The following is a 112,440-nucleotide window of genomic DNA, read 5'->3' on the forward strand; positions in this document are numbered from 1 at the left end:
CACCACGACTGGATCGGCTTCGACGCCGAACATGCCGCACTTGTCCGGCGTTTCTCAGACTTTCTGCCTGACGTCACGCCGATCCTGCGCGCCAATTCCGTTGCGGCCGCGCTCGCTGCCGCCAAGGCAGGTATCGGCCTTGCGTCGCTACCTTGCGGCATTGCCGACCTTGAGCCCGATCTGGTGCGCGTCGCAACTCTGCCGGGCGATTTCACCCTCGATCTGTGGCTTTTGACCCATGAGGACCTACGCAGGACGGCGCGCATCCGGGCATTTCTCGATTTTCTGACGGACGCGCTGCTGAACGAAGCACCGCTGCTGGAGGGAAGGCTTCGGGATGTTGGCGCCGAAGTCATGCCCGCAACGTGACCCATTTGCGAGAATGACCCGAAGGCGGCAAGGAGACGGTATTGAAGACCCTGTTCGACATCGATCATTCGACCATCCTGACGATGCTGAGCTGCATCGGGATGGTGCTGGCAGCTCTCGCGCTGTGGCCTCTCGAGGGCGATGCCGTCGGTCTTGCCTCCTTCGTGGGCCTTTTCCTCGTCTATCTGGCCGGCGGCCTGCCGGCGGGCTGGCGGGCCGCCGTCACCTTGTGGCAGGAACGCATCCTCGACATCGATCTTCTGATGGTCGTTGCGGCAATCGCGGCAGCGGTGGTCGGCGCGCCGTTCGAAGGTGCGGTGCTGCTGACGCTGTTCAGCATCTCGACCACGCTGGAAGAACGAGCGCTGGGCCGCGCCCGCCGGGCTATCGAGGCGTTGATGGGGCTGCGCCCGGAGACGGCGTTGCGGAAGGAGCCGGACGGAACGGTCGCGGAAATTCCGGCTGCGGACCTCAAGGTGGACGATGTCGTCATACTGCGCCCCGGCGCGCGCGTACCGGCGGATGCAATGATCGTCAGTGGTCATAGCTCTCTCGATGAGGCCAACATCACCGGCGAATCCATGCCGGTCAATAAAGAGCCGGGCGCGCCGGTTTTCGAAGCGACGGTCAATATCGACGGCGTGCTTGAGGCGAAGGTGACCAAGACGATCGCCGAAAGCACTGTGGCGCGGATGATTGCGCTGGTCACCGAGGCGCAGGCAGCCAAGGCACCATCCGAGCGGTTCAGCGCCTGGTTCGGACAACGCTACACGGTCGCGGTGATGGCGGGGGCGGTGCTGGCCTTTGCTGCCTTTTGCTGGCTGGGACGCGGCTGGGAAGAAGCGCTCTACCGCTCGGCGACGCTGCTGGTGGCGGCAAGCCCCTGCGCAATCGTCATTTCCGTGCCCGCCGCGATGCTGTCGGCTCTATCGGCGGCCGCGCGCGGCGGCGTGCTGTTCAAGGGCGGAGCCGCGCTAGAAACGCTTGCCGATATCAACGCATTCGCTTTCGACAAGACCGGCACGCTAACGACCGGCAAGGCGTCGGTGACGCAAATCGTGGTGCTCGATGGCGACGAGCGGGGCTTTCTGTCGCTGCTTGCCGGGCTCGAGGCCCAATCCGAGCATCACAGCGCGGCGGCGATCCGCCATGAGGCCGCCCGGCATGGCGTCGTGCCCGTCGAGGCAAGCAATGTCACGACGCGGCCAAGCGCGGGGATCGTCGGCAGCGATGGCGACGGCGAGCTTTGGGCCGGCAACCCGCGCCTGGCCGCCCAGATGGGTGCGTCCATTGACCATCCGGCGCTACTGGCGTTGGCAGCGGATGCGCAGACCGTCATCTATGTCGGCCGCAATTCGCGCGCGCTGGGCGCGGTCACCGTTGCGGATACGACGCGCCCGACCTCCAGGCCTGCCCTTGCCGCGCTGCGAAAGGGCGGGGTCGAAAAAATCGTCATGATGACAGGCGACCGCCTGCCGGTGGCATTGCGGATCGGCGAGGAACTCGGGCTTAAACGTGAGGATATCCACGCCGACATGCTGCCCGAAGACAAGGTCGCGATGGTGAGCGAGCTTGCCGGGATGGGGCGCGTGGCGTTCGTCGGTGATGGCGTCAACGATGCGGCCGCCCTTGCGCGCGCTGATGTCGGCATTGCCATGGGGGCCGCGGGATCGGACGTCGCGCTTCAGGCCGCCGATGTGGCGCTGCTTTCGGAAGACATGAGCAGGCTCGCCGACGCCCATCGGCTGGCGCGCCGGACAGCGACGATCATCCGCCAGAACCTGACCTTCGCCATGAGTGCCATGGCGGCGCTCGTCATTGGCGGCCTGTTCTTCGAACTGCCGCTGCCGCTGGCGGTCATCGGCCATGAAGGCGGCACGGTACTGGTGGTGCTGAACGGCCTGCGGCTCCTCAGGGATCCTGTTCGTGGCAAGGAAAGGGCGGCCGCGCCACCGACCAGCGGTCTGGTCGTCGGCCAACCGGTCCCGCGCCACCCCTATCGCAGGAAGGTGGCGCGGCGTGCAGCATGAATGGTGGCGGCGGTGGCCGTATGAATGCGCCTACGCCGCCCAGCCCAGCGCCGCCCCGCCGGCCGCCGCGATCAGGACGACGATCCATGGCGGGGCTTTCCACGCGATCAGCGCAACGAAACAGGCCAGCGCCAGCGCGAAGTCCGGCATTCCGCCGATGGCGCTGGTGAAGACCGGCGAATAGAGCGCCGCGCCCAGAATGCCCACCACCGCCGCGTTGGCCCCCTGCATGGCCGACTGCGCCCGTGCCTGCCGCCGGAACCGGTCCCAGAACGGCAATGCGCCGGTCAGGATCAGGAACCCCGGCAGAAACAGCGCCGGAAGCGCGATGGCGGCTCCCGCGACGCCGTTCGGTTCGGGGCCCATCACTGCGCCCAGCCAGGCGGCGAAGGTGAATAGCGGGCCCGGCACGGCCTGCGCCAAGCCGTAGCCCGCCAGAAACGCATCTTCCGAAACCAGGCCGGCCGTCTCCGCCTGCAACAGCGGCAGCACGACATGGCCACCGCCGAAGACCAGAGAGCCGGCGCGGTAGAAGCTGTCGGCAAGCGCGAAGCCCTGCCCCAGCCCGGCCAGAACCGGCAGGCCGGCCAGCAGCAGGGCGAACAGCGCCAGCGCCGCGACGCCGACCCGCCGCGACACCGGCACCGGCAGGTGCGCGCCGGTCGTGGCGATGCCCTTGCCGAGCGCGAGCCCGGCGACGGCTCCCAGAAGGATCGCGCCCATCATGCCGACGGCGCCCGGCGCGAACGTCAGCAGGATAACGGCCGCCACCGCGATCGCCGCGCGTTCCCTGTCGGGGCAGAGGCTGCGCGCCATCCCCCACACGGCCTGCGCCACGATGGCGACGGCGACGATCTTCAGCCCGTGCAGGACGCCGAGGCCCACGGCGCTTTCGATCCGGGCCGCCGTCAGGGCCAGCGCGAGCAGGATCAGCGCGGAGGGCAGGGTGAAGGCGAGGAAGGCCGCGAGCGCGCCGCCCCAGCCCGCCCGCATCAGGCCGAGCGCGAAGCCGGCCTGGCTGGAGGCCGGTCCGGGCAGGAACTGGCACAGTGCTACCAGATCGGCATAGGCGCTCTCGCTCAGCCATTTGCGACGCGTCACCAGCTCGTCGCGAAAATAGCCGAGATGCGCGATGGGGCCGCCGAACGAGGTGAGGCCGAGCTTGAGGAAGACGCCGAAGACTTCCGAAGCACTGCTCTGTGTCTGCTGCGGGCTATAATCCATTCGAGAAAGCTCTTCGTCTCTGATCATCGTGCGCTGGTTGGCAGACAATGGAAACGAACGCATGACGGTTCATGCCGCAGCCGACAGGTTCGCTGCATCAGCGGTTCGCTTCGGCGACAGGCGAGACCCGTGCCCCGCGCTCGTACCAGTCTTTCGAGCGGTTCACGATCCAGACGACAGAGAGCATGACGGGAACTTCGATCAGTACGCCGACCACGGTGGCCAGCGCCGCGCCCGAATGGAAGCCGAACAGGCTGATGGCGGCGGCGACGGCCAGTTCGAAGAAATTGGACGCGCCGATCAGTGCCGAGGGACCGGCGACGCAATGCTGTTCGCCGCTGATGCGGTTGAGCAGATAGGCAAGGCCGGAGTTGAAATAGACCTGGATCAGGATCGGCACCGCCAGCAGGGCGATGATCGTCGGCTGGGCGATGATCTGTTCGCCCTGAAATCCGAACAGCAGGACAAGCGTTGTCAGCAGTGCGACCAGCGAGACGGGACCCAGTTTCGCAAGCAGCCGGTCGAGCGCGGGCTGCCCGCCTTTTGCCAGCAGGCGGTGCCGCAGGACCTGCGCGACGATGACCGGGATGACGATATAGAGCACGACCGAAAGGAGAAGCGTGTCCCACGGCACGGTGATGGCCGACAGACCAAGCAGCAGGCCGACGATGGGCGCGAAGGCGATGACCATGATGGCGTCGTTGAGCGCGACCTGCGACAGGGTGAAATGCGGCTCGCCCTTCGTCAGGTTCGACCAGACGAACACCATCGCCGTGCAGGGCGCGGCGGCAAGGATGATCAGGCCGGCGATATAGCTGTCCACCTGCCCCAACGGCAGGTAGGGACGGAACAGCCAGCCGATGAACAGCCACGCCAGCAGCGCCATCGAGAAGGGCTTGATCGCCCAGTTGATGAACAAGGTCACGCCGATGCCGCGCCAGTGACGGCCGACTTCGCCGAGCGCGGCGAAGTCGATCCTGAGCAACATCGGGATGACCATCAGCCAGATCAGCACCGCCACCGGCAGATTGACCTTGGCGATTTCTACCGCGCCGATAGCCTGAAACATGCCGGGCATCGCATGGCCGAGCGCGATGCCGGCGACAATGCAAAGCCCGACCCAAAGTGACAGATACCGTTCGAATGTGGACATGAGTTTTTCCCTACGCAGTCGCCGCGCGGCGGCCGTGCCCGTCGATGACGCGCTCCCCGTCTTCCTTGATGAATTCGCCCTGCTGCGCCGGCAGCAGATCGAGCACCTCTTCGGAAGGACGGCAAAGCCGGATGCCTTTGGGGCTGACGACGATCGGCCGGTTGATGAGGATCGGATGCGCCATCATCGCGTCGAGCAGTTGCGCATCGCCCAGGGCTGGATCCCCGAGACCGAGTTCGGCGTAAGGCGCGCCCTTCTCGCGCAGCAGGGCACGGACCGAAATGCCCATGCGGGCGATCAAATTCTCCAGCATCGCCCTTGAAGGCGGCGTCTTCAGATACTCGACGACATGCGGCTCGACACCCGCATTGCGGATCATCGCCAGCGTGTTGCGCGAGGTGCCGCAATCGGGATTGTGGTAGATGACGACGTCCATGATCGGCTTCATGCCGCGCTGTCGCGAGGCGAGGTCGCGCCGTCTGACCGCCCGATCTCCACGAGCTTCGCGCACAGGGATGACCTGTCGAGACTGTCGACCGGCAGGGCTGCGAAAGCAAAAATGCGGTTCCTCAGGTGACGGAACGCGGTGACGAAAGCGGTCTCCCTGTGGATGTCGAGCACCCCTTTGGTGGCCGGATCCTCGATGCCCCAATGCGCTGTCATCGGCTGGCCGGGCCAGACCGGGCAGGTTTCGCCGGCCGCGTTGTCGCAAACCGTGAAGACGAAATCCATGACCGGCGCGCCGGGCGCGGCGAACTCGTCCCAGCTCTTCGAACGCAGGCCGGCGGCGGGGTAGTCATAACTCTCCAGCACCTTCAGTGCCATGGGATCGACGTCACCCTTCGGCTGGCTGCCCGCGGAGAAGGCCCGGAACCGCCCGGCGCCATCCTTGTTCAGGATACTCTCGGCCAGGATCGAGCGCGCCGAATTGCCGGTGCACAGGAACAGGACGTTGAAAATGCGACCGGATGAAGCCGTATCACACATGGACGGCGCCTTTCGCGGGTTCGCAGCAGGAGGAAAGGGCGGCGACGGCCGGGCTGCACACTTCCGGGTGCCCCTGGCAGCAGTCGCGCATGAGGAATTCAACGAGGCCGGCAAGCGCCGGCAAGGCCGCGCTATAGATGATGGAGCGCCCCTCGCGCCGGGATTCCACCAGACCGGCCTGCTCCAGATGGCTGAGGTGAAACGACATTCGCGAGGAGGCCGCGCCATCCATCGCCTCGCCGATCGCGCCGGCCGCCAATCCTTGCGGGCCGGTTGTCACCAGCAGCCGGACAATGCGTAACCGGGTTTCCTGCGATAGCGCCGCGAAAGCGCCAAGTGCCTGCTTCTCGTTCATAATTACCCCAATTATTCAAGAGTTATTGAATTATAGGTCGCCAGCGCCACAAGCGCCAGTACCTGCAGCGCGGTTTTTGCTCGCTTGCACTCGATCGCTCTATGCGGAGCAACCGCTGGGCTGAGCGGATAGTCCGCTCAATGCGGGCGCTGTCGTGCTCGGCTGTTTTCTGGCAAGCCGATTGACGTCGATACGTCGACGCTCGACAAGCACGTAAAACAACGCGATGTATCAGTGCTGGGTGACATTTGAGTGCCCTGGTGCGGCTCATGCCATATAATGGGACCCAGTCTTCGAAGCCGCACCTTGCGAACTGGAACTCGAAATGCGGTTGATCAAACTCAATTCCAATTCCGTTCCCGGAATAATGGCCTGACGGTGGATGTCGAGACCCCGACGCCTTCGCGGCGTATCAGCCAGGCGAGTTCTTCTTGCCCCACATCGGATTGTCTGCGCGCACTTCCTCGACGGCTCGTGCCAGCGCCGGCATCCATTGCGCTTGCGCACCCAGCGCGGCCGACGCGACATGGGCTCGGGCCGCCTCACCCAGCGGTAGAGGGTCGCCGGCGAGACGCCGACCGCTTGTGCCGCCTCGTCGGCCGACAGACCGGCAGAACGCGCCCGTCGCCGAGAATCGAGGCCTCATTCGAAGGAGATTTCGCCGTGATCAATGCCGCCAGCGACACCGCTCAGTGGGACACTATCCCAAAAGGCCTGCATCGGAGGTTCTCCGTGGCTTGAAATGTCGCAGCTCCAGCTTCGCTCCCCCGAAGCTTTCGCAAGGCCCGCGTCTCACATCTGTCTGAATCCGGTCCGTGCGCTTATCGTTAAGTCAACCGGAACTCGCGATGTTGGCCATCAATCCCTCGGCCGGTGCGAACGAACAGCCGATCATAGCTGCCTCATCTATAAACGCGCTTCGCGTGATCGAAAGGAATGCGTTCTACAGTTCCTGCAAGCGCGTGTTTGAATCGGCACTTGCCCGCAGACCGGTGATCGTGTCGTTGAATAGGTGCAGTGTGTGGGCAGATGTCGCGACGGCTTCGGGTAGCTCTGGGCCGGTCCAAAACGGTCGATCTCAGGACCAGACCGGCTCCCCGCGTCCGCTTCTATCCCGATCGCGACGACAGGTTCTATGCGATGGCGGACGGCATATTCACGGTCGAGAGCGTGCTACGAAGTGACACCAACAACTTAACCATAACCGTCAGTGCCAACAGGCGACAAAGGGTCAAACAAGAGGGGTCAAACAAGAGAAACAATCACCTGCAATCTGAATTATGTGCTTGAGTTTATTTCAGATTCTGTCCTATACATAATCGTCGACAGGGGTATAGAGGTGTCTCCTTAAGATAAAACGTGTCGGGCGGCCGTGTTATTGCTGGCTCAACAGGCAATATGTTGCTCGACCGCCACATTGCACCACAGCCCTAACTATGCCCGCAAGGAGGAGCCAGCCGAAGCCGTATCGCCACTCTTGATAAGGAGGCATATTGGCGATGGACGGAACGAACCCGCCGCTTTGGGAGCGTCCTGTACGCTGGCAGGCGGAAGGACTCCCATTTGACATGAGGGCGCTGCGTTATGTGCTGGCAGCGGCCGAGCAGATGAGCTTTTCCGGTGCGGCCTCCGCTCTCGGCATGAAGGCGTCCAGCGTCAGCCGCGGTGTGCGCGACTTTGAGGACGAGCTTGGCATTTCACTGTTTGAGCGCACAACGTCAGGTGTCCGGCTCACCGATGCCGGCAGTCGGTTCCTCCACGACATCATCCCGGTGCTCCAGATGGCCGAGGCAGTCCTCCAGCGCGCCAGCGCGGCGGGCCGGGTCGAGGAAGGCACGGTGCGGATCGGTATCATCACGACGCTCGCCGGTGGCTTCCTGCGCGAGCTGATCACCTCCTACCGCCACCGCCATCCTGGCGTTAAGCTCGACATCCAGGATGGTGGACGGCGCGAGCATCTGCGCGCAATCCGGGCGCGACAGATCGACATCGCGTTCTTGACCGGCAATGTCCCGGTCGCAGGCTGCGACGTCGAGGAGTTCTGGCGCGAACGGGTGCACGTGGCGATGGCGGTCAATCATCCGCTGGCGAGCAGCAATGCGTTGGACTGGCCGCAATTGCACGATGAGCGATTCATCGTCTCGACCATGGAGCCGGGGCCGGAGGTGCAAGACTATATCGTGCGGCGCGTCGCGGACTACAGCACCTATCCGAATGTGACCGCCCGCCATGTGACGGTGGAAACATTGATGCACATGGTCGCTATCGGTGAAGGCATAACACCGGTCTCGGAGGGCTGGGCCAGCATGGTCTATCCAGACCTCGTGCTGCGCCCGCTGACGGCGGCCGAGGACATCGTTCCGTTCAGCGCGGTGTGGTCGCCCTCAAGCGACAATCCGGCGCTACGCCGCTTCCTGAGCTTCGCGCGTGATCTGGCAGCACGTCAGCCTGCGCGCCGGCGTCAATGATCGGTCGCGGCCGGGTTCGGCCTTGCGTCGCCGCCGGTCCGCCCGGAAGCGCTCGCTCGGGATTTCGCGGCGAGCTTCGATTTGCGACTGCGCCACCCGCGATCGGATCGCAGGAAAGCTTCGAGCATATGCGGGATCAGCGTGGCGGCGTCGACCTCCCCATAGAGGCGACCGTATTCGGCCGCGTAGAGGTCGAGTTCCTCCTTCAACGGCTCCGGCATCGGTACCGTCATGCGGACGATGCCGAGCCTGGGCAGCGGGCCAAGCTTGAGATTGCTCATCAGTGGGCTCCGTATAGCTCGAGGATCAGATCGCGGGCGACAATCACGCGGACCGGGAAGCCCGGCCTTATGGTGAGCGTCGGGGCGACCTGAAGCTGCCGCTGGACGATCTGCTGGCCGGCCTGGTTCACGGTGTCTTGCGCCCCGTCGCGTATGGCGCGGACCAAGCGGTCCTCATCGCTTGTCGCCAGCTCCGCGCCGACGGCGAGCAGCGTCGAGAGTCCCGCCGCCTTCATCAAATCCCACCAGTGGTAGTCGACTCCGTCTTCGAGCCCCGCATAGCCCGATGCATCGGCGCCGCGCTGGCGCTCCAGCACGATCGACCGGCCATTGGGCAGGATGAGGCGATTCCAGATGAGGAGGACACGGCGTTGGCCGAAGGTGACGCCGGCGTCGTATTCGCCGATAAGGCGGCTTCCCTGTGGGATGAGCAGGAGCGCGCCGGTTGGGCTGTCATAGACGTTCTGCGTCACCTGGGCGGTGATCTGCCCCGGCAAATCCGAACGAATGCCGGTAATTAGCGCGGCCGGGATCACCGCGCCGGCCTGAAGGATATAGGGCGAGGCCGGCGCCATGACGCGATCGGGTGCGACGGTGCGCCGATCCACCTCGGCGTTGAGGAAGGAAAGGTGCCAGTCCTGCGTTCCAGCGCCGGTTAGCCCGGTCAAGCCGGGGACCGACGGGATCGAGGGAGAACCTGTATTCTGGCCTGCCCGGATCTGGAAGAAGATCTCGCTGGTGCGGGCCGCTTCCGTCTCGGCGAGGCGGCGCTGCTCCTCTGGATCGGCTGCGGGGACCGGCATCGGCGTCGCAGGAATCGGCTGGCCTTCCTCGCGGGCGCGCAGCACCGGGCCGCCGAGATCGCCCGGCAACGGCGGGCCGAGGACCGGCACGTCGCCATAGCTGCCGGGAAGTCCCTGCAAGCCATCGGCCGCCTGCCGGCGATCCGTGGAAATCAGCTCCTCGGGCTGGCCGCCACGATCGACGCCCTGAAGCGCATAGATCAACGCGCCACCGATGCCGATGCCGGCGACCAGGCCAGCACCCATGAGAACCTTGCGTGATATGCGCGTGACGCGCGGCGCATCGGCGCGCAGGCGCATCGAGCCCGCCCTGTCGCCGGCCGCCCCGGCCAGCTCCACGCCTTCCTCTTTCCGGCCCTCGGTTTCGCTCATGACGGCGATCCTCCCGTCTCGGTCGTTTTGTTTGAAGTCGCCGCCGCGGTCTGACCGGGTTGCACCCGGACGATGCGAACGGTCTGCTGCCGGTTGCCGGAACCAAGGCGCAGCTCGGCCGCGCCGAAGAGGCGATCGACGATGAGCACGTTCTGGTGAATGCGGCTGTTGACGATTTCGGGTTCGCCGCCCGAGCCGATGACGAACAGCGGCGGCATCTCGCCCTGCACGATGCCGCGCGGGAACACCACGTAAACGCGCCGGCCGTCGTCGAAGACGGTGATCGGCCGCCAGGGCGGATTGTCGCCGGTGAGCCCGTAGCGGTAGTTGCGCGCGGATTCGGCCGGGATGATCGGAGCGGCCGGTGCGGTCACGCGCTGGCTTGCAGGCGGCGCGGGATAGGCCCAGGCTATCGCCGGCATCCACGTCTCCTCGCTCGCACGCAGCTCGATGAGATAGGTGCGGCGATCCGTGGTGATGACGAGGTTGGTCGAGATGCCGGCGCGGGTCGGCTTGACCAGCACATGAACGCGGCGTGTCGTGCCGGAGCCGCTTTCCGTGTCGCCGATGATCCATCTTGTCGTGTCGCCGGCCGCGATCGGACCGGCGCCGGTCAGGCCCTCGCCGGGTTCGAGCGCGATGGTGGTGATCTGCCCGACGGCGGCATAGGCCTGAAACAGCGCGCCCTCGGACCACGGATAGATCTGGATTGCGTTGTAGTAACCCTCCCGGCGCGGCTCGACGCGCGCGGCCGCATTGGCATTGCCGACGCGGCCCTCCGGGGTGATGGCCGCCGCGCCGCCGCGCGCGACTGTCCAGCCGGGCGGCGTGTGCAGCGGCCGGGGCGTGCCGTCGGTCACGGCGGTCCTGACGACGGGAAGCTCCGGCACATCGGCATCATAGCTGAATTGCGGCGTTCGGTTGGTAGCGCAGCCGGCGAGCATGGTGGTCGACAGCAAAGCCGCCACTACGGATTTACGGAGGGACGTAGTCCTGCAGCCAGATTGCCGCCAAATCTGTGGCTCGATCATTGACTCATCTCCCGCGACCAGGAGATCGCGTTCACATAGATTCCAAGGGGATTGGCGCGCAGGCGCTCGGCGGTGCGCGGCTGCTGAATGACGATGGTGAGGATCGCGCTCCAACGCTCGGTGCGGGAGAGCTGGCCGTTCTGGTAGTGCTGTTCGGTCCAGGCGACGCGGAAGGAGTCCGGCGATGCCCGGATCACGCTGGAGACCTCGACCGAGACCTGTTCGCGGCCGACGCGGGTGAAGGGATCGTTAGACCTCGCATATTCGTTCAACGCCACAGCACCCCTGTCCGTGGTGAACTCGTAGGCGCGCAGCCATGCCTGCCGCAGAACGATGGGGTCCGACGGCAGGCCCCGGACCTGCTCGATGAAGCGGGCGAGGTGCCAGGCCACTTGCGGGTCGGTCGGCCGATAGTCAGCGACGGTGGGCTCGATGGTGCGGGTCTCGCCATGTCGGTCGATCTCGACGACCCAGGGGACAACGGTGCCGCGGGCGGATTGCCAGACCAGCGCCGAGGCGAAGCCGGCCGACAGTATCAGGCAGCTGAAGGCCATATAGCGCCAGTTGCGGGCCTGAACGCGGGCCGAGCCGATGCGCTCGTCCCAGATTTGGGCTGCCTTCTGATAGGGTGTGACGGGTTCGGGCGTCTTGCCATAGTGGGTGGTGGGGCGTTTGAAGATGTTCATGTGCGGTCGCTTTCGGAAAGGCTGATGGAGGAGCCGCCGCCATGGCTGTCGCCGGATCGGATGGCATGGCCGGCGGCAGAGACCCCCTGGCTCATGGCCTGGCTGCGGCGCATGCGCTGCGCCCAGGCGGGCGGACCGTCGGCAGAGGGCGCGCTTGCAGGCGTTGGCGAGACGTCGCCGCCGATCGTGCCCATTGTCGAGCCGCCACCGGTCGTCTCGAAACCGCCCTTGATGCCGGCCGTGTGGCTGGATTTGAGGCTTTCGGCGGCACGGGAGGCGGCGCGTTTCAGAGGGGAGATCGCGGCGGCACCACCGGCACGGGCAACGCCGCCGAGACCGGCCGCGACGCCGGATGCGCCGGACTCGCCCATGGCTCCGAGGGTGTAGGCGGAGGAGGCCGCGCCGGCGGCCGATGCGCCGCCGCACGCCAGGGCAGCACCGCTGGAAAGCGCGGCGGCACCGCCTCGCGCTGCCAGCATGGTGGCACCACCGGCCGCGATCGCCGCACCACCGACGGCAAGGCCGGTGCCGACGGCAGCGCCGGCGCTGAGCTGCGGGCCGCCGGAGACGAGGCCGGTGGCGATGCCGGGTCCGAAGATGCCGAGGCCGAGAAGGGAAAGAGCGGCCAGCACGATGGCCATGGCGTCATCAATGGTCGGGGTCGCGCCACCGAAGCCGGCGGTGAACTGGCCGAACAGGGTCGAGCCGATACCGATGATGACCGCGAGAACCAGCACCTTGATGCCGGAGGAGACGACATTGCCCAGGACGCGCTCGGCCATGAAGGCGGATTTGCCCCAGAGGCCGAAGGGGATGAGGACGAAGCCTGCCAAGGTGGTCAATTTGAACTCAATGAGGGTCACAAAGAGCTGCACGGCGAGGATGAAGAAGGCGAGGATCACCAGCGCCCAGGCGAAGAACAGGCAAAGGATCTGGACGAGGTTCTCGAACACCGCGATCCAGCCCATGAGATCGGAGATAGATTCGAGCAGCGGCCGGCCGGCATCGAGGCCGGTCTGGGCGACGCGGCCGGGACGCAGGAGGTCGGCGGTCGAGAAGCCGGTGCCGGAGGCCAGGAGGCCGAGGCCGGCGAAGCTCTCGAAGACGATGCGGGCGAGATTGTTCCAGTTGGAAATGATGTAGGCGAAAACGCCGACGAACAGCGTCTTCTTCACGAGACGGGCGATGATGTCGTCGTCGGCACCCCAGGTCCAGAACAGGGCGGCCAAGGTGACGTCGATCACGATCAAGGTGGTGGCGATGAACGCCACTTCACCGCCGAGCAAGCCGAATCCGCTGTCGATGTAGCTGGTGAAGATGCCGAGGAAATTGTCGATAACGCCGGTGCCGCCCATGGCTCATCGTCCTTCGTTCGAGGCGGGGGTTTCAGGTGCGGGCGAGCGGCCGAGGAAGCGGTGGCGGGTTTCGGCCCAGACGCGCAGGCAGGTGGCGTCGTTGGCGGCGGCTTCGCCCAGCTCCTGGCATCGCCGCTGCTCCAGACGCAGCGGATCGGAGGCCGGCTGGAGCACCGGAACGGTCGGTACAGGCCCGGCTGTTTCCTCGCGGGTCATTTCGATGATCGTCGCCGTGATGGCGACGGCTATGAATATGATGGCCGCGATCCGGGCCAGCACCCTGCCGTCCATGATGTCCCCCTTCCGGCCCGTCAGTTATTGAACATGCTTGCGTTGCCGGGCTGGTATCCTGACCCGGGGCTGAGGAACCGCTCGCGCTGGATGCGGCCCTGCTCGGCGGCCGTGGCGCGCTCGGCTTCCGAGAGGGCGTCCGCCCGGCCATTGGCCGAGATCACGGCGATGAGGTCGGAGAGCTGTTGGCTTTGCAGGGCGAGGAGCTGGTTGCCGGCCTGGGTGGCTTGAAGCGCGCCGGTAGCGCCCTGGCTTTCGCCGACCAGCGCGGACATCTCGGCGCGGTTCGTGTCGATATTGCCGACGACGCCGGCCTGGACACGCATCGCGTCCTGCAAGCCGCCCACGGTATTTTCCCAGCGGCCGCGCGCGTCCGCGATCATTTGCGCGTCAGTCGAGGACGGGGACAGATTCCCGTAGTCCTGCTGGAACATGCTGTCGATCGACTGCACGTCGAAGGCGATGTTCTGGGCCTGACCGAGAAGCTGCTGGGTGCGCTGCACGTTCTGCTGAAGCGTCTGAAGCGAGCTGAAGGGCAGGCTCGCCAGGTTCTTCGCCTGATTGATGAGCATCTGCGCCTCGTTCTGGAGCGAGGTGATCTGATTGTTGATCTGCTCGAGGGTTCGCGCCGCCGTCAGAAGGTTCTCGGCGTGGTTGGTCGGGTCGTAAACGATGCGGCCAAAGCCGAAGAGGGCGTGGGCCGGCGTGATGAACACCGACGAAAGCGCCGTCGGCGCGGCGAGCGTGAGCGCAAGCAGCGAAGTGCCCACGAGACGAGGGAAACGGTGGCGGGTCATGGCATGATCTCCTGTGGGTCGAGTTCGAGGGCTTCGGCGAGGTCGAGGACCGGCGCTGGCTCCTGCGGCGCGGTCGCCTGCCGATCGGGCGCGACGGCGATGTTGGTGAGGTTGGGAATTAGATTGGCCGCCCATTCGACGCCGCGCGCCTTGAGCCACGCGGCGAGGAAGCCGTCGCGGCCATGCTCGGCGAGGATGTCGGCGATCAATGCCTGGTCGGACTTGGAGGACGCCGCGCAGAGCGCGAGGCCCACTTCGGACAGGCCCAGCTCGAACAGCCGGTTTCCCCGCCGGCTCTGGCAGTAGTAGTCCCGCTTCGGGATGGCGCGGGCGAGAATCTCGATCTGCCGGTCGTTCAGGCCGAAGCGCCTGTAGATGGCGGTGATCTGCGGCTCGACGGCGCGGTCGTTGGGCAGGAGCAGCCGGGTCGGGCAGCTTTCGATGATCGCCGGCGCGATCGTGCTCTTTTCGAGCTGGGCGAGCGACTGCGTGGCGAAGACGACGGATGCGTTCTTCTTCCGAAGCGTCACCAGCCATTCGGCGAGTTGCTTGGAAAAAGCCGGATCGCCGAGCGCCAGCCAGCCCTCGTCGATGATAATCATCGTCGGGCGACCGTCGAGGCGGTCGGCGATCCGGTGGAACAGATAGGCGAGGACCGCGGGTGCTGCCCCGGTGTCGAGCAGCCCCTCGGTCTCGAGGGCCACGACCGAAGCGTTGCCGAGGTTTTCTGCCTCCGCGTCGAGCAACCGCCCATAGGGGCCGCCGACGCAATAGGGCTGGATGGCGAGCTTGAGATCGTTGGACTGGAGCAGCACCGACAGGCCGGTGATGGTCCGCTCCTCGATCGGGGCCGACGCGAGCGAGGACAGCGCCGTCCAGATATGCTCTTTGGCTTCGGGCGTGATCGTGACGCCCTCGCGTTGGAGGATCGCCACGATCCAGTCGGCGGCCCAAGCGCGGTCCTGCGTCTGCTCGATGCGGGCGAGCGGCTGGAGGGAGACCGAGCCGTCGGCGCTCTCGGTCAGCCGGCCGCCGAGGTCGTGCCAGTCGCCGCCCATCGCCAAAGTGGCGGCCCTGATGGAACCCCCGAAATCGAACGCGAAGATTTGAGATCCCGCATAGCGGCGGAATTGCAGCGCCATGAGCGCAAGCAGCACGCTCTTGCCGGCGCCGGTCGGGCCGACCATGAGCGTGTGGCCGACATCTCCGACGTGAAGTGAAAGCCGGAAAGGGGTCGATCCTTCGGTCCTGCCATAGAGCAGCGGGGGTGCGCCGAAGTGATCGTCCCTTTCCGGCCCCGCCCACACGGCGGACGAAGGGACCGTGTGGGCAAGGTTGAGCGTCGAAATCGGAGGCTGACGCACATTGGCGTATGCATGGCCGGGCAGCGAGCCGAGCCAGGCGTCGACGGCGTTGACCGTCTCGACCATGACGCTGAAATCGCGGGACTGAACGACCTTCTCGACCAGCCGCAGCTTCTCGTCGGCGCGGCGGGCATCCTCGTCCCAGACCGTGACGGTCGCGGTGACATAGGCGATGCCGGCCACGTCCGCGCCGAGTTCCTGTAGGGCCATGTCGGCGTCGAGCGCCTTGTTTGCGGCATCGGTGTCGACGAGCGCCGATTGCTCGTTCGTCATCACCTCTTTCAGAATGGCGGCGATGCTCTTGCGCTTCGCAAACCACTGGCGGCGGATTTTCGTGAGCAGCCTGGTCGCGTCGGTCTTGTCCATCAGGATCGCGCGGGTGGACCAGCGATATTGGAAGGCGAGCCGGTTGAGATCGTCCAGCAGGCCGGGCGTCGTGACGCTCGGGAATCCGGTGATGGTGAGGATGCGCAAGTGCGCGGAGCCAAGGCGCGGTTCGAGCCCGCCGGTGAGCGCCTCGTCGGCGAGCAGCGCGTCGAGATAGATCGGGGTTTCCGGCACGCGGACGCGGTGCCGTTTGGTCGAGACGGTCGAATGGAGATAGGTCAGCGTCTCAGTGTCGGTGAGCCACCAGCACTCGGGCATGAAGCCGTCAAGTAGCGCCAGCACGCGGTCGGTGCGGTCCACGAAGCCGCGCACCAGCTCCCAGGGATTGACGCCGGAGGTCTCGCGGCCTTCGTAGAGCCAGCTTTCGGCGCGGGCAGCGTCCTCTGCCGGCGGCAGCCATAGGAAAGTCAGGTAGTATTCCGAGACGAAGTGGCTGCCTTCCTCCTCGAAGTCTGCCTTGCGCTCGGCATCGACCAGCGCCGAGGCCGGGTCGGGAAACACGTCGTTCGGATAGGTGCCGGCCTCGGACCGCTGCGCCTCGACGAAGAGACACCAGCCGGAGCCGAGACGGCGGAAGGAATTGTTGAGGCGGGCGGCAACGCCGACCAATTCAGCCGCAACGGCGGAGTCGAGATCCGGCCCTCGAAACTTCGCGCTGCGCTGGAAGCTGCCATCCTTGTTCAGCACGACGCCCTGCCCCACCAGGGCCACCCAGGGCAGGTAGTCGGCGAGGCGCGATGCGGTACGGCGATATTCTGCGAGGTTCATCATCGCGTGCGCCTCACACCGAGAGGTGGCCAGGCACACGCAGGTGCCGGCGTGCGACCTCGACGAAGAGGGGATCGCGCTTCGCCGCCCAGACGGCCGCAAGATGGCCGATCGCCCAGATCAGGATGCCGGCGAGCCAGAGCTGGAGGCCGAGGCCCACGGCCCCGGCGAGCGTGCCGTTGAGGATCGCCACCGAGCGCGGCGCGCCGCCGAGCAGGATAGGTTCGCTGAGGGCGCGATGAACCGGGGCGGTGAACCCCGGCACGGCATCGAGTTGTTCGAGGACGGCCGCCATCAGATCACCGCCCCGCCGCCGAACGAGAAGAAGGACAGGAAGAAGGAGCTGGCCGCGAAGGCGATCGAGATGCCGAAGACGATCTGAATCAGGCGCCGGAAGCCGCCGCCGGTATCGCCAAAGGCGAGCGTCAGGCCGGTGACGATAATGATGATGACGGCCACGATTTTCGCCACCGGCCCCTCGATGGATTCGAGGATCGACTGAAGTGGGGCCTCCCAGGGCATGGAGGAGCCGGAGGCCAAGGCAGGCGAGGTCAGCAGCGCGACCCAGGTGAAGGCGGCGGCGGTTGCGATGTGGCGGCGAACGCGGAAGGCGCGACGGATCATGCGGGGACTCCTGTTTGATCGGTAGGGATGGGGTCGGGAAGGGCGGGGGCGAGCCGGTAGTCGCCGTCGGCGCCGAGGCCCTCGACGCGGGCGAGGTCGGCAAGCCGGCGCGCGGAGCCGCGGCCGGAGAGGACGGCAACGAGGTCGATGGTCTCGGCGATCATCGCGCGCGGGACCGTGACCACGGCCTCCTGGATGAGCTGCTCGAGACGGCGCAGCGCGCCGATGGCCGAGCCGGCATGGATCGTGCCGACGCCGCCGGGATGGCCGGTTCCCCAGGCTTTCAGGAGGTCGAGCGCCTCGGCGCCGCGGACCTCGCCGATCGGGATGCGGTCGGGGCGCAGGCGCAGCGAGGAGTGCACGAGATCCGAGAGCGTCGCCACGCCGTCCTTCGTCCTCATGGCGACGAGGTTCGGCGCTGCGCATTGCAGCTCGCGCGTGTCCTCGATGATGATCACGCGGTCCTGCGTCTTGGCGACTTCCGCCAGCAGCGCATTGGTGAGCGTGGTCTTGCCAGTGGAGGTGCCGCCCGCCACCAAAATATTGGCGCGGGATGCGACGGCCTTGCGCAGCGCGGCGGCATGGGCCTCGGCCATGATCCCGGCGGCGACATAATCGTCGAGGGTGAAGACGGCGACCGCCGGCTTGCGGATGGCGAAGGTCGGCGACGTGACAACGGGAGGAAGGAGACCCTCGAACCGCTCGCCGCTCTCAGGCAGCTCGGCCGAGACGCGGGGCGCGCGGGCATGCACCTCGGCCCCGACGTGATGGGCCACCAGGCGGACGATGCGCTCACCGTCTTCCGGGGTCAGCTTTTCGCCGGTGTCTTCCAGCCCGCCGACGAGGCGATCCACCCAGATGCGCCCATCGGGGTTCAGCATCACCTCGACGATGGAGGGGTCGCGCAACAGGTCCGAGATGGCAGGCCCGAGCGCGGTGCGGAGCATACGCGCGCCGCGTTCCATCGTTGCCTGTTTGCGATTTTGGCCAGCCATCTCGTCCCCGTTTCCGGGGAGGAGGCGAAGGCGGTCCCCGGATGGGGATGACTAAAAGAACGGCAAAGCGGGGTAATTCAACAAGTTTCGTTCGTAGTAGTAGCGTAGCGCAGTAATACAAGAAAACGGCGGAGTTGTTCCACATGGGTGAGCCTCTGAGTGCGAATCAGCCACATTGAGGATCTGGCCACGTACCCGTTGATTCCACGGACGTTGAATACCTGCCTGCGAGCGTCCTGATAACGGCGACCATGGGGTGGGGAACCGGGCCAGTCACGCGTCGACGAACGTCCCCATGCCCTCCATATAGCGACCCCGCTTCGCCTGCTTCATGGACAGTAGTTCTCCTCCGTCGAGCAACCGAGCAATTTCCGCTGAGACCTGATCCGCAGCAATCACCAACGCGGCATCGAGATGCACATAGCGCTGTGTCACACCTCGAGGTCCATGTCCGAGCAGCCCCGAGATCGTGAGTTCGCTGAATCCGAGCGACGCCGCGATGCTCGCAAAGGTGTGACGCAGGACGTGCGGCGTCACTTTCTCCAGGCCGGCGCGAGCGCATACTCGGTCGAGTACGCGAACGACGCCAATGAAATGACCATCGCCCCAATCGGCGGGGAAGACATAGGGCGACGTGTTACGCTGCCCTTGGCTCATTAGTTCGATGATCGCGGCGTCGCCGGCCGCTCGCATCTGCGCACCGGACTTGGTGTCGGGGAAGGCCACGCAATTCTCGTCCGGCTCGACCCACTCCTTTCGCATAGCCAGCACTTCCATGCGCCGGAAGCCTGTCAGCAGCATAACACGGATGGCCGCAAGCGCTGTCGGATGCTCGCCTTCGCGCTCCATCTGCTTCATGATCTTTCCGAGGTGCCGGACCTCGCCGGCGCTCAGACGCCGCTTCAGCTTGTTCGAGGCTATGACCCGGACGCCGTTCGCAGGGCTGTGTTCGATGATGCCTAGCCTGCGTGCATGATTGAGGAGGCTGCGTAGCGTGCTGATCGCGCGTCCGGCCACGCCCGCGCCGCCCGAAGTCTGTCCACCACGCCCGGACCGACGCTTCCGCGCCGACCTGCCAGCGGCGATGTCCGCTTGGAGGCGCTCAATGTCGGCCAGTTTCAGATGGGCGACAACGCGCGTTCCGATTAACGGCTTGATATGTTGCTCGATACGGCTACGATCGCCCGACACCGACGACGGCTTAATGGGGCGCCGGTTCCTGCCAAGCAGACGGCCGGCTTCCGCTTCTTCGAGATACCAGTCGCAGACCTCGGCCACAGTCATCCCCTCGCGAGCGGCCCGGCGCTCCTGCGACGGATCGGCGCCATCGATCACCGATGCCAGCTTCTTCTTGGCAAGATCGCGGGCGGTTTCGACCGTGAGGACGCCATATTGCCCGATTACGAACCGGCGTGTGCGGCGTTCCTCGTTCCGATATTGGATGATGAAGGTCTTCGTCCCGGACGGCTTCGTCCGCACGCCGAATCCACGCACCTCTGTATCCCACACGAACCCGTCGCGGTCGGGATCGCGCTCCAGCGCGTCGACGAGTCTTTTTGTAAGTTTCGGCATTTGTCACTCCTGTGAATTCTACCTTCCTTCTGTTCATTCGATCGCTACGGAGGAGGCGCGCGAGACCAGCCAAATCTGCTTCCCCACGCAGGTGCAGCATGGCCGGGGAAGCAGGGGGGAAGCAGCAGAACGGAAATCCACGGCGTTTCCAGCGTATGGGCGCGGAAAGCAGTGTCAACGTAAGTTATTGAGGTATAGGGATTTTTCGTAGTTTTGCGGTTTAATACTTGCTGGAGCGGAAACTGCTCGGACGAGTTGCCAAGGTTGGGGTCGAGCGTTCGAATCGCTTCACCCGCTCCAATTCTCCCACATCGAAAAGCCGCGGTTTTCCGCGGCTTTCGTGTTTTCCGGCTGTTGAAATCGCAAGGCGCGGAAGCGACCTGTAAGGGCTTGGTTACACGCGGGGCATCACTTTGCGGAATCGACGCGGCGTGAAATCGTGGTGTCGCTGGGGCGCGTGAGGTCCATGCAGGGCTGGGAGTTTAACCAAGACGGGCCCCGGTTTGCTTGGGCTTCAGGGATCGCTACCCTTCCAATCGATGCGCAGCAACGTTGTGACGTGTTCGACCGTTTGCCTTCCGTCGGCCATGCAACGGCTGGAAACCTCACCTGTACGTCGATACCCCAATTTCTGCTGCATCATCCAGGAATTTTCGTTGCCGTCGAAGTAACCGTTGACCAACTTCGTCAGACCAAGTTTGCAAAAAGCGAATCGGATCTTGGCCTCAAACGCTTCGCCGCCGTAGCCGTGGCTCTGATAATGGCCGGCTATCCAGATGCCTCCCCCGGCCGTCCCGGCCTTCCAGTCGATCTTGTTGAGGCTGACCCCTCCGATCAGCGTTCGGGCAGGTTTAAGATCAACTGCAAATTCGTATGCAACCGGCCGCTCGCCGGCGTTTGAACTCGCCTGACATCTCGCGATCCAGTTTTTCGCGTCTGACGTCGAATAGGGATGAGGAACGAAAGCCAGCCACTTTGAGAGTTCGAGATCGTTCAAGCCTAGCGTGAGCTGTTCGACGTCTTCTTCTCCCCAAGGCCGAAGAGTAAGGCGCGAAGTTTCGATTTTGATGTTCACGACGTTGCAGCCTCCTTTGCCGCAGGTGCGTTCGCGGAAGATTGCCTAGCTTGAGCCGCTTCCGATACTTTCGGCCTTCGCGGCTTCTGCGTCTTCCTCAACCCCAATCACCCGCGCAGCACATCCAGAAAATCCGCGCACCAGCGCGAGATGTCGTGCTCTTCCAACCGCTTCATCATCGGGGCGAGGCGGTCGCGGCGGGCCTCGACGGGCATCGACAGGGCCTGGGCAATGGCGTTGCCGACGGCCTCGATGTCGTATGGGTTGACGAGGATGGCGCCGTCGAGCTCGCGCGCGGCGCCGGCGAAGCGCGACAGCACCAGCACGCCGGGGTCTTCCGGGTCCTGCGCGGCGACGAATTCCTTGGCCACCAGGTTCATGCCGTCCCTGAGCGGGGTGACGAGGCCGACGCGCGCCAGCCTGTAAAGGCCGGCCAGCACGTTCTGGCCGATGGCGCGGTTGACATAGCGGATCGGCACCCAGTCGAGCCGGCCGAGCGCGCCGTTGACCCGCCCGGCATGCTCGGCCACCTGGCGCTGCATGGCGGCATAGCCCGGCACGTCGGAGCGCGACTTCGGCGTCACCTGCAGCATGGTGGTGCGGCCGTGCCAGGCCGGATTCGCGGTCAGGAACCGCTCATAGGCGTCGATGCGGTGGGTCAGTCCCTTGGAATAGTCGAGGCGGTCGACCCCGATGATTAGGTCGCGGCCTTCGAGGCTGTCGGCGAAGCGCTTCACCGGCGCGGTGCGGACGGCCTGCCGGGCCAGACCGGCGAACTCCCGGGTGGCGATGCCGATCGGGAAGGCGCCGGCCCGGAAGCGGCGCCCATAGGCTTCCAGCCAGCCGTCGCCGGCATCGCCGCCGATGCCCTCGCGCTGCAGGCAGGAAGCGAAATTCTCCGCATCGTGCGCGGTCTGGAAGCCGACCACGTCGTAGGCGGTGAGGCTGCCGATGATCGCCTCATGGACGGGCAGGGTGAGGAAGACGTCCGGCGGCGGCCAGGGGATGTGCATGAAGAAGCCGATGCGGTTCCCGATGCCCAGCCGGCGCAGCTCCGAAGCGATCGGGATCAGGTGATAATCGTGGATCCAGATCAGGTCGTCGGGCTGGATCAGCGGCCTGAGCCGCTCGGCGAAGAAGCGGTTGACCCGGAAATAGCCGGCCATGTCCTTGCGGGCATAGTCGGTGAGGTCGAGCCGGTAATGGCACAGCGGCCATAGCACGCTGTTGGCGAAGCCGGCGTAATATTCGGACAGGTCGCGGCGCGACAGGTCGGAAAGGGCGAAGGTGATGGGCCCCTGCTCGTGGAAGTGCAGGGGGCCTGGCTCCTTGGCGCCGCTCGACTTGCCGGACCAGCCCATCCACACGCCGCCGTGCTTGTCGAGCGCAGCCTTCAGCGCCACGGCAAGGCCCCCGGCGGGCGGGCCCTTGGCGATGTCCGGCACGCGGTTCGATACGACAATGAGGCGGCTCATAACACGTCCTCCCAGCGGCGCGACAGGTGCATCGCCGCGTTGATCAGCCCCACCATCGAATAGGTCTGCGGGAAATTGCCCCATAATTCGCCGCTCTCGACATGCAATCCTTCGGAAAGCAGGCCGAGATGGTTCCTGTGCCGGAGCACATCGGCGAAGATGGCGCGGGCGTCGTCCTTGCGTCCGACGCGTGTCAGCGCGTCGATCAGCCAGAAGGTGCAGGCGGTGAACGCCGTTTCCGGCTCGCCGAAGTCGTCCGGGGCGCGGTAGCGATAGAGATGATTGCCGAAGCGCAGGCGCTTCTCGCAGGCGGCGAGCGTCGACAGGAAGCGCGGGTCCTTGGCGGGCAGGAAGCCGATCTCCGGCATCAGGAGCAGGCTGGCGTCGAGGTCCGCGCCGCCGAAGGCGGAGGTGAAGCTGTTCATGTCCTCGTTCCAGGCCCGCGCCAATATGGCGGCGCGAATGTGCTCGGCCCGCTCGCGCCAGTGCGCCGCCCGCTCGTCGAGGCCGAGTTTCAGGGCGATGCGGGCGAGCCGGTCGCAGGCCGCCCAGCACATCATCGCCGAATGGGTGTGGACGCCGTTGCGGGTGCGGAACTCCCAGATGCCGGCATCGGACTGGTCCCAGCGCCGGAAGGCCTGGTCGCCCAGCGGCTCCAGCCGGCGAAACAGCGCCTCGCCGCCCATCACCGGCAGGCGCTCGTCGAAAAAGCACTGGATGATCGACAGGATCACCGAACCGTAGCCGTCGTTCTGCACCTGCGTATAGGCGGCGTTGCCGGCGCGCACCGGGCCGTAGCCGCGATAGCCGGGCAGGGCGACGACGATCGCCTCGTCGAGCCGGCGCTCCAGCCCAAGCCCGAACAGGGGCTGGAGATAGCCGTCGGGCGAATCCACGGCGATGTTGGAGACGTAGCCGAGATAGTCCTCCATCGTCTTGGTGGCACCGAGAAGGTTGAGCGCCTTGACGGTGAAATAGGAGTCGCGCAGCCAGCAGAACCGGTAGTCCCAGGTGCGGCCGCTCTCGCCATATTCGGGGATCGAGGTGGTCAGCGCCGCGACGATGCCGCCGGTTTCCTCGTGCGAGCACAGCTTGAGGGTGATGGCGGAGCGGATCACCACGTCCTGGAAGTCGATCGGCAGCGACAGGTAGCGCACCCATTCGCACCAGTAGTTCTCCGTCTCCTCCAGGAACATGCGGGCCACGTGCACGGGCGCCTGCGTCAGCCGCTCGTCCGGGCCGAGGATGAAGGCATAGGCGCGGTCGACGAGGAAAGGGGTGCCGCGCTCGACGAACTCGACCGGCGCGTCGGTGGTCAGCCGCATCACCTGCCCGTCGAGCAGGAAGCGGATGTGATTGGTGCCGCGCGTCGTCTCGGGCGCATGGGCGCCGTAGCCGTAGCGCGGTTGCAGGCGCATCTCGACGCGCGGCGCGCCATCCAGCGGCTCGATCAGCCGCACGATGGTCTGCGGCCGGAAGATGCGGCCGGAGGCCTTGAAGCGGGGCGCGAAATCGGTGACGCGCAGCCGGTTGCCGTCGCGGTCGCTGAGCACGGTCTCGAGGATGGCGGTGTTGCGCAGATAGCGCTGCTCGCTCGCCACCTTGTTCCTGATGGTGACAGACCATTCCCCGCCTGCGTCCACGCCCTGGCCAAGCAGGCTGCAGAAGATCGGGTCGCCGTCCATGCGCGGCGCACACATCCACACGATGGATGCGTCGCGGTCGATCAGCGCGGCGGCGGAGGCGTTGCCGATGACGCCGAGATCGAGCGAGGGCGATGTCGTGCCGTTGCTCATGCCGCCACCCTCGCGATCCAGGCGCGCACCGCGGCCGGCGAGGCGGCGCGGCCCCGGGCCAGGCTCGGCCTGCCGTCGTCGCCCACCCGGACGGACAGGCCGTCCAGACCGTTGGCGGCGGCGAACATCGCCTCGTCGGTCACGTCGTCGCCGATGGCCAGGGGACGGCGCGTCCGAAACGGCTCCACGGCCATGAAAGCCGTCAGGGCGGCGCCCTTGTCGCGGCCACGGGGGCGCAGCTCGACCACCTGCTTGCCCTGTTGCAGGACCCAGCTTTCACCGACTTCGCGGGCTAGTTCCGCCATCAGCGCGCGCACCTCGCCTTCCCGGTCCGGGGCGAGGCGGTAATGGGCGGCGATGGCGGCGCCCTTGTCCTCGAAGAGGGTGCCGGGCAACAGGGCCAGCCGGTTGCGCAGCAACGCCCTGGCGCGTTCGAACGCCTCTGTCGTTTCCGGGCGCGTGATGCGTCCGGCCGCGTCACGCTGTTCGGCGCCGTGCAGGCCGCAGACGGCGATCCCGGCGGTTTCCAGAAGGCGGTCGACGGTCTCGACCGAGCGGCCCGTCACCAGCGCCAGCGCGCCGTCCAGCCGGGCGGACAGGCGCTCCAGCGCCTGCGGCAGGCCGGGCGGCACGATGACCGCCTCGGGCGTGGGGGCGATGTCGAGGAGCGTGCCGTCGATGTCGAGAAAAACCGCAAGACCGGAAATGTCTTCGGGAAGCGCGCGGATGGCCCGGGGCGCCTGTGACGATGAAATCGTGTCATGCATGATGCAAAGAATAGGCGTTCGGAGGCGTTCGACAACCCGTCGCGGCCAGATTGTGCGGGGTGAAGCAGGTTATGTACGGAATTCCGGCCGGGCTTGGGCGATGGAGCGGCAGGGTTGTTTTCCGGCCCGGCACATACCATGTGCCGGTAAGGCCATGCTCCAGCGTGGTGCTGTCGGCTGCATTCTTGCAAATGCCGGACGATCCGCCCGGCCGCAAGGTGCCCCGGCCGGCAATCAAACCGGGGAGACAGAACATGTCGATGACACGCGATGATATCCTGTCGGTTCTGGGTCCCGTCGATGAGGAACTCGTCGCCGAATTGATGACGACGGGCGCGTCGGCGGACGAGTTGCGGGAAGCCTGGGCCTGGCTCAACAGCGACGAGGCGCTGATGGGGATCGGGCGGCCCCTGCCGGGCTCCCGCGTCGGCGAGCTCATCGACCTGCTCGAACCGGCCGACGACGAGGCCTGACGCCTCGCTGCCGAGTCGGGTTTGACTTGTCGCGCCGTCGGCTGGCCGGTTTCCCGTCCTACTCCGCCGCTTCCGCCACGGGGGCGGGCATGTAGTTGAGGATCGGTCCCAGCCAGCGCTCGACTTCGGCGACGCTCATGTCCTTGCGCCTTGCATAGTCCTCGACCTGATCGCGCTCGACCTTGGCGACGCCGAAATAATAGCTTTCGGGATGCGACAGGTAGAGGCCGGAGACGGAGGAGCCCGGCCACATGGCCATGCCCTCGGTCAGGCGCACGCCGGCGCCGTTTTCCGCGTCCAGCAGCTTGAACAGCGTCACCTTCTCGGTGTGGTCGGGCTGCGCCGGATAGCCGGGGGCGGGGCGGATGCCCGCATAGGCCTCGGCGATGAGATCGTCGCCCGACAGGGCCTCATCCGCCGCATAGCCCCAGAACTCCTTGCGCACCCTCTCGTGCAGGCACTCGGCGAAGGCCTCGGCGAAGCGATCGGCCAGTGCCTTGACGAGGATCGAGGAATAGTCGTCATTGGCGCGCTCGAAGCGCTCGGCGATCGCCACTTCCTCGATGCCGGCGGTGACCACGAAGCCGCCCAGCCAGTCCGGCTTGCCGCTCTCCACCGGGGCGACGAAATCGGACAGGGCCAGATTGGGCTTGCCGTCGCGCTTGGTGAGCTGCTGACGCAGGGTGAAGAAGGTGGCGAGGTCTTGCCGGCGGTCTTCATCGGTGAACAGGCGGATGTCGTCGCCCACCGCATTGGCCGGCCAGAAGCCGATGACGGCCCGCGGCGCGAACCACTTCTCGTCGATGATCTTCTTCAGCATCGCCTGGGCGTCGTCGAAGAGCTGGCGCGCGACCGCGCCCTGCTTCTCGTCCTCGAAGATCTTCGGGTAGCGGCCCTTCAGCTCCCATGTCTGGAAGAACGGCGTCCAGTCGATATAGGAGGCCAGCTCGGCCAGATCCCAGGTCTGGAACACTTTGGTGCCGGTGAAGGCGGGCTTGGGCGGATCGTAGGATGCCCAGTCGATGCGGTGGGGATTGGCGCGCGCCCTGGCCAGCGGCAGGCGCTGCTTCTCGCGCTCGGAACGCTCATGCGCCTCGGCCACCTTGCGGTATTCGGCGCGCAACGTCTCGACATAGCCCGGCTTCATCTCCGCCGAGAGCAGGCTTCCCACCACGCCGACCGCGCGGCTGGCGTCGTTGACATGGACGGCCTGCCCGCGTTCGTAGCGCGGATGGATTTTCACCGCCGTGTGGACGCGGCTGGTGGTGGCGCCGCCGATCAGGAGAGGAATGTCGAAGCCCTCGCGCTCCATCTCGGCCGCGACATGGGCCATCTCGTCGAGCGAGGGGGTGATGAGGCCGGACAGGCCGATGATGTCCACCTTCTCGGCGCGTGCCGTCTCCAGGATCTTCGTCGCCGGCACCATGACGCCGAGGTCGATGATCTCGTAATTGTTGCAGGCCAGCACGACGCCGACGATGTTCTTGCCGATGTCGTGGACATCGCCCTTGACCGTCGCCATCAGGATCTTGCCGGCGCTCTGCCGTTCGCCGCCGCCGCCCCCGTTTTCGGCATTGGCAAGCTTTTCGGCCTCCATATAGGGCAGCAGCACCGCGACGGCCTGCTTCATCACGCGGGCCGACTTCACCACCTGCGGCAGGAACATCTTGCCCGCGCCGAAAAGGTCGCCGACGACGTTCATGCCGGCCATCAGCGGTCCCTCGATGACATGCAGCGGGCGCTCGGCGTTCTGCCGGGCCTCTTCCGTGTCCTCCTCGACGAATTCGGTGATGCCGTTGACCAGCGCGTGCTCCAGCCGCTTCTCCACCGGCCAGTCGCGCCAGGCGAGGTCCTTTTCCCTGGCTTCCTTGCCGGCCGCGCCCTTGAAGCGCTCGGCGATCTCCAGCATGCGCTCGGTGGCGGTGCCGCCGGCCTTCGGCTGGCGGTTGAGCACGACGTCCTCGCAGGCCTCGCGCAGTTCCGCGTCGATGGTGTCGTAGACGGCGAGTTGGCCGGCATTGACGATGCCCATGTCCATTCCCGCCTGGATGGCGTGGTAGAGGAACACGGCGTGCATCGCCTCGCGCACCGGCTCGTTGCCGCGGAAGGAGAAGGAGAGGTTCGAGACGCCGCCGGAAATATGGACGCGCGGCAGCGTCGCGGTGATTTCCCGCGTCGCCTCGATGAAGTCGACGCCGTAATTGTCGTGCTCCTCGATGCCGGTGGCGATGGCGAACACGTTCGGGTCGAAGATGATGTCTTCCGGCGCGAAGCCGGCAACTTCGGTGAGCAGCTTGTGGGCGCGGGTACAGATCTCGACCTTGCGCTCCTTCGTGTCGGCCTGCCCGGCCTCGTCGAAGGCCATGACCACCACCGCCGCGCCATACATGCGGCACAGCCTCGCCTGATGCAGGAAGGCGTCCTCGCCCTCCTTCATCGAGATCGAGTTGACGATGGGCTTGCCCTGCACGCATTTCAGCCCGGCCTCGATCACCTCCCATTTGGAGGAATCGATCATCACCGGCACGCGGGCGATGTCGGGCTCTGCGGCGATCAGGTTGAGATATTCCACCATCGCCTTCTTCGAATCGATCAGGCCCTCGTCCATGTTGACGTCGATGACCTGCGCGCCGTTGGCGACCTGGTCGCGGGCGACGTCGAGGGCGGCGGCATAGTCGCCGGCGGTGATCAGCTTGCGGAATTTCGCCGAGCCGGTGACGTTGGTGCGCTCGCCGACATTGACGAAGGGAATGTCCCTGGTGAGCGTGAAGGGCTCCAGCCCCGACAGCTTCATCAGCGGCTTCACCTTGGGCACTGCGCGCGGCTTGTGGCGCGCCACGGCCTCGGCGATGGCCGCGATGTGCTCCGGCGTCGAGCCGCAGCAGCCGCCCACCACGTTCACCAGCCCCTCGCGGGCGAACTCCTCGACCTGTTCGGCCATGAACTCGGGCGATTCGTCATACTGGCCGAAGGCATTGGGCAGGCCGGCGTTCGGGTAGGCGCAGGTGAAAGTGTCGGCAACGCCCGACAGCTCGGCCAGATGCGGGCGCATGGCGGCGGCGCCCAGCGCGCAGTTCAAGCCGACCGTGAACGGCCGCGCATGGCGGATGGAGTGCCAGAAGGCGGTCGGCGTCTGGCCGGACAGGGTGCGGCCGGAAAGGTCGGTGATGGTGCCGGAGATCATCACCGGCAGGTGGATGCCCTTCTCGGCGAAGATTTCCTCGCAGGCGAAGATGGCCGCCTTGGCGTTCAGCGTGTCGAAGATGGTTTCGATCAGGATGATGTCGGCGCCGCCGTCGATGAGGCCGCGCAACTGCTCGCCATAGGCGATGCGCAGGTCGTCGAAGGTGACGGCGCGGTAGCCGGGATTGTTGACGTCGGGCGACAGGGAGGCGGTGCGGTTGGTCGGTCCCAGCGCCCCGGCGACGAAGCGGCGGCGGCCGTCCTCCTGCTCGGCGCGCAAAAGGGCGCGGCGGGCAAGGCGGGCGCCGTCGCGGTTCAGCTCATAGACCATGTCCTCCATGCCGTAGTCGGCCTGGGCGATGGAAGTGGAGGAGAAGGTGTTGGTCTCGACGATGTCGGCGCCGGCCCTGGCGTAGGCGTAGTGGATGTCCTCGATGGCCTTGGGCTGGGTGAGGATCAGCAGGTCGTTGTTGCCCTGCTGGTGGCAGGCGCAGCCGGTGAAGCGGTTGCCGCGGAAATGATCCTCCCCGAAGCCGAGGCCCTGGATCTGCGTGCCCATGGCGCCGTCGAGGACAAGAATGCGTTCGCGCGCCGCGGCCTGCAACGCGGCGAGGATTTCCGCTCCGTCCCCCTTGCGGTCGAGCGGCCCGAACAGGCCATCCAGCGTTTGCGAAGTCTGCGACATTTTTTATTCCCGATGCGAAGTTTTGGAAATCGCATAAAGATATCTTTATGTCAACATATTGGTTTTCTTTTCGCGACATGGTTTCGGAAATGAAAAACCCATCCCGCCCCGAGGGGACATGGGGCGGGATGGGTGGCACGGCGCCGGATGGGCAGGAGATGGCAGGGGAGCGACACCTGCCCCGGCCGAAGTGCCGGCCGCCAGGGGGAATGGCGCGGACTTCGGCGGGCGGCACCGTGCTCCAGGGTCAGGAGCGACCCTGGATGTGGCTCGCCACGAGCACGCCGATCGCCGGCGCGAGCGCGAACAGGGCGCAGACCCAGAAGGCGGCGGATGCGGCCCCCTCGACGCCGCCCGGCGTACCGATGCCGGCGGTGTTGGAGATCATGCCGGCAAGGGCCGTGCCCATGGCGATGGCGAAGAGCTGCACCGTGGTCATCCCGCCGGTCGCCAGATCCTGCTCGTCGGCGGGCGCGCTGCGGTAGACTTCGGTGACGAGGTTCGGCCAGGCAATGCCGATGCCAAGTCCCACGAGGATCAGCGCGAGGCAGATCGGACCCAGCCACATCCATGAGCCGTCGCCCTGAACCGGCAGGCAGATGGCGAGGATGACCAGACCGATGAAGGTGAGCGCGGGGCCAATACCCAGCATGACCTTGCTATCGGACTGGCGGCGCGACGACAGCAGCGAGCCCAGCGTCCAGCCCATCGACATCATGGCAGCCAGATAGCCGGCCCACAGGGGTGTCTGGGCATGCAGTTGTTGGAGCATGTAGGGCACGTAGATTTCCGGCTGCATCGACAGCATCAGCAGCGCGACGCTGAGATAGAGCGGCGCGAGCGCGGAGGAGAAGCGGAAGGAGCGGCGCGGCAGCAGGCGGGCACTGGCGATCGCGTCGGTGCGTGCGATCAGCACGATCAGCACCAGCGCGCCGATCAGGCCGGCCGCGGCCCATTGCGTCTCGCTCGACAGGCCGCCTGCCGAAACCGCCAGCACGGCCAGCGTCAGCAGGATGAGCTGTAGCACCGGCACCGGCGCGCGCTCGTTCCTGTCGCTGCTCTTGCGCGGGAAGGCGAAGAGGGCAAGCAGCGCGAAGGCGAGGGCGAAGGGAAGCAGCGACCAGAAGGCGGTCCGCCACGAGCCCTGATCGGCAAAGATGCCGCCGATGGCCGGACCCACCAGCGTGGCGATGCCGAACACGGCCGAGATCAGGCCGATGGCCCGGCCCCAGACGCGCTCCGGCAGCACGATGCGGGTGAGCGCATAGGCCAACGCATAGAGGAAGCCGCCGCCGAGGCCCTGAAGCGTGCGGCCGATGAGCATGACCGACATGGTTGGCGCCATGGCGCAGGTCAGCGTGCCGGCGGCGAACAGCACCGACGCGATGAAATAGGCGCCGCGCGGTCCCCACTGGCGCAGCAGGTTGGCCGCAAGTGCCGCGCCCAGGATGGAGCCGACGACGAACAGCGTCATGGTCCAGGCGTAGAAGTCGAGCCCGCCGATCTCCTGCACCACCGAGGGCATGACGGTGATGGCGATGTACATGTTGACGGAATAGAGCGTCACCCCGCCGGCCAGAACCAGCACCGGCATGGCGTTGCCGCCCGAAAAGAGGTCGCCCCAGCCCGCCGGGGCGGGTGGCGCACAAGTCGTATCGATCGAATCCATTGTCGGCTCCTGTTGATTGCCGACAGGGCTTGTAGGACCTCAAGCATGGTTGAGGTCAAGGGGCCCGGCTCCGCTGTCAGGGCAATTTCAGGCGCCGCGGGCCGGGGCCCTCTTCGCCCAGCGCATCGTCCGGGTTGCGCAGCGGGCATTCCTCCAGCGACAGGCATCCGCAGCCGATGCAGCTCGCAATCTGGTCGCGAAGCTGGATGAGGCGGGTGATGCGGTCCTCCAGCATGCCGCGCCAGGCATCGGTGAAGTGCTGCCAGTCGCGCGCATTCGGCACATGATCGTGCGGCAGGTCGGTCAGCGCCTCGCGGATGCGGGCCAGCGGGATGCCGGCGCGCTGGGCGATGCGGATGATGGCGATGCGGCGCAGCACCGCGCGATGGTAGCGGCGTTGGTTGCCTTCCGTGCGCCAGCCTTCGATCAGCCCCTTGGCCTCGTAGAAATGCACGGTGGAGACGGCGATGCCGCTGCGCCGCGCCACCTCGCCCACGGCGAGCACCGGGGCCGGTTTCCTGGACATCCAACAACCTCAACTATTGATGAGGTTATCATCACCGGCGGCGCTGCCCTTTGCAAGCCATGCGACGACATGACCTGCGCGAGGCCCTCCCATCCGCAGGACCAATCGTTTAGACCAGTGTGGCGCGAGCGCCGGCCCCGCCGGGAGCGCTATAGGCGGCGCATTCGATTTCGCAACTCCACGACACCGGTCGCATGTAACGGGATGGCATCATGTATCCGCAGGTAGGACTTTTCATCGACGGCGCCTGGGGCGCGGCTTCGGACGGCAGGACGCTGGACGTCCAGAACCCGGCGACGGGCGAGGTTATCGGCACGGTGGCCTGCGCCACCCGGGCCGATCTCGACCGGGCGCTGGCGGCGGCCGAGCGCGGCTTCAGGATCTGGCGCAAGGTCTCGCCCTTCGAGCGCGGCAAGGTTCTGCGCGAGGCGGCCCGGCTGCTGCGCGCGCGCGCGCCGCGCATCGCCGAGCTGTTGACCACCGAGCAGGGCAAGCCGCTGGCTGAGGCGATGGCCGAGATCAACGGCTCGGCCGACATCATCGACTGGTTCGCCGAGGAAGGCCGCCGCACCTATGGCCGCATCGTGCCGGCGCGGGCCGAGGGCATCTACCAGCTCGTCGTCAAGGAGCCGGTCGGCCCGGTCGCCGCCTTCACGCCGTGGAACTTCCCGGTCTCGCAGGCGGTGCGCAAGATCGGCGCCGCCCTTGCCACCGGCTGCTCGATCATCGTCAAGCCGCCGGAAGAGACGCCGGCCTCGCCGGCCGCGCTGGCCGACATCTTCAAGGATGCCGGCCTGCCCGACGGCGTGCTCAACCTCGTCTACGGCAACCCGCCGGACATTTCGGGCTACCTGGTGCCGCATCCGGTGATCCGCAAGGTGTCGTTCACCGGCTCGGTGCCGGTCGGCAAGCATCTGGCGGCGCTGGCCGGGCAGCACATGAAGCGGGCGACGATGGAGCTTGGCGGCCATGCGCCGGCCATCGTGTTCGACGATGCCGATCTCGACAAGGCGGCCGACCTGCTGGCGGCCTCGAAGCTGCGCAATGCGGGCCAGGTGTGCGTGTCGCCCACCCGCTTCATGATCCAGGAAAAGGTGTACCAGCCGTTCCTTGAAAAATTCGTCGGCAAGCTGCGCGACGTGAAGGTGGGCGACGGCCTGGCCGAGGGCACGAAGATGGGACCGCTGGTCAACGAGCGCCGGGTGCAGGCGGTCGATGCGCTGATTGCCGAGGCGGTCAGCCAGGGCGCGAAGCTGGAAACCGGCGGCAAGCGCATCGGCAACAAGGGCAGCTTCTACGAGCCGACGGTGCTGTCGGGCGTGACCCGCGACATGCGCATCATGAACGAGGAGCCGTTCGGGCCGGTGGCGCTGGTGGCCCCGTTCAAGGGCTTCGACGAGGTGGTGGCCGAGTCGAACCGGCTGCCCTACGGGCTTGCCGCCTACGCCTTCACCTCGTCGGCGAAGACGGCGACGGCGCTGGGACAGGAACTGGAGACGGGCATGCTGACCCTCAACCATCTGGGGTTGGCCCTGCCGGAAGTGCCGTTCGGCGGCGTCAAGGACAGCGGCTACGGCTCCGAGGGCGGAACCGAGGCCCTCGAGGCCTACCTCGTCACCAAGTTCGTCAGCCAGTCCGGCGTGTGAGCCTTTCGGCTTCTGCCGGCAACGGCCCCTCACCCTCACCCTCTCCCCGCAAGCAGGGAGAGGGGGCGTCGACGTTGCGGACAGCCGGTAGGGGATGAGAGGCAAGCCCGCCCGAATCGGCGTCGCTCCAAGGCCGGGATCGTCCCGGCCTTATTTTTTGGTTTCGAGGCTCTCGGCCACGCGCCCGGCGATGGCGAGGCAGGAGGTGAGGCCGGGGCTTTCGATGCCGAACAGGTTGACGAGGCCGGCAATGCCGTGCGCCTCCGGTCCCTGGATGACGAAGTCGGCATTGGCCTCGCCGGGGCCGGAAAGTTTTGGGCGGATGCCGCTATAGGCCGGCTGCAGGGCGTCGTCCGGCAGGCCCGGCCAATAGGTGCGGATGGCGCCGTAGAAGCGTTCCGCGCGGGCCGGATCGACGGCATAGTCGAGGCCGTCGACCCATTCGACATCGGGCCCGAAGCGGGCGATGCCGTTCAGGTCCAGCGTCAGATGGATGCCGAGCCCGCCGGGTTCCGGCACCGGATAGATGAGGTGCCGGAACGGCGCGCGGCCCGCCACCGAGAAATAGTTGCCCTTGGCGCAGCGCAGCGCCGGCACGAAGCGCGGATCGAGACCGTCGAGCGCGCCCGCCAGCGCCACCGCGCCGAGCCCCGCCGCGTTGACGAGACGGCGCGTGGCGATCTCGAATATGTCGCCGCCCTGGGCGTTCCGCGTCGTCAGCACGATGCGGTCCGCCTCGATCCGGCCCGAGACGATTTCGGTGTTGAGGCCGAGCATCGCCCCTGCGGCCTCCGCGTCGCCCAGCAGCGACAGCATCAGCGCGTGGCTGTCGACGATGCCGGTCTGGGGCGACAGCAGGGCGGCGGTGCAGGACAGCGCCGGCTCCAGCGCCCGGGCCTCGGCAGCGGTGAGCTGCCGCAATTCGCCGGCGCCGCTGGCGCGGGCATTGTCGGCGATGGCGGCCAGCGCCTGTTCCTGCCCCGCGCCGGTCGCCACGATCAGCTTGCCGCAGCGGCGATGGGCGATGCCGCGCTCGGCGCAGTAGCCGTAGAGCATGGCGCGGCCGGCGACGCAAAGCTCGGCCTTCAGCGATCCGGGCGGATAGTAGAGCCCGGCATGGATGACCTCGGAATTGCGCGAGCTGGTGCCGGTGCCGATGGCATCCGCCGCTTCCAGCACGAGGACTTCGTGGCCACGGCCGGCAAGCGCGCGCGCCACGGCCAGTCCGACGACGCCAGCGCCGGCGACGATGCAGTCGACCTCCTCCATCAGTGTCGGGCCCCGGCTGTGTCGAGACGGGTCGCAAGGCGTTCGAGGATGATGTCGGCGGCATCGCCGATGTCGCTGGCGATGGCCCGCTCGGCGGCGTCGGCGTCATGCGCCTCGACCGCCCTGAGCAGCGCGTGGTGGTGGTCGATCATCACCCGCCCGCCCGGCTCGTAGGCCTCGGCGATCAGCGGCCCCATCTGCAGCCACAGCCGGTGCAGGATACCGCGCAGCAGGGGCAGGCCGGCAATGTCGGCCAGCGCGAAATGGAAGGTCTGGTTCAGCTCCAGCGCTTCGGCCCAGTCCTTGCGGGCGATGGCCTTTTCGTTGCGGGCGACGAGGTCCCCCAGCCGCCTGATGTCGTCTACTCCGGCCCGCAGCGCCGTCTCGCGCGCGGCCAGCCCTTCGAGCTTCAGGCGGATCAGGCGGATCTCGCGGTAGCGCTCCGGCGTCATCACCGGCACGCGCACCTCGCGCGCCGATTTCTGCACCAGCGCCTCGTCCTGGATCAGCCGCAAGATGGCGTCGCGCACCGGGGTGACGCTGGTGCCGAGCGATTGGGCCAGTTCGCGGATGGTCAGCCGCGCGTCGGGGGCGAAGCGGCCTTTCATCAGCGCCTCGGCCAGCCGGCCATAGACCGTCTCGCCGAGATTCTCCTTCTCAAGCGCCTCCAGGCTGAAAGATGGCTGCATGCGGCTTCCATTCCGTCGCGTCGTGGACCAATCGACCCGACATTGACAATCGACCTGATGAAAAACATGATGCATCACACACCAAATGGCAAGGCATTGCTTTTCTCAGGCGGCCGCGCCTCGCAATCAGGGATCTGACATGACCACCCAGCCGAATTCCGCCGAAGCCCGCGACATCCGCTACCACCTTCATTCCTACACCAATGCGCGCAAGCACGAGGAAATCGGGCCGCTGATCATCGAGAAGGGCGACGGCATCTATGTCGAGGACGCGTCGGGCAAGCGCTATATCGAGGCGATGGCGGGCCTGTGGAGCGTGGCGGTCGGCTTCTCCGAGCAGCGTCTGGTCGACGCCGCGACGCGGCAGATGAAGAAGCTGCCCTTCTACCACAATTTCACCCACAAGGGGCATTCGCCGGTCATCGACCTGGCCGAGAAGCTGGTGTCGATGGCGCCGGTGCCGATGAGCAAGGCCTTCTTCACCAATTCCGGTTCGGAAGCCAACGACACCGCGATGAAGATGATCTGGTACCGTTCCAACGCGCTCGGCCAGCCGCAGAAGAAGAAGATCATCTCGCGCAAGCGCGGCTATCACGGCGTCACCATCGCCTCGGCGAGCCTCACCGGCCTGCCCAACAACCAGATATCCTTCGACCTGCCGATTGCCAATGTGCTGCACACCGGCACCCCGCACCATTATCGCGACGCCCTGGCCGGCGAGAGCGAGGAGGCCTTCGCCACGCGCCTGGCCGAGGAGCTGGAGCAGCTCATCCTGGCCGAGGGGCCGGAAATGGTCGCCGCCTTCATCGGCGAGCCGGTGATGGGCGCGGGTGGCGTCGTGGTGCCGCCGGCCACCTATTGGGAGAAGATCCAGGCGGTGCTGGCCAAGTACGACATCCTGCTGGTCGCCGACGAGGTGATCTGCGGCTTCGGCCGCACCGGCAACATGTTCGGCTGCCAGACCTTCGACATCAAGCCCGACATCCTGGTGATGTCGAAGCAGATTTCCTCGTCCTACCTGCCGATCTCGGCGCTGCTCATCAACGAGAGGGTCTATGCGCCGCTGGCCGACGAGAGCAACCGCATCGGCACCTTCGGCCACGGCTTCACCGCCGGCGGCCATCCGGTCGCCGCGGCGGTGGCGCTGGAAAACCTGAAGCTGATCGAGGAGCGCGATCTGGTCGGCAATGCCCGCACCGTGGGCGTCCACATGCAGAAGCGCCTGCGCGAACTGGCCGGCCACGAGCTGGTCGGCGAGGTGCGCGGTGTCGGCCTCATCGGCGCGGTCGAGCTGGTCGGCGACAAGCAGGCCAAGACGCCGTGGAAGAATGCCGGTGCGCTCGGCGGCCTCGTCAACGGCCTGCTCCAGGAAAACGGCGTCATCTCGCGCAACATGGCCGACACGCTCGCTTTCTGCCCGCCGCTCATCATCACCGAGAAGCAGGTCGACGACATGGTCGATGCCTTCAAGAAGGCCCTCGACGCCGCCGTCCCGCAGGTCAGGGGCTGACCGCAGGCGGTCTTTCCCAGCAGTTTGTCCAAGGCCGGCCGCGCCCAGCGCGGCCGGCCTTTTTGTTCGTCATGACCTGGCCTGGGCGGACAGTTTTTCCGGCTTTTCCATGCGCACGCCGACGCCGGCGCCGTCCGCATCGAACAAAAGCCTCACCCCGCAGCGCGTGAACGCGCCGATGACCAGCTCCTCCGATCCGCGCTGAAGCGCGTGGCGGTGGCATTCGAAATCCTTGATCGTGCTGCGCGAGACGCCGGCGGCCTGGGCAAGCCGGTCCTGCGTCCAGTTCAGCAGGCCGCGTGCGGCCCGACACTGCTCAGGTAATATTTGCATCGATCGGCCCTTGCGGTACGCCGGTAGATTCAACCATAATGGATGAAATCAGGCAATATCGTCTCGCTTTCTTTCCAAGGATCTCCGCATGTTGGGCGGCGCGTCTCTTATCTGGATGATTGTGCTGCCCTTCGTGGCCAGCGCTGTCGCCGTGCTGCTGCCCGCCAATGCGCGCAACGCCGAGGCGTGGCTGTCGGGCGGCGTCATGCTCGTCCTGCTGATCCTGGTTCTGCTGGCCTATCCCGACATCGCCACCGGCAATGCGGTGCGGCAAACCATAGGCTGGGTGCCGGAACTGGGGCTCGACCTGGTCTTCCGCCTCGACGGCTTCGCCTGGATGTTCGCGCTGCTGATCTCCGGCATCGGCTTCCTGGTCGTGGTCTACACGCGCTACTACATGTCGCCGGAAGACCCGATCCCGCGCTTCTACATGTTCTTCCTCGCCTTCACAGGCTCGATGCTGGGCATCGTGCTGTCGGGCAACATCATCCAGCTCGTCATCTTCTGGGAACTGACCAGCGTCTTCTCCTTCCTGCTGATCGGCTACTGGTATCACACACCGGCCGCCCGCGATGGCGCGCGCATGGCGCTCACCGTCACCGGCATCGGCGGGCTGGCGCTGCTGGCCGGCATGCTGCTCATCGGCCATGTGGTGGGCAGCTACGATCTCGACGAGGTGCTGGCTTCCGGCGACCTGTTGCGCGAGCATGACCTCTACACGCCGATCCTGATCCTGGTCCTGCTCGGCGCCTTCACCAAGAGCGCCCAGTTCCCGTTCCAGTTCTGGCTGCCCAACGCCATGGCCGCGCCGACGCCGGTGTCGGCCTTCCTGCACTCGGCGACCATGGTCAAGGCCGGCGTGTTCCTGATGGCGCGGATGTGGCCGGTCCTGGCGGGCACCTATGAATGGTTCTTCATCGTCGGCCTCGCCGGCATGATCACGCTGGTGCTGGGCGCCTTCTTCTCCATCTTCCAGCAGGACATCAAGGGCCTGCTGGCCTATTCGACGATCAGCCATCTCGGCCTCATCACCATGCTGCTCAGCCTCGGCAGCCCGCTGGGCGCGGTGGCGGCCATCTTCCACATGATGAACCATGCCACCTTCAAGGCGTCGCTGTTCATGGCTGCCGGCATCATCGATCACGAAACCGGAACGCGCGACATGCGGCGCCTCGGCGGCCTGCTCAGCGCCATGCCGATCACGGCGACGCTGGCCATGGTGGCGAGCGCGGCCATGGCGGGCGTGCCGCTGCTCAACGGCTTCCTGTCCAAGGAGATGTTCTTCGCCGAGGCGATCGAGCACCACGCCGATTCCTGGCTCGACACCATCGCGCCCTACGCGGCCGTCATCGCCAGCGCCTTCGCGGTCACCTATTCGGTGCGCTTCATCTACGGCGTCTTCTTCGGCACCGCGCCCGAGCCGCTGCCGCACGAGCCGCACGAACCGCCCTTCTTCATGCGCCTGCCGGTGTTCCTGCTGGTGCTGATCTGCCTTGTCGTCGGCGTCGTTCCCGGCCGCACCGTCGGTCCCTATCTGCACAGCGCCGTGGTCTCGGTGCTGGGCGATGCCACCCCCTATTACAGCCTCGCCGTCTGGCACGGCTTCACCCTGCCGCTGATGATGAGCATCATGGCGCTTGTGGCCGGGACGCTGATGTTTCTGGTAATCCGCACCTATCTGGCGACCAGCGAGGAGGGACCTCCGTTCTTCCGGCGCATCAACGGCCAGCGCATTTTCGAGCAGGTCATGGTCACCGTCTCGTGGCGCTGGGCGCGCTTCCTCGAAGCCTGGCTCGCCACCAGAAGGTTGCAGCCGCAGCTTCGCGTGCTCGTCGCCATCGCCCTTGCCGCCGCCGTGCTGTCGCTGTGGCGCGGCCCGATGCTGCCGCAGGTGAAGCTGCCCGGCAGCAGCGACTTCGTGTTCACCATGCTGTGGGTGCTGGGCATGGCCTGTGCGGTGGGCGCCGCCTACCAGGCCAAGTTCCACCGCCTTGTCGCCCTGGCGCTGCTGAGCGGCGCGGGACTGGTCACCTGCATCACCTTCGTGTGGCTGTCGGCGCCCGACCTGGCGCTGACCCAGCTTCTGGTCGAGGTGGTCACCACGGTGCTGATCCTGCTCGGGCTGCGCTGGCTGCCGCAGCGCATCGAGGAGGTCGAGACGCCGGCGCAGGCCCTGTGGTCGAAGCTGCGCCGCTATCGCGACTTCCTCATGGCGATCGCCTGCGGGCTCGGCATGGCGCTGATCTCCTATGCGGTCATGGTCCGGCAGCCGCCGCAGACCATCGCCGACTATTTCATCGAGAACGCCTATTCGCTGGGCGGCGGCACCAACATCGTCAACGTCATCCTCGTCGATTTCCGCGGCTTCGACACCTTCGGCGAGATCACCGTTCTCGGCATCGTGGCGATCACCGTCTTCGTGCTGCTGCGCCGTTTCCGCCCGGCGCCCGACAGTGTCGGCTCGACCGAGCAGCAGCGCCACCAGTCCGCCGACGATCCGGCGGCCAAGCCGGGCGGCGGCACCATCGCCGGCGACTATCTCTACGTGCCGTCGGTGATCATGCAATGGCTGTTCCCGGTCATCATCGTGCTGTCGGCCTACCTGTTCCTGCGCGGCCATGACCTGCCGGGCGGCGGCTTCGTGGCCGGCATCGCGCTGGCCTCGGCCTTCATCCTGCAATATCTGGCTGCCGGCACGCGCTGGGTCGAGGAACGGCTGCGGGTGCTGCCGGTGAAGTGGATCGGCTGGGGCCTGCTGATCGCCGGCGCCACCGGCATGGGCTCGTGGGCGCTGGGCTATCCCTTCCTCACCTCCCACGCGCAATATGTCGAGCTGCCGGTGATCGGGAAGGTGCCGGCGGCAACCGCGCTGTTCTTCGACCTCGGCGTCTTTGCTCTGGTGGTCGGCGCCACCGTGCTGATGTTGATCGCCCTGGCGCACCAGTCGATCCGCAAGCTGCGCGTGGCCAAGACGGCCGTGCCTGCGGAGCAGGAGGCCCAATGACCGAACTGACCCTTTCGCTCGGCATCGGCGTGCTGGTGGGCTCCGGCGTGTGGCTGCTGCTGCGTCCGCGCACCTATCAGGTGATCGTCGGCCTGTCGCTGATCGCCTATGGCGTCAACCTGTTCATCTTCTCCATGGGGCGGCTGCGCAGCGGCGCGCCGCCGGTGCTGGACGGGTCCGGCATCGCCGATCCGGCCGCCTATACGGACCCGGTCCCGCAGGCGCTGGTGCTGACCGCCATCGTCATCGGCTTCGCCACCACGGCGCTGTTCCTGGTGGTGCTCCTGGTGGCGCGCGGCCTGACCGGCTCCGACCATGTCGACGGCAGGGAGCCGTGATGCAGCTCGCCAATCATCTCGACATCGCGCCGATCATCCTGCCGCTGCTCACCGGCGCCTTCCTGCTTTTGTTCGACGAGCGGCGCCACATCTTCAAGTCGCTGGTTAATGTCGCCGCGACGCTCGGCCTGCTCGGCATCGCCTGCCTGCTCGTGGCGCAGGCCGATGTCGAGGGCTCGGTGGCCAGCGTCTACCTGCTTGGCAACTGGGCGGCGCCGTTCGGCATCGTTCTCGTGGTCGACCGGCTGTCGGCGCTGATGCTGCTGCTCACGGCGCTGCTGGCGAATGCCGCGCTGGTGTTCTCGCTGGCGCGCTGGCACAAGGGCGGCCAGCATTTCCATTCGCTGTTCCAGTTCCTGCTGATGGGCCTGAGCGGCGCCTTCCTCACCGGCGACCTGTTCAACCTGTTCGTCTTCTTCGAGGTCCTGCTGGCCGCCTCCTACGGCCTGATGCTGCACGGCTCGGGCGTGACGCGGGTGCGCTTCGGCATGCACTATATCGCCGTCAACCTCGCCGCCTCGATGCTGTTCCTGATCGGCGTCAGCCTGATCTACGGAGTCGCCGGAACGCTCAACATGGCCGACCTCGCCGTGCGCATCCCGGCCGTGGCGCCGCAGGACCGCGCCCTGCTGGAGGCCGGCACCGCCATTCTCGGCATCGCCTTCCTGACCAAGGCGGGCATGTGGCCGCTGTGCTTCTGGCTGCCCGGTGCCTATTCGGCCGCCGCCGCGCCGGTGGCGGCGCTGTTCTCGATCATGACCAAGGTCGGCGTCTATGCGGTGCTGCGCCTGTCGCCGCTGCTGCTCGGCGCGCGGGCCGGCGAATCGGCCAGCTTCGGCGATGTCGGCCTGCTCACCGCCGGGCTGGTGACGATGGGCTTCGGCACCATCGGCGTGCTCGCCTCGCAGGCCATGGCGCGGCTGGCCTCCTACAGCGTGCTGGTTTCGTCGGGCACGCTGCTGGCGGCGGTCGGCATGGCCGATGCCGGGGTCACGGCGGGCGCCCTGTTCTACCTCGTCTCCTCGACGCTGACGATCGGCGCGCTGTTCCTGCTGGTCGAGCTGGTCGACCGCTCGCAGGACCCGGCCGCCAACGTTCTGGCCGTGACCATGGAAGCCTATGGCGACGATCCGGAGGAGGAAGAGGTCGTCGAGGAAGTGGGCGTGACGCTGCCGGCGACGCTGGCCATCCTCGGCATCTGCTTCGTGCTGTGCGGGCTGCTGCTGGCCGGCATGCCGCCGCTTTCCGGCTTCCTCGGCAAGTTCGCGCTCCTGTCGGCGGCGCTGTCGACCGGCGACGACGGCTCGATTTCCGGCATGGCCTGGGCCTTCCTCGCCGTCCTCATCATTTCCGGCCTGTTCGCCATGGTCGCCATGCTGCGCGTCGGCATCCGCACCTTCTGGGCGCCGCCGATCGAGGGCGTGGTGCCGCGCGTGCTGGTGGTGGAGTTCGCGCCCATCGCCCTGCTTCTGGCGCTGTGCGTGGTGATGACGGTGAAGGCGGGGCCGGTGATGGCCTATGTCGACGCGACCTCGCAGGCCCTGCATGCGCCGGACGCCTATATCGAGGGCGTGCTGTCGGCGCGCCAGGTGCCGTCGCCCAAGATGGAGGCCGGCCAATGACGCGCGTGCTTCCCTATCCGCTGCTGGCCGCCGCGCTGCTTCTGATGTGGCTGCTGCTCAACGGCTTCACCCCCGGCCATCTGCTGCTCGGCGCCGTCATCGCGCTGGTCGCGGCGTGGACCATGTCGGCCCTGCAGCCGTCGAAGCCGCGCGTCCGCCGCTGGAGCCGGATCGCCCGCCTGATGGGCATCGTCTTCGTCGACATTTTGCGCTCCAACATCGCCGTCGCCCGCATCGTGCTGGGCGGGCGCAACCTCAAGGTCACCTCCGGCTTCGTGGCCATTCCGCTGCAATTGCGCGACCCGACCGGCCTTGCCTTCCTCGCCTGCATCATCACCAGCACGCCGGGCACGGCCTGGGTGGAATACCGCTCGGCCGAGGACCTGCTGCTGATCCACGTGCTCGACGTGCTGAGCGAGGACTCGTGGAGCGAGCTGATCAAGGACCGCTATGAAGCCCTCTTGATGGAGATCTTCGAATGAGCGCCACCATTCTGGTCTGGGCCGTCACAATTTCGCAGCTCTTCCTGGCGCTGGCGGCGCTGTGCTGCGTGGTGCGGCTGTTCCGGGGGCCGCGGGCGCAGGACAGGGTGCTGGCCCTCGACGCGCTTTATGTGTGCGCCATGCTGATCCTGCTCACCTTCGGCATCCGCACCGGCTCGACGCTCTATTTCGAGGCGGCGCTGGTGATCGCGCTGCTCGGCTTCGTGTCGACCTCGGCGCTGGCCAAGTTCCTGATGCGCGGCGAGGTGATCGAATGAGCGCCGCCGCCGACCTGCCGCTGTGGGCGGCGCTGCCGGTCGCCCTGCTTTTGCTGCTGGGCTCGGGGCTGACGCTGCTCGGCGCCATCGGGCTGGTGCGCCTCGACAGTTTCTACAAGCGCGTCCATTCGCCGACGATGGGCACCACATGGGGCACGGGCGGCATCCTGCTCGCCTCGATGCTGTTCTTCACCATGACCGAGGGGCGGCCGGTGCTGCACGAACTGCTGATCGCGGTGTTCGTCACCGTGACCACGCCGGTGACGCTGATGCTGCTGGCGCGGGCCGCGCTCTACCGCGACCGCACCGAGCAGAGCCCGCATGTGCCGACCTTCACCGCCGTCAGCGAGCGTTCTTCCGAAGTGGTGGAGAACGGCAAGCCGGGCGAACCGGGAGAGCCGGGTTAAGACCCGTCTCCAGGCCGTTCCCTGAACCGGCGCGTCACGCGGCCAGCGCGTGTTCGAAGAACTGGAGGAACAGCTCCCGCTCCGTGGTGATGTCGAGCTTGTCGTAGATGCGGCGGCGATGGTTCTTGGCCGTGCCCACGGTGATGCCGAGGCGCTGGGCGATGGTCGCGGTCGGATGGCCGGCCAGCACCAGCGACACCAGCTCGCGTTCGCGCGCGCTCAGTTCCGGCCACAGGCCGGCAGGCAGGCGCGGCTCGCGCCGCGGCGAGGCGCCGGGCAGCACGGGCGCCTGGGTGCGGGAGAATTCCGCGTCGCGGGTGCGCAGGTCCTGCGCGTGGAGCGCGGCGAACACCGGCAGGCGCTCGTTGAGCACGGCGATCTCGCCGGAGCGGAACGGCCGGCTGGTGCGGTCGAGGAAGATGCCGAGGCACCAGTCGCCGCCGTCGGCCAGCAGGATGCCGACCTCGTCGCATATCTGCGACTTGGCCAGGAACTCGGCGATGTACTGGCCGCGCTTGGCCTCGTCCCCGGCCAGTGCCCGCAGCGGCACGATGCCGAGCCGCCGCTCGCGCCGCCATGAGGCGTAGAACGGATCGTAGACGTAGTAGCTCTCCAGATAGCGCCGCACCATCTCGTCGGAAAAGCGCCGGTGCTTGACGAATTCCGGCATCTTCGTCGCCGAATAGCGGGTGACGGTGATCAGGTCGTGATCGATGTCGGCGCCGATCAGGTCGATCAGGCGGTCGACATGCTCGTCACAGCCGTTGGCCGCGATGGCGCGCGCGAGTGTCTGCCACAATCTACCGTTCCCCATGTCGCATCCTCGGCGTTCCGTCCCGAGGCGTCATTGTGCCTTTAGGCATATGGCGCGCCGCCCGCCACTGCCGTTAGCCTCGGTCATCATCAAGCCAGCGACCTGGAAGGCGACCGTGACCGAACTCAGCACGACCCGGCCCATCGTCATCGGCATCGATGCCGGCGGCACCATGACCGACACCATTCTTGTGGATCAGGACGGCCACTTCAAGATCGGCAAGTCCGCCACCACGCCGGCCAACGAGGCCGAAGGCTTCCTGGCCTCGGCCGAGGACGCCGCCGACGCCTGGGGCATCTCGCTCGAAGCGCTGTTTTCCGGCGTCAACGTGGTGCTCTATTCGGGCACCGGCATGCTCAACACGCTGCTGTCGCGCACCGGCCGCCGGCTGGGCCTCATCACCACCAAGGGGCTGGAGGACATGGTGCTGATGGGCCGCGGACTGCAGGCCTGGGCCGACTATTCCTATGCCGACCGCCTGCATGCGGTGACCCATCACCACCCCGACCCGCTGGTGCCGCGCCGCCGCACCCACGGCGTGACCGAGCGTGTCGACCAGTTCGGCGACGTCGTCCTGCCGCTCTACGAGCACGAGGTGCATGCGGCGGCGCGGAAGCTGATCGCGGACAAGGTCGACGCGATCTGCATCATGACCATCTTCGCCCACGTCAATCCGGTGCACGAGAAGCGCATCGCCGAGATCTGCCGCGAGGAGATCGACAAGGCCGGCGCCGACATCACCGTCTACACCTCGCATGAGGTGCGCCCGGTGATCCGCGAGCAGTCGCGGCTGAACTCGGTGCTGATCGAGGCCTATGCCACCTCGCGCGGCCGCAAGCAGCTCAAGGGCATCGAGGACATCTCCAAGAAATACGGCTTCCGCTACGGCGTGCAGACGCTTTTGTCCTTCGGCGGCCTGACCTCCATCAACCATCCGCGCCTGCACGAGACGATGATCTCGGGGCCGATCGGCGGCATCCTGGGCGCGGCCTATGTCGGCAAGCTGATCGGCAACGATTCGCTGATCTGCTCGGACATGGGCGGCACCTCCTTCGACATGGGCGTCATCACCCGCGGACAGACGCGCATCGAGAACGAGCCGCTGATGGACCGCTTCAAGCTCAACGTGCCGACGCTGCATCTCGACACGATCGGGGCGGGCGCGGGCATGATCCTGAAGGTCGATCCGCTGACGAAGAAGGTGTCGCTCGGGCCGGAAAGCGCCGGTTCCGATCCCGGCCCGATCTGCTTCGACAGGGGCGGCACCGAGCCGACCATCGCCGATTGTGATGCCATCCTCGGCCGGCTCAATCCGGACTATTTCCTCGGCGGCAAGGTCAAGCTGCAGGTCGAGAAGGCGCGCCAGGCGTTCAAGGCGAAATGCGCCGACATTCTGGGCGTCGGCGTCGAGGAGGCGGCCGAAGGCATGATCGAGATGCTGGAGACCGATGCCAACAACGCGCTGCGCCGGGTGATCTCCGGCCAGGGCATCCATCCCTCCGAATTCACGCTGCTCTCCTATGGCGGCTCCGGCCCGCTGCACCTAGCCGGCTGCGCGCGCGGCATCGCCTTCCGCGACATCATCACCTTCCAGTTCGCGGCGGCGTTCTCGGCCTTCGGCTGCACCACGGCCGATTTCATGCGCCGCCATTCGGTGTCGATCCAGCTCGACATCGGGGCGCGGGCCGGCGACGGGGAACTGAAGGATTTCGGCGCCCGCATCACCGCGGTGTGGGAAGACCTCACCCGCGCGGCGGTGGCCGAGATGGAGGCCGACGGCCACCCGCGCGACCGGATCAGGACGGTGCCGTTCCTGATGATGCGCTACACCGGCCAGCTCGAGGATGTCGAGGTTTCGGCGCCGCTTTCCGAGGTCCGCTCCGCCGACGACATGCGCGCCGTCATCGCCGCCTTCGAGAACGTCTACGCCAAGGTCAACCACCGGGTGTCGCGCTATGGCGAGGCGGGCTTCTCCATCACCGAGCTGGGGCTGGTGGCCACGGCCGAGAAGGTCAAGCCAGTGCTGGTCAAACGCCCGCTCGGCGCCTCCGATCCCTCCTCCGCCCACAAGGGCGTGCGCGAGGCCTATATCGGCGGGCGCTGGCACAAGGCCAACCTCTACGAGATGGACCTGCTCCAGCCCGGCCATGAGGTGAACGGCCCGGCCATCATCGAGCACCCGGCGACCACGCTGGTGGTGCATCCGCAAGACCGCGTCTTCGTCGATGAATGGACGCTGCTGCACTACGCGCATGGGTGAGGGTGAAATGATCTCCGCCTGGCTTCCTTTGTCGCCGCCGGTGCTGCCCCTCACTGCCCTGCCGGGCATCTCTCCCCGTAAACGGGGAGAGAGTGGCTGGCCGCAACGCAGGCACCAACTCTGCAACGTCGGCGACTGGCGAAGCCGAAGCGGCAGTCCTGCCTCTCCCCGTTTGCGGGGAGAGAATGCCGGCAGGCAGGTGAGGGGCGCAGCCGGCGCTCCCGATAACCAAACCGCCGTTGCCATCAATCTTTCCCATGCTTGAGAAGGCGAAACCCATGCTGAACCGACCGACCGCGCCGCTTCGTGAACGGCTGATCGATTCCGAACGGCTCATGGACGAGACCGGATGCTATGACGGCATCACCGAACTGACGCTGCGCAACCAGGATCCGCTCAAGTTCGAGACGCTGCACACGAAGCTGCGCGCCTATTGCGTCTCCGCCCGCGAGATGGCGCGGCGCATCTCCGCCTCGCCCGGCGTGCGCGAGGTGGGCGAGATGGTGGTGGCGATCTACACGCCCGAGGGCGACGCCATCGCGCTTTCCAACGGCATCATGGTGCATGTCCACACCATGAGCCGGTTCATCAAGTGGATGATCCGCAACGGCTACGAGGACAATCCCGGCATTCGCGACGGCGACATCTTCGCCAACAACGACGCCTTCATCGGCACCGTGCAGGTGCCGGACGTGATGGATGCAATGCCGATCTACCATTCCGGCAGGCTGGTCGGCTGGGCCGGCGCCGTCTGCCACGAGCTGGAAGCGGGCGGCATCACGCCGGGCGGCGACGTGGCGCTGGCGCAGGAGCGCTTCACCGAAGGCCTGTTCGTCTGCGCCGAGAAGGTCGGCGAGAACGACGAGCTGCGCCGCGACTACGTCATCCGCTGCGAGCGCAACCTGCGCATGCCGATCTACTGGGTGCTGGACGAGAAGGCCAAGGTGGCCTCGTGCATCGACATGCGCGAGAGCGTCAAGGCGCTGATCGACGAGATCGGCCTCGACTACTGGATGCAGGTGTCGAAGGAGTTCATCGAGGAGGGCCGCCGCGCCCAGCTCGCCCGCACCCGCCAGCTCACCGTGCCGGGCAAATATCGCGGCCACACCTTCTACGGCCATGTCACCAAGGGCAAGCCGGGCTACCAGCCGCTCGGCGATCCCGACTGGCTCTACAACATTCCCATCGAGATGGAGATTTCCACCGACGGCAAGATCACCATGGACTTCGAGGGCACCCAGCCCTGGGGCTACCATTCCATGAACTGCACCCCGGCCGGCATGGATGGCGGCATGTTCGTGACGCTGACCCAGCACATGAATTTCGAGGGGCTGGTCAATGACGGCGCCTGGATGGCGACCGAGCTGAAATTGCCCGAGGGCACCTGGACCAATCCCGACAACGAGATGGTGGCGACGGCGACGTCGTGGGCGCTGCTCTTGCCCGCCTACGGCGTGTTCCAGCGGCTCTTGTCGCGCTCCTTCGTCGCCCGCGGCTTCGTCGAGGAGGCTTTCGTCGGCCAGGTCAATTCGCCGATGATCGAGATGGGCGGCACCAGCCAGTACGGCACGCCCTTCGGCATGGCGCATTTCGAATGCGCGGCGGCGGGCTCCGGCGCGCTCGCCATCAAGGACGGGCTCGACACGGCCTATGTCGGCTGGAACCCCGAATCCGACATGGGCAACATCGAGATCTGGGAGCAGAACATGCCGATGGTCTATATCGGCCGCTCCATCGTGCCCAATTCCGGCGGTGCCGGCAAATATCGCGGCGGCTGCTCCTTCCTCTCGACCTGGCTGGTCAACAAGACCGATCATCTCAGGCTCGTCACCTCCGAGCACTCCAGCCGCGTGTTCGACAATGGCGGCATGTGCGGCGGCTATCCGGCGCCGACCTGCCAGAAGCATCGGGCGGTGCGCGACACCAACATCTTCGAGCTGGCCGGGAAGGGCGCGCCGCTGGCCCATCACACCGGCACCAATCCGCATCGCTCGGAATTGGAACTGCGGCTGGAAGGCGAGCATGTGACGGTGGAGGGACCTTACATCACCGCCCCTCACAAGGCCGGCGACGTCTTCACCCATTCCTACAATGGCGGCGGCGGCTATGGCGACGTGCTGGAGCGCGATCCGCTCAAGACGGCCTGGGACGTCGAGAACGGCTTCCTCACCAGAGAGGCGGCGGAAGGCGTGTTCGGCATTGTGCTCGACGAGAACGAAGACGGCTTCCCGGTCGCCGATCTGGAGGCCACCAAACGCCACCGGGCCGAGATGCGGGCGCGGCGACTGGCGCGGGCGAAGCCGGTGCCGGAGTGGATCGCGGCCGAGCGCGAGCGCGTCAAGGCGGCCGATTTCGCGCCCGAGGTGAAGAAAATGTATGCCAGCGCGATCCGGCTGTCGCCGCGCTTTGCCCGGGATTTTTCCGATTTCTGGAACGTCGACGCCAGGTCGACCTTCGGCGTGGAGTGAGAGACCATGACCTCATACAGCAAGGAAGTCATTGCCGACCTCGTTTCCGGCCAGCTCCCCTGGCCGCAGACGCGGCGCATCATGAGCGCCTACAAGGATGACGACCGCTTCTTCAAATATATCGCGGTGCTGCAGGACCGCGTCGCCTGGAAGGACCCGATCCTGTTGCCGGTGTCCGACCATCTGTTCATCTGCCAGAGCGGCGACGAGCGGGTGACGAAATGCGAATGCGGCCATTCCTTCGGCGACTATCGCCGGAACTGGAAGCTCAATGCCCACATCCTCGTGCGCGACAGCGAGGAATCCCTGCGCGAAATCTATCCGAACAGCGACATCCCCGACCCCGAGTGGATGGAGATCCGCGAGTTCATCTGCCCCGAATGCGGCACGCTGCACGAGGTCGAGGCCGCCGCGCCCGGCTATCCGGTCGTGCATGATTTCGAGCCGGACCTTGAAGGCTTCTATCGCGACTGGCTGGGCAAGCCGCTGGCGGAGGAGAAGGGCAGGTGACTTTCCTTTCAGGGCGCGCCGCCGTCGTCACCGGCGGATTGACCGGGCAGGGGCTGGCGATTGCGCATGAGCTGGCCAGGGCCGGCGCCAATGTCGCCGTCGGCTCCTATGTCAGCGAGGCGGCGGGCCGGCAGGGCGACGCCGCCGCCTATCCCGACCCGGAGGAGATCGCGGCCGTGCGCGGCGCGCTGGAGGCGCATGGCGCGAAGGTCTTCGCCGGCCATCTCGACGTGCGCGACACCGGCGCGATCCGGGGCTTCCTGGGCGCGGCCGAGGCCGCGTGCGGGCCCGCCGACATCCTCGTCAACGCCGCCGGCACCACGGCCGAGCAGCCGGTCTGTGGCCATTCTGACGAGCTGTGGCTGAAGATCCTCGACACCAACCTCAACGGCGCGTTCCGCACCACGCGCGAGGTGCTGCCGGGCATGATCGAGCGCAAATGGGGGCGCATCGTCAATATCGGCTCGACGGCGGCGAGCGTCGGCTGGAAGGACAACCCGGCCTATTGCGCCTCCAAGGCCGGCCTGCTCGGGCTGACGCGCTGCGTGGCGCTGGAAGGTGCGCCGCACGGGGTCACCTGCGTCATGGTCAGCCCGACCTGGGTCGAGACCGAGCTGATGCGGCGCAATGTCGAGCAGGTGGTGGCGCGCGAAGGCAGGGGCCGCAGCCCTGCCGAGGCCATGGCCGACATCGCCGCGCAAAACCCGCAGCAACGCATCATACAACCGGGGGAGGTCGCCGGGACGGTGGCCTTCCTGTGCAGCGAGGCGGCCAGGGGGATCACGGCGGAGAACATCCAGATAACCGGCGGGGCGCACTGGTAGCGCCCCGTTTGCGTTCAAAAAGAGGGAACAGGGAGTGCGCAAGATGAAGAGGAGCATTTGCATCGCGATCGCCGTCATGGCGCTCGGCCTCGGCACCGCGCAGGCGGGCGAGCCCGAAAGCTGCCGCACGGTGAGGTTCTCCGATGTCGGCTGGACCGACATCACGTCAACGACCGCGGCCGCATCCGTCATCCTGGAGGCGCTGGGCTACAGTCCGCAGGTGCAGATACTGTCCATACCCGTCACCTATGCGTCGATGAAGAACAGGGACGTCGACGTCTATCTGGGCGACTGGCAGCCGAGCATGGAGGCCGACCGGAAGCCCTATCTCGACGACGGGTCGATCGAGGTCGTGGGAACCAATCTCACCGGGGCCAAATACACCTTCGCCGTGCCCGACTACGTGGCTGCGGCGGGCGTCCGGGACTTTGCCGACCTGCAGAAATTCGCCGACCGCTTCGACCGGCAGATCTACGGCATCGAGCCCGGCAACAACGGCAACCGCATGATCCAGGACATGATCGACAAGGGCGACTTCGGCCTCAAGGGATGGAACCTCGTCGAATCGTCGGAGCAGGGCATGCTGGCCGAGGTGGACAAGGCCATCCGTGCAGAAAGGTGGGTCGTCTTCCTCGGCTGGGCGCCGCATCCCATGAACACGCGTTTCCGGATCGAGTATCTGGCCGGCGGCGACGACTATTTCGGCCCGAACTATGGCGGCGCGGAGGTGCTTACCAACATCCGCGCCGGCTATGGCGAGGAATGCCCGAACGTGGCGCGGTTCGCCGGCAATCTCCGCTTCACGCTGGATATGGAGAACGAGATGATGGGCGCCATACTGGACGAGGGACAGGAGCCGAAGGCGGCGGCGCGCGCCTGGCTCAAGGCCCATCCGGATGTCGTCGATCCGTGGCTGGAAGGCGTCGCAACCTTCGACGGCGGCGACGCCCGGGCGGCGGTGGCGGAAAAGGTGCTGAAGTAGCCGGGGCGGTGCCGGCCGATGCCCCTCGGCCGGGCTACCGGCAGCCTCAGCGGTCGATGCGGGTCGACAGGATGATGGAGGACAGCGTCCGTTCGACCCCCTCCATCGCCCCGATCTCGTCCAGCAGCGCGTCGAGATCGCTGATCGACGGCGATTCGACCACCACGATCATGTCGAAGCTGCCGCTGACCGAGTGGAGGGCGCGCACGGCCGGCTGCGCCCTGAGGTCGCGCACCACCTTGTCGGACTGCTTCGGCGTCACCGTCAAAAGCACATGGGCGCGCACCAGCCCCTTCTCGTGGTCCGGCGCCAGACGCACGCCGTAGCCGGTGATGATGCCGCGCGCCTCCAGCCGCTCGATGCGGCTTTGCACCGTGGAACGCGACACGCCCAGCCGCCGCGCCAGCTCGGCAGTGGAGGCGCGGGCGTTCTCCCGCAGCAGGGCGATCAGTTCCTGATCGGGGCGTTTCGTCATATCGTCGAATCCATGCGTTGAACTGTTCATCATATAGCATCGATTCGCCTGAACGCATCCTTTCTTTCGACGTGGATGGTGCGATGATTTCACCAGTTTCACGCAACAGAGGGTGCCGTCATGAAGGAAATCGTCATTATCGGTGCGGGCAAGATCGGCTCCACCATTGCGGGCATGCTGGCGAGAACCGGCGATTACCGCGTCACCGTCGTCGACCGCTCGGCCGGGCAGCTCGAGGCGCTGGATGGCATGGCGGGCGTGTCGGGCCTGGAACTGGACATCGCCGCCGCGGGCGAGCTGGAAAAGGCGCTGGCCGGCAAGTTCGCGGTGCTGAGCGCAGCCCCCTTCAACCTCACCACCCGCATCGCCGAGGCGGCCGCTGCGGCCGGCGTCCATTATCTCGACCTCACCGAGGACGTGGCTTCGACCCGCCGCGTCAAGGAGCTGGCGAAGACGGCAAGGACCGCCTTCATCCCCCAGTGCGGGCTGGCGCCGGGCTTCATCTCCATCGTCGCTGCCGACCTTGCCGGCCGCTTCGACACGCTGGAGAGCGTGCGCATGCGCGTCGGCGCGCTGCCGCAATATCCCTCCAACGCACTCAACTACAACCTGACCTGGAGCACCGACGGCGTCATCAACGAATATTGCGAGCCCTGCGATGCGATCGTCGAGGGCGCGCTGGTCGAGGTGCCACCGCTGGAGGAGCGCGAGGAGTTCTCGCTCGACGGCGTGACCTACGAGGCCTTCAACACCTCGGGCGGGCTCGGCACGCTTGCCGAGACGCTGAAGGGCAGGGTGCGCACGCTGAACTACCGAACCATCCGCTATCCCGGCCATGCGGCGATCATGAAGGCGCTGCTCAACGATCTCGGCCTGCGCCATCGCCGCGACGTGCTCAAGGACATCTTCGAAAGCGCGCTGCCGGCCACCATGCAGGACGTGGTCATCATCTTCGTCACCGTGTCGGGCCGCAAGGGCGGCCGCCTGTTGCAGGAGACCTATGCCAACAAGGTCTACAGCCGCCGCGTCGGCGACACGGTGCTGAGCGCCATCCAGCTCACCACGGCATCCGGCATCTGCGCCGTGCTCGACATGCTGGCCAGGGGCGACCTGCCGCAGCAGGGCTTCATCCGCCAGGAGGACATCGCCCTCGACACCTTCCTCGCCAACCGCTTCGGCCATGCCTATGCGCAGGCGGAAAGCCTCGGAAGCCATGGCGTGCAGCCCTGGAGCGAAAAGGCCGCGTGAAACCTTGCATCCCGTGCCGAATCGGACGGCGCGGGATGAACATTTGTCTGCGGCCATGTTGCATTGCACAAATCGCAACGCAGCCATGCAAAATTGGACCTTTTATCAAATCGGTTCAGGGAGTAGGTTCCGATCATCGAATTCCGCCGGGTTTTCCTCCTCCCAGACCCTGCGGATACGGGCCAGCCATTACCTCCTCCCGATAGCTGGCCTACCCATACGACACCCGCCGGACCTCCTCCCCCGGCGGGTGTTGTTTTTCCGGCTCCCTACTTTTCCCTCCTGACGGCTGTTTTCGCTGTGCAAGCACAGGCGGCGTCGCCGTGCCGTTCAAACGGCGGCCGGGCGGCTTGTTCGAAGCCGGTTCGTCCATGGCCGCCTGTCACAGGTCCGGTCCGCCTTCTCATCGCTTTCCAATCTTCCAACTCCCATTGAAATCGATTTCATTTGCCTCTAAGCTCCATTTCGAAATTGAGCTCCAGGGAGGAATTCAAATGAAGAAGTCGCATATTCTCTCCGCCGTCGCGGGTATCGCGCTGGCCTTTTCCGCCGCATCCGCCTTCGCGCAGGACTTCAAGATAGGCCTTTCCAACGGCTGGGTCGGCTCCGAGTGGCGCACGCAGATGATCGACGAGGCCAAGGCCGCCGCCGAGGCGTGGAAGGAAAAGGGCGTCAACGTCACCGTCGAGGTGCAGAGCGCCAATGTCGACGTGCCCGGCCAGATCGCCCATGTGCGCAATTTCATCAGCGCCGGCGTCGATGCCATCATCATCAACCCGAACAGCCCGACCGCCTTCGATCCTGTGTTCGCGCAGGCCAAGGAGGCCGGCATCCTCGTCATCGCCACCGATGCGGAGGTGTCATCGCCTGATGCGCTCTATGTCGGCATCGACCAGAAGGCATGGGGCGCCGCGGGTGCCGAGTGGCTGGCCAAGACGCTGGGCGGTAAGGGCAACGTGGTCGCCATCAACGGCGTTGCCGGCCATCCGGCCAACGAAATGCGCGTCGCCGGCTACAAGGAAGTGTTCGCCAAGCATCCCGACATCAAGGTCGTCAACGAGGTGAACGCCAACTGGGATCAGGCGCAGGGCCAGCAGGCCATGCAGAACCTGCTCGCCACCTATCCCGACATCAACGGTGTGTGGGTGCAGGACGGCATGGCCGCCGGCGCCTGGAAGTCGATCATGGATGCCGGCAAGACCGATTCCATCGCCGCGACCGGTGAGATCCGCAAGGACTTCATCGACCTGTGGACCAAGGACAAGCTGAATTCCGGCGCGTCCGTGAACCCGCCCGGCGTCATGGCCTCGGCCCTCAACGTGGCGGTGCTGATGCTGCAGGGCAAGGAGCTGAAGGAGCCGGCGGAAGCGGGCCAGTACAAGAACGCCATGTATCTGCCGATCCCGTTCATCGACAGCTCCAACCTTGAGGAAGCGGCCAAGCAGCTCGAAGGCAAGCCGGGCTATTATTCCTACACCAGCGCGCTGTCGATCGAGGACGCCGAGGCGCTGTTCAAATAGGCGATTCAGCAAAAGCGGCATGCGGGTTTCCCTCGCATGCCGCATGATGGCGGCAGGACCATGAGCAGGCTGCAACTCAAGGGCGTCGGCAAGAGCTACGGCGCGACCAGGGCGCTTCGCCACGCCGATCTCGACATCGAGGCCGGCGAGGTGCATGTGCTGATGGGTTCCAACGGCTCGGGCAAGAGCACGCTGTCCAAGATCGTCGCCGGTTCCGTGCGGCCCGATACGGGCGAGATCCTGCTCGACGGCAAGCCGGTTTCCATCACCGGGCCGCAGGCGGCGCGGGCGCTGGGCATCGCCATCTTCTACCAGGAACTGTCGCTGGCCGCGCACCGCACGGTGGCGGAAAACATCTGCCTCGCCGACCTGCCGTCGCGCGGCGTGTTCGTGGACGGCGCGGCGCTGGAAGAGCGGGCAGCACGCTATGCCGCCCTGTTCGACGGCGTGACCGGCGACGGTTTCTCGCTCGACGCCGTGGTGCAGGACCTGCGCGCCGACCAGCGCCAGCTCGTCGAGATCATGAAGACGCTGGCCGGCGAGGCGTCGGTGCTCATCTTCGACGAGGCGACCTCGGCGCTCGACCGGGCGCAGGTGGAGCGCTTCTTCGACATCCTGCGCGATCTGAAAGCGCAAGGACGCTCGATCATCTTCATCTCGCACCGCATGGACGAGATTTTTTCGATCGGCGACCGCGCCACCGTCATCCGCGACGGCGAGATCGTCGGTTCGCGGCAGATTGCCGAAACCACGCCGGCCGAAATCATTTCCATGATGGTGGGTGGCCAGGAAGAAGCAGCGACCGCAGCCGATGCGGCACCGGCCCGGCCGGCGGGTCCGCCGGTGCTGTCGGTGCGCGGCCTGACCGGGCGGGGCTTCTCCGACATCGGCTTCGAGGTGCGCGCCGGTGAAATCCTCGGCTTCGGCGGGCTGCACGGGCAGGGCCAGTCGGCGGTGCTGCGGGCGCTGTTCGGCGCCAATCCGCCGACGGCCGGCAGCGTCGAGCTTGGCGGAAAGCCGCTCCATCCGAAAAACCCGCGCGGGACGATCCGGCAGGGCGTTGCCTATGTGTCGGGCGACCGCTCCCGCGACGGCGTGGTGACGGGTCGCCCGATCCTCGAAAACGTCATGCCGATCCACTATCTGCGCGAGCGCATGGTGCTGGCCAACCCCTCCGCGCTGGCGGCCAAGGCGCTGCCCGCCTTGCGGGCGCTCAAGACCAAATTCGCCGGCCTCGGCCATCCGATCTCGTCGCTCTCCGGCGGCAACCAGCAGAAGGTGGTGATCGCGCGATGGCTGATCGACCGCCCCGCCGTGCTCCTGCTCGACGATCCCACCAAGGGCATCGACCTGTCGGCCAAGGCGGACCTGTTTTCGCTGATCCGCAAGCTGGCCGAGGAGGGCATGGGCATCGTGCTCTATGCCTCGGAGGATGCCGAGCTGCTCGACAATGCCGACCGCATCCTCGTCTTCAACGGCGGCGCGATCCGGCGCGAGCTGACCGGGGCGGCGCGCACCCGCTTCAACCTCTACCAGGCCGCATACGAGGCTGCATGATGGCAAGCATCGAGGCCCCCGCCCGCCCCCGCAGCAGCAGCGCCGTGAAGCGCGCCTTCGAGCGCTATCCCTTCCTGCCGGCGCTGATCATCCTCGTGGTGCTGATCGCGCTCAACGGCTGGTTCCAGCCGCGCAGCCTGTCGCTGGTCGGGGTGACGGGGCTGGTCAAGACCTATCTGGCGCTGATGCTGCTCGCCGTCGCCCAGACCTACGTCATCTATGCCGGCGACATCGACCTTTCTGCCGGCGCCATCGTGTCGCTGGTCAATGTCGTCATCGTCGGGGTGATGGCGCAATGGGGCGGGGATGGCGTGACCATCGTCGCCGCGCTTGCCATCGGGCTGGCGACCGGGCTCGCCTGCGGCATCGTCAACGGCATCGTGGTGGCGGCTTTGCGCCTGCAAGCCATCGTCGCCACCTTCGCCACGTCGATCTTCTTCACCGGGCTGGCGCTCTATATCCAGCCGGTGGCCGGAACGCCCGCGCCGACCGCCTTCTGGCGCACCTATGGCGGGCGCATCCTCGAAATCCCCTTCGTCTTCTATGCGATTATCGTGTTCGCGGTGCTGCTCGCCATTCTGGTGCGCACGCGCCTGTCGCTGCGGCTGCTCGCGGTCGGCGACGGGCAGCAGGAAGCCTATCAGAGCGGCCTGCCGGTGACCGCGATCCGCATGGGCGGCTATGCGCTGTGCGGCGTGTTCGCGGCGCTCGCCGCCTTCTGCATCACCGGCGATACGGCGAGCGGCGACCCGCTGGTCGGCGGCAAGATGACGCTGTTCTCCATCGCCGCCGTGGTGCTGGGCGGCAGCGCCCTTTCCGGCGGCTACGGCACCGTCGTCGGCTCGGTGATCGGCGCGCTGATCATCGGTTTCATCAACTCGCTGGTGTTCTTCGTCGGCACGCCTTCGGAATGGCAGAACCTCGTGCAGGGCGTCGCCATCCTGCTGGCGCTGATGGCCGGCGTGCTGGTCGGGCGGAGGGCGCGGGCATGAGCGCGGTGACCGCCTTCCTCAGGCAGCCGCTGGTGGTGGCCCTGATCCTGATCGCCGTCCTGTTGTGGCTCGGCGAGGCGCTGTCGCCGGGCTTCGCTTCCGGCCAGCAGATCCTGCGCCTGCTCATCGTCGCAGCGCTGCTCGGCATTGTCGCGGCCGGGCAGAACCTCGTCATCCTCGGCGGGCGCGAGGGCATCGACCTGTCGGTCGGCGGCGTGGTGTCGCTCAGCGCCATCATCGCCGGCAATCTGATGGCGGGCGACAATGGCGGCATTCCGCTGGCCATCCTCGCCTGCGTCGTCACCGGCGCGTTCTTCGGCCTGCTCAACGGCATCGGCGTGACGCTGCTGCGCATCCCGCCGCTGGTCATGACGCTCGGCATGCTGGGCGTGCTGCAAGGGCTGCTGGTGGTGGTGCGCCAAGGCATCCCCTCGGGCCGCGCAGCACCTGCGCTGGCTGATTTCGTGTCGCGCACCTTCCTGTTCGGCCTGCCCGGCATTCTGTGGCTGTGGATCGCCATCGGGCTGGTGATGGCCTTCCTGCTCAACCGCACGGTGTTCGGCCACCGCATCTACGCCATCGGCTCCAACGAGCAGGCGGCGTTCATGGCCGGCGTGCCGGTCAAGGCGATCCGCATCGCGCTGTTCGTGCTGTCGGGGGTGTTCGCGGCGATCGCCGGCATCTGCCTGCTCGGCTATTCGGGCTCGTCCTTCGCCAATGTCGGCGAGCAATACATGCTGGCCTCGATCATCGCCGTGGTGTTCGGCGGCACGCCGCTGTCGGGCGGCAAGGGCGGCTATACCGGCACCATGGCCGGCGCCTTCCTGCTGGTCATCCTGCAAAGCATCCTGACCACCGTCAACATCGACGAATCCGGCCGCCAGATGGTGTTCGGGGCCACGCTTCTGGTGCTGATGCTGTTCTACGGCCGCGGCCGCTCGATGAGGGCGTGATGGGGCGGGCGTGACGAAACCCATGACAAGGCGGCCGAAGATCAAGGACATTGCCGAGCGCCTCGGCGTCTCGCCGGCCACCGTGTCGCGGGCGCTGGCCGACACCGGGCTGGTGGCGGAGCCGACGCTGTCGCGCATCCGCGAGGCGGCGAGCGCACTCAACTACCGGCCCAATGTCAGCGCCCGCAATCTGCGCACCCGCCGCTCCATGGCGGTGCTCCTGGTGGTGCGCGACATCGGCAATCCCTTCTATCTCGACGTGGTCAAGGGCGTGGAGGCGGCGGCGCGGGCCGCCGGCTATGCCGTGCTGATGGGCAATGCCGAGAACGACCCCGAGCGTGAGACCGAATATTTCGACATGCTGCGCGACGGCCATGCCGACGGCATGATCCTGATGACCGGCTCGCTGCCCTCGACACCGGACTTTCGCCGCCACCTCTCGCCGGACCTGCCGGTGGTGGTGGCGCTGGAAATGATCGAGGGCGTCGGCTTCCCGCATGTCCAGATCGACAACGAGGCGGCAGCCAGGCAGGCGGTGGAGCATCTGGTCGGGCTCGGCCATCGCCGCATCGCCCATGTCTGCGGGCCGGTGCCGGAGGAGATGAGCGTGCGCCGCCGGGAAGGCTATCGCGCCGCCATGCAGGCGGCCGGCCTGCCCATCCCCGAGGGCTATGAGCAGCGCGGCGACTATCTGCTGCAATCGGGCCGCGACGCCTGCCGCCGGCTGCTGGCGCTGCCCGAGCCGCCCACCGCCATCTTCCTCGCCAATGACGAGATGGCCTTCGGCGCCATCCACGAATTGCGCCGCATGGGCCGCGACGTGCCGGGCGACGTGTCCGTCGTCGGCTTCGACGATCTTTATTTGAGCGAGGCCTTCTTCCCGCCGCTCACCACGGTCGCGCAGCCGCGCGCCGAGATCGGCAGGCGGGCCATGGGCATGCTGCTCGACATGCTCTCCGGCGGGCCTGCGCCGCATGACCCGGTGATCCTGCCCACCACGCTGAAAGTGCGCGGCACCACCGCCGCGCCGAAGATTTCCTGAACAACGCCATTCCTGAAAGGAGCGACCATGACGGAGTTTCCGAAAGCCACGCTGCGGGTCGGTTTCGTCGGCAGCGGCTTCATCGCCCATTTCCATCTGAAGTCGATGCTCGGCGTGCGCAATGTCGAGGTGACGGGCGTCTACAGCCGCAGCGCCGAAAACCGCCAGCGCTTCGTCGATCAGGTGACGGAACTGGGGCTGGGCGCCTGCACCGGCCATGACAGCCTGGAATCGATGTTGCACGCCGACAATGTCGACGCCATCTGGATCCTGTCGCCCAACCACACCCGCCTCGACATCATGCGCACCATCCATGCCGAGGTGAAGGCGGGGCGCAGCAAGGTGTTCGCGGTTGCCTGCGAAAAGCCGCTGGCGCGCACCGTGCGCGAGGCGCGCGAGATGCTGTCGCTGGCCACCGATGCCGGGCTCAACCATGGATATCTGGAGAACCAGGTGTTCTCGACCCCGGTGCTGCGCGGCAAGGAGATCATCTGGCGGCGCGCCGCCTCCACCACCGGCCGGCCCTATCTGGCGCGCGCGGCGGAGGAGCATTCCGGCCCGCATGAGCCGTGGTTCTGGCAAGGCGACAAGCAGGGCGGCGGGGTGCTCTCCGACATGATGTGCCATTCGGTAGAGGTCGCCCGCCATCTGCTGACCGCGCCCGGCGCGCCGCGCAGCTCGCTCAAGATCAAGGCGGTGAACGGCACGGTCGCCAATCTGAAATGGACGCGGCCGCATTATGCCGACCAGTTGCGCGCCCGCTTCGGCGCCGAGGTCGATTACCGAAACCGACCGTCCGAGGACTTCGCGCGCGGCACCATCACGCTGGAGGACGAGGACGGCAACGAGCTGGTGATCGAGGCCACCACCTCATGGGCCTATGTGGGGGCGGGCCTGCGTATCCAGCTCGAACTTCTGGGGCCGGAATATGCGATGGAGTTCAACTCGCTTTCGACCGGGCTCAAGGTGTTCATGTCGCGCGAGGTGAAGGGCTCGGAAGGCGAGGACCTCGTCGAGAAGCAGAATGCCGAGCAGGGGCTGATGCCGGTGCTGGAGGACGAGGCGGGCGTCTATGGCTACACCGACGAGAACCGCCACATGGTCGAGTGCTTCCGCAAGGGCGAGACGCCGCTGGAAACCTTCGAGGACGGGCTGGGCGTGGTCGAGATGCTGATGGGCCTCTACCGCTCGGCCGAGACCGGCGAGACGGTGCGTTTCCCTGCGCCGGAACTGGAAGACTACGTGCCGGTGGTGGCGCGGCGGGGCGCGTAAAGCCCGGGAAAAAGGCTTCAGGCCGAGCCGGCGATACGCATGGTGCGCAGGTCCGCCACCGGCCTGTAGCGAATCGCCGCCATCAGCGCGGTGCACAGCATGTCTGTGTCGGCGCGCTCGTTCGGGCGCCAGTTGCAGGGGCAGGCGTTGGGGCCGGAATGGCTGTCGGCAACCTCGCGGTAGACCTCGCCGACGGCGCGCGCGGCAAGCCGCATCACCGCCATGGGCGGCAGGCCGCTGCGCCCCATGATGCGGCAGAACTCGTTCATGATCGTGATGCGCAACTGGTCCTGCGCCTCGTCCTGGCGTCGTTCGATTTCCACCATGTTGGTCAAGGCCTGCTGCTCCGCTTCTATCCATGCCGCCGCTTGCCGGGCTTTCATATTAAAGTGGATAAAAATAATCAAGATTAAATTTGAAGCGCCGCCTGCGACCCTGAACCTGTCCGCTCCGGTCAGCCGGTCTGGCAGGCGTCGAGCATGGCCTGCACGGCCTCGCCCGCGTCGTAGAGCGGATAGTCCTGCCTGTCGCCCTCGATGGTCAGCGTCAGCGGTCCGGGTGAGGTGAGCAGGCCTTGAAGGCGCGCGTCGAGCGGCGTTTCGCCCTGCAGGATGAACAGTTCGTCCATCAGCAGCCTGGTGCCGGTGGTCGCAAGCGGCACTTCGATGTCGCCGGCCGAAAGCAGCACCGCCACCGCGACGCCGTCTTCGGCATTGGTCGGCTCGTGCTCGATGACCACGGTCAGCGGTGTGCCCGGCCTGTCGCAGCGGAACGAGACCGGCGCATAGCCGCTGTCGGGCGTGCCGTAGATCAGCTCGATGCCGCCTTCGCCGGCCGGCTGCGTGAACCATGACAGGTCTTCCGCCGATGCCGTGCCGGCAAGCGCCAGCCCCAATGTCAAAACTGCGATTTTCGGTCCCACGCCCTTGCCCCTGTTCAGCCCGGGCGGAAAATCTCCGAAAAGCAAGCGGTTGGCAAGGCCGCCGGCCTGTTCGCCTGTCAGGAAAACAGGGCCCGCTCGCGTTCGACGGCCCGGGTGATAAAGCTCGCCACGGCCTGCACGCGGCGCAGCGGCCGCACCGTCTCGTGATAGACCAGCCAGTAGGAGCGGCGGATCGGGGCCACCGCCTCGACCGGCACCAGTTCGGGCATGGAGCGGGCGATGAAGGTGTGCAGGATGCCGATGCCGGCGCCCGAGCGCACCGCTTCGGCCTGCCCCAGCGCGGAGGAGATGGCGAAGGCGGAGCGCCAGTCCGCGCTGAATTCGGCCTCGTAGTCGAGCGAGGGGCTGACGATCAGGTCCGGCACATAGCCGATCAGCGCGTGCTGCGGCAGCTCCGTGGCGTTCTTCGGCAGGCCGTAGCGTCCGGCATAGTCGCGCGAGGCGAACAGGCCGAGCGTATAGTCGACCAGCTTGCCCGCCACCAGCCGGCCTTCCTGCGGCCGCTCGACGGTGATGGCGATGTCGGCCTCGCGCCGCGACAGCGAAAAGGAGCGCGGCACCGGCACGAGCTGGATGGTGAGGTCGCGGTGCTGGCGGGTCAGCTCGCCGAGGCGCTTGGCGAGGAAGGCGACGCCGAAGCCGTCCGGCGCGCCGATGCGCACCGAGCCGGAAATGTCCTCGTCCTCCTCGGCCACCGCCGAGCGGGCGGCGATCACGTCGGCCTCCATGCGCTCGGCGATTTCGAGGAACCGCTCGCCGGCCGGCGTCAGCTCGCTGCCCGTGGTGAGGCGGCGGAACAGTTTTGCCCGCAGCGCCTCCTCCAGCGCGCCGATGCGCCGCGACACGGTGGCGTGGTTCAGCTCCAGCCGCCGCGCCGCGCCGAGGATCTGCCCCGAACGGGCCACGGCGAGGAAGATGCGCACATCGTCCCAGTTCACGGGCTTTTCCTTCCTTCTGGACCAGCAACAGATCCTACTATGCACCAAATAAAGCACGCAACGAGTTCGTTATGCTAAATTTGCACAACGGATGCGTTTCCGCTCGCATTGCCAAGCTTGTCAGGACGGTGAACAATCCGGCCCAATGAAAATCTTGGCATCCATCCAGGGAGTGAGAGCATGATTGAGTACGGCCATTTCATCGACGGCAAGCATGTGAAGGGCGCTTCGGGTCGCACGGCGGACGTGTTCCAGCCGCTCGACGGTTCGGTCCGCGCCAAGGTGGCGCTGGCCTCCAAGGCGGAGCTTGACGCGGCCGTCGCGGCGGCCAAGGCGGCGCAGCCGGCCTGGGCGGCGACCAATCCGCAGCGCCGCGCCCGCGTGCTGATGAAGTTCCTGGAACTGGTGGCGCGCGACAATGACGAACTGGCCGAGTTGCTGGCCCGCGAGCACGGCAAGACCCTTCCCGACGCCAAGGGCGACATCCAGCGCGGCGTCGAGGTGGTCGAGTTCATGCTCGGCGTGCCCCACCTGATGAAGGGCGAGTTCACCGAGGGCGCCGGCCCCGGCATCGACCTCTATTCGATCCGCCAGCCGCTCGGCGTGGTCGCCGGCATCACCCCGTTCAACTTCCCGGCCATGATCCCGATGTGGAAGTTCGCCCCGGCCATCGCCTGCGGCAACGCCTTCATCCTCAAGCCCTCGGAGCGCGATCCGGGCGTGCCGATGCGCCTGGCCGAACTGATGCTGGAAGCCGGCCTGCCCGCCGGTATCCTCAACGTGGTCAACGGTGACAAGGAATCGGTCGACGCCATCCTCGACCATGAGGACATTTCGGCCGTCGGCTTCGTCGGCTCATCGTCGATCGCCCAGTACATCTATGCCCGCGGCTGCGCCAACGGCAAGCGCGTGCAGTGCTTCGGCGGCGCCAAGAACCACATGATCATCATGCCCGACGCCGACATGGACCAGACGGTCGATGCGCTGGTCGGCGCCGGCTACGGCGCGGCCGGCGAGCGCTGCATGGCCGTTTCGGTGGCTGTGCCGGTCGGCAAGGCCACCGCCGACAGGCTGATGGACAAGCTGATCCCGCGCGTGGAAAGCCTCAAGATCGGCCCCTCGACCGATCCGAGCGCCGATTTCGGGCCGCTGGTGACGAAGCAGGCGTTGGACCGGGTGCGCGGCTATGTCGATCTCGGCGTTCAGGAAGGCGCCAAGTTGGCGGTCGACGGGCGCGGCTTCAAGATGCAGGGCTACGAGGACGGCTTCTATCTCGGCGGCTGCCTGTTCGACGAGGTGACGCCCGACATGCGCATCTACAAGGAGGAGATCTTCGGGCCGGTGCTGTCGGTGGTGCGCGCCCATGATTTCGAGGAAGCGGTGCGCCTGCCTTCCGAGCACGAATATGGCAACGGCGTCGCCATCTTCACCCGCGACGGCGATGCGGCGCGCGAATTCGCGGCCCGCGTCAATGTCGGCATGGTCGGCATCAACGTGCCGATCCCGGTGCCGGTCGCCTACTATACCTTCGGCGGCTGGAAGAAGTCCGGCTTCGGCGACCTCAACCAGTACGGCCCCGACGCGGTGCGCTTCTACACCAAGACCAAGACGGTCACCACGCGCTGGCCGTCCGGCGTCAAGGAAGGCGCCGAGTTCTCGATGCCGCTGATGAAATAGCACCGGACGTCGATCTGTCTGCGCGTCCTCGCCTTCGGCTGCGGGCGCGCGGCACGGCGTCAAGGAAGGCACCGAGTTCTCGATGCCGCCGATGAAGTGACGTTGTTCGGCAGATTCCGGCACGCGGCCCCTGCTTCCGTCAAAGCGGGAGCAGGGGCCTTTTTTACAGGCCGAACGTCACCTGTCCGCGATCGTCGATGGTCCAGGCCGGGTTCCAGGCGATTTCCCAGGCGTGGTCGTCGGGATCGGCCACATAGCCGCGGAAGCCGCCATGGGCCGGGGCGTCGGCTTTCCGCAGCAACCTGCCGCCCGCCGCCAGCAGGCGCTGCATGACGGGCTCGACCTCTTCCGGATCGGGCACGTTGTGGGCGAGCGAGAAGGCGCCCGGAGCCAGAAGCCCGGTCCGGTTCATGTCCTGCTCGAGGGCCGGCTTGTTGAATGTGCCGAGGACGAAACCGTTCATCTGGTAGAAGATGATCTCGTCGTTCTCGAAGACTGGGCGCCAGCCGAACCCCTCGACATAGAAGCTGCGGGAGCGGGCGAGATCGGCGATGCCGAGCGTGATGATGGAAATTTGCTGTTGCATGTCCAAGTCCTCTTGTTCGCCCCGCATAATTGCGAAGGCGTTGAAGGTCTTGGGCCGCCGCATGTGCGACGGAAGGACCCGCCTGGAGATTTCGCATTGTGCGGAAACCGCCTCCGGCGGGGGCCGGGCCAACCGCACCGACCTAACCTGTTTCAGACAGGCCGAGGTTCTCACAGCCGGGCGGTGGTGGCAAGGCTGGGGTGATGCTCAGCGGGTGGCGGCGTCCTCGGCCAGGCCGCGCAGCAGGTCCATCAGCCGGTCGGCGTCGGCGGCGGCGGCATCCTCGTCGCCGTCGAGGATCGACTGGATCAGCGCCACATGGTGGGCCGCCGAATCGGCCAGCCCCGTCTGGGCGCGATAGCGGAACCAGAAGCGGCGGCTGTGGGTTTGCAGCGGCGCGGCGACGCGGGCCGCGAAGATGTTGTCCGCCGCCAGCGCCAGCGCCTCGTCCATGGCCTTGTCGGCGGCGAGGAAGGCGAACACGTCGCCGGCGAGGACGGCCTTCTGCATGGACAGCGCCGCGTCATGGAAGCGGTCGGCGGCCTCGCGGGTGACGAAGCGGGCGGCGGAGCGGGCGAGCACCATCTCCACCCCGCGCCGCGCGTCGATGACGCGCAGCCAGTCGCCGGCGTGCAGCGGCGCCACCGCGATGCCGGCTCGCGGCCGCACCTCGAGCAGGCCTTCCCATGCCAGCCGCTGGATCGCCTCACGCACCGGCGTGCGCCCGAGGCCGAGACGGTCGATGAGGGCGCCTTCGGTGACGAAGCTGCCGGGCGGCAGTTCGAGGGTGACGATCATCCGCTCCAGGGCGTGATAGGCCCTGGCGGTGGCGGGTTCGGAGCTGTCGTTCGACGCGGATATCACACGCATCTCCTTGGGCGAGAAATTGATATATCACCAGACCGCACGGCTTGACAGCTCTCAAGTCCACAGATATATCTCAAATATATCAGATGGAGAACAAGGCGATGTGGGCAGGCGTTATTCCGGCGGTTACGACGAAATTTACCGAGGACGACCGCCTCGACCATGCCGAGATGGAACGCTGCTTCAGCGTCCAGATCGACGCCGGCTGTGATGGCATCATCGTCGCTGGCTCGCTGGGCGAAGGGCCGATGCTGTCGCATGACGAGAAGATCGAGGTGTTCCGCACCGCCCGCAAGGTGGCCGGTTCGCGCCCGGTGCTGATGACCGTCAACGAGGCGGCGACCCGCGAGGCGGCGAGTCTCGCCAGGCGCGCGGCGAAGGAGGGCGCCGACGGGCTGATGATCGTGCCGAGCCCGATCTACCACACCAACCCGAAGGAAACGGTCGACGCGCTGAAGGCGGTGGCGAGCGCCGGCGGCCTGCCGGTGATGATCTATTCCAACCGTATCGCCTACCGGGTCGACGTCACCGTCGACGACATGGAAGAGCTGGCCCGCGACGACCTGTTCGTCGCCATCAAGGAATCCTCCGACGACATCCGCCGCTCGACCGAGATCATCAACCGCTTCGGCGACCGCTTCGATCTGTTCACCGGCGTCGACAATCTGGCCTTCGAGGCGCTGTCGGTGGGCGCGGTCGGCTGGGTGGCCGGTCTGGTCGTCGCCTTCCCGCGCGAGACGGTGGCGATCTACCAGCTCATGAAGCAGGGCCGCCGCGAGGAGGCGCTGGCCATCTATCGCTGGTTCCGGCCGCTGCTTGACCTCGACGTCTCCACCTATCTGGTGCAGAACATCAAGCTGGCCGAGGTCCACGCCATCGGCTCCAGCGACCGGGTGCGCATGCCGCGCCAGCCGCTGTCCGGCGAGCGCCGGGCCGCGGTCGAAGAGATCATCAAGGCGGCGATCGCGGTGCGCCCCGAATTGCCGAAGTTCTGAGGAAAGGGGCAATGCCGGGGCGGAGGATTTCATGAACCAGCCTTCCGCTCCCCGGCCATCGTCGCCTCATGTCGGCATCGTCGGGGGCGGCATCGTCGGCATCGCCGCGGCGGCCTGCCTGGCCGAGGCGGGGTTTTCCGTCACCGTCTTCGACCGCACCGGCATCTGCGAGGAAACCAGCTCCGGCAATGCCGGCGCCTTCGCGTTCTCGGACGTGCTGCCGCTGGCCCAGAAGGGCATGATGCGCCACCTGCCGCGCTGGCTGGCCGATCCGCTCGGGCCGCTTTCCATTCCGCCCGCATATCTGCCGACCCTCCTGCCTTGGCTGTGGCGCTTCTGGCGGGCGGGCGCGCCGTCCCGCTACGAGGCGGCGCTGTCGGCGCAGGCGGCGCTGATGCAACTGGCCGAGCGCGAATGGGCGGGCCTGATGCAGCGTTCCGGCACCCTGCCGATGCTGCGGGAGGAGGGCTCGCTGGAGCTTTACGAGAGCGAGGCCGAATTCCGCGCCGCACTTCCCGGCTGGGCGGCGCGCGACCGCTTCGGCATCACCTACCGCCATGTCGAGGGCGCGGAACTTGCCGGGTTGCAGCCGGGCCTGTCGCCCCGCTTCGTCAAGGCGACCTTCGTGCCCGGCTGGAAGACGGTCGCCGACCCGAAGCTGCTCGGCAAGGCGCTGTGGGCCCATGCCGAGCGCCTCGGCGCCCGGTTCGAGAACGGGCTCGTGGAGGGCGTCGAGACGGTTGGCGAAGGCCCCGCCATCCTGCTGCGAGGCGGGGAGCGCCGGGCATTCTCCAAGGTGCTCATCGCGGCGGGCGCCTGGTCGCATCGGCTGGCCGCCGGCCTCGGCGATCGCATCCCGCTGGAAACCGAGCGCGGCTACAACACGACGCTGCCGCCCGGCGCCTTCGATGTGCGCCGGCAGATCGTCTTCCCGGCCCATGGCTTCGTCATCACGCCGCTCGACACCGGCCTGCGCATCGGCGGCGCGGTGGAACTGGCGGGGCTGGAGCGGCCGCCCAACCATGCCCGTTCGAAGGCGCTGCTGGCCAAGGCGCAGCGTTTCCTGCCCGGCCTCGATCCGCGCGGCGGGCGCGAATGGATGGGCTTTCGCCCGTCCCTGCCCGATTCGGTGCCGGTGATCGGCCGGTCCGCCCGCTCGCCCGACGTGTTCTATGCCTTCGGCCACGGCCATCTCGGCCTCACCCAGGCGGCGGCCACGGCCAGGCTTGTGCGCGGCCTTGCCGAGGAGCAGTCTCTTCCCATCGACCTCGCACCCTTTTCGCCCCAGCGCTTCTGACGGAGGAACATATGGCGCGTCACTCCTTCTTCTGCATCGACGGCCACACCTGCGGGAACCCCGTGCGGCTGGTCGCCGGCGGCGGACCCCGGCTGGAAGGCAACACGATGATGGAGCGGCGGGCCCATTTCCTGGCCGAATATGACTGGATCCGCACCGGGCTGATGTTCGAGCCGCGCGGCCACGACATGATGTCGGGCTCCATCCTCTATCCGCCGACGCGCGACGATTGCGACGTCGCCATATTGTTCATCGAGACCTCGGGCTGCCTGCCCATGTGCGGCCACGGCACCATCGGCACCGTCACCTTCGCGGTCGAGCATGGGCTGGTGCGGCCGAGGGTGCCGGGCGTGCTGCGCCTCGACACGCCGGCCGGGCTGGTGGTGGCCGAGTATCGGCAGGTCGGCGACCATGTCGAGGAGGTGCGCATCACCAACGTGCCCTCCTTCCTCTATGCCGAAGGGCTCGCGGTGGAGTGCCCGCAACTGGGCAGGCTCACGGTCGACGTCGCCTATGGCGGCAATTTCTACGCCATCGTCGAGCCGCAGGACAATTACCGCGACATGGCGGACCACACGGCCACGGACCTCGTCGCCTGGAGCCCGGTGCTGCGCCAGCGCCTCAACGAGAGCTACAGCTTCGTCCATCCGCAGAACCCCGGCATCGACCGGCTCAGCCATATCCTGTGGACCGGTGCGCCGCAGCACCCGGAGGCGCATGCGCGCAACGCCGTGTTCTACGGCGACAAGGCCATCGACCGCAGCCCCTGCGGCACCGGCACCTCGGCGCGCATGGCGCAGCTCGCGGCCAGGGGCCGCCTCAAGGCGGGTGACGACTTCATCCACGAATCGATCATCGGCTCGCTGTTCAAGGGCAGGGTCGAAAGCGAAACCGAAGTGGCCGGCCGGCCGGCGATCGTGCCCTCCATCGGCGGCTGGGCACGCATGACCGGCCTCAGCACCATCTTCATCGACGAGCGCGATCCCTTCGCTCACGGATTTGTGGTCAGATAGGTGCGGGATGCGGCAGCCGGGCTGTGAGGAGAGGCGATCGGCGCGCTCTTGACCAAAGTCAAGACGCAAGGATCACCCAATATTGATGTTGATGTTAAGTTTTTCTTGCATGAATGGCGTATAAAAGCTCGGAAACGTCAATGACATTGCATTGGGCCGATGCTAGGTTCCGCCCTGACCTACCGACAGGATGCATCTCCCGCGATCAAAGGCAATCTCATCCCAAAGTCGCGCAACAGAACAAAAATTGGAGTTGCAATCCGGACTTGAAACCGTACCACTAGGGGAAATACGAGAAGGAATGCGCCCGATCCGGCGACATTCCAGGGGAGCGGCTTAAATATGCAATATTTCATCCAGCAGCTTATAAACGGGCTGACGCTGGGATCGATCTATGGCCTGATCGCGATCGGCTATACGATGGTCTACGGCATCATCGGCATGATCAACTTCGCGCATGGCGACATCTTCATGGTGGGTGCCTTCACTGCGCTGATCGTGTTCCTGATCCTCGGCGCGATGTTCTATTCGGTGCCGGTGGCCGCCGCCCTTCTGATCATGATGATCATCTCCATGCTGCTGGTCAGCCTCTACAACTGGGTGATCGAGAAGATCGCCTACCGCCCCTTGCGCGGCTCCTTCCGGCTGGCGCCGCTGATCACCGCCATCGGCATGTCGATCGTGCTGTCGAACTTCGTCCAGGTCACCCAGGGCCCGCGCAACAAGCCGATCCCGCCCATGGTGAGCCAAGTCTACAACATCTACGGCATCTCGGTCTCGCTGAAGCAGATCATCATCGTCGTGGTCACCGCGCTGCTGCTGGTCATCTTCTGGTACGTGGTCAACAAGACGGCGCTGGGGCGGGCCCAGCGCGCCTGCGAGCAGGACCGCAAGATGGCCGCGCTGCTCGGCATCAATGTCGACCGCACCATCTCCATCACCTTCATCATCGGCGCCTCGCTGGCCGCCGTCGCCGGCACCCTGTTCCTGATGTATTACGGCGTGGTGGTGTTTTCCGACGGCTTCGTGCCGGGCGTGAAGGCCTTCACCGCGGCGGTGCTGGGCGGCATCGGCTCCATTCCCGGCGCCGTGGTCGGCGGCCTCGCCATCGGCTTCATCGAGAGCATCTGGTCGGCCTATTTCTCCATCGACTACAAGGACGTGGCGGCTTTCTCGATCCTCGCCATCGTGCTCATCTTCATGCCCTCCGGCATTCTCGGCCGGCCGGAAGTCGAAAAGGTCTGACCCATGGCCATCGCTGAAACAACCAAGACCGCCGGCACTGCCAATGTCGCTGCGGGGCTGCGCGAGGCTTTCTACGCCGCCGTCATCGCCTTCTTCATGTTCGTGCTTCTGGTCGGGGTGAAGACCGACCAGAACATCCATAACGAGCTGGTGCTGGTGCCGCGTCCCTACCTGCTGGCCGGGCTGGTGGTGCTGGCGGCGGTCGTGCGCTTCGTGCAGGTCGTCTACCTGACGCCGTTCCTGGCGGCGCAGAAGGTGGCCGACGTCAAGACCGGCCTGCTTCCGACCAGCGTGGCGCTGCGCGTCTTCAACACGCGCAACCTCGTCATCGGCGTGATCCTGGCCTGCGGCCTGCTTTTGTTCGGGACGAGCCTGCAGGCGGCCGTGGGCCCCTATTGGGGCGCCTGGCTCGGCCTGCTGCGCGCCGCGGCCATCATCTATGTGATCGCCTGGGGCATCTTCTACTTCCGCAGCTTCATCAGCGCCTATTCCTATTCGCTCGGCTTCACTGTGCTGGTGCTCTATCCGATCGTCATGGTGTCGCTGTTCGGCTTCCAGGGCTCGCTGAAGTGGGTCGACAATTTCGGCATCCAGATCCTCATCTATGTGATGCTGGCCTGGGGCCTGAACATCGTCGTCGGCCTCGCCGGCCTGCTCGACCTCGGCTATGTCGCCTTCTACGCCGTCGGCGCCTATTCCTATGCGCTGCTCGGCACCCAGTTCGGCTGGTCGTTCTGGATCCTGCTGCCGGCCGCCGGCGCCATGGCGGCGATGTGGGGCATCATCCTCGGCTTTCCGGTGCTGCGCCTGCGCGGCGACTACCTGGCCATCGTCACGCTCGCCTTCGGCGAGATCATCCGGCTGGTGCTGATCAACTGGCGCGAGGTCACCAACGGCGCCGCCGGCATTTCCGGCATTCCGAAGGTCAGCTTCTTCGGCGTGATCTCGTTCAACGTCTCCGACCCGAACTACATCGCCAAGGTGTTCGATATCGCCACCTCCGGCGCCTACTACAAGATCTTCCTCTACTACCTCATCCTGGCGCTGTGCATGCTCACCGGCTATGTCACCATCCGCCTGCGCCGGCTGCCGGTCGGGCGCGCCTGGGAAGCCTTGCGCGAGGACGAGATCGCCTGCCGCTCGCTCGGCATCAACACCACCACGACCAAGCTCACCGCCTTCGCCATCGGCGCCATGTTCGGCGGCTTCGCCGGCTCCTTCTTCGCCGCGCGGCAGGGCTTCGTCAGCCCCGAATCCTTCATCTTCCTGGAATCGGCGATCATCCTCGCCATCGTGGTGCTGGGCGGCATGGGCTCGCTCGGCGGCATCGCGGTGGCCGCCGCGGTGATGGTGGGCGGCACCGAGATCCTGCGCGAGATGCAATTCCTCAAGATGATCTTCGGGCCGGACTTCACGCCCGAGCTCTACCGCATGCTGCTGTTCGGCGCCGCCATGGTGATCGTCATGGTGTGGAAGCCGCGCGGATTCGTCGGCAGTCGCGAGCCGACCGCCTTCCTGAAGGAACGCAAGGCTGTCTCGGGTTCGTTCACCAAGGAAGGGCACGGCTGATGAATGCGACGACCCCTGCAGCGATGCCGATCCTCCAGGTCGAGCATCTGTCGATGAAGTTCGGCGGCCTGGTCGCCATCGGCGACCTGTCCTTCGACGTCCGGCGCGGCGAGATCACCGCGCTGATCGGCCCCAACGGCGCCGGCAAGACCACGGTGTTCAACTGCATCACCGGCTTCTACAAGCCGACCGAGGGCATGATCCGCTTCACCGGCCGGGCGGGCAACGAGTTCCTGCTGGAGCGCATGCCGGACTTCCAGATCACCGCCAAGGCCAAGGTGGCGCGCACCTTCCAGAACATCCGGCTGTTCTCCGGCATGACGGTGCTGGAGAACCTGCTGGTCGCCCAGCACAACAAGCTGATGAAAGCCTCGGGCTACACCATTCTCGGCCTGTTCGGCGTCGGCGGCTATCCGCAGGCGGCTGCCGAATCGATCGAGAAGGCCAAATACTGGCTGGACAAGGCCGACCTGACCCAGCGGGCCGACGATCCCGCCGGCGACCTGCCCTACGGCGCCCAGCGCCGGCTGGAGATCGCGCGGGCCATGTGCACCGAGCCGGAGCTGCTGTGCCTCGACGAGCCGGCGGCCGGCCTCAACCCCAAGGAGTCGCTGGCGCTCAACGCCCTGCTCAACGACATCAAGGCCAACACCGGCACCTCGATCCTGCTGATCGAGCACGACATGTCGGTGGTCATGGGAATCTCCGACCACATCGTGGTGCTGGAATATGGCCGCAAGATCTCCGACGGCACGCCGGAGGAGGTGCGCACCGATCCGCGCGTCATCGCCGCCTATCTCGGCGTTGACGACGAGGAGGTCGAGGAAGTGCTGATCGAGGTCGGCGACGAGGAGGTCATCGAGCAGCTCGATACCGGCCCCGACACCGAGCATGGGCCGGAGGCGTCGGCCTCGATGCTGGCCGGGCCGGTGAGCGACACGGTGGTGCACGGCAATGGCGAGCGGGTGACGGTCGAGAAGGGCGCCGGCAAGGCCGAAAGGGCCGGGACGGCAAAGCCGGCCGCCGCCACGCCTGTCGTGAGCAAGCCTGCCGCCAAGGCGGCAAAGCCGGCCAAGGCACAGCCTGCTCCTGGGCCGAAGGCCGAAACGCCGGTGAAAGCCTCCAAGCCGGCCGGTGCGGCGAAAACCGGCAAGGCAGGCCCTGCGGCCAAGGCCGCGTCCGCCGCTGCACCCGCGACGAGCACGCCTGCGAAGGCGAAGGCCGCTCCGGCATCGGGCAAGGCGGCCGGAATCTCCAACCGGCTGCCGGCGCCGCGCGGCGGCAAGGCCGACGACCTCCAGCTCGTCAAGGGGATCGGCCCGGTCAACGAGAAGAAGCTCAATGCCCACGGCATCTATCACTTCGACCAGATCGCCGCCTGGAAGAAGGCCGACATAGCGGCCGCGGAAGCCTATCTGGCCTTTGACGGCCGCATCGCCCGCGAAGACTGGATCGGCCAGGCCAAGGCGCTGGCCAGAAAGGCCGCATCCGCACCGGCAACCAAGCGCGGGGGGCGCAAGTAATGTCCAAGGCACCGCTGCTCGACGTCAAGCGCGTCGAGACCTTCTACGGCAACATCCAGGCCCTCAACAGCGTCGATGTGAGCGTCAACGAAGGCGAGATCGTCGCGCTGATCGGCGCCAACGGCGCCGGCAAGTCGACGCTGATGATGACCATCTTCGGCACGCCGCGGGCGTCTTCCGGCATGATCACCTTCGCCGGCACCGACATCACCCGCCTGCCGACCCACGAGATCGCCCGGCTGCGCATCGCCCAGTCGCCGGAGGGGCGGCGCATCTTCCCGCGCATGACCGTGCTGGAAAATCTGCAGATGGGCGCCAGCCTCGACAACCTCAAATATTTCAACGAGGACGTGGAGAAGGTGTTCGCCCTGTTCCCGCGTCTCAAGGAGCGGCTCAGCCAGCGCGGCGGCACGCTCTCGGGCGGCGAGCAGCAGATGCTGTCGATCGGCCGCGCCCTGATGGCCCGGCCGAAGCTGCTTCTGCTCGACGAGCCGTCGCTGGGGCTCGCCCCGCTGATCGTCAAGCAGATTTTCGACGCCATCCGGGAACTGAACCGCACCGAGGGCCTTACCGTGTTCCTGGTCGAGCAGAACGCCTTCGCCGCGCTCAAGCTCGCCCATCGGGGCTATGTGCTGGTCAACGGCCGGGTGACGATGAGCGGCAGCGGCAAGGAGCTGCTGGCCGATCCGGAAGTGCGCGCGGCCTATCTGGAAGGCGGCCGCCACTAGGACAAGGCCGGCCGGCGGGCTTCGGCCCGGCGCCGCGCCGGAAACACTGGAAGAACGCGTTATGCGGGCGCCCGGGGCGGCGTCCCGCAAAGTCGGGAGGCAGCATCATGCAGGGCATTCTCTACGAGGAACCCTCAATCTGGCAGTTCTTCTTCGTCACCTGCCTGCTCGGCGGCTGGGCGGCGTGGATGACGGGGCGGGCCTGCGCGCAGACCTGGCGGCCGCCGCTGGCGCTGTTCTTCTATCTGATGGGCCTCGGCCTTGCCGTGCGCTTCATCCATCATGCGCTGTTCAACGGCACCATGTTCAGCCCGCAATACTATCTCGTCGACACCGTCGTGCTGATGGTGCTGGGTTTCCTGGGCTACCGCTACACGCGCACCAACCAGATGGTGACCCAGTACAGCTGGCTCTACGAGAAGGTGTCGCCGCTGAGCTGGCGCTCGAAAGGCTAGGATCGGTCGGGAACAGGGCGGGCGGATGCCGGTAAATTCCATGCCAGCGCAGGCGGTTGGGACGGGTTCGATCCGGGCCGGAACGGCAGCGGCGGCCCGGCTGCCGCGCCTGGAAGCTACTGCCGCAACGGCATTTCCGCCAAAGATGAATCGACGTGACAACTGCCTGGAAATAGGCAAGGTTGGCTTTCTGCGAGATGGGTGGGCATCGCATGAAAGTATAACTGTCGCCCACTCTGGAAATGGGAGCGTATAAATGAAGAAGTCACTCTTGTCCGCCGTGTCGCTCGGCGCGCTGCTGATCTTCAGCGGTTCCGCCTGGGCGGATGTCCTCATCGGCATCGGCGCACCGATCACCGGTCCGAACGCCGCCTTCGGCGCCCAGATTCAGCGGGGCACCGAGCAGGCCGTGGCCGACATCAACGCCGCCGGCGGCATCAATGGCGAGCAAATCAAGGTGTCGATCGGCGATGACGTGTCCGACCCGAAGCAGGGCATTTCGGTCGCCAACAAATTCGTCGCCGATGGCGTGAAATTCGTGGTCGGCCACTTCAACTCGGGCGTCTCGATCCCGGCCTCGGAAGTCTATGCCGAGAACGGCATTCTCGAAGTTACCCCGGCCGCCACCAACCCGGTCTTCACCGAGCGCGGCCTGTGGAACACGATCCGCGTCTGCGGCCGTGACGACCAGCAGGGCGAAGTGGCCGGCGCCTACATCGCCGAGAACTACAAGGACGCCAAGATCGCGGTGATCCACGACAAGACCCCCTACGGCCAGGGCCTTGCCGACGAAACCAAGAAGGCGCTCAATGCCGCGGGCTTCCAGGAAGTCATGTATGAAGGCGTCAACACCGGCGACAAGGACTTCTCGGCGCTGATCGCCAAGATGAAGGAAGCCGGCGTGACCCTGATCTACTGGGGCGGCCTGCACACCGAGGCCGGCCTGATCATCCGCCAGGCGTCGGACCAGGGCCTGAAGGCGCCGCTGTTCTCGGGCGACGGCATCGTCTCCAACGAGCTGGCCTCGATCGCCGGCGACGCGGTGCAGGGCACGCTGAACACCTTCGGCCCCGACCCGCGCAAGAACCCGGCTGCGCAGGAAGTGGTCGAGAAGTTCCGCGCCGGCGGCTTCGAGCCGGAAGCCTATACCCTCTACGCCTATGCCTCGACCCAGATCATCGCGCAGGCCGCCGCGGCGGCCGGCTCGAACGATCCGCAGGAAGTGGCCAAGGCGATCCGGGAAAAGGGCCCCTTCAAGACCGTGCTGGGGGAACTGTCCTTCAACGAGAAGGGTGACCGCACCGACGCCGACTATGTCGTCTACGAATGGCGCAAGGGCGACGACGGCAAGTACAACTACTTCCAGCTCGACTAGAGCCTTGCAGCCGGACGGAACGCCCGGCGCTGCACAGATGCGACCAGCAGGCTCTTCGGCCTGACGACCAAGGGCCCGGCGTGCAACGCCGGGCCTTTTTGCATGTTTCATGCATTTGCCGCCTCACGCAGCGTCATTCCTGTTTGCGATGCAGCATTTTCGCGGTAATCATGCGCCGCCTTCTTCCAGACAGCGGAGTGTGTCATTGGCCATCACGAAGATCCTCGTCGCCAACCGGTCTGAAATCGCCATCCGCGTGTTCCGCGCGGCCAATGAGCTCGGCCTCAAAACCGTGGCCATCTGGGCGGAAGAGGACAAATACGCGCTGCATCGCTTCAAGGCCGACGAGAGCTACCAGGTGGGGCGCGGCCCGCATCTGGCGCGCGATCTCGGGCCCATCGAAAGCTATCTGTCGATCGAGGAGGTGCTGCGCGTCGCGAAGCTTTCGGGCGCCGACGCCATCCATCCGGGCTACGGCCTCCTGTCGGAGAGCCCCGAATTCGCCGACGCCTGCGCGGCCGCCGGCGTCACCTTCATCGGCCCCAAGCCGGAGACCATGCGCCGGCTCGGCAACAAGGTGGCGGCGCGCAACCTCGCCATCGAGGTGGGCGTGCCGGTCATCCCGGCCACCGATCCGCTGCCCGACGACATCGAGGCGGTGAAGGTGCTCGCCGCCGAGATCGGCTATCCGCTGATGCTCAAGGCGTCATGGGGCGGCGGCGGGCGCGGCATGCGCGTCATCCGCTCGGAAGCCGAGCTTGCCCGCGAGGTGATGGAGGGCAAGCGCGAGGCCAAGGCCGCCTTCGGCAAGGACGAGGTCTATCTCGAAAAGCTGATCGAGCGGGCCCGCCATGTAGAAGTTCAGATACTGGGCGACACGCATGGCAATGCCGTGCATCTGTTCGAGCGCGACTGCTCGATCCAGCGCCGCAACCAGAAGGTCGTGGAGCGCGCGCCGGCCCCCTATCTCAGCGACGAGCTGCGGCAGGAACTGTGCGGCCACGCGCTGAAGATCGCCCGTGAGACGGATTATGTCGGCGCCGGAACGGTCGAGTTCCTGCAGGACGCGGACACCGGCAGGTTCTATTTCATCGAGGTCAATCCGCGCATCCAGGTTGAGCACACGGTCACCGAGGAGGTGACGGGCATCGACATCGTCAAGGCGCAGATCCACATCCTCGACGGCCATGCCATCGGCACGCCGGAATCGGGCGTGCCGGCCCAGCAGGACATCCACCTGCAGGGCCATGCCCTCCAGTGCCGCATCACCACGGAAGACCCCGAGCAGCATTTCATTCCCGATTACGGCCGCATCACCGGCTATCGCTCGGCCGCCGGCTTCGGCATCCGCCTGGACGGCGGCACCGCCTATTCGGGCGCCATCATCACCCGCTACTACGATCCGCTGCTGGTCAAGGTGACGGCTTCGGGGCGCACCCCGGACGAGGCGATCCAGCGCATGCACCGGGCGCTGCGCGAATTCCGCATTCGCGGCGTCGCCACCAACCTCACCTTCCTGGAAGCGATCATCACGCATCCGAAATTCCAGGACAATTCCTACACCACCAAGTTCATCGACACGACGCCGGAACTGTTTACCCAGGTGAGGCGGCAGGACCGCGCCTCCAAGCTGCTCACCTATCTGGCCGATGTCAGCGTCAACGGCCATCCCGAGACGCGCGGCCGGCCGCAGCCGAAGACGGGCATGGCCGAGCCGATGGTGCCATGGTTCACCGGCCCGATCCCCGAAGGCACCCGCAACCGGCTGGACGCGCTGGGACCGGAGGGCTTCGCCAAATGGATGCGCGCCCAGAAGCAGGTCCTGATCACCGACACCACCATGCGCGACGCCCACCAGTCGCTGCTGGCGACGCGCATGCGCACCCATGACATCGCCCGCATCGCCGGCACCTATGCGCGCGCCCTGCCGCAACTTCTGTCGCTGGAATGCTGGGGCGGCGCCACCTTCGACGTCGCCATGCGCTTCCTGACGGAAGACCCGTGGGAGCGTCTGGCGCTGATCCGCGAGGCGGCGCCCAACATCCTGCTGCAGATGCTGCTGCGCGGCGCCAACGGCGTCGGCTACACCAACTATCCCGACAATGTCGTCCAGCATTTCGTGAAGCAGGCGGCCGACGGCGGCGTCGACCTGTTCCGCGTCTTCGACTGCCTGAACTGGGTCGAGAACATGCGCGTCGCCATGGACGCGGTGATCGCCGAGGGCAAGCTGTGCGAGGCGGCGATGTGCTACACGGGCGATATCCTCGATCCGTCCCGCGCCAAATACGACCTCAAATATTATGTGGCACTGGCCAAGGAACTGGAGGCGGCCGGCGCGCATATCATCGCGGTCAAGGACATGGCCGGCCTGCTGAAGCCGGCTGCAGCGCGGGTGCTGTTCAAGGCGCTGCGTGACGAAACCGACCTGCCGATCCATTTCCACACGCACGACACTTCCGGCCTTTCGGCGGCGACCGTGCTGGCGGCGGTGGAAGCGGGCGTCGATGCCGTCGAAGGCGCCATGGACGCGTTTTCCGGCACCACCTCGCAGCCCTGCCTCGGCTCCATCGTCGAGGCGCTGAAGGGCGGCGAGCGCGACCCGGGCCTCGACACCGAATGGATTCGCAAGATCTCCTTCTACTGGGAGGCGGTGCGCAACCAGTATGCGGCCTTCGAGAGCGACCTCAAGGGACCGGCCTCGGAGGTCTACCTGCACGAGATGCCCGGCGGCCAGTTCACCAACCTCAAGGAGCAGGCGCGCAGCCTGGGGCTGGAAACGCGCTGGCACGAGGTGGCGCAGGCCTATCACGACGTCAACCTGATGTTCGGCGACATCGTCAAGGTGACGCCGTCCTCCAAGGTGGTGGGCGACATGGCGCTGATGATGGTCAGCCAGGAACTGACCGTCGCCGATGTCGAGAACCCGGACCGCGACATCGCCTTCCCGGATTCGGTGGTGTCGATGCTGCGCGGCGACCTCGGCCAGCCGCCCGGCGGGTGGCCCGCGGCCTTGCAGAAGAAGGCGCTGAAGGGGGCCAAGCCGATCGCCGTGCGGCCGGGCTCGCTGCTGGCGGCGGCCGATCTGGCGGCGGGCAGGAAAGAGGCGGAGGAGAAGGTCGGACGCACGCTTTCCGAGCAGGAATTCGCGTCCTGGCTGATGTATCCGAAGGTGTTTTCCGATTTCGCCGCCGCGCAGGAAACCTACGGTCCGGTCTCCGTGCTGCCGACGCCGACCTACTTCTACGGCATGAAGCCGGAGGATGAGATCTTCGTCGACATCGAGAAGGGCAAGACGCTGGTCATCCGCTGCCTTGCCGTGGGCGACGTCGACGACAAAGGCATGGTCACCGTGTTCTTCGAGCTGAACGGCCAGCCGCGCCGCGTCAAGGTGCCGGACCGGGCGCATGGCGCTTCTGCCGCCAAGGCGCGCCGCAAGGCCGAACCCGGCAACGACGCCCATGTGGCGGCGCCGATGCCCGGCGTGGTCTCCACGGTCGCCGTGGCGGCCGGCCAGGGCGTCAAGGCGGGCGACGTGCTGCTCTCCATCGAGGCGATGAAGATGGAGACGGCGCTGCATGCCGAGCGCGACGGCACGGTGGCCGAGCTGCTGGTGCGTTCCGGCGACCAGATCGACGCCAAGGACCTGCTGATCGTCCTCGAATGAGTGTCAGCAGATCGTTTGCGGGGCCTGAACGGGCCCCACAAACCGCTTGACCCGCCCAAGCCTGTCGGGCATCGAACCGGGCTGAATTTGCGGCCCGGCTTGCCGAGTCGCCGCTAACCAGAAACGATACGGAGAAAATCATGGCCGACGAGATCACCGAAACCAGCAACACCGTGGCCGCCGGCCAGCTGCGGGCCTTCATCGAGCGCATCGAGCGTCTCGAGGAAGAGAAGAAGACCATCGCCGACGACATCAAGGAAGTGTTCGCCGAGGCCAAGGGCACCGGCTTCGACACCAAGGCGATGCGCACCATCATCCGCCTGCGCAAGAAGGACCAGGCCGAACGCGAGGAGGAGGAATCCATCCTCGACCTCTACAAGGCTGCCCTCGGCATGGTGTGACCGGTCTTTCGGACACCCAAAAGAAAATCGCCCTGAAGCAGCGCTTCAGGGCGATTTGTTTTTGAGCAACAGCTTGCGGCTCAGGCGGCCTGCTTCTTGGGCTGGATGAGGCCGCGCGCCACCAGCAGCTCGGCGATCTGCACGGTGTTCAGGGCCGCGCCCTTGCGCAGATTGTCCGACACGATCCACAGGTTCAGGCCGTTGTCGATGGTCGAATCCTCGCGGATGCGGGAGATGTAGGTGGCGTCCTCGCCGGCGCTCTCCACCGGGGTGATGTAGCCGCCGTCCTCGTGCTTGTCGACGACCAGGCAGCCCGGCGCCTCGCGCAGGATCTCGCGGGCCTCGTCGGCGGTGATGGGCTTCTCGAATTCGAGGTTCACGGCTTCCGAATGGCCGATGAACACCGGCACGCGCACGCAGGTGGCGGTCACCTTGATCTTGGGGTCGAGCATCTTCTTGGTCTCGGCCACCATCTTCCACTCTTCCTTGGTGGTGCCGTCTTCCATGAACACGTCGATGTGGGGGATGACGTTGAAGGCGATGCGCTTGGTGAACTTCTTGGCCTCGACCGGATCGGCGACGAACACGGCGCGGGTCTGCGAGAACAGCTCGTCCATGCCTTCCTTGCCGGCGCCCGACACCGACTGGTAGGTGGACACCACGACGCGCCTGATGGTGGCGGCGTCATGCAGCGGCTTCAGCGCCACCAGCATCTGCGCGGTCGAGCAGTTGGGGTTGGCGATGATGTTCTTCCTGGTGAAGCCGTCGATGGCGTCCGGGTTCACTTCCGGCACGATCAGCGGCACGTCGGGGTCGTAGCGCCAGGCCGAGGAGTTGTCGATGACGACGCAGCCCTGCTTGCCGATCTTCGGCGACCACTCCTTGGAGACGTTGCCGCCGGCCGACATCAGGGCGATGTCGGTGTCGGAGAAGTCGTATGTCTCCAGCGCCTTGACCTTGAGGGTCTTGTCACCGAAGGACACCTCGGTGCCCTGGCTGCGGCGCGAGGCGAGCGCCACGACTTCGCTGACCGGGAAACCGCGCTCTTCCAGAATGGTGAGCATTTCGCGACCCACATTGCCTGTGGCGCCGACAACCGCAACCTTGAAGCCCATCGAACTCTATCTCCTGTCGCTCTCCGCTTGTTTTGCTTGGAGAAACCCGCCGGCCGTTTGCGGGTCCCGCCTCCCTCGGGCCGGACCCGGGGAGAGGGCGAGCAGGCCAAGGGAGATCAGACCGTGGTGGCGGTCGTTTTTTTGGCCGTGGTTTTGGTCGAAAGCAGGGACGCGAACATGCGCCCGGCCGGGGCCGGGGTCTCGCGGCTGTCAAGGCCGCGTGCGAGAAAAGCCATCAAAAGGCCGCGCATGGTGGATACGTCCTGTTCGGTGCCGGCTTTTACGCGTTTTGCGTCAAGAGTCAATCACGCTCGCTCTGTACAATGGGCGCCGGGCGCAGTAGGAGCGGCGCAGCTTCGTTTCCGGCCGCGCGGTCTTATGCCGCCAAGTGGCCGGCTCTTATTTTTGAAGGCCTGGACGGGCCCCGCATTCCGAAAGACAAAAATGATGGTTGAAGGTATCGCGCCCGCGCTCGCCGAGGCGCTGGAAAAGCGCGGTTATTCCGAGTTGACGCCGGTGCAGAAGGCGGTGATCGACCCCGCGCTGGGGCAGTCCGACGCGCTGGTTTCGGCGCAGACCGGCTCCGGCAAGACGGTGGCGTTCGGGCTGGCGCTGGCGCCGACGCTGCTGGGCGAAGCAACCCGCTTCGGCGAGGCCGGGGCACCGCTCGGGCTGGTGGTGGCGCCGACGCGCGAGCTTGCCTTGCAGGTCGCGCGCGAGCTGTCATGGCTCTACGAGCAGGCCGGGGCGGCGATCGCCACCTGCGTCGGCGGCATGGACATGCGCACCGAGCGGCGGGCGCTGGAACGCGGCGCCCATATCGTGGTCGGCACGCCCGGCCGCCTGCGCGACCACATCACGCGCGGGGCGCTCGACATTTCCGGGCTCGCCGCCGTGGTGCTGGACGAGGCCGACGAGATGCTCGACCTCGGCTTCCGCGAGGACCTCGAATTCATCCTGGGCTCCTCGCCCGTCGAGCGCCGCACGCTGATGTTCTCGGCCACCGTGCCGCGTGCCATCGCCGCGCTGGCCAGGGAATACCAGCGGGACGCCGTTCGCATCGCCGCGGCGGGCGAAGAAAAGCAGCATCACGACATCGAGTATCGCGCGCTGGTGGTGACGCCGGCCGATCGCGACAATGCCGTCGTCAACGTGCTGCGCTATTACGAGGCGCGCAACGCCATCGTGTTCTGCAACACGCGCGCGGCGGTGAACCATCTCACCGCCCGGCTGAGCAACCGCAATTTCTCGGTGGTGGCGCTGTCCGGCGAGCTCAGCCAGAACGAGCGCACCCATGCGCTGCAGGCCATGCGCGACGGCCGGGCGCGGGTGTGCATCGCCACCGACGTGGCGGCGCGCGGCATCGACCTGCCGGGGCTGGAACTGGTGATCCATGCCGACCTGCCGACCAATCCCGATACGCTGCTGCACCGCAGCGGCCGCACCGGCCGGGCCGGGCGCAAGGGCATCAGCGCGCTGATCGTGCCGCATCCGGCGCGCCGGCGCAGCGAACGCGTCCTGCAGGCCGCCCGTATCGAGGCCGAATGGGCGCGCCCGCCCTCGGCCGAGGAGGTGATCGCCCGCGACAATGAGCGGATGTTGTCCGATCCGGCGCTGTCGGAACCGGTCAGCGAGGGCGAGCGCGACTTCGTCGCCACGCTGCTCGACCGTTTCGGCCCCGAGCAGATGGCGGCCGCCTATCTGCGGATGAGCCGCGCCGGACGCTCCGCCCCGGAATATCTGTCGGAAAGCGGGCCGCTGCCGGTCGGCGGAAAGGCTGGCGGCCATGCCGGCACCCCGTCTAAAAGCCGTGACGATTTCGGCGACAGCGTCTGGTTCTCGCTGTCGGTCGGGCGCAAGCAGAACGCCGAGCCGCGCTGGCTGATCCCTATGCTGTGCCGCACGGCCAATCTCACCAAGCGCGAGATCGGCGCCATCCGCATGCAGCCGGAGGAAACCTTCGTGCAGATCGCCGCCGACAGCGCCGATGCGTTCGTGGAGGCGCTGGGGCCGCATATGACCATTCAGGGCAATATCCGCGTCGAGGCGGTGGATGGCGAGCCCGATTTTTCCCGCAGCGCCTATCGTGCGCCGCGGCCGGAAAAGAAGCCGCATCGCGGCAAGGGCGGGTTCGGCAAGGAAAGTGGCGAACGCGCGCCGAAGAAAAAATTCGCGAAGGGCGACAAGCCGGCATTCGCCGATGCCGGTGCAAAGCCATGGGGCGGCAAGAAGGCGGCCAAGCCGAAGTTCGACACGGGCGCAACAGGAAAGCCGGCAAAGAAACCGAAGCGGCCGAAGCCCGAATAGGTTCGCATAGAAAAAGGCCGCCCCAAGGCGGCCTTTTTTGCTTTCCACCGTCGTCCCGGAAGCCGGAGCGCAGCCGAGGCTGTCCGGAATCCATCCCGTGACGTTCGAAGGTTCCCGGAATGGATCCCGGCTCGCGGTCGCTATCGCTTCCTTGGCCGGGATGACGAGCAATCAGAAGGCGATTGCCCGTTGACCGGAACCGCTTTAGGCGGCGCGATACTTCGCCATGATGGCGTCGCCCATCTCGGCGGTGCCGACCTGCTTCATGCCTTCCGACATGATGTCGCCGGTGCGGTAGCCCTCGTCGAGGACCGCCGAGATCGCCTTTTCCAGGCGGTCGGCTTCCACAACCATGTTGAAGGAATAGCGCAGGCACATGGCGAAGGAGGCGATCATGGCGATGGGATTGGCGATGCCCTTGCCGGCGATATCCGGCGCCGAGCCGTGCACCGGCTCGTAGAGCGCCTTGCGCTTGCCGGTCTTGGCATCGGGAGCGCCGAGCGAGGCCGAGGGCAGCATGCCGAGCGAGCCGGTCAGCATGGCCGCCACGTCGGAGAGCATGTCGCCGAACAGGTTGTCGCAGACGATGACGTCGAACTGCTTGGGCCAGCGCACGAGCTGCATGCCGCCGGCATCGGCCAGCATGTGGTCGAGCTTGACGTCGCTGTATTTCGCCTTGTGGGTGGCGGTGACGACCTCGTTCCACAACACGCCCGACTTCATGACGTTGCGCTTTTCCATCGAGGTGACGTGGTTGTTGCGGGTGCGGGCCAGCTCGAAGGCCACACCGGCGATGCGCTCGATCTCGAAGGTGTCGTAGACCTGCGTGTCGATGCCGCGCTTCTGGCCGTTGCCGAGGTCGATGATCTGCTTGGGCTCGCCGAAATAGACGCCGCCGGTCAGCTCGCGCACGATGAGGATGTCGAGCCCTTCGATCACCTCCTGCTTGAGCGAGGAGGAGGCGGCCAGCGCCGGATAGCAGATGGCCGGGCGCAGGTTGGCGAACAGTTCGAGGTCCTTGCGCAGGCGCAGCAGTCCGGCTTCCGGGCGCACCTCGTAAGGCACGGCATCCCACTTCGGCCCACCGACTGCGCCGAACAGCACGGCGTCGGCGGCCAGCGCCTTTTCCATGTCGGCTTCGGAAATCGCCTGCCCGTGGGCATCATAGGCCGAACCGCCGACCAGGCCCTCGTCGGTCTCGAAGCCGGCGCCGGCCTTGTTCATGACGGCGATCAGTTTCTTCACCTCCGCCATCGCTTCAGGGCCGATGCCGTCGCCGGGGAGGAGGAAGAGTTTTTTCGCAGCCATGAGATCATTTCCCGAGGAGTGTTGAACCGCCGCTTTGCTAACCGCGCGCGGGCGCTTGCGCAAGACGCAAGCTTTCCGCAAGGGCAAATCCTTGCGAGCCGGATTGCCCGGCCCGCCCGCTATCGATGCGAGAGGATGTTCACCAGCCGGCCGAAGGGATCGCGCACATAGAAGCGGCGCACGCCCCACGGTTCGTCGGCGGGGCCGTATTCGATGCCGAAGCCGGCGGCTTTCATGTCCGTAAAGGCCTCATCGACATCGTCGACCTCGATGGAAAGATCGGGCACCGGCGTGCCGGAGCCGCCCTCGACGGCGAAGGAAACCTGCACCGTCATCTTTTCCTGCGAGCCCCACGTGGCGATCCAGCCATGGTCCATGAGGATGTCGAGGCCGAGCACGTCGCCATAGAAGCGCTTTGCCGCGGCGATATCATCGGTGGCGATATTGGCGAGGACGCGCCGGACCTTCATGGTTATTGACGCGGCTCCAGCGCCTTTTCCATGGCGGTGCGGGCTTCCGCCGGCCAGCCGCCGAGCGCCGGCCAGGTCTGGGGTTTGCCGGCGTCGGTCTGGCGGGCGAAATAGAGCTTCTGGTTCGCCGGATCGATGGCCATGAAGCCGTCATAGGTGCCGCAGGCATGCGGGATGCAGCCGTCGCCGTAGATGATGCCGGAGGCCGTCTTTTCCGGTCCCGCGCCGACCATCAGGCTGGTGACCACCTCTTCCAGCGAATCGTCGAGCAGATCGACGGCCTGCCCGTAGACGGCCTCGTTCTGGAAGGCGTCGATCATGTTGCCGAACTTCGCGGGGTCGATGTCCTTCCAGCCCGTTCCCGGCTGCGGCGCATAGGTCAGGGTGCCTGCCGTGGCAAATCCCGCATCGGGCGTCCAGCGGGTGACGACCCCGTCGCCGCCCGGGGCCAGCCACGGCACGAAATAGAGCGAGTCGTCGGAAACGGTCGTCACCGGCGCGCCGCAATCGTCCTCGCCCATGCTGGCGCGCTGGACGGCGCCGTTCTCGCCCTTCCACACCATGATCTTGGCGGGGCCGCAGGCATTGCCGCCGTCGCCGACATCGAACAGCGCGACCTCGGTGCCGGCCAGATCGACGATCTTGTCGAAATACACCACATAGGCGCTCGCCAGTTCCTTGTCGCCGAAGGAAAGGGTCTTTTCGCCATATTCCTCTTTCTGGGTGATGGTCAGGGCGCCACCGGCAAAGGGGATGCTCTGCGGCTGCTCGTCCTGCGTCAGGGCGGGCGAGCAAAGGCCGATGCCCACAAGGGTTGCCGCGGACAGGCGGAAAATCGGTTTCATCGTGTGGACCTCCGGTTGCACCGTGATCGCTTCCCGACCGGAAGGGGCCGAATCGGAATGGCTTGGGAGAAGGGCACGTTAGGGAGGCTGCCGGGTGCTGTCCACCTTTGCGCGGGATGCCCGAGGGGAAGGCCCGAAATGCGAAACGGGATGCGGGCCGTCAGGCGCGCATCCCGTCGATTTCGTTGCTTCAGTCGGTCAGGCCCAGGGGCGGGACTCGGCGTTCTTCTGCTCGAAGGTGCTGATCGAGCCGGCCTTCTCCATGGTCAGGCCGATGTCGTCGAGGCCGTTCAGCATGCAGTGACGCTTGAAGTCGTCGAGGTCGAAGGTGATGACGCCGCCGTCGGGGCCGCGGATTTCCTTGGCCTCCAGGTCGATCGACAGCGTGGCGTTGGCGCCGCGCGAGGCGTCGTCCATCAGCTTGTCGAGGTCTTCCTGGCTGACGGTGATCGGCAGGACGCCGTTCTTGAAGCAGTTGTTGTAGAAGATGTCGGCGAACGAGGTCGAGATCACGCAGCGGATGCCGAAGTCGAGCAGGGCCCAGGGCGCATGCTCGCGGCTCGAACCGCAGCCGAAATTGTCGCCGGCGACGAGGATCTGGGCGTTGCGATAGGCGGGCTTGTTGAGCACGAAATCGGGGTTTTCCGAACCGTCCTCATTGTAGCGCATCTCGGCGAACAGGCCCTTGCCGAGCCCGGTGCGCTTGATCGTCTTCAGATAATCCTTGGGGATGATCATGTCAGTGTCGACATTGACGATCGGCAGGGGCGCCGCGACGCCGGTGAGCTTGGTGAACTTGTCCATGGCTTGTGCCCGTAGTGTCGTTGCGGGAGTTGCTGCCTTCGCTTTACACAAAGCCGGCGCATAAGGAAAGGCGCGGATGTCCATGGCGCAGGAAAGGCCGGCTTGCTGCACCATGGCGCAGGCGGCCGTGCCCCTCTAGGCTGGGGCGGCGAACAGGGAGAAGAGCATGAGCAACATCATCATCCGGCCGCTGGAAGCGGGCGACCATGGCGCCTGGCAGCGTCTGTGGAGCGCCTATCTCGCCTTCTACGAGACCGAGCTGCCGCAAGAGGTCCATGCAAGCACATGGCAGCGGCTGTTTTCGCCCGGCGAGTTCGAGCCGAAGGGCTTCATCGCGCTGATCGACGGCAAGGCGGTGGGCCTCACCCACTATCTCTATCACCGCTCCTGCTGGTCGCTGGTGGACAATTGCTACCTTCAGGACCTGTTCGCGGACCCGGCGGCGCGCGGCCGGGGCGTCGGCGCGGCGCTGATCGAGGCGGTGCGGCAGGCGGCGGCGAAGCGCGGCGTGACGAACGTGTACTGGATGACGCACGAGACCAATGCCACGGCGCGCCGCCTCTATGATAGGGTGGCGCGACGCACCGGCTTCATCGAATACGACCTGTTGTAGAAACGTCTATGTTCATCCCCTTCTTCCTCGAACTGAAAGCGGCCAAGGTTCCCGTCTCGCTGCGGGAATACCTGTCGCTGCTCGAGGGCATGGAGGCGGGGCTGGTCGAGTACGACGTCGAGGGCTTCTACTATCTGGCGCGCGCGGCGCTGGTGAAGGACGAGCGCCATATCGACCGCTTCGACCGGGTGTTCGCGCATGTCTTCCGTGGCGTCGAGGCGGTTTCGGGAGAGGGCGGCGTCGACCTGGCCAACCTGCCCGAGGACTGGCTGCGGCGGCTGGCCGAAAAGCACCTCAGCGAGGAGGAAAAGCGGCTGGTCGAGGCGCTCGGCGGCTTCGAGAAGCTGATGGAAACGCTGCGCCAGCGGCTGGAGGAGCAGAAGGGCCGCCATCAGGGCGGCTCGAAATGGATCGGCACTGCGGGCACCTCGCCCTTCGGCGCCTATGGCTACAACCCCGAGGGCGTGCGCATCGGCCAGCATGAAAGCCGCCACCGGCGCGCGGTGAAGGTGTGGGACCGGCGCGAGTTCCGCAATCTCGACGATTCGGTGGAGCTCGGCACACGCAACATCAAGGTCGCCCTGAAAAGGCTTCGCCGCTGGGTGCGCGACGGGGCGGCCGAGGAACTGGACCTGCCCGGCACCATCCACGCCACGGCCGAGCATGGCTATCTCGACGTCAAGACCCGGCCGGAACGGCGCAACGCGGTGAAGCTGTTGATGTTCTTCGATGTCGGCGGTTCGATGGACGACCACATCAAGGTGGCTGAGGAGCTGTTTTCCGCCGCGCGGGCCGAATTCCGGCAGCTCGAATATTTCTACTTCCACAACTGCCTCTACGAGGGTGTGTGGAAGGACAACCGCCGCCGCCATGCCGAGGTGGTCCCGACCTTCGACGTGCTGCACAAATACGGTTCCGACTACAAGGCGATCTTCGTCGGCGACGCCGCGATGAGCCCCTACGAGATCAGCCATCCCGGCGGTTCGGTCGAGCACTGGAACCCGGAGGCGGGCGCGGTATGGCTGCAGCGGGCGCTTGCCCAATGGCCGGGCGCGGTGTGGCTGAACCCCACCGCCGAGAAGCATTGGGGCTACACCCACTCCATCGGCATGGTCCAGAAGCTGTTTTCCGGGCGCATGTTCCCGCTCACGCTCGCGGGGCTGGAAGCGGCGACGAAGCAGCTTGGCCGCGCCGTGCATTGAAAATCGCCGGGTGCTGGTCAGGCCGGTTGCCTGATCCTATCTTTGCCGTAAGGCAAATCGCTCCCGCAGGAGAGTTTCATGGAAAGCACCACCTATCCCGTCACCCGCAGCGATGCCGAATGGCGCGCGCTGCTGTCGCCCGAGCAATATGCGGTGATGCGCCAGCACGCCACGGAGCGGCCCGGAAGCTGCGCGCTGCTCCATGAGCACCGCGCCGGCGCGTTCCATTGCGCGGGCTGCGATGCGAAGCTGTTCGAGGCCAACCTCAAATTCGAGAGCGGCACAGGCTGGCCGAGCTTCAACGACCCGGTGCCGGGATCGGTCGGCGCCACCACCGACCGCAGCCACGGCATGCTGCGCACCGAGGTGCATTGCGCGACCTGCGGCAGCCATCTCGGCCATGTCTTCCCCGACGGCCCGCCGCCCACCGGCCTGCGCTACTGCATCAACGGCGTGGCGCTGAATTTCAAGCCGGCCGAGTAGAGGCTTTCCCTTCTCGAAATGAAAACGCCCGGCCTGAACCGGGCGTTTTCTTTCGGGATCAGGCCGCGTAGCGCTGCGGTCCCAATGCGCGGGCGTCGATGTCCGGCTTGCGGCCGGAAACGATGTCGGCCAGCACCCGCGCCGAGCCGCAGGCCATGGTCCAACCCAGCGTGCCGTGGCCGGTGTTGAGATAGAGGTTGGAATATTTCGAGGCGCCGATGATCGGCGGTCCGTCCGGCGTCATCGGCCGCTGGCCGGTCCAGAAGGTGGCCGCGCCGATGTCGCCGGCGCCGGGGAACAGGTCGGTCACCGAATGGACCAGCGTTTCGCGGCGGGCGTCGTGGAGCTTTAGGTTGTAGCCCGAAATCTCCGCCGTGCCGCCGACGCGGATGCGGTCTCCGAGGCGGGTGATGGCGATCTTGTAGGTCTCGTCCATGATGGTTGATTCAGGCGCGGCGGCTGCGTTCACGATCGGCACGGTGATCGAATAGCCCTTGACCGGGTAGACCGGGATCGGCTGGCCGAGCTTGCGCATCCAGATCGGCGAATAGGAGCCCAGCGCCATGACATAAGCGTCGGCGCTGCGCTTGCCGGCGTTGGTGTCGACGCCGGTGATCCGGCCCTGCGCGGTGTCGATGCCGGTGATGGTGACGCCATATTCGAACCTGACGCCGGCGGCGGCGGCGATCTCGGCCAGCCGCTCGGTGAACATCTGGCAGTCGCCGGTCTCGTCGCCGGGCAGGCGCAGGCCGCCGACAAACTTGCCGCGCACATTGCCGAGGCCGGGCTCGACGGCGATGCAGCCCTCGGGATCGAGCACCTCGAAGGGAACGCCGGTCTGCTTCAGCACCTCGACGTCGCCGCCGATGGAATCGAGCTGCTTCTGGGTGCGGAAGAGCTGCAGGGTGCCCTTCATGCGTTCGTCATAGGCGATGTTGGTGCGCGAGCGCAGGTCCTTCAGCACGTCGCGGCTGTATTCGGCGATCGGCACCATGCGCGACTTGTTGAGAGCGTAGCGCTCGCTGGTGCAGTTGCGCAGCATCTTCAGCATCCACGCATACATGTGCCAGTCGAGCGTGGGCTTCACCACCAGCGGGCCGTGCTTCATCAAGAGCCATTTGAGCGCCTTGACCGGCACGCTGGGGCCGGCCCAGGGCGAGGAATAGCCGGGCGAAACCTCGCCGGCATTGGCGAAGCTGGTTTCCAGCGCCGGGCCGCCCTGGCGGTCGATGACCGTCACTTCATGGCCGGCCTCGCGGAGGAAATAGGCAGTGGTGACGCCGATGACGCCGCTGCCGAGGACCAGTACTTTCATGTTCTACTCCCGAAAATCCGTGGTTGGTCCGGCGGGGTCACGCGCCGACATGGATGCGGTGGAAACGGTGGCCGAGGCTGGTCAGCACCTCATAGGCGATGGTGCCGTAGGAGCCGGCCAGGTCGTCGATGGTCTGCTCGGCGTCGATGAGGTTCACCAGATCGCCGGCCTTGAGCCGGCTCTCGGGCAGCGCCGAAATGTCGAGGATGATGGAATCCATCGACACGCGCCCGATGAAGGGCAGTTCGACCCCGTCGAAGCGGGCGGCGGCGCCGGCGCGGCGGTGCCAGCCGTCGGCATAGCCGAGCGAGATGGTGGCGAGGCGCTGCGGGCCTTGGGCGGTGGCGGTGTGGCCGTAGCCGATGCCGGCGTCCCGCTCCACCGTCCGGGTCTGGATTACCTTGGCCTGCAGGCGGATCACCGGCAGCATCGGGTTTTCCTGGCCCGGTGTCGGATTGATGCCGTAGAGCGCCGCACCCGGCCGGGCAAGCTGATGATGATAGGCCGGGCCGAGGAAGATGCCGGAGGAATTGGCGAGCGAGGCGGGCGCGGCCGGCAGCAGGGCGCGCAGCCGGTCGAATTCGATGCGCTGCGCCTCGTTGGCCGCATGGCCGGGCTCGTCGGCGCAGGCGAGATGGCTCATCACCAGCTTCAGCTCGATGCCGTCGAGGGCATGGCGATCTGCGGCCACGGCCTCGACCTCGGCCGGCGACATGCCGAGCCGCGACATGCCGCTGTCGACCTGCAGGGCGGCCGGCAGCGCATGACCGGCCTGCCTGGCGGCAGCGCGCCAGGCGGCAAGCTGTTCGGTGCTGTTGAGCACCGCGATCAGCCCGGCGGCGATTGCATCCGGCTCGGAGCCGGGCGGCAGGCCGTTCAGCACGTAAATGGAAGGGCCGGGGCCGATGGCGGCGCGCAGCGCGACGCCTTCGCCGACATGGGCCACGAAGAAGGTGTCGCAGCCTTCCTGCGTCAGGGCGCGGGCGACCGGAACGGCCCCCAGCCCGTAGCCGTCGGCCTTGACCACGCCGGCGCATTTCGCGCCGCCGAGGCGGGCCTGGAGGCGGCGGTAGTTCTTGCGGACAGCGCCGAGGTCGATGGTGAGGATGGCGCCGGCATCGGCTGCCGGATCGGCGGCCACCGTCTTGTATCCACGCGGAACCTGATTCATGTCCTCCACCCGGTATTCTTTCGCAAACAGGCGCCGATAACGTACTTCGATGCTTGTAACACCGATCAGGCGCATATTCCTTGCAAATATGATGCCTGAATTCGTGGATCGTGCGATCCGAAGTGCCTTGCTGGCCCGGATTCCGCACGGAAATCCGGTGTCCTGCAAAAAGGCCGAAAAAAGCTGCGCTTCGGCGCGGCCGGGGCGAGACCGTTCGGGGTTTCATCCCGTGGCGTGCCGCCGCCGTGGGATCGTAGCGCATTTTGGACGCAACAGGCACCCGGCGCGGGTTCAGGTCCGCGTCTCAGGCTTTGTCTTCGCGCCGGTCGGGAGACGGGTTTCAGCCGGTCAGATGGCGGAAGACCGTCACCACGTCCTCGTAGACCTTGCGCTTGAAGGGCACGATGAGCCCGGGCAGGTCGGCCATCGGCATCCAGTCCCAGCGGTCGAACTCCGCCGTATGGCCGCCGGGCGGCGGGTTGACGCGGATTTCACTCTCGTCGCCCTCGAAGCGGAAGGCGAACCATTTCTGGGTCTGGCCGCGATAGCGGCCGTGCAGGGCGATGCCCATCAGGTGCGAAGGCAGGTCGTAGTTGATCCAGTGCGGCGCTTCGGCCAGCAGCGACACGCTCTTGATGCCGGTTTCCTCGAACAGTTCGCGCCGGGCCGCGACCAGCGGGTCCTCGCCCCTGTCGATGCCGCCCTGCGGCATCTGCCACAATTTGTCGGAGCCGGTGGTCTCGTCGTTGGGCTCGGGAACGCGATGGCCTGCCCATACCAGCCCGCCGCGGTTCAGCACCATCACGCCCACGCAGGGGCGGTAGGGCAGGCTCTCGGGATCGACGGGCTTCTTCTTCGACATGGTTCAGCTTTCCCCCGCTTCAGCGGTTCTCCGGATCGTTGGCGACGGCGGAAATCGGCACGATCTCGATACCGCGCATCTTCGCTTCATTGACCCAAGCGGCGACCGCGTCAACCGTCATGTCGAAGGCCGAGCCGATGCCGATGGCGCTGCCCCTGGCGCGGGCGGTGGCTTCCAGCTCGTCAAGCTTCTTGAGAATGGCGGCGCGGTCCTGCACGGCGTCGATCTGGGTGTCGGCGACGGCGAGCGGCATCTTCTCCTGCGCCGCCAGTTCCGGCGCGCGGCTGCGGGCGGAGGAGCCGTCGTCCAGATAGCCGAGACCGCGCGCCGCCAGTTCCCGCATGATGGGCGAAAGCGCCTGTTCGTCGGCGGTGAAGCGGGCGCCCATATAGTTCATCACCGCGGTGTAGTTGGTGGTGCGCGACAGCACGCGGCGCATGGCGCGCAGATTGTCGTCCGGCGCGGCCTCGACGGTCAGCGTGTCGCGGCCGGGATCGACATTGGGATAATCGAACGGCTCCATCGGCACCTGCATCACGATCTCGTGGCCCTTTCTGCGGCCCTCCTGCATCCAGCGGCCGATCGAATTGCCGCCCGAGGCGAAGCCCAGCGTCACCTCCGGCGGCAGCTTGGCGAGGGCGGCCTGGGTGCCGGTCTGCGAAACGGCCAGCCCGCCGATGACGATGGCGACGCGGGCGCCGCGCGCGCCCGACCAGGGCCGGGCATAGACGTCGAAGGGCCGCCTGCCGTCCTCGGCGCGCTTCGGCAGCGGGCCGGTCTCGCTGTCCTCGACCAGCGCGCGGTCGGGCAGATGGGCGACGCGCAGGTTCTGCTGCAAGGCGGAAGGATCGCGCACGACGATGGCGCCGCCGTCATCCGGCCCGTCGGGCTCGACGCGGATGATCTGGGCGCCGCCCGGCTGCGTGGTGATCCTCGTTTCGGGGTGCGCCGGCTGTGCCGGGACCTCGGCTGCGGGCTGCGGCGTGGCGACGACTTCCGGCTGGCGCCAGGGCCGCTCGCGCAGCGCGATCATGGCGGAGGCGCCCACCACGGCCACGGCGGCAAGGCTGAGCAGGACGGTGCCGGCCGGGATGCGCGGCAGGGCCGGGGCACGGCGCGGCCGCCCCTGCTCCTGCCCGAGAGGGCGGTCGATATCCTTTTCGCCTGACAAGCGGCGTCTCCCCAATCAGACCGCCGCAACCCTGCGGCTGCGGCAGGCCCCCGAATCAAAACTGCCGGAACGGCGAGGTTCCGGCAGTCTGGCATTGCGTGGCGCGGATGAACAGGTCCGCGCGGCGGGCCGAACCTCCTACTGGTTGAGGACGGCCTTGTCCGGGTTGGGCGGGAAGGCCGGGTCGGTCTTCTGGCCGCGCAGCAGTTCCAGCGCATAGGTGAGCTGGAGGTCGTCCTTGGCTTCCGGCGGCACGTAGGCGACCGAGCCGGAGCCGGTTTCGCCCTCTTCCGCACCCTTGATGTGGCCCTTGAGGTCGGATTCGCCACGGGTCAGGTCGCGGCCCTGCAATTCCGGCGGCAGCGGCTGGTCGACCTTGATGTCGGGCGCAATGCCCTTGCCCTGGATCGATTTGCCGGACGGCGTGTAGTAGAGCGCCGTCGTCAGCCGGAGCGCGCCGCTCTCGCCCAGCGGGATGATGGTCTGGACCGAGCCCTTGCCGAAGGACTGGCTGCCGACCACGGTGGCGCGGCGCAGGTCCTGCAAGGCGCCGGCGACGATCTCCGAGGCGCTGGCCGAGCCGCCGTTGATGAGCACCACCAGCGGCTTGCCGTCGATGGAATCGCCCGCCTTGGCGTCGAAGCGGGTGACGTCCTTGGGATCGCGTCCGCGCGTCGAGACGATCTCGCCGCGGTCGAGGAAGGCGTCGGAAACGCTCACCGCCTGGTCGAGCAGGCCGCCCGGATTGAGGCGCAGGTCGAGCACATAGCCCTTGAGCTTGTCCTTCGGGATGTCCTTCTTGATCGAGGTGATGGCGGCCTCGAGGTCGTCATAGGTCTTTTCGGTGAAGGAGGTGATCTTGATGTAGCCGATATCGTCCTCGGTGCGGAACTTGACCGCCTTCACCTTGATGATGTCGCGCACCACCTTGATCTCGATCGGCTTGTCGGCGCCCTCGCGCAGGATGGTCAGCGTGATCGGGGTCGAGACCGGCCCGCGCATCTTCTGCACCGCGTCGTTGAGGGTCAGGCCGCGCACCTCCTCACCGTCGATCTTGGCGATGTAGTCGCCGGCCAGCACGCCGGCCTTGGCGGCGGGCGTGTCGTCGATCGGGGTGATGACCTTGACGAGGTCGTTCTCCATAGTGACCTCGATGCCGAGGCCGCCGAACTCGCCCTTGGTCTGCACGCGCATGTCCTGGGCGGCTTCCGCATTCATGAAGGAGGAATGCGGGTCGAGCGAGGTGAGCATGCCGTTGATGGCGTTCTCGACCAGCGACTTGTCGTCCGGCGGCGTCACATACTGGGCGCGCACGCGCTCGAAGATGTCGCCGAACACGGCAAGCTGCTTGTAGGTCTCGGCGCCTGCCGCATTCGCCGCGGTGCCCGGAACGCCATAGACAAGGCTCATGGCGGATGCGCCCATCAGCGCACCGGCAAACAGGAGCGAGAGTTTCCGCATCATTTCACGTCCTTCCAGAAACACGGTCCGCCCACCACGGGGTCGGATCAACGGGTTTACCATCCTTGCGGAACTCGACATAGAGCTCCGGCGTGGCATTTGCATCCTGTGTCGCCGAGGTGCTTGCCACCCTTGCTTCACCCATCGCGCCGATCGGCTCGCCCGCGAGAACGGATTGGCCGGACGCGACGGTCAACCTGTTCATCCCCGCCAGGACGACATGATAGCCGCCGCCGGCGTCGAGGATCAAGAGTTGACCGTAGGAGCGGAACGGCCCCGCATAGAGTATCTCCCCATCCGCCGGTGCGGTGACGATGGCGCCCGATTGTGTCGCAACCATGTCGCCCTGCATCACCGATCCGTTACCGTCATTGGCGCCGAAGCGGCGCTTGACCGTGCCGGTCACCGGCAGGGCGATCTGCCCGTGCAGGGACCGGAAGGGGATGCGCTCCAGCAGGCGGTTGGCCTCCGGTACCGGCAGGGCCGCCGTGCGGGCCTCCTCCTCGGCCTTGCGCTTGGCCTGCTTGTCGAGGGCCGCGATCAGGTCCTTCAGGCTGCGCGCCCTGGCCGCCAGCTCCTGCGCGTTCTGCTGCTCGGCCGCGAGCGCTGCCTGGGTCTCGGCCTGGAATTTCTTGCGCGCCTCGAGCAACAGGGTGAGGCGCTGCTTCTCGGCCAGCTGCTCGGTCACGGAGGCGGTGAGCCGACCGCGCTCGGCCTCGATGGAGGCGGTGACGCGCGCATGTTCCTTGAGATCCGCCATCAGCCTTTCGGTCTCGTGGCGCAGTTCCGGCACCACGGCGCCGAGCAGGATGGCGCTGCGCACCGAGGCCAGCGCGTCTTCCGGGCGCACCAGGATCGCCGGCGGCGGGTTGACGCCCATGCGCTGCAACGCGCCCAGCACCTCGGCCAGCACGTCGCTGCGCTCGGCCAGCGAGGCGCGGATGCGGGCGTCCTGCCCCTTCAGCTCCTCCAGCCGGGTGCCGATGTCGTCGATGTCCTGCCCGAGCTTCTGCTCGGTCTTGGCCGACTGTATGAGGGCGGCGGTGATCGAGGCATAGTCCTTGCGCACCGCGGCGATGTCGGCGGCAAGCCTGGCCAGCCGCTCCGAGGAGAGGCTGATCTCCTTCGTCACCTGCTCGTATTCGGCGCGCTTGGCATCGGCCTCGGCCGGCTCTTCCGGCGCGGCCTGGGCGAGGCCGCAGGAAACCAGCAGCGCCAGCGCCGCCAGCAGGCGGCGGGCGCCGCGCGGGCCCGGTTCCGATCTCAAGCGCTCATCCATTGAGGAGCGACAGTAGCGGCAGCATCGTTAACGAATCATCAACCATGTTTGCGGGTTTGACGCATGTTCCACCCGACCTGCTGCTGACCGCAGAATGGGGCGAAAATCCGGGCGAGCCCGTCATTGGCCGTGATTCTCATCTATCCCGGTTTTCAGGCGCGATGATAGGGGTGGCCGGCGAGAATGGTGGCGATGCGGTAGAGCTGTTCGCCGAGCATGACGCGCACGAGCTGGTGCGGCCAGGTGAGCGCGCCGAAGGAGACGATCAGCTCGGCCTCGCTGCGCAGCGCCTCGCCATGCCCGTCCGGCCCGCCGATGGCCACCACCACCGCCTTGCGGCCGTTGTCGCGCATGGCGCCGATGCGGCGGGCGAGTTCCTGCGAGGAAAAGCTCTTGCCGCGCTCGTCGAGCAGGACAAGGGCAGCGCCCGCCTGCCCCTGGGCCTGCACATGGGCGAGCAGCTTCTGCCCTTCCTCGCGCTGGCGCTCGTCCACCGTCTGGCCGCGCCCTTCCGGGATTTCGGTGATGCCGCCGAATTCGAGGCCGACGGCCGGCCCGCTGCGGGCGAACCGCTCGTAGTAGCGGTCGCCAAGCTCCTTCTCGGGGCCGGACTTCATACGGCCCACGGCGTGTACGGTGAGTTTCATGCCCGCCCCAGATCAAGCATCGGATATTCCCGAAAACCGGATACCACTTTTCGGTCCGATGCTCCAAAGCGACGCCGGCTCCTAGTGCAGCGTCTCTTCCTCCAGATCCGGCGCCTGCCACATCTTCTCCAGATTGTAGAATTCACGGACCTCTGGACGGAAGATATGGACGATGACATCGCCCGAATCGATCAGGACCCAGTCGGCGCCGGACAGGCCCTCGACGCGCGCATTGCCGAGGCCGGCATCCTTGAGCGCCTTGAGCAGGTGATCGGCGACGGCCGCGACATGCCGGTGCGACCGGCCCGAGGCGATGACCATGTGATCGCCGAGGCTCGATTTGCCCTGAATGTCGATGGGGACGATATTTTCGGCCTTGGAGTCTTCGAGACTGGCAAGGACGATGTCGAGGGCGCGGGGCTGGCTGACGCCTATCCCGGCCGGCGAAGGCACGATCTCGGCCTTCTTCCGAAGTGCTGTTCTCAGTGTCTTTCCTTTCGCAACAAGAACAACCATGCCGCCTGCAATCGGGCGACACTGGAAAGATAGGCAGAGTCGCATTGCAGTTTCAAGACGAGCGCACGCTGTGCGCGCAGAAGTGATCGGGCCAAAGCGTGTCGCGATCTTCCAGATTCGTTCCCTGCGCTTCAAGTTCCTGTTTTTTTGCGCATGCCGTTATCCCGAAACCGGTTCCCGCTTCCGGGCGACATGCTTTATCTGTTGCGGATGGTGAAGCGCCCGACCATGCTGCGCGCGGCGATGTCGTAGACGAACAGCACGCGCTCGCCGCCCGCCAGTTCCGCATCGAGGGAAATGCGGTTGCCGGAAATCGACTGCGAGACGACGCGCGCGCCGACCGGCAGCACGATATCGCCTTCGATCTGCTGGCCGGCAGGCGCCTGAATGTCGCCGGCGGGCGCGGCTACCTGCGGCTCCGTGATCCGGGATTTGTAGACAAGGGCGGCGATCACCACCATAAGGGCGAGGAACAGAAGACCGAGATTGATGCCCATGAAGCGGATCATCTTGCGGCGCACCTTCTCGATGGAAGGGTCCAGCGGCTTGTCTTCTTCTTCGGTTTCGGGCCGGGTCATGGCAGGGTCCGCAACAGTTCATCAGGATGAGCGGTCATAACGAAGTGGGTTCGGGATTGATAGAGGGCGGCCGGGTCGAGTTCGTCGCTGAGGCGGAGGCAGCCGGCCAGCGGCTCGACCAGTGGCTGGCAGCGCGGCTGGCGCCCGACCTGTCGCGCAGCCGGGTGCAGGCGCTGATCAGGCAGGGCGCGGTGCTGGTCGGCGGCGTCGCGACCGGCGAGCCGAAGCGCAAGCTTGCCGTCGGCGAGCGTGTCGAGGTCGCCATGCCCGAGCCGGAGCCGGCGGCGCCGCTGGGCGAGGCCATCCCCCTCGACATCCTCTACGAGGATGACGAACTGGTCGTCGTCAACAAGCCGGCCGGGCTGGTGGTGCATCCGGGCGCCGGCAACTGGACCGGCACGCTGGTCAATGCGCTGATCCACCATTGCGGCGACAGCCTGTCCGGCATCGGCGGGGTCAAGCGGCCGGGCATCGTGCACCGGCTGGACAAGGACACGTCCGGCGTGCTGGTCGCGGCCAAGACCGACCGGGCCCACAAGGCGCTGTCGGAGGCCTTCGCCGACCATGGCCGCAGCGGCAATCTCGAACGCGCCTATGTGGCGCTGGTCTGGGGCATTCCCCAGCGCCTGGCAGGCACGGTCGACGCGCCGCTCGGCCGGGCGGCGGACCGGGTGCGGCGCGCCGTGGTGCCGGAAGGGCGCGACGACGCCCGCCACGCCGTCACCCACTACCGGGTCGAGGAGCGCTTTGGCGAGGGCCAGAGCCAGTATGCGGCCGCGAGCCTCGTGGAATGCCGGCTGGAAACCGGCCGCACCCACCAGATCAGGGTGCATATGGCCCATATCGGCCATCCGGTGGTCGGCGATCCCGATTACGGGCAGGCGTTCCGCACCAAGGCGAACCGGCTGCCGGAACCGCTGAAGGACGCGGTGCGGGCCTTCCCGCGGCAGGCGCTGCATGCGCGGCTGCTTGCATTCCGCCATCCCGCCACCCATATGATGATGCGGTTCGAAGCGCCGCTGCCTGCGGATATGGCCGCGCTGGTGAGCGGCTTTCGCCAAATCTGAACCTGCCATCAAAAAACCTGACTCGCTTTGTTCACTTCACCGTGACAGTCTGTTTCGCATTGAACAAATACGTGCGTTTCCGGTTTTGTTCCTGTATAAGCTGTTCTTGCAGACGTGCGCTTTTCCGGCGTCTGCACCCCATGCCCGCCGCGTTTCGGGGGCATCGCTCTAGAGAGGAGGGCGCTTTATGGCCCAGACACTACCCAGCATCGTTTCCGGCGAAGGTGGCCTGACCCGCTACCTGGAAGAAATCCGCCGCTTTCCCATGCTCCAGCCGCAGGAAGAGTACATGCTCGCCAAGCGCTATCATGAGCATGGCGACACGGCCGCCGCCCACAAGCTCGTCACCAGCCATCTGAGGCTCGTGGCCAAGATCGCCATGGGCTATCGCGGCTACGGCCTGCCGATCGGCGAGGTGATCTCGGAAGGCAATGTCGGCCTCATGCAGGCGGTCAAGAAATTCGAGCCGGAGCGCGGTTTCCGGCTGGCCACCTATGCCATGTGGTGGATCAAGGCCTCGATCCAGGAATACATCCTGCGCTCGTGGAGCCTGGTGAAGATGGGCACCACCGCCAATCAGAAGCGCCTGTTCTTCAACCTGCGCAAGGTGAAGGGCAAGATCCAGGCGCTGGACGACGGCGACCTGAAGCCCGAGCAGATCGCCGAGATCGCCACCCGCCTCAACGTCTCCGAGGAGGAGGTGGTTTCGATGAACCGCCGCCTGTCGGGCGACGCCTCGCTCAACGCGCCGATCCGCGCCACCGAGGGCGAAAGCGGCGAGTGGCAGGACTGGCTGGTCGACGACAGCGACAGCCAGGAGCAGATGCTGATCGAGCAGGACGAACTGGACAACCGCCGCAAGATGCTGGCGGGCGCCATGTCCGTGCTGAACGATCGCGAGCGCCGCATCTTCGAGGCGCGCCGCCTTGCCGAGGAGCCGTTGACGCTGGAGGAACTGTCCGGCGAATTCGACATCAGCCGCGAGCGCGTGCGCCAGATCGAGGTGCGCGCCTTCGAGAAGGTGCAGGACGCGGTGAAGGCCGAGGCCAAGCGCCAGGCGCAGGCGCTGCGCACCATCGAGGCGCAGCCGGCGGCGTAATCCGTCCGCGGTTCCAAAAACAAACGGCGCTCCGAACGGGGCGCCGTTTTCGTTTGACCTTGGTTTTGCCGCCGGGAGGCCCGGTTCAGGGCACTTTGAAGGCCATGCCGAGGGATTTCGGCGCGGTTTCCCGAAAGCCGAACTGCTCGTAGAGCTTGTTGGCGGGCACATCCGCGATCAGGCTGACATAGGCCGAGGAGGGAAGCGCGGTTTTCACATGCTCCATCAGCGCCGCCATGATGGCCTTGCCCAGCCCTTTGCCCTGATGCTCCGGCTCGACGACGATGTCGACGATCTGGAAAAAGCAGCCGCCATCGCCGATCAGCCGCCCCATGCCGACGACCTTGTCGCCGTGCATCACCAGCGCGGCAAAGCGGGTGCCTTTCAGTCCGATGCTGGCGGCATCCCGCGAAAAGGCGCTGAGGCCCCCGGCGGCGCGCAGGCGCATATAATCTTCGACGGAAGGGTGGCGGGCCAGTACCCGATAGTCGGATGAGGTCATGCTGCTGCCTTTGCGGATGCCTTGTTCCGAACTGTCATGGACGACGGTTCACGGCAAGGCAACGCTTCCTGCCGGGGAGCCGCCGCTGATGCCGGACGCGGGCATCGTCAGGCTTCTCTCTTGGCCAGCCAGACGGTCGCGCCGCAGCAGGCAGGAGCGTTCTTCCCATGCCTGAGAACGGTGAACCCGTTGCCGGCAAGCAGGGCCAGGCGTTCATCGGCATCGAGGCTGGCGTGATAAAGCGGTTTGCCCGCGAAGCTGCCGATCGCCTCGCCATGCGTGGCGCCGGGGTTGATCGCTTCCGGCAATTCGTCCTTGTCGGGCGCGATAGCCATTGCGCGTGTCCGGAATGAATGGCCCCGGATAAAAAAACGTCGCGAAACCGCATGAGTCCGCGACGTTTGGGCAGTTGCCTGACCTTTGTCAGGCCGTCGGCTGCCTGGTCTTGCGGATATAGGGCAGGATGGTCTCGTAGGAGCCGAAGCGCTTGACGGCGTCCTCGTCGGAGACGGCGGCGGTGATGATGACGTCATCGCCCTGCTTCCAGTCGGCCGGCGTCGCCACCTGGTGCTTGGCGGTGAGCTGGATGGAATCGATGGCGCGCAGGATTTCCTGGAAGTTGCGGCCCGTCGACATCGGGTAGGTGAGGACCAGCTTGATCTTCTTGTCCGGCCCGATGACGAACACCGAGCGCACGGTGGCGTTGTCGGCGGGCGTGCGGCCTTCGCAGCTATCGCCGGCTTCGGCGGGCAGCATGTCGTAGAGCTTGGCGACCTTCAGCTCGGGGTCGCCGATCAGCGGATAGTCGACCGCATGGCCGGTGACGGCGCGGATGTCGTCCTTCCAGCGGTTGTGGCTCTCCACCGGATCGACCGAAATGCCGATGATCTTGGCATTGCGCTTGCGGAACTCGCCCTCGAGCCCGGCCATGGTGCCGAGCTCCGTGGTGCAGACCGGCGTGAAGTCCTTGGGATGGGAGAACAGCACCGCATAGCCGTCTCCGATCCAGTCGTGGAAATGGATGGTGCCCTGTGTGGTCTCGGCCGTGAAATCGGGGGCCGTGTCGTTGATACGGAGGCTCATGGCGTGTCCCTGCCCTGTTGTCTGGAAATTGGCTGAACATAGTCTAGCCCGTGCGGACGCGCTCCCGGAAGGAAAGCGTTACCGGCATATGGGCCGTTCCGGAATAGTATTCCAGGCCGGTCGATTTTAACAGTATGGAATTCCAGAGGCGAACGGCGCTCCGCCCCGCCTCACTCCTTGCGGAAGGCCAGCGAGGCGGCGAGTGCTTCCATGCGCTCGGCCAGCGCGCCCAGCGCGCCGGTGAGGGCCGCATCGTTCTTGTCGGCCTTGCTCAGCGCGTCGTCGCGGGTCTTGCGCAGGGTCTGGATCTCGCTCTCCATGCCCTTGATGTTCTTTTGCTGTTCCGAAAGCTCGTCCATGACCATGATGCCGGCCATCACCGTCAGCCGCTGGTCGCCGATCTCGCCGAAGGATTCCTTGAGGTGGAGCACATAGCGGTCGAAGCGCTCGGCGAGGCCGATCAGGTGCTCTTCCTGACCCTCGTCACAGGCCATGCGGTACTGCTTGCCGTCGATCGAAACCGTCACCTGGGCCATTGCGACACTCCCGAACTATCTGTCCAGCACCGCACGGATGGTTTCCATGGCGGTCACCAGACGCCGCGACACTTCCTTGTTGGCTTCTTCGAGCCGCTCGGCGCGGGCTTCCGAATTGTCGAGCTCCTGCGCCAGCCGCGAGCGGTCAGCGTTCATGCGCTGCACCTCGGCCTCGGCCTCGGCATAATCGCGTTCATGTTCGAGCCGGGCCGCCACCGCGTTCTCGAGGTTTTCCATGGCCTTGCCCAGACGGGCGATGACCTCCTTGAGCGTGGTGTCCCCGGTCATGGCTGCCATCCCATTTGTGCGCATCACCGAATCGTACGCGTTCAGAACGCGTTATCGAGGAAACATTAGGCTCCGGGTGAACCATGCGTCAACAAAGCTCTCGCCCTGTCCCCCGCTAAGGATGGGGCGGACCGTCCCGATTGCACCGAAAAGGCATCAAAACGCACCGATTTGTTGACTTCAAGGCGTCGCCTGCTATGTGTCGCGCACTCCCTTTCCCAGCCCAGATCCTGCCTGGAGGAACCATGCCCTCGCGTGAACAACATGACCGGATGGCGAATGCGATCCGCTTTCTTTCCATGGATGCGGTCGAGAAGGCCAATTCCGGCCATCCGGGCCTCCCGATGGGTTGTGCCGACATCGCCACGGTGCTGTTCACCCGCTTCCTGAAGTTCGATGCCCGCAACCCGCACTGGGCCGACCGCGACCGCTTCATCCTTTCGGCCGGCCACGGCTCGATGCTGCTCTATTCGCTGCTCTACCTGACCGGTTACGAGGACATCACCCTCGACGAGATCAAGAATTTCCGCCAGCTCGGCTCGCGCACCGCCGGCCATCCCGAATACGGCCATGCCGCCGGCATCGAGACGACCACCGGGCCGCTCGGCCAGGGCATCGCCAATTCGGTCGGCTTCGCCCTGGGCGAGCGCATCATGAATGCCGCCTTCGGCGACGATCTGGTCGACCACTACACCTATGTGCTGGCCGGTGACGGCTGCCTGATGGAAGGCATCAGCCAGGAGGCGCTCTCGCTGGCGGGCCACCTCAAGCTCAACAAGCTGATCGTCATCTGGGACGACAACAACATCTCCATCGACGGCGCGGTCTCGCTGTCGGACTCCACCGACCAGCCCGCGCGTTTCGCGGCCTCGGGCTGGAACACGCTGAAGATCGACGGCATGGACCCGGAAGCCATCGCCGCCGCGCTGGAAGCGGCCCGCAAGTCCGACCGCCCGACCCTGATCGCCGCCAAGACCACAATCGGCTTCGGCGCGCCGACCAAGGCCGGCACCTCCAAGGTGCACGGCTCGCCGCTCGGCGCCGAGGAAATCGCCGGCGCCCGCAAGGCGCTGGGCTGGTCCTATGAGCCGTTCGACGTGCCCGCTGACGTGCTCGACGCCTGGCGCGCCGCCGGCGCCAGGGGCGCCGAGGCACGCGAGGCATGGGAAGGCCGCCTGGCCAAGACCGATGCCGCCAGGCGCGCCGAGTTCGAGCGCCGCATGTCCGGCAAGCTGCCGCAGGGCTTCGACGCGGCCATCGCCGACTACAAGAAGAAGCTCGCCGAGGACAAGCCGAAGGTCGCCACCCGCAAGTCGTCGGAAATGGCGCTGGAGGTCATCAACGGCGTGGTGCCGGAGACCATCGGCGGCTCGGCCGACCTCACCGGCTCCAACAACACCAAGACCAGCCAAACCAAGCCGATCACGCCCGGCAACTACGGCGAGCGCTATGTCCATTACGGCATCCGCGAGCATGGCATGGCCGCGGCCATGAACGGCCTGACGCTGCATGGCGGCATCATCCCCTATGGCGGCACCTTCCTCACCTTCTCCGACTATGCGCGCCCGGCCATGCGCCTGGCCTCGCTGATGGGCATCCGCTCCATCTTCGTCATGACCCATGATTCCATCGGGCTGGGCGAGGACGGTCCGACCCACCAGCCGGTCGAGCACGTGGCGGCGCTGCGCGCCATCCCCAACCACAACGTCTTCCGCCCGGCCGATGCGACCGAGGCGGCCGAGTGCTGGCAGATCGCGCTGGAAACGGAAAAGACCCCGTCGACGCTGGCGCTGACCCGCCAGAACCTGCCGGCGCTACGCACCACCTATGTGGAAGAAAACCTGTGCCGCAAGGGCGCCTACGAACTGGCCGCCGCCGAGGGCGGCGAGGCCGCGGTGACCATCTTCGCCACCGGCTCCGAGGTCGAGATCGCGCTCAAGGCGCGTGACCTGCTCCAGGGCCACGGCCATCCGACCCGCGTCGTCTCGGTGCCCTGCCTCGATATCTTCGAGCAGCAGGACGAGGCCTACCGCAAGGCGATCATCGGCAAGGCCGCGGTCAAGGTGGCGGTCGAGGCCGGCATCCGCCAGGGCTGGGACGCGGTGATCGGCTCGGACGGCATCTTCGTCGGCATGACCGGCTTCGGCGCCAGCGGCACCATCGAGCAGCTCTACGCCCATTTCGGCATCACCGCCGAGGCCGTGGCCAAGGCCGCCGAAGGCCGGCTGCACGGCTGAGCCCGGGAGGCAGGCCCCTGGAATTGATAGGCCAGGGGCAGGCTAATCGGTTTGAAGCGCATGGCGGGAGATGGATTCCAGCACCCGCCTCTTTTAAGAACGGCAGGGATTTTCCCGCTTCAGGAGACGGACATGACTGTGAAGGTTGCCATCAACGGATTTGGCCGCATCGGCCGCAACATCGTGCGCGCGATCTATGAAAGCGGCCGCAAGGACATCGACGTGGTCGCCATCAATGATCTCGGCCCGGTCGAGACCAACGCGCATCTGCTGCGCTACGATTCCGTGCATGGCCGCTTCCCGAGCGAGGTGAAGGTCGACGGCGACACCATCTCCGTCGGTTCCGATTCCTTCAAGGTGTTCGCCGAGCGCGACCCGTCCAAGCTGCCCTGGGGCGAGCTCGGCGTCGACATCGTGCTGGAGTGCACCGGCATCTTCACCTCCAAGGAGAAGGCCTCGGCCCACCTCGCCGGCGGCGCCAAGCGCGTCATCGTGTCGGCCCCGGCCGACGGCGCCGACCTGACCGTGGTCTACGGCGTCAACCACGACAAGCTGTCGAAGGACCATGTCGTCATCTCCAACGCCTCCTGCACCACCAACTGCCTGGCCCCGGTGGCCAAGGTGCTCAACGACGCCTTCGGCATCGAGAAGGGCTTCATGACCACGGTGCACGCCTATACGGGCGACCAGCCGACGCTCGACACCATGCACAAGGACCTCTACCGCGCCCGTGCGGCGGCGGTGTCGATGATCCCGACCTCGACGGGTGCGGCCAAGGCCGTCGGCCTCGTGCTGCCGGAGCTGAAGGGCAAGCTCGACGGCGTGTCGATCCGCGTGCCGACGCCGAACGTCTCGGTCATCGACTTCAAGTTCGTGCCGAAGAAGAAGGTCACCGTCGAGGAGGTTAACGCCGCGCTGGTGGCGGCCGCCGACGGCCCGCTCAAGGGCATCCTCGCCTACACGCGCGACCCGCTGGTCTCCATCGACCTCAACCATGATGCCCATTCCTCGACCTTCGCGCTCGACCAGACCAAGGTCATCGATGGCGATCTGGTGCGCGTCATGTCGTGGTACGACAACGAGTGGGGCTTCTCCAACCGCATGGCCGACACGGCCGTCGCGTTTGGCAAGACCATCGGCTGATCGCCGCCGCCCGATCGAGACGCCCGGCTTTGCCGGGCGTTTTGCTTCGCGCAGCGTGACTTGGACAATTTTCGTCGCCTGCACTCGCCGGGCGACCTTCTGGATTAAGGGGATTTGACATGACGGTCGGCTTCAAGACGCTGGATGACATTGGCGATATCCGCGGCAAGCGCGTGCTGGTGCGCGTGGACCTCAACGTGCCGATGGCGGAGGGCAAGGTCACCGACGCCACCCGCATCGAGCGGGTCGGGCCGACCATCGCGGAACTGGCGGACAAGGGCGCGAAGGTCATCCTGCTCGCCCATTTCGGCCGTCCCAAGGGCGAGCCCAAGGCGGAGTTCTCGCTGGAGCCGGTGGCGAAGGCCACCGCCGGGGTGCTCGGCCGCGCCGTCGGCTTTGCCGGCGACTGCGTGGACGAAAAGGCTGCCGCCGCCGTCGCCGCCATGCAGGACGGCGACGTGCTGCTTCTGGAGAACACCCGCTTCCACAAGGGCGAGGAGAAGAACGATCCCGATTTCGTCAAGGCGCTGGCCGCCAATGGCGACATCTACGTCAATGACGCCTTTTCCGCCGCGCACCGGGCGCACGCCTCGACCGAGGGGCTGGCCCATGTGTTGCCGGCCTATGCCGGACGCACCATGCAGGCCGAGCTGGAAGCGCTGGAAAAGGGACTGGGCAACCCGGCCAAGCCGGTGGTGGCCATCGTCGGCGGCGCCAAGGTCTCGACCAAGATCGACCTCCTGAGCAACCTGGTGCGCAAGGTCGACGCGCTGGTCATCGGCGGCGGCATGGCCAACACCTTCCTCGCCGCGCGCGGCACCGAGGTCGGCAAGTCGCTGGCCGAGCACGACCTGGCCCAGACCGCCAGGCAGATCATGATCGCGGCGGCCGAAGCCGGCTGCGCGGTCATCCTGCCGGTCGACGGCGTGGTGGCGCGCGAGTTCAAGGCGGGCGCCGCCAACGAGACCGTCGCCATCGATGCGGTGCCGCAGGACGCGATGATCCTCGATGCCGGCGAAAAGAGCGTCGAGACGATCAACCAGTGGATCGACCGGGCGGCGACGCTGGTCTGGAACGGCCCGCTCGGCGCGTTCGAGATCGAGCCGTTCGACCGCGCCACGGTGGCGGCCGCGCGCCATGCGGCTGAGCGCACAAGCGAGGGCAAGCTGATCTCGGTGGCCGGTGGCGGCGACACGGTGGCCGCCCTCAACCATGCCGGCGCCGCCGACGACTTCACCTATGTCTCGACCGCCGGCGGCGCCTTTCTGGAATGGATGGAGGGCAAGCCGCTGCCCGGCGTCGAGGTTCTGAAGCGCTGATACCCACAGCTTCCCCGGTCGCGGCGGAACCCTTGGCCTTTCAATCGATTAGGAAGCGCGGCCGGCATTTCTTTGCCGGGCGGGTTCTGCTATGCGGCGGGCATGCTTTCCAGCCGGCACCTTTTTGAGGAGTGACACAATGAGCGAACGTCTTGAGGATATCGCGGCGGCCATGGTGGCCGACGGCAAGGGCATTCTTGCGGCGGACGAAAGTTCCGGCACGATCAAGAAGCGTTTCGACGTCATCGGCGTCGAATCCACCGAAAACAACCGCCGCGACTATCGCGAGCTGATGTTCCGCGCCAAGGAGGCGATGAGCCAGTATATTTCCGGCGTCATCCTCTATGACGAAACCATCCGCCAGAAGGCCGCCGACGGCACGCCGCTGGTCGACATCATCAAGGCCGCCGGCGCCATTCCCGGCATCAAGGTCGATGCCGGCGCCAAGCCGCTGGCCGGCTTCCCCGGCGACACCATCACCGAGGGCCTCGACGGCCTGCGCGAGCGTCTGGCCGAGTACCACAAGCTCGGCGCCCGCTTCGCCAAGTGGCGCGCGGTGATCGACATCAACGAGGAGGAGGGCGTTCCCTCGGGCTACGCCATCGACGCCAACTGCCATGCGCTCGCCCGCTATGCGGCGCTGTGTCAGGAAGCCGGCATCGTGCCGATCGTCGAGCCGGAAGTGCTGATGGACGGCGCCCACGACATCGACACCTGCTATGAGGTCACCAAGGTCACACTGCTCCAGCTCTATGCCGAGCTGAATGCCGCCGACGTGGTTCTGGAAGGCACGATCCTCAAGCCGAACATGGTCATCGCCGGCAAGAAGTCGGGCACGAAGAACTCGCCCGAGGAAGTGGCCGAGAAGACCATCAGGCTGTTCCGCGAAACGGTGCCCTGCGCCGTTCCGGGCATCGCCTTCCTGTCGGGCGGCCAGTCGGACGAGGAGGCGACCGCCAACCTCAACGCCATCAACGCCATCGGTCCGCATCCGTGGAAGCTGACCTTCTCCTATGGCCGCGCCCTGCAGGCCGCGCCGCAGAAGGCGTGGAGCGGCAAGGCGGACAACGTCGCCGCCGCGCAGGCCGCCTTCACCCACCGCGCCCGCATGAACTCGCTGGCCGCGCTCGGCAAGTGGCAGGATAGCCTGGAAAAGGCCGCCTGAGAGGGCGGCGAACCGCCATTCTTCCTGAAACCCGGGCCTTGCGCCCGGGTTTTTTTCATGGGCGCCGGAATCGGGTGCCGGGAACGCCGGGGCGGGCTTGCGCATTGTGGTTGAGACAACCATCAAGCGGGAGGTCCACCCATGCCCCTTACGACGCTTCTCATCATCATACTGGTGCTGATCCTGATCGGCGCGGTGCCGAGCTGGCCCTATTCGCGCAATTGGGGCTACGGCCCCTCCGGCATCGTCGGCGTCATCCTGGTGGTGCTGCTGATCCTGGTGCTGATGGGGCGGATCTGACGCCGGGCCTGTCTTTGTATCGCGCTCACGCCTCCGGTGGGGCTTCACTCGGCCGGCTGGGTGGCGCTGAAATCGGCGCGCCGGACCCGCCCCGCCATCAGGAACACGATGACCAGCAGCCCTGACAGGCCGATGAACACCGGGCTGAAGCCGACATGCTCTGCGACGAAGCCGATGGCCGAGGGGGCCACAAGAATGCCGCTGTAGCCCATGGTGGTGACCACGCTCATGCCGACGCCCGAGGAGATGCCGTGCTGGTTGCCCGCGGCCGAGAAGGCGATCGGCACCATGTTGGCGATGCCGATGCCGCAGAAGGCGAAGCAGGCGATCGCCATCCACGGCGCGGGAGCGAGACCCGCACCCAGCATGCCGGTTGCCGCGATAAAGGCGCTGACCCGCAGCGTCGTGACCGCGCCGAAGCGGTTGCGCACTGCATCGCCGGCGAAGCGCATGCAGGCCATGACGCCGGAAAAGGCGGCGAAGGCGAGGCTGGCCGTCGCGAGATCGGCCCCAAGCTCCTGCTGAAGATAGAGGGCCGCCCAGTCGAGCACAGCGCCTTCCGGCGTCATTGAAAACAGCGCCATCACGCCGATCAGGTAGATCAGGGGATTGCGCGGCAATGAGAAGCGGGGCCGTGCCGTCCCTCCCGGCTGGCCTTCCGAGATCAGGTGACGGTTGGCGAGCATCACGCCGGCAATGGCGACGGCCGTTACGATCGCGGCGTGGGCCAGATGCCCGAATGTCTGGATGCCCAGCCCTCCAAGCCCGCCGCCGACGAAGCCGCCGAGGCTCCAGAAGCCGTGGGAGGAGGACATGATGGCGCGCGCCAGCCGGCGCTCGGCCACCACCGCATTGGTGTTCATGGCCACGTCCATGGCGCCGATGAGGCCGCCGAAGACGATCATGGTGAGCGCCGCCAGCACGAGGTTGGGCGCCAGCGCCACCAGAAGCAGGCCGAAGCTCGCCGCGATGGCAAAGCGGGACAAGACCATGCGTGAGCCATGCCGGGCGATCAGATATCCGCACCATGACATGGCGACGACCGCGCCCGCGCCGAACAGCAGGATGAGCAGGCCGAGGGTGAACCTGCTGATCTCCAGCCGGACCAGAAGCACCGGGATCTGCGGCGCCCAGCTTCCGGTGATGAAGCCGTTGATGAAGAACATGGCGGCCACGGCCCAGCGTCCGCGCACGGCCATGCTTTTCCGGCTCTGTTCATCCATGGTCGATAATCCTGAGGATTGAAGACGCGAGCCTTCTAAATCGTTTTATGCGCTGCGTCCAATCTCTGGACAGCTCATCGGACAGTTGGCGGAACATCGGTCGGCGCGAGCGCGTTTCGTGATCTTGATATACCGTTGAAAGCTGGCTGAAAGGACAAAACAATGGCAATTGCCAGAAACACGATCTGCCTGTGGTACGACAAGGAGGCCGAGGCTGCGGCCCGCTTCTATGCCGAGACCTTTCCCGACAGCGCGGTCACCGCCGTTCGCCGCGCGCCCAGCGACTTCCCGTCCGGCAAGGCCGGCGATGTGCTGACGGTCGAATTCACCGTCCTTGGCATCCCCTGTATCGGCATCAATGGCGGGCCCACGTTCAAGCAGAGCGAAGCCTTCTCGTTCCAGATCGCCACCGACGATCAGGAAGAGACTGACCGCTACTGGAACGCCATCGTCGGCAATGGCGGCGCGGAGAGCGTTTGCGGCTGGTGCAAGGACAAATGGGGCGTCTCCTGGCAGATCACGCCCCGCGTCCTGACCGAAGCGATGGCGGCCGGCGGGGCGGAAGCGAAACGGGCCTTCGACGCGATGATGGAGATGAAGAAGATCGACGTCGCGGCGATCGAGGCGGCCCGGCGCGGCTGACCCGTATCAGCGCGGATCAATGATCCTTTGGCCGGTTCTGCTCGAAGGCGGCCTTCTGCGCGTCGGTGGCCTCGAGTTGATGGCGGGCCTGCCACTCGTCATAGGGCATGCCGTAGACGATCTCGCGCGCCTCGTCCTTCGACAGCGCCACGCCGTCGCCCTCGGCCGCCTCGCGATACCAGTTGGCCAGGCAGTTGCGGCAGAAGCCGGCAAGATTCATCAGGTCGATGTTCTGCACGTCGGTGCGCTCGCGCAGATGCTGGAGCAGGCGGCGGAAGGCGGCCGCCTCGAAATCGCGCTGCTTGTCCTGGCTGATGTCGGTCATCGCAATCTCTCCTGCCTTGAACCTCGGCCTGTCGGTTCCTCGATCTATACCGGGCCGGTGCGCGAGCCGTAGCGGCGCACCTCATGTATATCGGGACGGCGATCGATGGCTTCAACGATGGGGGCGAGGCGCTGCGCCCAGCCACGCGCCGTCTCGGGCATGGCGACAAGGTCCTGCCGGATCTCGATCAGCGCATGCGGATAGCCGTTGACGATGGCGTGGCGGAACATGGTGTCGCCACGCAGCGCACCGTCATAGGGTTCGTTGTCGCCCACCACCAGCGCGCCGTCGGCGGCCAGAGCCTCGATCAGCGGCCTGGCCACGCGGTCGTCGCGGTCCCACAGGACGCCGACATGCCATGGCCGGGCGATGCCCTGCATGGACGGAGTGAAGGAATGCACCGAAAACAGGAAGGGCGCGCGCCCCGAAGCCTTGGCCACGGCGGCGGTCGCGGCCGAGACGGCATCGTGATAGGGCCGGTAGAACATGTCGAGCCGGCGCTGCCGCTCGGCTTCGGAAAGCGGATAGTTGCCCGAAATGATGGTGCCGTCATAAAGCTGGCGGATCAGGGTCGGGTCGTCCTCGCCGCGATTGGGGTCGATGAGCAGGCGCGAGAAATTGGCCAGCACCGCCGGCACGCCGAGCAGGGCGGCCAGTTCGCGCGTCACCGTCTCGACGCCGATGTCATAGGCGATGTGGCGCTCGAACTCGGCTGCCGGCAGGCCGAGCGTGCCGTAATCCTGCGGCAGGTCACGCCGTGCATGGTCTGCGACCAGCAGGATGCCGCGCCTGACGTCGCCTTCAACCAGGTCGAAGGGGGCGAAAACTGTGGATCGGGTCATGGCTGGAAGGAAAGGTCCGTTTTTCGTTCCGGGCTGGGTGATAGAGCAATAGCAGGAAAAGTGGGAACCGATTTTCCGTTCGCCATTGCGTGGAAACTGGAAGATAGAGTTTCCGCGATTTCGCGAAAGCGGAACCCTGCGGTTTCATCCCACGAAGAGGGCATCCTTGCAATGCCGTGGTTTGGACAAGGTTTTTGCCAGAATTCCGCCCCGGGCGACGAACGACCCGCGCGCTCCGCTTTTAAATCGATTGGATTTCGAGGCGGCGGCGCGTTGACATACGCCCGGACTTTGCCGAAAAGGGGCCAAGCACATGAAGAGATCGATGCTGAGGGGTAGGAACAAGGTCCGTGCCGGCACAGGCAGCGCGCGCCGCGCGCTGATGGCCGCATTGCCGTTTGCCGCCGTGCCGCTGGCCCTGCTGGCGCAGGCGGCACCGGCCCATGCCGATTTCAGGGTCTGCAACGCCACGCAGAGCCTGGTCGGCGTCGGCATCGGCTATCGCGCCAAGGCGGGCTGGATCACCGAGGGCTGGTGGCACATCGAGGCGTCGAGCTGCAAGACGCTGATCGAGGGGCCGCTGTCATCGAGGTTTTACTATCTCTATGCAGAAGACGCGGAGCGCGGCGGCCGTTGGGACGGCCCGATCAACATGTGCGTGGCGGAAAAGGAATTCAAGATCGCCGGCGTCACCGACTGCGTGGCACGGGGCTTCCAGCGGGCCGGCTTTCAGGAATACGACACCGGCGAGCAGTCAAGCTGGATGGTCCAGTTGACCGAGCAGCCTACAACGGACGGGGCCTCGTCCCCGGCAACCAACGGTCAAAACGGTCAATGAGACGCAGCCGCAAGGTCAAGATACTCGCCACAATCGGGCCCGCCTCCTCCGAGCAGGCCACGCTCAGGAAACTCTTCGAAGCCGGTGCGGACGTCTTCCGCATCAATATGAGCCACGCCGACCATGAGCTGATGCGCACGCTGATCGGCCGCATCCGCGCCGTCGAGGCCGAGGTCGGGCGCCCCATCGGCATCCTGGCCGACCTGCAGGGCCCGAAGCTGCGCGTCGGCCGCTTCGCCGACGGCAAGGAAACGCTCGCCGTCGGCCAGACCTTCATCCTCGACGCCGATCCCGCCCCGGGCGATGCCACGCGCGTCCACCTGCCGCATCCCGAAATCCTCGCATCCGTACA

General features: G+C 66.4%; 108 protein-coding genes (2 of these 108 running past the window's edge). 50 read left to right on the plus strand and 58 right to left on the minus strand.

Features of this window, described 5'->3' with window-relative positions:
- Positions 1–369 carry the 3' portion of a LysR family transcriptional regulator gene (locus ABID37_RS06325; protein WP_354193552.1) on the plus strand. Its footprint begins 675 nt before the window's first position, so only the last 369 of its 1,044 coding nucleotides appear in the window; its start codon lies off the left edge, out of view; its stop codon occupies positions 367–369.
- A gap of 83 nt (positions 370–452) precedes the next feature.
- Entirely contained in the window at positions 453–2,399 is a 1,947-nt protein-coding gene (locus ABID37_RS06330; protein WP_354193553.1) for a heavy metal translocating P-type ATPase, read from the plus strand.
- Positions 2,400–2,429: 30 nt separating this feature from the next.
- Here the strand turns inward: ABID37_RS06330 and chrA are convergent, their stop codons facing one another.
- From chrA to ABID37_RS06360, 6 genes are all read right to left on the minus strand, one after another.
- The gene (gene chrA, locus ABID37_RS06335) at positions 2,430–3,623 is read right to left on the minus strand and encodes a chromate efflux transporter (protein ID WP_354193329.1); all 1,194 of its coding nucleotides are present in this window, start codon (positions 3,621–3,623) and stop codon (positions 2,430–2,432) included.
- 97 nt (positions 3,624–3,720) lie between these two features.
- Positions 3,721–4,776 (minus strand): ACR3 family arsenite efflux transporter, encoded by a 1,056-nt coding sequence (gene arsB, locus ABID37_RS06340; protein ID WP_354193330.1) that lies wholly within the window; start codon positions 4,774–4,776, stop codon positions 3,721–3,723.
- Positions 4,777–4,786: 10 nt separating this feature from the next.
- Entirely contained in the window at positions 4,787–5,212 is a 426-nt protein-coding gene (gene arsC, locus ABID37_RS06345; RefSeq protein WP_354193554.1) for an arsenate reductase (glutaredoxin), read from the minus strand.
- 8 nt (positions 5,213–5,220) lie between these two features.
- A complete protein-coding gene (locus ABID37_RS06350) occupies positions 5,221–5,763 on the minus strand; it encodes an arsenate reductase ArsC (protein ID WP_354193331.1) in 543 nt (180 codons plus the stop codon).
- A complete protein-coding gene (locus ABID37_RS06355) occupies positions 5,756–6,118 on the minus strand; it encodes an ArsR/SmtB family transcription factor (RefSeq protein ID WP_354193332.1) in 363 nt (120 codons plus the stop codon). The genes ABID37_RS06350 and ABID37_RS06355 overlap by 8 nt, the downstream gene beginning before the upstream one ends.
- Positions 6,119–6,385: 267 nt before the next feature.
- A complete protein-coding gene (locus ABID37_RS06360) occupies positions 6,386–6,724 on the minus strand; it encodes a hypothetical protein (protein WP_354193555.1) in 339 nt (112 codons plus the stop codon).
- Between the two features lie 893 nt (positions 6,725–7,617).
- Between ABID37_RS06360 and ABID37_RS06365 the strand changes: the two genes are divergently transcribed.
- Positions 7,618–8,586, plus strand: a complete 969-nt coding sequence (locus ABID37_RS06365) for a LysR family transcriptional regulator (protein ID WP_354193333.1) — start codon at positions 7,618–7,620, stop codon at positions 8,584–8,586.
- Here ABID37_RS06365 and ABID37_RS06370 read toward each other — a convergent pair.
- The 16 genes from ABID37_RS06370 to otsB form a co-directional block, all read right to left on the minus strand.
- Entirely contained in the window at positions 8,580–8,867 is a 288-nt protein-coding gene (locus ABID37_RS06370) for a DUF2274 domain-containing protein (RefSeq protein WP_354193334.1), read from the minus strand. The genes ABID37_RS06365 and ABID37_RS06370 overlap by 7 nt on opposite strands.
- Positions 8,867–10,042, minus strand: a complete 1,176-nt coding sequence (locus tag ABID37_RS06375) for a TraB/TrbI/VirB10 family type IV secretion system protein (RefSeq protein ID WP_435521539.1) — start codon at positions 10,040–10,042, stop codon at positions 8,867–8,869. Before ABID37_RS06375 ends, ABID37_RS06370 begins: the two co-directional genes overlap by 1 nt.
- Positions 10,039–10,986 carry a P-type conjugative transfer protein TrbG gene (gene trbG, locus ABID37_RS06380; protein ID WP_354193557.1) on the minus strand — a complete coding sequence of 316 codons (948 nt, stop codon included), beginning with the start codon at positions 10,984–10,986 and terminating at the stop codon, positions 10,039–10,041. Before trbG ends, ABID37_RS06375 begins: the two co-directional genes overlap by 4 nt.
- An 83-nt stretch (positions 10,987–11,069) precedes the next feature.
- Entirely contained in the window at positions 11,070–11,759 is a 690-nt protein-coding gene (trbF, locus tag ABID37_RS06385; protein ID WP_354193336.1) for a conjugal transfer protein TrbF, read from the minus strand.
- Positions 11,756–13,114 carry a P-type conjugative transfer protein TrbL gene (trbL, locus tag ABID37_RS06390; RefSeq protein ID WP_354193337.1) on the minus strand — a complete coding sequence of 453 codons (1,359 nt, stop codon included), beginning with the start codon at positions 13,112–13,114 and terminating at the stop codon, positions 11,756–11,758. Before trbL ends, trbF begins: the two co-directional genes overlap by 4 nt.
- 3 nt (positions 13,115–13,117) lie before the next feature.
- A complete protein-coding gene (gene trbK-alt, locus ABID37_RS06395; RefSeq protein WP_354193339.1) occupies positions 13,118–13,405 on the minus strand; it encodes a putative entry exclusion protein TrbK-alt in 288 nt (95 codons plus the stop codon).
- Between the two features lie 20 nt (positions 13,406–13,425).
- A complete protein-coding gene (gene trbJ / locus ABID37_RS06400; RefSeq protein WP_354193341.1) occupies positions 13,426–14,202 on the minus strand; it encodes a P-type conjugative transfer protein TrbJ in 777 nt (258 codons plus the stop codon).
- On the minus strand, positions 14,199–16,724 hold the full coding sequence (gene trbE, locus ABID37_RS06405) for a conjugal transfer protein TrbE (RefSeq protein ID WP_354193343.1): 2,526 nt from the start codon (positions 16,722–16,724) through the stop codon (positions 14,199–14,201). The genes trbJ and trbE overlap by 4 nt, the downstream gene beginning before the upstream one ends.
- Positions 16,725–16,734: 10 nt before the next feature.
- Positions 16,735–17,016, minus strand: coding sequence for a VirB3 family type IV secretion system protein (locus ABID37_RS06410; RefSeq protein ID WP_354151875.1), 282 nt, complete (start codon positions 17,014–17,016; stop codon positions 16,735–16,737).
- A complete protein-coding gene (locus ABID37_RS06415) occupies positions 17,016–17,345 on the minus strand; it encodes a TrbC/VirB2 family type IV secretion system protein (RefSeq protein ID WP_009452106.1) in 330 nt (109 codons plus the stop codon). Before ABID37_RS06415 ends, ABID37_RS06410 begins: the two co-directional genes overlap by 1 nt.
- The gene (gene trbB, locus ABID37_RS06420) at positions 17,342–18,340 is read right to left on the minus strand and encodes a P-type conjugative transfer ATPase TrbB (protein ID WP_354193345.1); all 999 of its coding nucleotides are present in this window, start codon (positions 18,338–18,340) and stop codon (positions 17,342–17,344) included. The genes ABID37_RS06415 and trbB overlap by 4 nt, the downstream gene beginning before the upstream one ends.
- A gap of 273 nt (positions 18,341–18,613) precedes the next feature.
- Complete coding sequence (locus ABID37_RS06425; protein WP_354193347.1) at positions 18,614–19,912, minus strand: tyrosine-type recombinase/integrase; 1,299 nt, start codon at positions 19,910–19,912, stop codon at positions 18,614–18,616.
- Positions 19,913–20,426: 514 nt separating this feature from the next.
- Complete coding sequence (locus tag ABID37_RS06430; protein WP_354193348.1) at positions 20,427–20,987, minus strand: GNAT family N-acetyltransferase; 561 nt, start codon at positions 20,985–20,987, stop codon at positions 20,427–20,429.
- A 107-nt stretch (positions 20,988–21,094) separates the two neighbouring features.
- Entirely contained in the window at positions 21,095–22,462 is a 1,368-nt protein-coding gene (gene otsA / locus ABID37_RS06435) for an alpha,alpha-trehalose-phosphate synthase (UDP-forming) (protein ID WP_354193350.1), read from the minus strand.
- Positions 22,459–24,258 carry a glycoside hydrolase family 15 protein gene (locus ABID37_RS06440; protein WP_354193351.1) on the minus strand — a complete coding sequence of 600 codons (1,800 nt, stop codon included), beginning with the start codon at positions 24,256–24,258 and terminating at the stop codon, positions 22,459–22,461. The genes otsA and ABID37_RS06440 overlap by 4 nt, the downstream gene beginning before the upstream one ends.
- On the minus strand, positions 24,255–25,025 hold the full coding sequence (gene otsB, locus ABID37_RS06445; RefSeq protein WP_354193353.1) for a trehalose-phosphatase: 771 nt from the start codon (positions 25,023–25,025) through the stop codon (positions 24,255–24,257). Before otsB ends, ABID37_RS06440 begins: the two co-directional genes overlap by 4 nt.
- 254 nt (positions 25,026–25,279) lie before the next feature.
- On the opposite strand from otsB, the gene ABID37_RS06450 reads away from it, so the two are divergent.
- The gene (locus ABID37_RS06450; protein ID WP_354193354.1) at positions 25,280–25,498 is read left to right on the plus strand and encodes a hypothetical protein; all 219 of its coding nucleotides are present in this window, start codon (positions 25,280–25,282) and stop codon (positions 25,496–25,498) included.
- A gap of 58 nt (positions 25,499–25,556) precedes the next feature.
- Here the strand turns inward: ABID37_RS06450 and metH are convergent, their stop codons facing one another.
- The 3 genes from metH to soxR form a co-directional block, all read right to left on the minus strand.
- Positions 25,557–29,366 carry a methionine synthase gene (gene metH / locus ABID37_RS06455; RefSeq protein WP_354193356.1) on the minus strand — a complete coding sequence of 1,270 codons (3,810 nt, stop codon included), beginning with the start codon at positions 29,364–29,366 and terminating at the stop codon, positions 25,557–25,559.
- 247 nt (positions 29,367–29,613) lie between these two features.
- Complete coding sequence (locus ABID37_RS06460; protein WP_354193358.1) at positions 29,614–31,035, minus strand: MFS transporter; 1,422 nt, start codon at positions 31,033–31,035, stop codon at positions 29,614–29,616.
- Between the two features lie 76 nt (positions 31,036–31,111).
- Positions 31,112–31,561 carry a redox-sensitive transcriptional activator SoxR gene (gene soxR / locus ABID37_RS06465; RefSeq protein ID WP_354193359.1) on the minus strand — a complete coding sequence of 150 codons (450 nt, stop codon included), beginning with the start codon at positions 31,559–31,561 and terminating at the stop codon, positions 31,112–31,114.
- A gap of 212 nt (positions 31,562–31,773) precedes the next feature.
- On the opposite strand from soxR, the gene ABID37_RS06470 reads away from it, so the two are divergent.
- A complete protein-coding gene (locus ABID37_RS06470; protein WP_354193361.1) occupies positions 31,774–33,207 on the plus strand; it encodes an NAD-dependent succinate-semialdehyde dehydrogenase in 1,434 nt (477 codons plus the stop codon).
- Between the two features lie 150 nt (positions 33,208–33,357).
- Here the strand turns inward: ABID37_RS06470 and ABID37_RS06475 are convergent, their stop codons facing one another.
- Complete coding sequence (locus tag ABID37_RS06475; RefSeq protein ID WP_354193363.1) at positions 33,358–34,476, minus strand: NAD(P)/FAD-dependent oxidoreductase; 1,119 nt, start codon at positions 34,474–34,476, stop codon at positions 33,358–33,360.
- Positions 34,476–35,165: a GntR family transcriptional regulator gene (locus ABID37_RS06480; protein WP_354193364.1), complete on the minus strand. Its 690-nt coding sequence runs from the start codon at positions 35,163–35,165 to the stop codon at positions 34,476–34,478. The genes ABID37_RS06475 and ABID37_RS06480 overlap by 1 nt, the downstream gene beginning before the upstream one ends.
- Before the next feature lie 139 nt (positions 35,166–35,304).
- Here ABID37_RS06480 and ABID37_RS06485 point away from each other — a divergent pair, with 139 nt between their 5' ends.
- Positions 35,305–36,675: an aspartate aminotransferase family protein gene (locus ABID37_RS06485; RefSeq protein WP_354193366.1), complete on the plus strand. Its 1,371-nt coding sequence runs from the start codon at positions 35,305–35,307 to the stop codon at positions 36,673–36,675.
- A 69-nt stretch (positions 36,676–36,744) separates the two neighbouring features.
- On the opposite strand, the gene ABID37_RS06490 is transcribed toward ABID37_RS06485, so the two are convergent.
- Positions 36,745–37,008, minus strand: a complete 264-nt coding sequence (locus tag ABID37_RS06490; protein ID WP_354193367.1) for a helix-turn-helix domain-containing protein — start codon at positions 37,006–37,008, stop codon at positions 36,745–36,747.
- Between the two features lie 88 nt (positions 37,009–37,096).
- Between ABID37_RS06490 and ABID37_RS06495 the strand changes: the two genes are divergently transcribed.
- The 6 genes from ABID37_RS06495 to mnhG are packed head-to-tail and all read left to right on the plus strand — an operon-like array spanning position 37,097 to position 43,139.
- Complete coding sequence (locus ABID37_RS06495) at positions 37,097–40,012, plus strand: monovalent cation/H+ antiporter subunit A (RefSeq protein WP_435521540.1); 2,916 nt, start codon at positions 37,097–37,099, stop codon at positions 40,010–40,012.
- Positions 40,009–40,350, plus strand: a complete 342-nt coding sequence (locus tag ABID37_RS06500; protein WP_354193368.1) for a Na+/H+ antiporter subunit C — start codon at positions 40,009–40,011, stop codon at positions 40,348–40,350. Before ABID37_RS06495 ends, ABID37_RS06500 begins: the two co-directional genes overlap by 4 nt.
- Positions 40,350–41,972 (plus strand): monovalent cation/H+ antiporter subunit D, encoded by a 1,623-nt coding sequence (locus tag ABID37_RS06505; protein ID WP_354193370.1) that lies wholly within the window; start codon positions 40,350–40,352, stop codon positions 41,970–41,972. Before ABID37_RS06500 ends, ABID37_RS06505 begins: the two co-directional genes overlap by 1 nt.
- Positions 41,969–42,454 carry a Na+/H+ antiporter subunit E gene (locus ABID37_RS06510; RefSeq protein WP_354193371.1) on the plus strand — a complete coding sequence of 162 codons (486 nt, stop codon included), beginning with the start codon at positions 41,969–41,971 and terminating at the stop codon, positions 42,452–42,454. Before ABID37_RS06505 ends, ABID37_RS06510 begins: the two co-directional genes overlap by 4 nt.
- On the plus strand, positions 42,451–42,732 hold the full coding sequence (locus ABID37_RS06515) for a K+/H+ antiporter subunit F (protein ID WP_354193372.1): 282 nt from the start codon (positions 42,451–42,453) through the stop codon (positions 42,730–42,732). The genes ABID37_RS06510 and ABID37_RS06515 overlap by 4 nt, the downstream gene beginning before the upstream one ends.
- Entirely contained in the window at positions 42,729–43,139 is a 411-nt protein-coding gene (gene mnhG, locus ABID37_RS06520; RefSeq protein ID WP_354193374.1) for a monovalent cation/H(+) antiporter subunit G, read from the plus strand. The genes ABID37_RS06515 and mnhG overlap by 4 nt, the downstream gene beginning before the upstream one ends.
- Positions 43,140–43,173: 34 nt before the next feature.
- Here mnhG and ABID37_RS06525 read toward each other — a convergent pair whose 3' ends face one another.
- Positions 43,174–43,953: a helix-turn-helix transcriptional regulator gene (locus ABID37_RS06525; protein ID WP_354193376.1), complete on the minus strand. Its 780-nt coding sequence runs from the start codon at positions 43,951–43,953 to the stop codon at positions 43,174–43,176.
- A 115-nt stretch (positions 43,954–44,068) separates the two neighbouring features.
- Here ABID37_RS06525 and ABID37_RS06530 point away from each other — a divergent pair, with 115 nt between their 5' ends.
- The 5 genes from ABID37_RS06530 (at position 44,069) to ABID37_RS06550 (ending at position 50,997) form a co-directional block, all read left to right on the plus strand.
- On the plus strand, positions 44,069–46,213 hold the full coding sequence (locus tag ABID37_RS06530) for a hydantoinase/oxoprolinase family protein (protein ID WP_354193378.1): 2,145 nt from the start codon (positions 44,069–44,071) through the stop codon (positions 46,211–46,213).
- Positions 46,214–46,491: 278 nt separating this feature from the next.
- Positions 46,492–48,681 (plus strand): hydantoinase B/oxoprolinase family protein, encoded by a 2,190-nt coding sequence (locus ABID37_RS06535; protein ID WP_354193379.1) that lies wholly within the window; start codon positions 46,492–46,494, stop codon positions 48,679–48,681.
- Positions 48,682–48,687: 6 nt separating this feature from the next.
- On the plus strand, positions 48,688–49,191 hold the full coding sequence (locus tag ABID37_RS06540; protein WP_354193381.1) for an acetone carboxylase subunit gamma: 504 nt from the start codon (positions 48,688–48,690) through the stop codon (positions 49,189–49,191).
- The gene (locus ABID37_RS06545; RefSeq protein WP_354193382.1) at positions 49,188–50,015 is read left to right on the plus strand and encodes an SDR family NAD(P)-dependent oxidoreductase; all 828 of its coding nucleotides are present in this window, start codon (positions 49,188–49,190) and stop codon (positions 50,013–50,015) included. Before ABID37_RS06540 ends, ABID37_RS06545 begins: the two co-directional genes overlap by 4 nt.
- Positions 50,016–50,058: 43 nt before the next feature.
- Positions 50,059–50,997, plus strand: coding sequence for a choline ABC transporter substrate-binding protein (locus ABID37_RS06550; RefSeq protein ID WP_435521541.1), 939 nt, complete (start codon positions 50,059–50,061; stop codon positions 50,995–50,997).
- A gap of 46 nt (positions 50,998–51,043) precedes the next feature.
- On the opposite strand, the gene ABID37_RS06555 is transcribed toward ABID37_RS06550, so the two are convergent.
- Complete coding sequence (locus ABID37_RS06555) at positions 51,044–51,472, minus strand: Lrp/AsnC family transcriptional regulator (protein ID WP_354193383.1); 429 nt, start codon at positions 51,470–51,472, stop codon at positions 51,044–51,046.
- Between the two features lie 120 nt (positions 51,473–51,592).
- Between ABID37_RS06555 and ABID37_RS06560 the strand changes: the two genes are divergently transcribed.
- From ABID37_RS06560 to ABID37_RS06590, 7 genes are all read left to right on the plus strand, one after another.
- Positions 51,593–52,720: a saccharopine dehydrogenase family protein gene (locus ABID37_RS06560; RefSeq protein WP_354193384.1), complete on the plus strand. Its 1,128-nt coding sequence runs from the start codon at positions 51,593–51,595 to the stop codon at positions 52,718–52,720.
- Positions 52,721–53,214: 494 nt separating this feature from the next.
- The gene (locus ABID37_RS06565; protein ID WP_354193385.1) at positions 53,215–54,240 is read left to right on the plus strand and encodes an ABC transporter substrate-binding protein; all 1,026 of its coding nucleotides are present in this window, start codon (positions 53,215–53,217) and stop codon (positions 54,238–54,240) included.
- Positions 54,241–54,300: 60 nt separating this feature from the next.
- On the plus strand, positions 54,301–55,797 hold the full coding sequence (locus tag ABID37_RS06570; protein ID WP_354193386.1) for a sugar ABC transporter ATP-binding protein: 1,497 nt from the start codon (positions 54,301–54,303) through the stop codon (positions 55,795–55,797).
- Entirely contained in the window at positions 55,797–56,789 is a 993-nt protein-coding gene (locus ABID37_RS06575; RefSeq protein ID WP_354193560.1) for an ABC transporter permease, read from the plus strand. Before ABID37_RS06570 ends, ABID37_RS06575 begins: the two co-directional genes overlap by 1 nt.
- The gene (locus ABID37_RS06580) at positions 56,786–57,742 is read left to right on the plus strand and encodes an ABC transporter permease (RefSeq protein WP_354193388.1); all 957 of its coding nucleotides are present in this window, start codon (positions 56,786–56,788) and stop codon (positions 57,740–57,742) included. The genes ABID37_RS06575 and ABID37_RS06580 overlap by 4 nt, the downstream gene beginning before the upstream one ends.
- A gap of 22 nt (positions 57,743–57,764) precedes the next feature.
- The gene (locus ABID37_RS06585; protein WP_354193390.1) at positions 57,765–58,784 is read left to right on the plus strand and encodes a LacI family DNA-binding transcriptional regulator; all 1,020 of its coding nucleotides are present in this window, start codon (positions 57,765–57,767) and stop codon (positions 58,782–58,784) included.
- Between the two features lie 27 nt (positions 58,785–58,811).
- Complete coding sequence (locus ABID37_RS06590) at positions 58,812–60,056, plus strand: Gfo/Idh/MocA family protein (protein WP_354193391.1); 1,245 nt, start codon at positions 58,812–58,814, stop codon at positions 60,054–60,056.
- A 17-nt stretch (positions 60,057–60,073) separates the two neighbouring features.
- Here the strand turns inward: ABID37_RS06590 and ABID37_RS06595 are convergent, their stop codons facing one another.
- The 3 genes from ABID37_RS06595 to ABID37_RS06605 form a co-directional block, all read right to left on the minus strand.
- Entirely contained in the window at positions 60,074–60,382 is a 309-nt protein-coding gene (locus ABID37_RS06595) for a hypothetical protein (RefSeq protein WP_354193561.1), read from the minus strand.
- Between the two features lie 128 nt (positions 60,383–60,510).
- Complete coding sequence (locus tag ABID37_RS06600; RefSeq protein WP_354193392.1) at positions 60,511–60,978, minus strand: hypothetical protein; 468 nt, start codon at positions 60,976–60,978, stop codon at positions 60,511–60,513.
- Between the two features lie 77 nt (positions 60,979–61,055).
- Complete coding sequence (locus ABID37_RS06605) at positions 61,056–61,937, minus strand: LysR family transcriptional regulator (protein WP_354193393.1); 882 nt, start codon at positions 61,935–61,937, stop codon at positions 61,056–61,058.
- Positions 61,938–62,117: 180 nt separating this feature from the next.
- Here ABID37_RS06605 and ABID37_RS06610 point away from each other — a divergent pair, with 180 nt between their 5' ends.
- Positions 62,118–63,614 carry a CoA-acylating methylmalonate-semialdehyde dehydrogenase gene (locus ABID37_RS06610; protein WP_354193395.1) on the plus strand — a complete coding sequence of 499 codons (1,497 nt, stop codon included), beginning with the start codon at positions 62,118–62,120 and terminating at the stop codon, positions 63,612–63,614.
- A 163-nt stretch (positions 63,615–63,777) separates the two neighbouring features.
- Here ABID37_RS06610 and ABID37_RS06615 read toward each other — a convergent pair whose 3' ends face one another.
- Entirely contained in the window at positions 63,778–64,200 is a 423-nt protein-coding gene (locus ABID37_RS06615; RefSeq protein WP_354193397.1) for a VOC family protein, read from the minus strand.
- A 207-nt stretch (positions 64,201–64,407) separates the two neighbouring features.
- Positions 64,408–65,070: a GntR family transcriptional regulator gene (locus ABID37_RS06620; protein ID WP_435521542.1), complete on the minus strand. Its 663-nt coding sequence runs from the start codon at positions 65,068–65,070 to the stop codon at positions 64,408–64,410.
- Between the two features lie 98 nt (positions 65,071–65,168).
- Between ABID37_RS06620 and ABID37_RS06625 the strand changes: the two genes are divergently transcribed.
- From ABID37_RS06625 to ABID37_RS06675, 11 genes are all read left to right on the plus strand, one after another.
- Positions 65,169–66,062 carry a dihydrodipicolinate synthase family protein gene (locus ABID37_RS06625; protein ID WP_354193399.1) on the plus strand — a complete coding sequence of 298 codons (894 nt, stop codon included), beginning with the start codon at positions 65,169–65,171 and terminating at the stop codon, positions 66,060–66,062.
- Between the two features lie 31 nt (positions 66,063–66,093).
- Positions 66,094–67,359 carry an NAD(P)/FAD-dependent oxidoreductase gene (locus tag ABID37_RS06630; RefSeq protein ID WP_354193400.1) on the plus strand — a complete coding sequence of 422 codons (1,266 nt, stop codon included), beginning with the start codon at positions 66,094–66,096 and terminating at the stop codon, positions 67,357–67,359.
- An 11-nt stretch (positions 67,360–67,370) separates the two neighbouring features.
- A complete protein-coding gene (locus ABID37_RS06635) occupies positions 67,371–68,372 on the plus strand; it encodes a 4-hydroxyproline epimerase (protein WP_354193401.1) in 1,002 nt (333 codons plus the stop codon).
- Between the two features lie 342 nt (positions 68,373–68,714).
- A complete protein-coding gene (locus tag ABID37_RS06640; protein WP_354193403.1) occupies positions 68,715–69,617 on the plus strand; it encodes a branched-chain amino acid ABC transporter permease in 903 nt (300 codons plus the stop codon).
- Between the two features lie 3 nt (positions 69,618–69,620).
- The gene (gene livM, locus ABID37_RS06645) at positions 69,621–71,186 is read left to right on the plus strand and encodes a high-affinity branched-chain amino acid ABC transporter permease LivM (protein ID WP_354193405.1); all 1,566 of its coding nucleotides are present in this window, start codon (positions 69,621–69,623) and stop codon (positions 71,184–71,186) included.
- Complete coding sequence (locus tag ABID37_RS06650; RefSeq protein ID WP_354193407.1) at positions 71,186–72,709, plus strand: ATP-binding cassette domain-containing protein; 1,524 nt, start codon at positions 71,186–71,188, stop codon at positions 72,707–72,709. Before livM ends, ABID37_RS06650 begins: the two co-directional genes overlap by 1 nt.
- Positions 72,709–73,437, plus strand: a complete 729-nt coding sequence (locus ABID37_RS06655) for an ABC transporter ATP-binding protein (protein WP_354193408.1) — start codon at positions 72,709–72,711, stop codon at positions 73,435–73,437. The genes ABID37_RS06650 and ABID37_RS06655 overlap by 1 nt, the downstream gene beginning before the upstream one ends.
- Before the next feature lie 107 nt (positions 73,438–73,544).
- Positions 73,545–73,892, plus strand: coding sequence for a DUF6867 family protein (locus tag ABID37_RS06660; RefSeq protein WP_354193409.1), 348 nt, complete (start codon positions 73,545–73,547; stop codon positions 73,890–73,892).
- A 256-nt stretch (positions 73,893–74,148) separates the two neighbouring features.
- Positions 74,149–75,267, plus strand: a complete 1,119-nt coding sequence (locus tag ABID37_RS06665) for a branched-chain amino acid ABC transporter substrate-binding protein (RefSeq protein ID WP_354193411.1) — start codon at positions 74,149–74,151, stop codon at positions 75,265–75,267.
- Positions 75,268–75,472: 205 nt separating this feature from the next.
- A complete protein-coding gene (gene pyc / locus ABID37_RS06670) occupies positions 75,473–78,931 on the plus strand; it encodes a pyruvate carboxylase (protein ID WP_354193413.1) in 3,459 nt (1,152 codons plus the stop codon).
- A 140-nt stretch (positions 78,932–79,071) separates the two neighbouring features.
- Positions 79,072–79,332, plus strand: coding sequence for a DUF2312 domain-containing protein (locus tag ABID37_RS06675; protein ID WP_183825499.1), 261 nt, complete (start codon positions 79,072–79,074; stop codon positions 79,330–79,332).
- An 80-nt stretch (positions 79,333–79,412) separates the two neighbouring features.
- Here ABID37_RS06675 and ABID37_RS06680 read toward each other — a convergent pair whose 3' ends face one another.
- Both ABID37_RS06680 and ABID37_RS06685 read right to left on the minus strand, forming a co-directional pair.
- A complete protein-coding gene (locus tag ABID37_RS06680) occupies positions 79,413–80,447 on the minus strand; it encodes an aspartate-semialdehyde dehydrogenase (RefSeq protein ID WP_354193415.1) in 1,035 nt (344 codons plus the stop codon).
- A gap of 116 nt (positions 80,448–80,563) precedes the next feature.
- Positions 80,564–80,698, minus strand: coding sequence for a hypothetical protein (locus ABID37_RS06685; RefSeq protein WP_354193416.1), 135 nt, complete (start codon positions 80,696–80,698; stop codon positions 80,564–80,566).
- A 193-nt stretch (positions 80,699–80,891) separates the two neighbouring features.
- Here ABID37_RS06685 and ABID37_RS06690 point away from each other — a divergent pair, with 193 nt between their 5' ends.
- Positions 80,892–82,754, plus strand: a complete 1,863-nt coding sequence (locus ABID37_RS06690; RefSeq protein ID WP_354193417.1) for a DEAD/DEAH box helicase — start codon at positions 80,892–80,894, stop codon at positions 82,752–82,754.
- A gap of 204 nt (positions 82,755–82,958) precedes the next feature.
- Here the strand turns inward: ABID37_RS06690 and leuB are convergent, their stop codons facing one another.
- From leuB to leuD, 4 genes are all read right to left on the minus strand, one after another.
- Positions 82,959–84,062, minus strand: coding sequence for a 3-isopropylmalate dehydrogenase (leuB, locus tag ABID37_RS06695; protein ID WP_354193419.1), 1,104 nt, complete (start codon positions 84,060–84,062; stop codon positions 82,959–82,961).
- Positions 84,063–84,181: 119 nt separating this feature from the next.
- The gene (locus ABID37_RS06700; protein ID WP_354193420.1) at positions 84,182–84,532 is read right to left on the minus strand and encodes a VOC family protein; all 351 of its coding nucleotides are present in this window, start codon (positions 84,530–84,532) and stop codon (positions 84,182–84,184) included.
- A gap of 2 nt (positions 84,533–84,534) precedes the next feature.
- A complete protein-coding gene (locus ABID37_RS06705) occupies positions 84,535–85,377 on the minus strand; it encodes an Ivy family c-type lysozyme inhibitor (protein WP_354193421.1) in 843 nt (280 codons plus the stop codon).
- Positions 85,378–85,575: 198 nt separating this feature from the next.
- Positions 85,576–86,181, minus strand: a complete 606-nt coding sequence (gene leuD / locus ABID37_RS06710) for a 3-isopropylmalate dehydratase small subunit (protein WP_354193423.1) — start codon at positions 86,179–86,181, stop codon at positions 85,576–85,578.
- Between the two features lie 166 nt (positions 86,182–86,347).
- Between leuD and ABID37_RS06715 the strand changes: the two genes are divergently transcribed.
- From ABID37_RS06715 to msrB, 3 genes are all read left to right on the plus strand, one after another.
- Entirely contained in the window at positions 86,348–86,794 is a 447-nt protein-coding gene (locus ABID37_RS06715; RefSeq protein WP_354193424.1) for a GNAT family N-acetyltransferase, read from the plus strand.
- Positions 86,795–86,802: 8 nt separating this feature from the next.
- Entirely contained in the window at positions 86,803–87,996 is a 1,194-nt protein-coding gene (locus ABID37_RS06720; protein ID WP_354193426.1) for a vWA domain-containing protein, read from the plus strand.
- 78 nt (positions 87,997–88,074) lie between these two features.
- Positions 88,075–88,479: a peptide-methionine (R)-S-oxide reductase MsrB gene (gene msrB, locus ABID37_RS06725; RefSeq protein ID WP_354193427.1), complete on the plus strand. Its 405-nt coding sequence runs from the start codon at positions 88,075–88,077 to the stop codon at positions 88,477–88,479.
- A gap of 58 nt (positions 88,480–88,537) precedes the next feature.
- Here the strand turns inward: msrB and ABID37_RS06730 are convergent, their stop codons facing one another.
- From ABID37_RS06730 to ABID37_RS06770, 9 genes are all read right to left on the minus strand, one after another.
- Positions 88,538–89,794: a D-amino acid dehydrogenase gene (locus ABID37_RS06730; RefSeq protein ID WP_354193428.1), complete on the minus strand. Its 1,257-nt coding sequence runs from the start codon at positions 89,792–89,794 to the stop codon at positions 88,538–88,540.
- A gap of 37 nt (positions 89,795–89,831) precedes the next feature.
- Positions 89,832–90,965 carry an alanine racemase gene (alr, locus tag ABID37_RS06735; RefSeq protein WP_354193430.1) on the minus strand — a complete coding sequence of 378 codons (1,134 nt, stop codon included), beginning with the start codon at positions 90,963–90,965 and terminating at the stop codon, positions 89,832–89,834.
- 340 nt (positions 90,966–91,305) lie between these two features.
- Positions 91,306–91,827, minus strand: a complete 522-nt coding sequence (locus ABID37_RS06740) for an RNA pyrophosphohydrolase (protein ID WP_354193432.1) — start codon at positions 91,825–91,827, stop codon at positions 91,306–91,308.
- Between the two features lie 19 nt (positions 91,828–91,846).
- Positions 91,847–92,998, minus strand: coding sequence for a divergent polysaccharide deacetylase family protein (locus ABID37_RS06745; RefSeq protein ID WP_354193434.1), 1,152 nt, complete (start codon positions 92,996–92,998; stop codon positions 91,847–91,849).
- Between the two features lie 138 nt (positions 92,999–93,136).
- Complete coding sequence (locus ABID37_RS06750) at positions 93,137–94,462, minus strand: S41 family peptidase (protein ID WP_354193435.1); 1,326 nt, start codon at positions 94,460–94,462, stop codon at positions 93,137–93,139.
- Position 94,463: 1 nt separating this feature from the next.
- Entirely contained in the window at positions 94,464–95,738 is a 1,275-nt protein-coding gene (locus tag ABID37_RS06755; RefSeq protein WP_354193437.1) for a murein hydrolase activator EnvC family protein, read from the minus strand.
- 152 nt (positions 95,739–95,890) lie between these two features.
- A complete protein-coding gene (gene rlmH, locus ABID37_RS06760; RefSeq protein ID WP_354193439.1) occupies positions 95,891–96,385 on the minus strand; it encodes a 23S rRNA (pseudouridine(1915)-N(3))-methyltransferase RlmH in 495 nt (164 codons plus the stop codon).
- Positions 96,386–96,466: 81 nt separating this feature from the next.
- On the minus strand, positions 96,467–96,838 hold the full coding sequence (gene rsfS, locus ABID37_RS06765) for a ribosome silencing factor (RefSeq protein ID WP_435521544.1): 372 nt from the start codon (positions 96,836–96,838) through the stop codon (positions 96,467–96,469).
- A 260-nt stretch (positions 96,839–97,098) separates the two neighbouring features.
- Positions 97,099–97,479, minus strand: coding sequence for a fimbrial protein (locus tag ABID37_RS06770; RefSeq protein ID WP_354193442.1), 381 nt, complete (start codon positions 97,477–97,479; stop codon positions 97,099–97,101).
- 26 nt (positions 97,480–97,505) lie between these two features.
- On the opposite strand from ABID37_RS06770, the gene ABID37_RS06775 reads away from it, so the two are divergent.
- Complete coding sequence (locus tag ABID37_RS06775; RefSeq protein ID WP_354193444.1) at positions 97,506–98,546, plus strand: RluA family pseudouridine synthase; 1,041 nt, start codon at positions 97,506–97,508, stop codon at positions 98,544–98,546.
- 187 nt (positions 98,547–98,733) lie between these two features.
- Complete coding sequence (gene rpoH, locus ABID37_RS06780; RefSeq protein WP_354193445.1) at positions 98,734–99,645, plus strand: RNA polymerase sigma factor RpoH; 912 nt, start codon at positions 98,734–98,736, stop codon at positions 99,643–99,645.
- An 85-nt stretch (positions 99,646–99,730) separates the two neighbouring features.
- Here the strand turns inward: rpoH and ABID37_RS06785 are convergent, their stop codons facing one another.
- The 5 genes from ABID37_RS06785 to ABID37_RS06805 form a co-directional block, all read right to left on the minus strand.
- Positions 99,731–100,147 carry a GNAT family N-acetyltransferase gene (locus ABID37_RS06785; protein WP_354193447.1) on the minus strand — a complete coding sequence of 139 codons (417 nt, stop codon included), beginning with the start codon at positions 100,145–100,147 and terminating at the stop codon, positions 99,731–99,733.
- Between the two features lie 107 nt (positions 100,148–100,254).
- Entirely contained in the window at positions 100,255–100,482 is a 228-nt protein-coding gene (locus tag ABID37_RS06790) for a hypothetical protein (RefSeq protein ID WP_354193448.1), read from the minus strand.
- A gap of 88 nt (positions 100,483–100,570) precedes the next feature.
- A complete protein-coding gene (locus ABID37_RS06795; protein WP_354193449.1) occupies positions 100,571–101,230 on the minus strand; it encodes a peroxiredoxin in 660 nt (219 codons plus the stop codon).
- Between the two features lie 170 nt (positions 101,231–101,400).
- The gene (locus ABID37_RS06800) at positions 101,401–101,766 is read right to left on the minus strand and encodes a cell division protein ZapA (RefSeq protein WP_354193451.1); all 366 of its coding nucleotides are present in this window, start codon (positions 101,764–101,766) and stop codon (positions 101,401–101,403) included.
- 15 nt (positions 101,767–101,781) lie between these two features.
- Complete coding sequence (locus ABID37_RS06805) at positions 101,782–102,054, minus strand: DUF4164 domain-containing protein (protein WP_354193452.1); 273 nt, start codon at positions 102,052–102,054, stop codon at positions 101,782–101,784.
- A gap of 245 nt (positions 102,055–102,299) precedes the next feature.
- Here ABID37_RS06805 and tkt point away from each other — a divergent pair, with 245 nt between their 5' ends.
- The 5 genes from tkt (at position 102,300) to ABID37_RS06830 (ending at position 108,218) form a co-directional block, all read left to right on the plus strand.
- Positions 102,300–104,291: a transketolase gene (tkt, locus tag ABID37_RS06810; protein ID WP_354193454.1), complete on the plus strand. Its 1,992-nt coding sequence runs from the start codon at positions 102,300–102,302 to the stop codon at positions 104,289–104,291.
- Positions 104,292–104,423: 132 nt separating this feature from the next.
- A complete protein-coding gene (gene gap / locus ABID37_RS06815) occupies positions 104,424–105,434 on the plus strand; it encodes a type I glyceraldehyde-3-phosphate dehydrogenase (RefSeq protein ID WP_354193455.1) in 1,011 nt (336 codons plus the stop codon).
- A gap of 119 nt (positions 105,435–105,553) precedes the next feature.
- On the plus strand, positions 105,554–106,753 hold the full coding sequence (locus ABID37_RS06820) for a phosphoglycerate kinase (RefSeq protein ID WP_354193457.1): 1,200 nt from the start codon (positions 105,554–105,556) through the stop codon (positions 106,751–106,753).
- Positions 106,754–106,892: 139 nt separating this feature from the next.
- Entirely contained in the window at positions 106,893–107,918 is a 1,026-nt protein-coding gene (locus ABID37_RS06825; protein ID WP_354193459.1) for a class I fructose-bisphosphate aldolase, read from the plus strand.
- Positions 107,919–108,059: 141 nt separating this feature from the next.
- Positions 108,060–108,218 carry a DUF3309 family protein gene (locus tag ABID37_RS06830; protein ID WP_354193460.1) on the plus strand — a complete coding sequence of 53 codons (159 nt, stop codon included), beginning with the start codon at positions 108,060–108,062 and terminating at the stop codon, positions 108,216–108,218.
- 44 nt (positions 108,219–108,262) lie between these two features.
- Here ABID37_RS06830 and ABID37_RS06835 read toward each other — a convergent pair whose 3' ends face one another.
- Positions 108,263–109,441: an MFS transporter gene (locus ABID37_RS06835; RefSeq protein ID WP_354193462.1), complete on the minus strand. Its 1,179-nt coding sequence runs from the start codon at positions 109,439–109,441 to the stop codon at positions 108,263–108,265.
- Positions 109,442–109,609: 168 nt separating this feature from the next.
- Here ABID37_RS06835 and ABID37_RS06840 point away from each other — a divergent pair, with 168 nt between their 5' ends.
- On the plus strand, positions 109,610–110,083 hold the full coding sequence (locus ABID37_RS06840) for a VOC family protein (protein WP_354193563.1): 474 nt from the start codon (positions 109,610–109,612) through the stop codon (positions 110,081–110,083).
- Positions 110,084–110,099: 16 nt separating this feature from the next.
- On the opposite strand, the gene ABID37_RS06845 is transcribed toward ABID37_RS06840, so the two are convergent.
- Together ABID37_RS06845 and ABID37_RS06850 are read right to left on the minus strand one after the other, a co-directional pair.
- Entirely contained in the window at positions 110,100–110,408 is a 309-nt protein-coding gene (locus ABID37_RS06845; protein ID WP_354193463.1) for a DUF1244 domain-containing protein, read from the minus strand.
- Between the two features lie 44 nt (positions 110,409–110,452).
- Positions 110,453–111,250, minus strand: coding sequence for an N-formylglutamate amidohydrolase (locus tag ABID37_RS06850; protein WP_354193464.1), 798 nt, complete (start codon positions 111,248–111,250; stop codon positions 110,453–110,455).
- A gap of 382 nt (positions 111,251–111,632) precedes the next feature.
- Between ABID37_RS06850 and ABID37_RS06855 the strand changes: the two genes are divergently transcribed.
- Together ABID37_RS06855 and pyk are read left to right on the plus strand one after the other, a co-directional pair.
- Positions 111,633–112,088, plus strand: coding sequence for a DUF1036 domain-containing protein (locus ABID37_RS06855; protein ID WP_354193564.1), 456 nt, complete (start codon positions 111,633–111,635; stop codon positions 112,086–112,088).
- A protein-coding gene (gene pyk / locus ABID37_RS06860) for a pyruvate kinase (RefSeq protein WP_354193466.1) crosses the window boundary here: on the plus strand, positions 112,085–112,440 show its beginning. The gene runs 1,078 nt beyond the window's last position; only the first 356 of its 1,434 coding nucleotides appear in the window; the start codon lies at positions 112,085–112,087; its stop codon lies beyond the right edge, outside the window. The genes ABID37_RS06855 and pyk overlap by 4 nt, the downstream gene beginning before the upstream one ends.

The organism is Aquamicrobium terrae (genome assembly GCF_040545735.1).
GTDB classification, from domain to species: Bacteria; Pseudomonadota; Alphaproteobacteria; order Rhizobiales; family Rhizobiaceae; genus Mesorhizobium; species Mesorhizobium terrae_A.

Bases quoted from the DNA above. Each gene is read 5' to 3' on its own strand.
- ABID37_RS06330 (WP_354193553.1), top strand. From the start codon at position 453: ATGCTGAGCTGCATCGGGATGGTGCTGGCAGCTCTCGCGCTGTGGCCT.
- chrA (WP_354193329.1), bottom strand. From the start codon at position 3,623: ATGGATTATAGCCCGCAGCAGACACAGAGCAGTGCTTCGGAAGTCTTC.
- arsB (WP_354193330.1), bottom strand. From the start codon at position 4,776: ATGTCCACATTCGAACGGTATCTGTCACTTTGGGTCGGGCTTTGCATT.
- arsC (WP_354193554.1), bottom strand. From the start codon at position 5,212: ATGGACGTCGTCATCTACCACAATCCCGATTGCGGCACCTCGCGCAAC.
- ABID37_RS06350 (WP_354193331.1), bottom strand. From the start codon at position 5,763: ATGTGTGATACGGCTTCATCCGGTCGCATTTTCAACGTCCTGTTCCTG.
- ABID37_RS06355 (WP_354193332.1), bottom strand. From the start codon at position 6,118: ATGAACGAGAAGCAGGCACTTGGCGCTTTCGCGGCGCTATCGCAGGAA.
- ABID37_RS06365 (WP_354193333.1), top strand. From the start codon at position 7,618: ATGGACGGAACGAACCCGCCGCTTTGGGAGCGTCCTGTACGCTGGCAG.
- ABID37_RS06370 (WP_354193334.1), bottom strand. From the start codon at position 8,867: ATGAGCAATCTCAAGCTTGGCCCGCTGCCCAGGCTCGGCATCGTCCGC.
- ABID37_RS06375 (WP_435521539.1), bottom strand. From the start codon at position 10,042: ATGAGCGAAACCGAGGGCCGGAAAGAGGAAGGCGTGGAGCTGGCCGGG.
- trbG (WP_354193557.1), bottom strand. From the start codon at position 10,986: ATGCTCGCCGGCTGCGCTACCAACCGAACGCCGCAATTCAGCTATGAT.
- trbF (WP_354193336.1), bottom strand. From the start codon at position 11,759: ATGAACATCTTCAAACGCCCCACCACCCACTATGGCAAGACGCCCGAA.
- trbL (WP_354193337.1), bottom strand. From the start codon at position 13,114: ATGGGCGGCACCGGCGTTATCGACAATTTCCTCGGCATCTTCACCAGC.
- trbK-alt (WP_354193339.1), bottom strand. From the start codon at position 13,405: ATGGACGGCAGGGTGCTGGCCCGGATCGCGGCCATCATATTCATAGCC.
- trbJ (WP_354193341.1), bottom strand. From the start codon at position 14,202: ATGACCCGCCACCGTTTCCCTCGTCTCGTGGGCACTTCGCTGCTTGCG.
- trbE (WP_354193343.1), bottom strand. From the start codon at position 16,724: ATGATGAACCTCGCAGAATATCGCCGTACCGCATCGCGCCTCGCCGAC.
- ABID37_RS06410 (WP_354151875.1), bottom strand. From the start codon at position 17,016: ATGGCGGCCGTCCTCGAACAACTCGATGCCGTGCCGGGGTTCACCGCC.
- ABID37_RS06415 (WP_009452106.1), bottom strand. From the start codon at position 17,345: ATGATCCGTCGCGCCTTCCGCGTTCGCCGCCACATCGCAACCGCCGCC.
- trbB (WP_354193345.1), bottom strand. From the start codon at position 18,340: ATGGCTGGCCAAAATCGCAAACAGGCAACGATGGAACGCGGCGCGCGT.
- ABID37_RS06425 (WP_354193347.1), bottom strand. From the start codon at position 19,912: ATGCCGAAACTTACAAAAAGACTCGTCGACGCGCTGGAGCGCGATCCC.
- otsA (WP_354193350.1), bottom strand. From the start codon at position 22,462: ATGAGCCGCCTCATTGTCGTATCGAACCGCGTGCCGGACATCGCCAAG.
- ABID37_RS06440 (WP_354193351.1), bottom strand. From the start codon at position 24,258: ATGAGCAACGGCACGACATCGCCCTCGCTCGATCTCGGCGTCATCGGC.
- otsB (WP_354193353.1), bottom strand. From the start codon at position 25,025: ATGCATGACACGATTTCATCGTCACAGGCGCCCCGGGCCATCCGCGCG.
- ABID37_RS06450 (WP_354193354.1), top strand. From the start codon at position 25,280: ATGTCGATGACACGCGATGATATCCTGTCGGTTCTGGGTCCCGTCGAT.
- metH (WP_354193356.1), bottom strand. From the start codon at position 29,366: ATGTCGCAGACTTCGCAAACGCTGGATGGCCTGTTCGGGCCGCTCGAC.
- ABID37_RS06460 (WP_354193358.1), bottom strand. From the start codon at position 31,035: ATGGATTCGATCGATACGACTTGTGCGCCACCCGCCCCGGCGGGCTGG.
- soxR (WP_354193359.1), bottom strand. From the start codon at position 31,561: ATGTCCAGGAAACCGGCCCCGGTGCTCGCCGTGGGCGAGGTGGCGCGG.
- ABID37_RS06470 (WP_354193361.1), top strand. From the start codon at position 31,774: ATGTATCCGCAGGTAGGACTTTTCATCGACGGCGCCTGGGGCGCGGCT.
- ABID37_RS06475 (WP_354193363.1), bottom strand. From the start codon at position 34,476: ATGGAGGAGGTCGACTGCATCGTCGCCGGCGCTGGCGTCGTCGGACTG.
- ABID37_RS06480 (WP_354193364.1), bottom strand. From the start codon at position 35,165: ATGCAGCCATCTTTCAGCCTGGAGGCGCTTGAGAAGGAGAATCTCGGC.
- ABID37_RS06485 (WP_354193366.1), top strand. From the start codon at position 35,305: ATGACCACCCAGCCGAATTCCGCCGAAGCCCGCGACATCCGCTACCAC.
- ABID37_RS06490 (WP_354193367.1), bottom strand. From the start codon at position 37,008: ATGCAAATATTACCTGAGCAGTGTCGGGCCGCACGCGGCCTGCTGAAC.
- ABID37_RS06495 (WP_435521540.1), top strand. From the start codon at position 37,097: ATGTTGGGCGGCGCGTCTCTTATCTGGATGATTGTGCTGCCCTTCGTG.
- ABID37_RS06500 (WP_354193368.1), top strand. From the start codon at position 40,009: ATGACCGAACTGACCCTTTCGCTCGGCATCGGCGTGCTGGTGGGCTCC.
- ABID37_RS06505 (WP_354193370.1), top strand. From the start codon at position 40,350: ATGCAGCTCGCCAATCATCTCGACATCGCGCCGATCATCCTGCCGCTG.
- ABID37_RS06510 (WP_354193371.1), top strand. From the start codon at position 41,969: ATGACGCGCGTGCTTCCCTATCCGCTGCTGGCCGCCGCGCTGCTTCTG.
- ABID37_RS06515 (WP_354193372.1), top strand. From the start codon at position 42,451: ATGAGCGCCACCATTCTGGTCTGGGCCGTCACAATTTCGCAGCTCTTC.
- mnhG (WP_354193374.1), top strand. From the start codon at position 42,729: ATGAGCGCCGCCGCCGACCTGCCGCTGTGGGCGGCGCTGCCGGTCGCC.
- ABID37_RS06525 (WP_354193376.1), bottom strand. From the start codon at position 43,953: ATGGGGAACGGTAGATTGTGGCAGACACTCGCGCGCGCCATCGCGGCC.
- ABID37_RS06535 (WP_354193379.1), top strand. From the start codon at position 46,492: ATGCTGAACCGACCGACCGCGCCGCTTCGTGAACGGCTGATCGATTCC.
- ABID37_RS06540 (WP_354193381.1), top strand. From the start codon at position 48,688: ATGACCTCATACAGCAAGGAAGTCATTGCCGACCTCGTTTCCGGCCAG.
- ABID37_RS06550 (WP_435521541.1), top strand. From the start codon at position 50,059: ATGAAGAGGAGCATTTGCATCGCGATCGCCGTCATGGCGCTCGGCCTC.
- ABID37_RS06555 (WP_354193383.1), bottom strand. From the start codon at position 51,472: ATGACGAAACGCCCCGATCAGGAACTGATCGCCCTGCTGCGGGAGAAC.
- ABID37_RS06560 (WP_354193384.1), top strand. From the start codon at position 51,593: ATGAAGGAAATCGTCATTATCGGTGCGGGCAAGATCGGCTCCACCATT.
- ABID37_RS06565 (WP_354193385.1), top strand. From the start codon at position 53,215: ATGAAGAAGTCGCATATTCTCTCCGCCGTCGCGGGTATCGCGCTGGCC.
- ABID37_RS06570 (WP_354193386.1), top strand. From the start codon at position 54,301: ATGAGCAGGCTGCAACTCAAGGGCGTCGGCAAGAGCTACGGCGCGACC.
- ABID37_RS06575 (WP_354193560.1), top strand. From the start codon at position 55,797: ATGGCAAGCATCGAGGCCCCCGCCCGCCCCCGCAGCAGCAGCGCCGTG.
- ABID37_RS06580 (WP_354193388.1), top strand. From the start codon at position 56,786: ATGAGCGCGGTGACCGCCTTCCTCAGGCAGCCGCTGGTGGTGGCCCTG.
- ABID37_RS06585 (WP_354193390.1), top strand. From the start codon at position 57,765: ATGACAAGGCGGCCGAAGATCAAGGACATTGCCGAGCGCCTCGGCGTC.
- ABID37_RS06590 (WP_354193391.1), top strand. From the start codon at position 58,812: ATGACGGAGTTTCCGAAAGCCACGCTGCGGGTCGGTTTCGTCGGCAGC.
- ABID37_RS06595 (WP_354193561.1), bottom strand. From the start codon at position 60,382: ATGGTGGAAATCGAACGACGCCAGGACGAGGCGCAGGACCAGTTGCGC.
- ABID37_RS06610 (WP_354193395.1), top strand. From the start codon at position 62,118: ATGATTGAGTACGGCCATTTCATCGACGGCAAGCATGTGAAGGGCGCT.
- ABID37_RS06615 (WP_354193397.1), bottom strand. From the start codon at position 64,200: ATGCAACAGCAAATTTCCATCATCACGCTCGGCATCGCCGATCTCGCC.
- ABID37_RS06620 (WP_435521542.1), bottom strand. From the start codon at position 65,070: ATGCGTGTGATATCCGCGTCGAACGACAGCTCCGAACCCGCCACCGCC.
- ABID37_RS06625 (WP_354193399.1), top strand. From the start codon at position 65,169: ATGTGGGCAGGCGTTATTCCGGCGGTTACGACGAAATTTACCGAGGAC.
- ABID37_RS06630 (WP_354193400.1), top strand. From the start codon at position 66,094: ATGAACCAGCCTTCCGCTCCCCGGCCATCGTCGCCTCATGTCGGCATC.
- ABID37_RS06635 (WP_354193401.1), top strand. From the start codon at position 67,371: ATGGCGCGTCACTCCTTCTTCTGCATCGACGGCCACACCTGCGGGAAC.
- ABID37_RS06640 (WP_354193403.1), top strand. From the start codon at position 68,715: ATGCAATATTTCATCCAGCAGCTTATAAACGGGCTGACGCTGGGATCG.
- livM (WP_354193405.1), top strand. From the start codon at position 69,621: ATGGCCATCGCTGAAACAACCAAGACCGCCGGCACTGCCAATGTCGCT.
- ABID37_RS06650 (WP_354193407.1), top strand. From the start codon at position 71,186: ATGAATGCGACGACCCCTGCAGCGATGCCGATCCTCCAGGTCGAGCAT.
- ABID37_RS06655 (WP_354193408.1), top strand. From the start codon at position 72,709: ATGTCCAAGGCACCGCTGCTCGACGTCAAGCGCGTCGAGACCTTCTAC.
- ABID37_RS06660 (WP_354193409.1), top strand. From the start codon at position 73,545: ATGCAGGGCATTCTCTACGAGGAACCCTCAATCTGGCAGTTCTTCTTC.
- ABID37_RS06665 (WP_354193411.1), top strand. From the start codon at position 74,149: ATGAAGAAGTCACTCTTGTCCGCCGTGTCGCTCGGCGCGCTGCTGATC.
- ABID37_RS06675 (WP_183825499.1), top strand. From the start codon at position 79,072: ATGGCCGACGAGATCACCGAAACCAGCAACACCGTGGCCGCCGGCCAG.
- ABID37_RS06680 (WP_354193415.1), bottom strand. From the start codon at position 80,447: ATGGGCTTCAAGGTTGCGGTTGTCGGCGCCACAGGCAATGTGGGTCGC.
- ABID37_RS06685 (WP_354193416.1), bottom strand. From the start codon at position 80,698: ATGCGCGGCCTTTTGATGGCTTTTCTCGCACGCGGCCTTGACAGCCGC.
- ABID37_RS06690 (WP_354193417.1), top strand. From the start codon at position 80,892: ATGATGGTTGAAGGTATCGCGCCCGCGCTCGCCGAGGCGCTGGAAAAG.
- leuB (WP_354193419.1), bottom strand. From the start codon at position 84,062: ATGGCTGCGAAAAAACTCTTCCTCCTCCCCGGCGACGGCATCGGCCCT.
- ABID37_RS06700 (WP_354193420.1), bottom strand. From the start codon at position 84,532: ATGAAGGTCCGGCGCGTCCTCGCCAATATCGCCACCGATGATATCGCC.
- ABID37_RS06705 (WP_354193421.1), bottom strand. From the start codon at position 85,377: ATGAAACCGATTTTCCGCCTGTCCGCGGCAACCCTTGTGGGCATCGGC.
- leuD (WP_354193423.1), bottom strand. From the start codon at position 86,181: ATGGACAAGTTCACCAAGCTCACCGGCGTCGCGGCGCCCCTGCCGATC.
- ABID37_RS06715 (WP_354193424.1), top strand. From the start codon at position 86,348: ATGAGCAACATCATCATCCGGCCGCTGGAAGCGGGCGACCATGGCGCC.
- ABID37_RS06720 (WP_354193426.1), top strand. From the start codon at position 86,803: ATGTTCATCCCCTTCTTCCTCGAACTGAAAGCGGCCAAGGTTCCCGTC.
- msrB (WP_354193427.1), top strand. From the start codon at position 88,075: ATGGAAAGCACCACCTATCCCGTCACCCGCAGCGATGCCGAATGGCGC.
- ABID37_RS06730 (WP_354193428.1), bottom strand. From the start codon at position 89,794: ATGAAAGTACTGGTCCTCGGCAGCGGCGTCATCGGCGTCACCACTGCC.
- alr (WP_354193430.1), bottom strand. From the start codon at position 90,965: ATGAATCAGGTTCCGCGTGGATACAAGACGGTGGCCGCCGATCCGGCA.
- ABID37_RS06740 (WP_354193432.1), bottom strand. From the start codon at position 91,827: ATGTCGAAGAAGAAGCCCGTCGATCCCGAGAGCCTGCCCTACCGCCCC.
- ABID37_RS06750 (WP_354193435.1), bottom strand. From the start codon at position 94,462: ATGATGCGGAAACTCTCGCTCCTGTTTGCCGGTGCGCTGATGGGCGCA.
- ABID37_RS06755 (WP_354193437.1), bottom strand. From the start codon at position 95,738: ATGGATGAGCGCTTGAGATCGGAACCGGGCCCGCGCGGCGCCCGCCGC.
- rlmH (WP_354193439.1), bottom strand. From the start codon at position 96,385: ATGAAACTCACCGTACACGCCGTGGGCCGTATGAAGTCCGGCCCCGAG.
- ABID37_RS06770 (WP_354193442.1), bottom strand. From the start codon at position 97,479: ATGACCCGGCCCGAAACCGAAGAAGAAGACAAGCCGCTGGACCCTTCC.
- ABID37_RS06775 (WP_354193444.1), top strand. From the start codon at position 97,506: ATGAGCGGTCATAACGAAGTGGGTTCGGGATTGATAGAGGGCGGCCGG.
- rpoH (WP_354193445.1), top strand. From the start codon at position 98,734: ATGGCCCAGACACTACCCAGCATCGTTTCCGGCGAAGGTGGCCTGACC.
- ABID37_RS06785 (WP_354193447.1), bottom strand. From the start codon at position 100,147: ATGACCTCATCCGACTATCGGGTACTGGCCCGCCACCCTTCCGTCGAA.
- ABID37_RS06790 (WP_354193448.1), bottom strand. From the start codon at position 100,482: ATGGCTATCGCGCCCGACAAGGACGAATTGCCGGAAGCGATCAACCCC.
- ABID37_RS06795 (WP_354193449.1), bottom strand. From the start codon at position 101,230: ATGAGCCTCCGTATCAACGACACGGCCCCCGATTTCACGGCCGAGACC.
- ABID37_RS06800 (WP_354193451.1), bottom strand. From the start codon at position 101,766: ATGGCCCAGGTGACGGTTTCGATCGACGGCAAGCAGTACCGCATGGCC.
- ABID37_RS06805 (WP_354193452.1), bottom strand. From the start codon at position 102,054: ATGACCGGGGACACCACGCTCAAGGAGGTCATCGCCCGTCTGGGCAAG.
- tkt (WP_354193454.1), top strand. From the start codon at position 102,300: ATGCCCTCGCGTGAACAACATGACCGGATGGCGAATGCGATCCGCTTT.
- gap (WP_354193455.1), top strand. From the start codon at position 104,424: ATGACTGTGAAGGTTGCCATCAACGGATTTGGCCGCATCGGCCGCAAC.
- ABID37_RS06820 (WP_354193457.1), top strand. From the start codon at position 105,554: ATGACGGTCGGCTTCAAGACGCTGGATGACATTGGCGATATCCGCGGC.
- ABID37_RS06825 (WP_354193459.1), top strand. From the start codon at position 106,893: ATGAGCGAACGTCTTGAGGATATCGCGGCGGCCATGGTGGCCGACGGC.
- ABID37_RS06830 (WP_354193460.1), top strand. From the start codon at position 108,060: ATGCCCCTTACGACGCTTCTCATCATCATACTGGTGCTGATCCTGATC.
- ABID37_RS06835 (WP_354193462.1), bottom strand. From the start codon at position 109,441: ATGGATGAACAGAGCCGGAAAAGCATGGCCGTGCGCGGACGCTGGGCC.
- ABID37_RS06845 (WP_354193463.1), bottom strand. From the start codon at position 110,408: ATGACCGACATCAGCCAGGACAAGCAGCGCGATTTCGAGGCGGCCGCC.
- ABID37_RS06850 (WP_354193464.1), bottom strand. From the start codon at position 111,250: ATGACCCGATCCACAGTTTTCGCCCCCTTCGACCTGGTTGAAGGCGAC.
- ABID37_RS06855 (WP_354193564.1), top strand. From the start codon at position 111,633: ATGGCCGCATTGCCGTTTGCCGCCGTGCCGCTGGCCCTGCTGGCGCAG.